Annotated in this window: 108 protein-coding genes and 4 tRNA genes (1 of these 112 only partly in view); 64 read left to right on the forward strand and 48 right to left on the reverse strand. The window is 72.3% G+C overall.

What is annotated here, in order from left to right:
- From ACYVDA_RS10720 to ACYVDA_RS10765, 10 genes are all read left to right on the forward strand, one after another.
- Positions 1-967: hypothetical protein (locus ACYVDA_RS10720; RefSeq protein WP_460818184.1), on the forward strand; the 967-nt coding region annotated here is incomplete at its 5' end.
- Positions 968-1058: 91 nt separating this feature from the next.
- Positions 1059-1376, forward strand: a complete 318-nt coding sequence (locus ACYVDA_RS10725) for a WXG100 family type VII secretion target (protein WP_460818186.1) — start codon at positions 1059-1061, stop codon at positions 1374-1376.
- A 19-nt stretch (positions 1377-1395) separates the two neighbouring features.
- On the forward strand, positions 1396-1683 hold the full coding sequence (locus tag ACYVDA_RS10730) for a WXG100 family type VII secretion target (protein ID WP_460818190.1): 288 nt from the start codon (positions 1396-1398) through the stop codon (positions 1681-1683).
- Between the two features lie 163 nt (positions 1684-1846).
- Positions 1847-2368, forward strand: coding sequence for a hypothetical protein (locus ACYVDA_RS10735; protein WP_460818192.1), 522 nt, complete (start codon positions 1847-1849; stop codon positions 2366-2368).
- Positions 2361-3842 (forward strand): S8 family serine peptidase, encoded by a 1482-nt coding sequence (locus ACYVDA_RS10740; RefSeq protein ID WP_460818194.1) that lies wholly within the window; start codon positions 2361-2363, stop codon positions 3840-3842. Before ACYVDA_RS10735 ends, ACYVDA_RS10740 begins: the two co-directional genes overlap by 8 nt.
- A gap of 1 nt (position 3843) precedes the next feature.
- Entirely contained in the window at positions 3844-5475 is a 1632-nt protein-coding gene (locus tag ACYVDA_RS10745; RefSeq protein ID WP_460818196.1) for a hypothetical protein, read from the forward strand.
- A gap of 58 nt (positions 5476-5533) precedes the next feature.
- Positions 5534-6907, forward strand: a complete 1374-nt coding sequence (eccD, locus tag ACYVDA_RS10750) for a type VII secretion integral membrane protein EccD (protein ID WP_460818199.1) — start codon at positions 5534-5536, stop codon at positions 6905-6907.
- 107 nt (positions 6908-7014) lie between these two features.
- Positions 7015-7938: a hypothetical protein gene (locus ACYVDA_RS10755; RefSeq protein ID WP_460818202.1), complete on the forward strand. Its 924-nt coding sequence runs from the start codon at positions 7015-7017 to the stop codon at positions 7936-7938.
- A 27-nt stretch (positions 7939-7965) separates the two neighbouring features.
- Complete coding sequence (gene eccB / locus ACYVDA_RS10760; RefSeq protein ID WP_460818205.1) at positions 7966-9327, forward strand: type VII secretion protein EccB; 1362 nt, start codon at positions 7966-7968, stop codon at positions 9325-9327.
- Positions 9324-10583: a S8 family serine peptidase gene (locus ACYVDA_RS10765; RefSeq protein WP_460818207.1), complete on the forward strand. Its 1260-nt coding sequence runs from the start codon at positions 9324-9326 to the stop codon at positions 10581-10583. The genes eccB and ACYVDA_RS10765 overlap by 4 nt, the downstream gene beginning before the upstream one ends.
- Positions 10584-10640: 57 nt before the next feature.
- Here the strand turns inward: ACYVDA_RS10765 and ACYVDA_RS10770 are convergent, their stop codons facing one another.
- Positions 10641-11318: a hypothetical protein gene (locus ACYVDA_RS10770; RefSeq protein WP_460818210.1), complete on the reverse strand. Its 678-nt coding sequence runs from the start codon at positions 11316-11318 to the stop codon at positions 10641-10643.
- A 34-nt stretch (positions 11319-11352) separates the two neighbouring features.
- Between ACYVDA_RS10770 and ACYVDA_RS10775 the strand changes: the two genes are divergently transcribed.
- Positions 11353-11532: a hypothetical protein gene (locus ACYVDA_RS10775; RefSeq protein ID WP_460818211.1), complete on the forward strand. Its 180-nt coding sequence runs from the start codon at positions 11353-11355 to the stop codon at positions 11530-11532.
- A gap of 154 nt (positions 11533-11686) precedes the next feature.
- On the opposite strand, the gene ACYVDA_RS10780 is transcribed toward ACYVDA_RS10775, so the two are convergent.
- Positions 11687-13141 carry an MFS transporter gene (locus ACYVDA_RS10780; protein ID WP_460818213.1) on the reverse strand — a complete coding sequence of 485 codons (1455 nt, stop codon included), beginning with the start codon at positions 13139-13141 and terminating at the stop codon, positions 11687-11689.
- A gap of 109 nt (positions 13142-13250) precedes the next feature.
- On the opposite strand from ACYVDA_RS10780, the gene ACYVDA_RS10785 reads away from it, so the two are divergent.
- The 18 genes from ACYVDA_RS10785 (at position 13251) to ACYVDA_RS10870 (ending at position 32321) form a co-directional block, all read left to right on the forward strand.
- Positions 13251-13811, forward strand: coding sequence for a TetR/AcrR family transcriptional regulator (locus ACYVDA_RS10785; protein WP_460818217.1), 561 nt, complete (start codon positions 13251-13253; stop codon positions 13809-13811).
- A 40-nt stretch (positions 13812-13851) separates the two neighbouring features.
- Complete coding sequence (gene purL / locus ACYVDA_RS10790) at positions 13852-16158, forward strand: phosphoribosylformylglycinamidine synthase subunit PurL (protein WP_460818219.1); 2307 nt, start codon at positions 13852-13854, stop codon at positions 16156-16158.
- A 122-nt stretch (positions 16159-16280) separates the two neighbouring features.
- Positions 16281-17528, forward strand: coding sequence for an MFS transporter (locus ACYVDA_RS10795; protein WP_460818221.1), 1248 nt, complete (start codon positions 16281-16283; stop codon positions 17526-17528).
- Between the two features lie 300 nt (positions 17529-17828).
- Positions 17829-18713: an ABC transporter ATP-binding protein gene (locus ACYVDA_RS10800; RefSeq protein WP_460818224.1), complete on the forward strand. Its 885-nt coding sequence runs from the start codon at positions 17829-17831 to the stop codon at positions 18711-18713.
- Entirely contained in the window at positions 18710-19597 is an 888-nt protein-coding gene (locus tag ACYVDA_RS10805) for an ABC transporter ATP-binding protein (protein ID WP_460818227.1), read from the forward strand. Before ACYVDA_RS10800 ends, ACYVDA_RS10805 begins: the two co-directional genes overlap by 4 nt.
- Positions 19594-20484 (forward strand): branched-chain amino acid ABC transporter permease, encoded by an 891-nt coding sequence (locus ACYVDA_RS10810; RefSeq protein WP_460818230.1) that lies wholly within the window; start codon positions 19594-19596, stop codon positions 20482-20484. Before ACYVDA_RS10805 ends, ACYVDA_RS10810 begins: the two co-directional genes overlap by 4 nt.
- On the forward strand, positions 20477-21664 hold the full coding sequence (locus ACYVDA_RS10815) for a branched-chain amino acid ABC transporter permease (RefSeq protein ID WP_460818233.1): 1188 nt from the start codon (positions 20477-20479) through the stop codon (positions 21662-21664). Before ACYVDA_RS10810 ends, ACYVDA_RS10815 begins: the two co-directional genes overlap by 8 nt.
- Positions 21665-21759: 95 nt before the next feature.
- On the forward strand, positions 21760-22989 hold the full coding sequence (locus ACYVDA_RS10820; RefSeq protein WP_460818235.1) for an ABC transporter substrate-binding protein: 1230 nt from the start codon (positions 21760-21762) through the stop codon (positions 22987-22989).
- A gap of 230 nt (positions 22990-23219) precedes the next feature.
- Positions 23220-23675: a YkvA family protein gene (locus ACYVDA_RS10825; RefSeq protein ID WP_460818238.1), complete on the forward strand. Its 456-nt coding sequence runs from the start codon at positions 23220-23222 to the stop codon at positions 23673-23675.
- Positions 23676-23885: 210 nt separating this feature from the next.
- Complete coding sequence (locus ACYVDA_RS10830) at positions 23886-24242, forward strand: sterol carrier family protein (protein ID WP_460818240.1); 357 nt, start codon at positions 23886-23888, stop codon at positions 24240-24242.
- Between the two features lie 14 nt (positions 24243-24256).
- The gene (locus ACYVDA_RS10835; protein ID WP_460818242.1) at positions 24257-25675 is read left to right on the forward strand and encodes a M20/M25/M40 family metallo-hydrolase; all 1419 of its coding nucleotides are present in this window, start codon (positions 24257-24259) and stop codon (positions 25673-25675) included.
- Positions 25668-26486, forward strand: coding sequence for an inositol monophosphatase family protein (locus tag ACYVDA_RS10840; protein ID WP_460818244.1), 819 nt, complete (start codon positions 25668-25670; stop codon positions 26484-26486). The genes ACYVDA_RS10835 and ACYVDA_RS10840 overlap by 8 nt, the downstream gene beginning before the upstream one ends.
- Positions 26486-27157: an ABC transporter ATP-binding protein gene (locus ACYVDA_RS10845; RefSeq protein WP_460818720.1), complete on the forward strand. Its 672-nt coding sequence runs from the start codon at positions 26486-26488 to the stop codon at positions 27155-27157. The genes ACYVDA_RS10840 and ACYVDA_RS10845 overlap by 1 nt, the downstream gene beginning before the upstream one ends.
- An 8-nt stretch (positions 27158-27165) precedes the next feature.
- Positions 27166-28692 (forward strand): DUF6297 family protein, encoded by a 1527-nt coding sequence (locus ACYVDA_RS10850; protein ID WP_460818245.1) that lies wholly within the window; start codon positions 27166-27168, stop codon positions 28690-28692.
- Positions 28693-28736: 44 nt separating this feature from the next.
- Positions 28737-30296 carry an amidophosphoribosyltransferase gene (gene purF / locus ACYVDA_RS10855; protein ID WP_460818248.1) on the forward strand — a complete coding sequence of 520 codons (1560 nt, stop codon included), beginning with the start codon at positions 28737-28739 and terminating at the stop codon, positions 30294-30296.
- 23 nt (positions 30297-30319) lie between these two features.
- Entirely contained in the window at positions 30320-31393 is a 1074-nt protein-coding gene (gene purM / locus ACYVDA_RS10860) for a phosphoribosylformylglycinamidine cyclo-ligase (protein ID WP_460818250.1), read from the forward strand.
- A gap of 166 nt (positions 31394-31559) precedes the next feature.
- Positions 31560-31757 (forward strand): DUF3073 domain-containing protein, encoded by a 198-nt coding sequence (locus ACYVDA_RS10865; RefSeq protein WP_460818252.1) that lies wholly within the window; start codon positions 31560-31562, stop codon positions 31755-31757.
- Between the two features lie 351 nt (positions 31758-32108).
- Positions 32109-32321 carry a BldC family transcriptional regulator gene (locus ACYVDA_RS10870; protein WP_297607256.1) on the forward strand — a complete coding sequence of 71 codons (213 nt, stop codon included), beginning with the start codon at positions 32109-32111 and terminating at the stop codon, positions 32319-32321.
- A gap of 179 nt (positions 32322-32500) precedes the next feature.
- Here the strand turns inward: ACYVDA_RS10870 and ACYVDA_RS10875 are convergent, their stop codons facing one another.
- The gene (locus ACYVDA_RS10875; protein ID WP_460818256.1) at positions 32501-33430 is read right to left on the reverse strand and encodes a patatin-like phospholipase family protein; all 930 of its coding nucleotides are present in this window, start codon (positions 33428-33430) and stop codon (positions 32501-32503) included.
- Between the two features lie 209 nt (positions 33431-33639).
- Here ACYVDA_RS10875 and ACYVDA_RS10880 point away from each other — a divergent pair, with 209 nt between their 5' ends.
- Positions 33640-34728 carry a CDP-glycerol glycerophosphotransferase family protein gene (locus tag ACYVDA_RS10880; RefSeq protein ID WP_460818258.1) on the forward strand — a complete coding sequence of 363 codons (1089 nt, stop codon included), beginning with the start codon at positions 33640-33642 and terminating at the stop codon, positions 34726-34728.
- A 31-nt stretch (positions 34729-34759) separates the two neighbouring features.
- On the opposite strand, the gene ACYVDA_RS10885 is transcribed toward ACYVDA_RS10880, so the two are convergent.
- Entirely contained in the window at positions 34760-35968 is a 1209-nt protein-coding gene (locus tag ACYVDA_RS10885; protein WP_460818259.1) for a TerC family protein, read from the reverse strand.
- 130 nt (positions 35969-36098) lie between these two features.
- The gene (locus ACYVDA_RS10890; protein ID WP_460818261.1) at positions 36099-38177 is read right to left on the reverse strand and encodes an acyltransferase family protein; all 2079 of its coding nucleotides are present in this window, start codon (positions 38175-38177) and stop codon (positions 36099-36101) included.
- 182 nt (positions 38178-38359) lie between these two features.
- On the opposite strand from ACYVDA_RS10890, the gene ACYVDA_RS10895 reads away from it, so the two are divergent.
- Genes ACYVDA_RS10895 through ACYVDA_RS10905 form a run of 3 tightly spaced genes read left to right on the forward strand, consistent with a single transcriptional unit; the run spans position 38360 to position 42416 of the window.
- Positions 38360-39226 carry a hypothetical protein gene (locus tag ACYVDA_RS10895; RefSeq protein ID WP_460818263.1) on the forward strand — a complete coding sequence of 289 codons (867 nt, stop codon included), beginning with the start codon at positions 38360-38362 and terminating at the stop codon, positions 39224-39226.
- A 9-nt stretch (positions 39227-39235) separates the two neighbouring features.
- Positions 39236-41680: a hypothetical protein gene (locus tag ACYVDA_RS10900; RefSeq protein ID WP_460818267.1), complete on the forward strand. Its 2445-nt coding sequence runs from the start codon at positions 39236-39238 to the stop codon at positions 41678-41680.
- 25 nt (positions 41681-41705) lie between these two features.
- Positions 41706-42416, forward strand: coding sequence for an FkbM family methyltransferase (locus ACYVDA_RS10905; RefSeq protein ID WP_460818271.1), 711 nt, complete (start codon positions 41706-41708; stop codon positions 42414-42416).
- A 4-nt stretch (positions 42417-42420) separates the two neighbouring features.
- Here the strand turns inward: ACYVDA_RS10905 and ACYVDA_RS10910 are convergent, their stop codons facing one another.
- The 3 genes from ACYVDA_RS10910 to ACYVDA_RS10920 form a co-directional block, all read right to left on the reverse strand.
- Positions 42421-43215, reverse strand: a complete 795-nt coding sequence (locus tag ACYVDA_RS10910; protein ID WP_460818274.1) for an Fpg/Nei family DNA glycosylase — start codon at positions 43213-43215, stop codon at positions 42421-42423.
- Between the two features lie 244 nt (positions 43216-43459).
- Positions 43460-43536 (reverse strand) — tRNA-Phe (locus tag ACYVDA_RS10915).
- 150 nt (positions 43537-43686) lie between these two features.
- Positions 43687-43760: transfer RNA gene (locus tag ACYVDA_RS10920), tRNA-Asp, on the reverse strand.
- Between the two features lie 142 nt (positions 43761-43902).
- Here ACYVDA_RS10920 and ACYVDA_RS10925 point away from each other — a divergent pair.
- Entirely contained in the window at positions 43903-44238 is a 336-nt protein-coding gene (locus ACYVDA_RS10925) for a hypothetical protein (protein WP_460818277.1), read from the forward strand.
- 49 nt (positions 44239-44287) lie between these two features.
- Here the strand turns inward: ACYVDA_RS10925 and ACYVDA_RS10930 are convergent.
- The 4 genes from ACYVDA_RS10930 to ACYVDA_RS10945 all read right to left on the reverse strand — a co-directional run bounded on the left by ACYVDA_RS10930 (position 44288) and on the right by ACYVDA_RS10945 (position 47575).
- Positions 44288-44360 (reverse strand) — tRNA-Glu (locus tag ACYVDA_RS10930).
- 80 nt (positions 44361-44440) lie between these two features.
- Positions 44441-44788, reverse strand: coding sequence for a metallopeptidase family protein (locus ACYVDA_RS10935; protein ID WP_460818281.1), 348 nt, complete (start codon positions 44786-44788; stop codon positions 44441-44443).
- Between the two features lie 443 nt (positions 44789-45231).
- The gene (locus ACYVDA_RS10940) at positions 45232-46386 is read right to left on the reverse strand and encodes a fatty acid desaturase family protein (protein ID WP_460818284.1); all 1155 of its coding nucleotides are present in this window, start codon (positions 46384-46386) and stop codon (positions 45232-45234) included.
- Positions 46387-46432: 46 nt separating this feature from the next.
- Positions 46433-47575: a ferredoxin reductase gene (locus tag ACYVDA_RS10945; protein WP_460818288.1), complete on the reverse strand. Its 1143-nt coding sequence runs from the start codon at positions 47573-47575 to the stop codon at positions 46433-46435.
- A gap of 86 nt (positions 47576-47661) precedes the next feature.
- Between ACYVDA_RS10945 and ACYVDA_RS10950 the strand changes: the two genes are divergently transcribed.
- Positions 47662-48858 carry a PucR family transcriptional regulator gene (locus ACYVDA_RS10950; RefSeq protein ID WP_460818291.1) on the forward strand — a complete coding sequence of 399 codons (1197 nt, stop codon included), beginning with the start codon at positions 47662-47664 and terminating at the stop codon, positions 48856-48858.
- An 18-nt stretch (positions 48859-48876) separates the two neighbouring features.
- On the opposite strand, the gene ACYVDA_RS10955 is transcribed toward ACYVDA_RS10950, so the two are convergent.
- The 5 genes from ACYVDA_RS10955 to ACYVDA_RS10975 are packed head-to-tail and all read right to left on the reverse strand — an operon-like array spanning position 48877 to position 53784.
- Entirely contained in the window at positions 48877-50544 is a 1668-nt protein-coding gene (locus ACYVDA_RS10955) for an amidohydrolase (RefSeq protein WP_460818293.1), read from the reverse strand.
- Between the two features lie 10 nt (positions 50545-50554).
- Positions 50555-50920 (reverse strand): fluoride efflux transporter FluC, encoded by a 366-nt coding sequence (locus ACYVDA_RS10960; protein ID WP_460818295.1) that lies wholly within the window; start codon positions 50918-50920, stop codon positions 50555-50557.
- On the reverse strand, positions 50917-51351 hold the full coding sequence (locus ACYVDA_RS10965; RefSeq protein ID WP_460818298.1) for a FluC/FEX family fluoride channel: 435 nt from the start codon (positions 51349-51351) through the stop codon (positions 50917-50919). Before ACYVDA_RS10965 ends, ACYVDA_RS10960 begins: the two co-directional genes overlap by 4 nt.
- Before the next feature lie 12 nt (positions 51352-51363).
- Positions 51364-52401: an ATP-binding protein gene (locus tag ACYVDA_RS10970; protein ID WP_460818301.1), complete on the reverse strand. Its 1038-nt coding sequence runs from the start codon at positions 52399-52401 to the stop codon at positions 51364-51366.
- A 6-nt stretch (positions 52402-52407) separates the two neighbouring features.
- Complete coding sequence (locus tag ACYVDA_RS10975; protein ID WP_460818304.1) at positions 52408-53784, reverse strand: mycothione reductase; 1377 nt, start codon at positions 53782-53784, stop codon at positions 52408-52410.
- A 125-nt stretch (positions 53785-53909) separates the two neighbouring features.
- Between ACYVDA_RS10975 and ACYVDA_RS10980 the strand changes: the two genes are divergently transcribed.
- Positions 53910-55385 carry an NAD(P)/FAD-dependent oxidoreductase gene (locus ACYVDA_RS10980; protein WP_460818306.1) on the forward strand — a complete coding sequence of 492 codons (1476 nt, stop codon included), beginning with the start codon at positions 53910-53912 and terminating at the stop codon, positions 55383-55385.
- A 134-nt stretch (positions 55386-55519) separates the two neighbouring features.
- Here ACYVDA_RS10980 and ACYVDA_RS10985 read toward each other — a convergent pair whose 3' ends face one another.
- The 5 genes from ACYVDA_RS10985 to ACYVDA_RS11005 all read right to left on the reverse strand — a co-directional run bounded on the left by ACYVDA_RS10985 (position 55520) and on the right by ACYVDA_RS11005 (position 58779).
- Positions 55520-55984, reverse strand: a complete 465-nt coding sequence (locus ACYVDA_RS10985; protein WP_460818310.1) for a hypothetical protein — start codon at positions 55982-55984, stop codon at positions 55520-55522.
- A 140-nt stretch (positions 55985-56124) separates the two neighbouring features.
- A complete protein-coding gene (locus tag ACYVDA_RS10990) occupies positions 56125-57408 on the reverse strand; it encodes a glutathionylspermidine synthase family protein (RefSeq protein ID WP_460818314.1) in 1284 nt (427 codons plus the stop codon).
- A 1-nt stretch (position 57409) separates the two neighbouring features.
- A complete protein-coding gene (locus tag ACYVDA_RS10995) occupies positions 57410-57850 on the reverse strand; it encodes a DUF350 domain-containing protein (protein ID WP_460818317.1) in 441 nt (146 codons plus the stop codon).
- A gap of 81 nt (positions 57851-57931) precedes the next feature.
- Positions 57932-58336: a hypothetical protein gene (locus ACYVDA_RS11000; RefSeq protein ID WP_460818319.1), complete on the reverse strand. Its 405-nt coding sequence runs from the start codon at positions 58334-58336 to the stop codon at positions 57932-57934.
- Entirely contained in the window at positions 58333-58779 is a 447-nt protein-coding gene (locus ACYVDA_RS11005) for a potassium channel family protein (RefSeq protein ID WP_460818322.1), read from the reverse strand. The genes ACYVDA_RS11000 and ACYVDA_RS11005 overlap by 4 nt, the downstream gene beginning before the upstream one ends.
- A 222-nt stretch (positions 58780-59001) precedes the next feature.
- On the opposite strand from ACYVDA_RS11005, the gene ACYVDA_RS11010 reads away from it, so the two are divergent.
- Entirely contained in the window at positions 59002-59727 is a 726-nt protein-coding gene (locus ACYVDA_RS11010) for a sulfotransferase-like domain-containing protein (RefSeq protein ID WP_460818324.1), read from the forward strand.
- A gap of 10 nt (positions 59728-59737) precedes the next feature.
- The gene (gene mftR, locus ACYVDA_RS11015) at positions 59738-60346 is read left to right on the forward strand and encodes a mycofactocin system transcriptional regulator (RefSeq protein WP_460818328.1); all 609 of its coding nucleotides are present in this window, start codon (positions 59738-59740) and stop codon (positions 60344-60346) included.
- A gap of 4 nt (positions 60347-60350) precedes the next feature.
- On the opposite strand, the gene mftD is transcribed toward mftR, so the two are convergent.
- The 3 genes from mftD to ACYVDA_RS11030 all read right to left on the reverse strand — a co-directional run bounded on the left by mftD (position 60351) and on the right by ACYVDA_RS11030 (position 63832).
- The gene (gene mftD, locus ACYVDA_RS11020) at positions 60351-61625 is read right to left on the reverse strand and encodes a pre-mycofactocin synthase MftD (RefSeq protein WP_460818333.1); all 1275 of its coding nucleotides are present in this window, start codon (positions 61623-61625) and stop codon (positions 60351-60353) included.
- 113 nt (positions 61626-61738) lie between these two features.
- A tRNA-Lys gene (locus ACYVDA_RS11025) sits at positions 61739-61811 on the reverse strand.
- Between the two features lie 257 nt (positions 61812-62068).
- A complete protein-coding gene (locus ACYVDA_RS11030; RefSeq protein WP_460818335.1) occupies positions 62069-63832 on the reverse strand; it encodes a hypothetical protein in 1764 nt (587 codons plus the stop codon).
- 364 nt (positions 63833-64196) lie between these two features.
- Here ACYVDA_RS11030 and ACYVDA_RS11035 point away from each other — a divergent pair, with 364 nt between their 5' ends.
- Together ACYVDA_RS11035 and ACYVDA_RS11040 are read left to right on the forward strand one after the other, a co-directional pair.
- On the forward strand, positions 64197-64400 hold the full coding sequence (locus tag ACYVDA_RS11035; protein WP_123235114.1) for a cold-shock protein: 204 nt from the start codon (positions 64197-64199) through the stop codon (positions 64398-64400).
- A gap of 153 nt (positions 64401-64553) precedes the next feature.
- Complete coding sequence (locus ACYVDA_RS11040) at positions 64554-64715, forward strand: hypothetical protein (protein ID WP_460818339.1); 162 nt, start codon at positions 64554-64556, stop codon at positions 64713-64715.
- Positions 64716-64733: 18 nt separating this feature from the next.
- On the opposite strand, the gene ACYVDA_RS11045 is transcribed toward ACYVDA_RS11040, so the two are convergent.
- The 3 genes from ACYVDA_RS11045 to ACYVDA_RS11055 are packed head-to-tail and all read right to left on the reverse strand — an operon-like array spanning position 64734 to position 67467.
- On the reverse strand, positions 64734-66881 hold the full coding sequence (locus tag ACYVDA_RS11045) for a heavy metal translocating P-type ATPase (RefSeq protein ID WP_460818342.1): 2148 nt from the start codon (positions 66879-66881) through the stop codon (positions 64734-64736).
- 44 nt (positions 66882-66925) lie between these two features.
- On the reverse strand, positions 66926-67123 hold the full coding sequence (locus ACYVDA_RS11050; protein ID WP_460818344.1) for a heavy-metal-associated domain-containing protein: 198 nt from the start codon (positions 67121-67123) through the stop codon (positions 66926-66928).
- 26 nt (positions 67124-67149) lie between these two features.
- Positions 67150-67467 (reverse strand): metal-sensitive transcriptional regulator, encoded by a 318-nt coding sequence (locus ACYVDA_RS11055; protein WP_460818346.1) that lies wholly within the window; start codon positions 67465-67467, stop codon positions 67150-67152.
- Positions 67468-67540: 73 nt separating this feature from the next.
- Here ACYVDA_RS11055 and ACYVDA_RS11060 point away from each other — a divergent pair, with 73 nt between their 5' ends.
- Positions 67541-68197 carry a DUF47 domain-containing protein gene (locus ACYVDA_RS11060; RefSeq protein ID WP_460818348.1) on the forward strand — a complete coding sequence of 219 codons (657 nt, stop codon included), beginning with the start codon at positions 67541-67543 and terminating at the stop codon, positions 68195-68197.
- A gap of 3 nt (positions 68198-68200) precedes the next feature.
- Positions 68201-69202: an inorganic phosphate transporter gene (locus tag ACYVDA_RS11065; protein ID WP_460818351.1), complete on the forward strand. Its 1002-nt coding sequence runs from the start codon at positions 68201-68203 to the stop codon at positions 69200-69202.
- Between the two features lie 264 nt (positions 69203-69466).
- Here the strand turns inward: ACYVDA_RS11065 and ACYVDA_RS11070 are convergent, their stop codons facing one another.
- The 6 genes from ACYVDA_RS11070 to ACYVDA_RS11095 form a co-directional block, all read right to left on the reverse strand.
- On the reverse strand, positions 69467-70348 hold the full coding sequence (locus ACYVDA_RS11070) for a hypothetical protein (RefSeq protein ID WP_460818353.1): 882 nt from the start codon (positions 70346-70348) through the stop codon (positions 69467-69469).
- Between the two features lie 432 nt (positions 70349-70780).
- Positions 70781-71560 carry a phosphate ABC transporter ATP-binding protein PstB gene (pstB, locus tag ACYVDA_RS11075; protein ID WP_460818356.1) on the reverse strand — a complete coding sequence of 260 codons (780 nt, stop codon included), beginning with the start codon at positions 71558-71560 and terminating at the stop codon, positions 70781-70783.
- A gap of 25 nt (positions 71561-71585) precedes the next feature.
- The gene (gene pstA / locus ACYVDA_RS11080) at positions 71586-72680 is read right to left on the reverse strand and encodes a phosphate ABC transporter permease PstA (RefSeq protein WP_460818359.1); all 1095 of its coding nucleotides are present in this window, start codon (positions 72678-72680) and stop codon (positions 71586-71588) included.
- 67 nt (positions 72681-72747) lie between these two features.
- On the reverse strand, positions 72748-73689 hold the full coding sequence (gene pstC / locus ACYVDA_RS11085) for a phosphate ABC transporter permease subunit PstC (RefSeq protein WP_460818361.1): 942 nt from the start codon (positions 73687-73689) through the stop codon (positions 72748-72750).
- A gap of 220 nt (positions 73690-73909) precedes the next feature.
- Positions 73910-75022 carry a phosphate ABC transporter substrate-binding protein PstS gene (gene pstS / locus ACYVDA_RS11090; protein ID WP_460818365.1) on the reverse strand — a complete coding sequence of 371 codons (1113 nt, stop codon included), beginning with the start codon at positions 75020-75022 and terminating at the stop codon, positions 73910-73912.
- A 178-nt stretch (positions 75023-75200) separates the two neighbouring features.
- A complete protein-coding gene (locus tag ACYVDA_RS11095; RefSeq protein WP_460818369.1) occupies positions 75201-76103 on the reverse strand; it encodes an NUDIX hydrolase in 903 nt (300 codons plus the stop codon).
- A 152-nt stretch (positions 76104-76255) separates the two neighbouring features.
- On the opposite strand from ACYVDA_RS11095, the gene ACYVDA_RS11100 reads away from it, so the two are divergent.
- On the forward strand, positions 76256-77338 hold the full coding sequence (locus tag ACYVDA_RS11100; RefSeq protein WP_460818371.1) for a hypothetical protein: 1083 nt from the start codon (positions 76256-76258) through the stop codon (positions 77336-77338).
- A 163-nt stretch (positions 77339-77501) separates the two neighbouring features.
- Here ACYVDA_RS11100 and ACYVDA_RS11105 read toward each other — a convergent pair whose 3' ends face one another.
- A complete protein-coding gene (locus tag ACYVDA_RS11105) occupies positions 77502-79703 on the reverse strand; it encodes an RNA degradosome polyphosphate kinase (protein WP_460818373.1) in 2202 nt (733 codons plus the stop codon).
- Positions 79704-79755: 52 nt separating this feature from the next.
- Between ACYVDA_RS11105 and ACYVDA_RS11110 the strand changes: the two genes are divergently transcribed.
- Together ACYVDA_RS11110 and ACYVDA_RS11115 are read left to right on the forward strand one after the other, a co-directional pair.
- Positions 79756-80811, forward strand: coding sequence for an alpha/beta hydrolase (locus ACYVDA_RS11110; RefSeq protein WP_460818376.1), 1056 nt, complete (start codon positions 79756-79758; stop codon positions 80809-80811).
- Between the two features lie 135 nt (positions 80812-80946).
- Positions 80947-81489 (forward strand): GAF domain-containing protein, encoded by a 543-nt coding sequence (locus ACYVDA_RS11115; RefSeq protein WP_460818378.1) that lies wholly within the window; start codon positions 80947-80949, stop codon positions 81487-81489.
- Positions 81490-81519: 30 nt separating this feature from the next.
- Here the strand turns inward: ACYVDA_RS11115 and rfbB are convergent, their stop codons facing one another.
- Genes rfbB through ACYVDA_RS11130 form a run of 3 tightly spaced genes read right to left on the reverse strand, consistent with a single transcriptional unit; the run spans position 81520 to position 84184 of the window.
- A complete protein-coding gene (gene rfbB / locus ACYVDA_RS11120) occupies positions 81520-82533 on the reverse strand; it encodes a dTDP-glucose 4,6-dehydratase (protein ID WP_460818381.1) in 1014 nt (337 codons plus the stop codon).
- Entirely contained in the window at positions 82530-83456 is a 927-nt protein-coding gene (mshD, locus tag ACYVDA_RS11125) for a mycothiol synthase (RefSeq protein ID WP_460818383.1), read from the reverse strand. Before mshD ends, rfbB begins: the two co-directional genes overlap by 4 nt.
- Positions 83453-84184 (reverse strand): winged helix-turn-helix transcriptional regulator, encoded by a 732-nt coding sequence (locus tag ACYVDA_RS11130; RefSeq protein WP_460818386.1) that lies wholly within the window; start codon positions 84182-84184, stop codon positions 83453-83455. The genes mshD and ACYVDA_RS11130 overlap by 4 nt, the downstream gene beginning before the upstream one ends.
- Positions 84185-84272: 88 nt before the next feature.
- Here ACYVDA_RS11130 and ACYVDA_RS11135 point away from each other — a divergent pair, with 88 nt between their 5' ends.
- From ACYVDA_RS11135 to ACYVDA_RS11155, 5 genes are all read left to right on the forward strand, one after another.
- Entirely contained in the window at positions 84273-84593 is a 321-nt protein-coding gene (locus ACYVDA_RS11135) for a MoaD/ThiS family protein (RefSeq protein WP_460818389.1), read from the forward strand.
- Positions 84594-84676: 83 nt separating this feature from the next.
- Positions 84677-85141 (forward strand): TlpA family protein disulfide reductase, encoded by a 465-nt coding sequence (locus ACYVDA_RS11140; protein WP_460818391.1) that lies wholly within the window; start codon positions 84677-84679, stop codon positions 85139-85141.
- Between the two features lie 260 nt (positions 85142-85401).
- Positions 85402-85890: a DUF4395 domain-containing protein gene (locus tag ACYVDA_RS11145; RefSeq protein ID WP_460818393.1), complete on the forward strand. Its 489-nt coding sequence runs from the start codon at positions 85402-85404 to the stop codon at positions 85888-85890.
- Between the two features lie 27 nt (positions 85891-85917).
- Positions 85918-86766 (forward strand): sulfurtransferase, encoded by an 849-nt coding sequence (locus ACYVDA_RS11150; protein WP_460818396.1) that lies wholly within the window; start codon positions 85918-85920, stop codon positions 86764-86766.
- 1 nt (position 86767) lies between these two features.
- Complete coding sequence (locus ACYVDA_RS11155) at positions 86768-87064, forward strand: DUF1416 domain-containing protein (RefSeq protein ID WP_460818398.1); 297 nt, start codon at positions 86768-86770, stop codon at positions 87062-87064.
- Between the two features lie 331 nt (positions 87065-87395).
- Here the strand turns inward: ACYVDA_RS11155 and ACYVDA_RS11160 are convergent, their stop codons facing one another.
- The gene (locus ACYVDA_RS11160; RefSeq protein WP_460818400.1) at positions 87396-88679 is read right to left on the reverse strand and encodes a hypothetical protein; all 1284 of its coding nucleotides are present in this window, start codon (positions 88677-88679) and stop codon (positions 87396-87398) included.
- 73 nt (positions 88680-88752) lie between these two features.
- On the opposite strand from ACYVDA_RS11160, the gene ACYVDA_RS11165 reads away from it, so the two are divergent.
- The gene (locus tag ACYVDA_RS11165) at positions 88753-89868 is read left to right on the forward strand and encodes a glycosyltransferase (protein WP_460818402.1); all 1116 of its coding nucleotides are present in this window, start codon (positions 88753-88755) and stop codon (positions 89866-89868) included.
- On the opposite strand, the gene ACYVDA_RS11170 is transcribed toward ACYVDA_RS11165, so the two are convergent.
- Both ACYVDA_RS11170 and ACYVDA_RS11175 read right to left on the reverse strand, forming a co-directional pair.
- Positions 89778-90632, reverse strand: a complete 855-nt coding sequence (locus ACYVDA_RS11170) for a glycosyltransferase family 2 protein (RefSeq protein WP_460818404.1) — start codon at positions 90630-90632, stop codon at positions 89778-89780. The genes ACYVDA_RS11165 and ACYVDA_RS11170 overlap by 91 nt on opposite strands.
- Positions 90629-91501, reverse strand: coding sequence for an FkbM family methyltransferase (locus ACYVDA_RS11175; protein WP_460818406.1), 873 nt, complete (start codon positions 91499-91501; stop codon positions 90629-90631). Before ACYVDA_RS11175 ends, ACYVDA_RS11170 begins: the two co-directional genes overlap by 4 nt.
- Positions 91502-91607: 106 nt before the next feature.
- Here ACYVDA_RS11175 and ACYVDA_RS11180 point away from each other — a divergent pair, with 106 nt between their 5' ends.
- Positions 91608-92840, forward strand: a complete 1233-nt coding sequence (locus ACYVDA_RS11180) for an O-antigen ligase family protein (protein WP_460818408.1) — start codon at positions 91608-91610, stop codon at positions 92838-92840.
- On the opposite strand, the gene ACYVDA_RS11185 is transcribed toward ACYVDA_RS11180, so the two are convergent.
- Positions 92797-93582: a glycosyltransferase family 2 protein gene (locus ACYVDA_RS11185; protein ID WP_460818410.1), complete on the reverse strand. Its 786-nt coding sequence runs from the start codon at positions 93580-93582 to the stop codon at positions 92797-92799. The genes ACYVDA_RS11180 and ACYVDA_RS11185 overlap by 44 nt on opposite strands.
- Positions 93583-93700: 118 nt before the next feature.
- Between ACYVDA_RS11185 and ACYVDA_RS11190 the strand changes: the two genes are divergently transcribed.
- Positions 93701-94234, forward strand: coding sequence for a serine O-acetyltransferase (locus ACYVDA_RS11190; protein ID WP_460818412.1), 534 nt, complete (start codon positions 93701-93703; stop codon positions 94232-94234).
- Here the strand turns inward: ACYVDA_RS11190 and ACYVDA_RS11195 are convergent.
- Positions 94202-95371 (reverse strand): glycosyltransferase, encoded by a 1170-nt coding sequence (locus tag ACYVDA_RS11195; protein ID WP_460818414.1) that lies wholly within the window; start codon positions 95369-95371, stop codon positions 94202-94204. The genes ACYVDA_RS11190 and ACYVDA_RS11195 overlap by 33 nt on opposite strands.
- 78 nt (positions 95372-95449) lie before the next feature.
- Positions 95450-96232, reverse strand: a complete 783-nt coding sequence (locus ACYVDA_RS11200; RefSeq protein WP_460818417.1) for a WecB/TagA/CpsF family glycosyltransferase — start codon at positions 96230-96232, stop codon at positions 95450-95452.
- 225 nt (positions 96233-96457) lie between these two features.
- On the opposite strand from ACYVDA_RS11200, the gene gmd reads away from it, so the two are divergent.
- Genes gmd through ACYVDA_RS11220 form a run of 4 tightly spaced genes read left to right on the forward strand, consistent with a single transcriptional unit; the run spans position 96458 to position 99814 of the window.
- A complete protein-coding gene (gene gmd, locus ACYVDA_RS11205; protein ID WP_460818420.1) occupies positions 96458-97504 on the forward strand; it encodes a GDP-mannose 4,6-dehydratase in 1047 nt (348 codons plus the stop codon).
- Positions 97501-98496 (forward strand): GDP-L-fucose synthase family protein, encoded by a 996-nt coding sequence (locus ACYVDA_RS11210; protein WP_460818423.1) that lies wholly within the window; start codon positions 97501-97503, stop codon positions 98494-98496. The genes gmd and ACYVDA_RS11210 overlap by 4 nt, the downstream gene beginning before the upstream one ends.
- Before the next feature lie 25 nt (positions 98497-98521).
- Complete coding sequence (locus ACYVDA_RS11215) at positions 98522-98977, forward strand: VanZ family protein (protein ID WP_460818425.1); 456 nt, start codon at positions 98522-98524, stop codon at positions 98975-98977.
- Between the two features lie 9 nt (positions 98978-98986).
- Positions 98987-99814, forward strand: coding sequence for a beta-keto acid cleavage family enzyme (locus ACYVDA_RS11220; RefSeq protein WP_460818427.1), 828 nt, complete (start codon positions 98987-98989; stop codon positions 99812-99814).
- 47 nt (positions 99815-99861) lie between these two features.
- Here ACYVDA_RS11220 and ACYVDA_RS11225 read toward each other — a convergent pair whose 3' ends face one another.
- Positions 99862-101175: a UDP-glucose dehydrogenase family protein gene (locus ACYVDA_RS11225; protein WP_460818429.1), complete on the reverse strand. Its 1314-nt coding sequence runs from the start codon at positions 101173-101175 to the stop codon at positions 99862-99864.
- Between the two features lie 111 nt (positions 101176-101286).
- Between ACYVDA_RS11225 and ACYVDA_RS11230 the strand changes: the two genes are divergently transcribed.
- The 7 genes from ACYVDA_RS11230 to ACYVDA_RS11260 all read left to right on the forward strand — a co-directional run bounded on the left by ACYVDA_RS11230 (position 101287) and on the right by ACYVDA_RS11260 (position 108564).
- Positions 101287-101787, forward strand: a complete 501-nt coding sequence (locus ACYVDA_RS11230; RefSeq protein ID WP_460818432.1) for a heme-binding beta-barrel domain-containing protein — start codon at positions 101287-101289, stop codon at positions 101785-101787.
- Positions 101784-102209, forward strand: a complete 426-nt coding sequence (locus tag ACYVDA_RS11235; RefSeq protein ID WP_460818435.1) for a Fur family transcriptional regulator — start codon at positions 101784-101786, stop codon at positions 102207-102209. The genes ACYVDA_RS11230 and ACYVDA_RS11235 overlap by 4 nt, the downstream gene beginning before the upstream one ends.
- A 4-nt stretch (positions 102210-102213) precedes the next feature.
- Positions 102214-103209 (forward strand): CAF17-like 4Fe-4S cluster assembly/insertion protein YgfZ, encoded by a 996-nt coding sequence (ygfZ, locus tag ACYVDA_RS11240; protein WP_460818438.1) that lies wholly within the window; start codon positions 102214-102216, stop codon positions 103207-103209.
- Positions 103210-103322: 113 nt separating this feature from the next.
- Positions 103323-103667, forward strand: coding sequence for a phosphomannose isomerase type II C-terminal cupin domain (locus ACYVDA_RS11245; RefSeq protein ID WP_460818441.1), 345 nt, complete (start codon positions 103323-103325; stop codon positions 103665-103667).
- Between the two features lie 349 nt (positions 103668-104016).
- A complete protein-coding gene (locus ACYVDA_RS11250; protein WP_460818443.1) occupies positions 104017-104478 on the forward strand; it encodes a hypothetical protein in 462 nt (153 codons plus the stop codon).
- Between the two features lie 113 nt (positions 104479-104591).
- The gene (locus ACYVDA_RS11255; protein ID WP_460818445.1) at positions 104592-105047 is read left to right on the forward strand and encodes a hypothetical protein; all 456 of its coding nucleotides are present in this window, start codon (positions 104592-104594) and stop codon (positions 105045-105047) included.
- Between the two features lie 64 nt (positions 105048-105111).
- Positions 105112-108564, forward strand: a complete 3453-nt coding sequence (locus ACYVDA_RS11260) for a beta strand repeat-containing protein (RefSeq protein ID WP_460818448.1) — start codon at positions 105112-105114, stop codon at positions 108562-108564.
- A gap of 90 nt (positions 108565-108654) precedes the next feature.
- On the opposite strand, the gene ACYVDA_RS11265 is transcribed toward ACYVDA_RS11260, so the two are convergent.
- From ACYVDA_RS11265 to ACYVDA_RS11275, 3 genes are all read right to left on the reverse strand, one after another.
- Positions 108655-109905, reverse strand: a complete 1251-nt coding sequence (locus tag ACYVDA_RS11265; RefSeq protein WP_460818721.1) for a sulfate adenylyltransferase subunit 1 — start codon at positions 109903-109905, stop codon at positions 108655-108657.
- 59 nt (positions 109906-109964) lie between these two features.
- Positions 109965-110879 (reverse strand): sulfate adenylyltransferase subunit CysD, encoded by a 915-nt coding sequence (gene cysD, locus ACYVDA_RS11270; RefSeq protein WP_460818450.1) that lies wholly within the window; start codon positions 110877-110879, stop codon positions 109965-109967.
- A 144-nt stretch (positions 110880-111023) separates the two neighbouring features.
- Positions 111024-112293, reverse strand: the 3' portion of a protein-coding gene (locus tag ACYVDA_RS11275) for a sugar transferase (protein WP_460818453.1). 239 nt of this gene lie beyond the right edge of the window; the window shows 1270 of its 1509 coding nt (coding positions 240-1509); its start codon lies off the right edge, out of view — the gene reads right to left on this strand; the stop codon is at positions 111024-111026.

Consider the following 112293-nt stretch of genomic DNA (forward strand, 5'->3'; position numbering starts at 1 on the left):
GCTGGCCGCGCTGCTCGCGCTGGCGCCGGTGGCCCCGGGCCGGGGCCCCGGACCCGACCGGGCGCGCCTGGCCCGCCTCAGGGTCGCGCCCTTCTGCCTCGCGGCGGCCGCCCTGGTGGGGCTCGGCGCCTCGGCCGCCCACCCCCTGCTGCCGGTCACGGTCGCGGCCCTCGCGGCGCTGGCCGCCAGCGGCGCCGCCTGGGCGCTGAGCGACGACGACGAGGTGTGCCTGGTGTGGCTGTGGGCCTCGGGGCTGCTGTCGGCGGCCTGCGTGCTCCTGCTGCTGACCGGCGCCGGCAGCGCCGGGCTGTGGGCGCTGCTCGTCGCCGGGGGCCTGGTCGCGGTGCGGCTGCTGCCCTCGCTGGTGGTCGACGTCCCCGACGAGACGCTGCTCGACCTGGAGAACCTCGCTATCACGGCCTGGTCGGCCCACGACGAGGGCCGCCCCGCCTCGCGTCGGCGCCCGGTGATCCGCCGTCCCCAGGTGCGCTCGCTGGCGCGGCGCAGCGGCACGCTCCTGCGCAGCTCGACGGGAGGCGCCTGTGCCGTCCTGGTCGCGGGGGCCCTGCTGCTCCTCGCCGCCACGGCCGACGCCTCCGCGTGGTCGCGGGTGGGGTCCGAGGTCATGGTCGGGGCCGGGGCCGCCGGGGTCGCCCTGGTGGCCCGGGGCTACCGCGACTGGCGGCTCCAGGTGCTGCTGCGGGTCGTGGCGGCGGTGCTGGTGGCCGCGCTGGCCGTGGCCGTCCTGCGGGCCACGGGGCCGACCGGCGGACTCGTGGTGGTCGTCCTCGCCGTGGTCGCCGGGGTCGTGGTCGCGGGGGCCGCGGTGGCCCTCGGGCACGGCTGGCGCTCGGTCTGGTGGGCCCGGGTGGCGGATGTCCTCCAAGGTGCTGGATTCGCTGTAGCGCTCTCGGCGATGCCACTAGCATCCGGATTGTTTGATTTTGTCTGGAGGTTTACGAGCTGACCCATCGCGGGAGGCTTGGTTCCATCGCCGCGTCACAGCCGGTGGCCGGTGCGTGCGAGACCCGCGGGGGTCCTTGAGAAAGGGGGTCGCCATGGCAGGCGGCAGTGGATTCAGGACAGAGCAGGGCCAGATCAGCAAGGGAGCCGGACTGGTCGCCAGCTGCAAGAGCGACCTCACGTCGCTGCTGGGCGCCCTGCGAGGCGAGGTCTCGCAGAACGCGGCCAGCTGGAAGGGGACGGCGGCGCTCGAGTTCACCAAGCTGATGCAGCGGTGGGACGAGGACGCCAACCTGCTGACCAAGGCGCTCGACGAGTTCGAGAACAACCTGCGCGGCACGGACAAGAACTACAACCAGATCGAGTCCGAGGCCCAGCAGACGATGACCAAGCTCACCGGCAAGCTCGGCTGACACGGAGAGGATGACGATCATGAGTGGATCGACCGAGGTCAACTTCGGTGGCCTGGACGCGACGAGCAGCACCATCGGCGCGAAGGCCAAGACCATCCGGGCCCGCCTGGACCAGCTCGACTCCGACCTGGCGCCCATGCGCGCCAGCTGGGACGGCTTCGCCCGCGACGCCTACCACACCGCCCAGTCGCGGTGGAACGCCGCCGCGGAGGACCTGAACCTGATCCTCCAGGCCGTGGGCATCTCGGTGAACGACGCCAACACCGGCTACCAGGACACGGAGAAGCTCAACACCAACATGTGGTGATCCCCGGTCCACCGGGGACCCGGCGGCCACCACTCGGGTGGGCGTCGGACGCAGCAGTCCGTCTCGGGTCGCGGGGGTCGTCTCCCCCGCGGCCCGATGTCGGCAGCAGGGAACGACCCGCGAGGCGGGTGCGGGGAACGAGTCGGCAGGGGGATGCACGGCAATGACGGTCAAGGTCACGCCCGAGGAGATCGAGAACGTCGCGCGCACGGTGGTGGGTCCGGCGTACGACAAGGTCAAGACCGCCCTGGCCGCCTTCCGTGACACCGGGGACGGTGCCGGCGCGTTCGGCGGGTCCGCGCCCGGTGAGCACCTCGCCGAGCTCCACAGCAGCGTCAAGACCGTCTTCGTCGAGACCGTCCACGGCGTCGGGGAGGACCTCGACACGTTCAAGCACAACCTGACCAGCACCGCGCGGTCCTGGCACGACACCGAGCAGTCCAACGCCGAGCGCTCGCAGACGCTGGCCTCCCACCTCGGGACGACCGCGGCGACCGCGACGCACCAGGCCTACCGCGGCACGCGCGACCACCTCGGCCAGAGGCTGGCCGTCGACCCGTCGCTGGAGCGCCCCGAGGGTGGTCAGCCGCAGTCGGACGACGCCCAGGCCGCCGCTGGGCAGCACCAGGTGGACCACGCGGCCGGCGGCGAGGCCGCCGGGGGCTCGGGAGCCGTGGGTGGCTGAGCGCCACGGGCCCACCGGACGCCGCGGTCGGCTCCTCGCCGCCGGCGCCGTCGGCCTCGCCCTGCTCGGCGCCGCGCTGCCTGCGGCCGCACCGGCCGGTGCCGCGACGGCGCGCGACGGCGGCTCGCGGGCGACCGCACCCCACGCCCGCACCTGGCAGGGCGACGCCATGCGGCTCGACCGGGTGCACCGCACCGCGACCGGCAAGGGTGTCGTGATCGCCCTGCTGGACGGCGGCATCGCCCCGGACGTCCCCGCCCTGAAGGGCGCGCACATCGAGATGCGCAAGTCCCCGTGCTCGGCGCAGGCCAAGCACCCGGTGCCCGTCTTCGAGAAGGGACCGAGCTCCGAGCACGGCAGCCTGATGGCCTCGCTGCTGGTCGGTGGCGGCAACGGCTTCGGCGGACCGGGGACCGGCCTGATGGGGGTGGCGCCGGACGCCACCCTCCGGTTCTACGACATCGACGAGCTGGAGTTCTCCAAGCCCGGCGCCCTCGAGTGCCCCGGGGAGGACATCGTGGCCACGGCCCGCCAGGCCATCCGCGACGGCGCCGACGTGGTGTCGCTGTCGTTCGGCACGCCCACCGACCTCGACTCCGAGGCGTGGACGCGCCTGGCCAGGACGAGCTCCGCCGTCCTGGTCGCCGCGCCCATCAACAAGGACGACCGCCCCCGGTCCTTCGCCCCGCCGGCAGGGGCGCCCGGGATCGTGTCGGTGAACGCGCTGGACCAGAAGTACTTCCCGTGGAAGAAGTCGGTCTCGCTCCGCGACACCAGCGGCCGCGGGGTGCAGGCGGGGTGGTGGACGCCGACCGTCTCCGCCCCCGGGGTGCACCTGGACCTCCCCGGGGCCGCGGAGGGCTTCGGGGCGGGGGCCTGGGCGACCGGGACCTCGGGTGCCACGGCCCTGGTCGCCGGGGCCGTGGCCCTGGAGAAGCAGGAGTACCCGCGCGCCACCGCGAACCAGCTCATCCAGAACCTGATCCACCACACGACCCGCGAGAGCATCACCGGCAGCCGCAAGCTGCCCGACATGACCTGGGCCCTGGAGACGGGCTTCGGCGCCGTCTCGGTGGTGAACATGCTCAAGCACGACCCGGCGGGGTGGCCGGACGTCAACCCGCTGACCATCGACCCGACGAAGATGGCCGCGACCTACCCCTCCAGCATCTACGGCAAGGGATCCTCGTCCGCCTCCGGCAGCGCCTCGGCGAGCCCGTCGGCCGCCGCCTCCACGGGGTCGGGCGCCCAGGCTGCCCAGGCGGGCAAGGCGTCGTCCGGCACCACGGCCGACCAGGGCGGCGGCGTCCCGGGCTGGGTGTGGGTCGTGGTGGCGCTCGTCCTCCTGCTGGTGGCCGGGATCGTCGCGACCGCGGCGTCACGACGTCGGCGCGCGACACCGCCGACCGCACGTCCGGGTGGGCCTGGCCCGTCCGGGACCGACGAACACCTCACACGAGCCGGGGGGCAGTGACATGGCAGGACCCAACGAGCTGAAGCTCGAGCAGGCGACGAGCGGCGGGCGCCCCGGCGAGCTCCGGCAGCGTGCGCAGAAGTGGCGGGACCAGGCTGCCGCGCTCGCCGAGGCCGCGTCCGACGTGCGCAAGGCGCGCTCGGACGTCGAGCCCTACTACCAGGGCAGCACCGACGCGGCCGCCGCCCGCGAGGCGCTGAGCCAGTTCGCCACCCAGGTCGACGCCCAGCGCACGCACATGCTCAAGGTCGCCACCGGGCTCGACCTGGCCGCGGAGGCCCTGCAGACCGCGCAGGGGGCCGACCTGGGGCCGGGCGCGCCCACCGCCCCCACGGGTGACCCGACGCCGCAGCAGGAGGCGGCGTACCAACGGTCCAAGACGGCCGCCTACAACGCCCGCGAGGCGGCGGCCAAGGAGGCCTACGACAACCTCGTCCAGGGGTACTCCTCGGCGGCGTCGAAGATGTCGGCCGCGGCACCGCCCACGGCCGCGCCCCACAGCACGACCACCGGCGGCACGGGGGGCACCACGCCGTCCACGCCTGCCGCACCGACCTCCACGGGCTACTCCGGTGGTGGCGGCGGCACTCACGGCTCGGCCCACGTCGTCGGCTACAGCACCGACACCCACGGCACCTCCGTCGACCTCTCCCCGACCGTCGCGACCGGTGCCGTGGGCGCGACCCCCGCCATCGGCCAGGCGGCCCTCGGGGGCGGTGGGCGTCCCACCCAGGTCACGGGCGTCGGGCACGACCAGGGCGGCTCCTCGGGCACGACGTCCGGCACGACCTCGGGTGCGGGCTCGGTCCTCGGCAACCCCGTGCAGGCCGGCGGTGGTGCCGCCGCCGCCGGCGCGGCCGTCGCCGGCGGGCGAGCGCTCTCGCGCGCCGTCGGTGCGGGCGGGATGCGCGGGCTCACCGGCCGTGCGTCCGGCTCCACCGGTGCCGCGTCGAAGCCCACGACGCTGGGCTCGAGCGCGCGCTCGGGTGCGGGTGGGGTGCTGGGCAAGGCGAGCCCGGTCCGGGGTGCGACCGCCAAGGCGGCCGCGGCCGAGTCGGAGGGCAGCCCCACGACCTCGCGCGCCACCGGTGCCGCCGGTCGCGCCACGGGAGCCGGCCAGGGCACCGGCGCGCGCGCCACCGGCGCCGCCCGCGGCACCGGCTCGAGCGCAGCCTCCAAGACCACCGGTGCGACGCGCTCCGCCGGCTCGCGGGCGACCGGCGCCCGCGCCACCGACAGCACCTCCCGCTCCGGGGCTCGCTCCGGCGCCAAGGGCGCCACCAAGGGTGTCGCCGAGGGCGAGGAGGCCCAGGGACGCGGAGGACGCGCCGCGGCCGCCCGGTCACGCGGCACCGGGGCGACCTCCGAGGCCGAGTCCGAGGGGCGGGGTACGACGGGCCGGACGGCGGGAGCAGCCGGCCGGGAGGGTGCCGCGGTCAAGGGTGCGCCCGGCGGCCGCGGTGCCACCGGCGAGACGTCGGCCGCCCAGGGCCGCGGCGGACGCGGACTGCTCGGCCGTGGTGGTGCCTCGCGCTCGCAGCGCGAGACCGCCTCGCGCACCGACCACCTCGCCTTCGAGGACGAGGAGGCGTGGCTCGACGGCGGCGACACCGCGCCCGGGGTGATCCGATGACGCCCGAGCAGCTGCCGCCGGCCACCGGGCCGGCTCCGACCCACCCCAGGAGCACCGCGTGACCACGTTCTCCCCCGAGCAGGCCTCGTCCGACGCTCCTGGCAACGGTCTCGTGCGGGTGACCGTCACGGCCGGCGAGCGCCGGGTCGACCTCGCCCTGCCGGGCTCCGTGCCCGTCGCCGAGCTGCTGCCCGACCTGGTGCGCAACCTCGGCATGCTCGACGCCCAGGTGGTCCACGCGGGCTTCACCCTGGTCGGCTCCGACGGCGCCCCCCTCACCGGCGGTGCCGGGCTGTCGGCCCAGGGCGTCCCGGACGGCGCGCTGCTGACCGTGACCGCGGGCGCCGACGAGCGCCCGCCGCGGGTCTACGACGACATCGTCGAGGCGATGTCGGACGCCGTCGAGGAGGACATGTCCCCGTGGCGGCCGGCGGCCAGTCGGCGTACGGCGCTGGCGACCGCGGCCCTGCTGATGCTGATCGGCGCCTCCGCGCTGGTGGCCATGCGCACCAGCGTGCTGGCCGGTGCGGCCGCGGGTCTGGTGGCCCTGCTGCTGGTCGTCGCGGCCATCGTGCTGAGCCAGCTCAAGGAGGAGGACGACGCGGCGGTCACGCTGGCCTGGCTGGGATCGGCGTACGCCGCGGCCGCCGGGTTCACCGCCACCCCGGGATCCGAGCGGCTGGGACTGCCGACGGCGCTGGCCGGGGTCGGCCTGCTCGTGGCCGGCCTCGTCGCGGCGATCGGTCTCAAGCGGCGCCGCGCCCTGCTCTACCCCGCCGTCGTGGTCGGGCTGGCCGTGGCCGCCGGTGCCGCCGTGGTCGAGCTGACCACCTTCGGGGCCGGCCAGGTCGCGGTCGTGCTCCTGGCGGTCGTGGTCGTCCTCGGCACCGTGGTGCCCCGGCTGGCCCTGGCCACCACGCGCTCGGCCGTGCCGGCGGCGTACACCCACGACGACCTGGTCGCCGACCCCGAGGACATCAGCGAGGACGCGGTCCGGGGCGACGCGCGCACCGCGCACGACGTGCTCCTCGCCGTGGCCGCCAGCGTCGGTCTGCTGGTCGCGCTGCTGGCCCCCCTCGCCGTCCAGCGAGGCGTGACCGGCACCCTGCTGGGGGTCTGCGCGGCGGCCGTGGTGATGCTGCGGACACGCCAGTACCGCGTCGGCGCCGAGGTCGCCCTCGGCCTGGGACTGGGGGTGGCCGCGCTCGGCGCGCTGGCCGTCTCGGCCCTCCTCGAGCACCCGGGCTGGCGGTCGGGCACCGGCCTGGTCCTGGCTGCGGTGGGCAGCGTCCTGCTGGTCGTCACGCTGGTCCCGAGCCCCACGTCGGTGCGACGCGGCCGGCTCGGCGACGTCGCCGAGATGACCGCGCTGGTGGCCATGGTGCCGCTCGTCGTCTTCGCTGCCGGACTGGTGGAGGCCGTGCGCTCCTGAGCCACGGTCCTGGGGGACACTGCTGCCCGGCGTCGTGCCGGGCACGCCGAACAAGCTTCGCAACACGTACGGAACCAGAGAGCACGGGGAGACCCGGAGGGGGAAGCATGAAGAACTACGGCCGCAGGGTCGCCGCGACGTCGATGCTCGTCGCGGGGCTGACCATGGGAGCGGTGCCGGCGTTCGCCGCCGTCGGGGGGGCGTCCAGCGCACCCACGGCGGCTCAGGAGAAGGCCACCGTGAAGCAGTGCCTGACCGAGACGGACGTGGCGTCCTGCCTGCGCCGGGCGCAGGCGGCGGGCGAGCTGACGGGACGCACCGACATCGGCGCCGTCCTGCGGGCGAGTGCCGCCCAGGCGGCGCCCGCGCCCGCGGCGGCGCCCACCAGGTCGGCGGCCCGGCAGGAGGGCGTGGCCGCGCTCGGCCCGGACGACCTGCCCACCTCCCCGGGCGACCTGCCCACCCTGCCGAGCGGCGGCCCCACGCTGCCGACGGACGGGCCGACCCTCCCGACCGACGGGCCGACCCTCCCCACGGACGGCCCGACCGTCGTCGACCCCTCGGGCGACCCGACCCCGACCACGACCCCCGACCCCACCGGGTTGCCCACCGTGTCCAACCCCGGCGGCGGCAACGGGAACGGCGGCGGCAACGGGAACGGCGGCGGCAACGGGAACGGCAACGGCGGGGGCAACGGCAACGGCAACGGCGGGACCGGTGGGACCAGCGGGAACGGCGGGAACGGCGGGATCTCGACGGGCAACGGCAGCGGCGTCGAGGGTGCGGGCACCAGCCCGGAGGGCGTGGTCTCCTCGCGCGCCCAGACCACCGTCCCGGTGAACTCGGCCTGCTCCGACGCCGCGATCTGCCAGGCCGCGGCCGCGCCGACCACCAGCACCTCGAGCGCCAACGGGCTGGCCGACACGGGCGCCCCGGCACACGCGGAGGGCTACCTGGCCCTCGGTGCCGCGCTCGTCCTCGGCGGCGGCCTGATGATGAGCCGCCCCCGTCGCGCCCCGGTCAAGGCCTGACCAGGATCCTGAGGGCGGGGGACATCGGTGTCGAGCAAGCGTGACCTCGTCGAGGCGCACTCCTTCAACCGCCGTCGCCTGGTCACCGCGTTCGTCAGCGGTGCACCGGGCGGCCGCGAGGTGGAGCCGGCGCGCTACGGCCGGGCCATCGTCGGCGGCGCGGTCCTGGCAGCCCTGATCGTCGTCGGGGCCGCTGTCGGCGGGATGATCAAGCCCAAGCTCCCGCAGGACTGGGACCAGAAGGGCATCGTGATCGCCAAGGAGAGCGGCGCCCGGTTCATCGCCCAGAACGGCAAGCTGTTCCCGGTCATCAACACGGCGTCCGCGCGCCTGGTGGCGGCCGACAACAACGGCACCCTTGTGATCAACACGGTTCCCGACGACGTCATCCGACGCCACAAGATCGGGTCGACGGTGGGCATCGCGGGGGCACCCGACGCCCTGCCGGCCCCCTCCCAGCTGCTCGACACCGGCTGGACGGCCTGCGTCAACAAGGACGGGGGGCTGCGGGTGGACCTCTCCGCGGCCAAGGACGTCGCCCCGGCGACCTCGCAGACGCTGCTCGTGCGGTCCCTCGGCGACGCGGGCCAGCAGTTCCTGGTCGTGGGCGGCACCCGCTACCCGATCAGCACCCGGAACGGCGACAACGTCCTGCGCACCCTGGGGCTGTCCAGCAACGCCTTCACGGCCTCCGGCAGCTGGGTCAACCTGCTCACCCCCGGCCCGGAGATCAAGCCGTTCGCCGTGCCGGGCCAGGGCGACCGGGTCGACACCGGGGTGTCGGGCTTCGACACCGTCGGCACGCCGGTGAGCCAGGGGGGCAAGAAGTACCTCCTGGTCAAGGCCGGCGCGAAGCCTGCGCTGCTGCCGATCAGCGACTTCGCCTACGCGGTGTACACCTCCGGTGGTCCGGGCGCCTCGCTCCGGGCGCCCCAGCTGACGGCCGCCCAGCTGGACGGGCTGCGCAACGTGGGTGCCCCCACGTCGCTGTCGTTCCTCTCCTCGTGGCCGACCAGCACTCCCTCGGCGTACCGCCAGTCCTCGCCGTGCCTGTCGCTGACCGGCACCGGCGACTTCCGCCAGACGGTGCTCGCGACCGTCGACACGGGCAGTGCCCGGCTCCCCACGGACCGCAGCCAGTCGGTGCTGGTCGATGCCGGCCGGGGCGCCCTGGTGCAGGAGACCAGCGGGTCGGTGCGCTCCGACCAGGGCAGCACGGTGCTCATCGACGCCACGGGCACGCGCTACACGGTCCCGTCCGGCTACCAGGGTCGCCTGGGCTACGCCGACGTGGCCGCCCCGTCGGTGAGCCAGGCCTGGACCACGCTGTTCAAGGACGGGCCGACGCTCGACCCGCAGAAGGCCGCCAACCTGGCCTCGGGCTCGTGACCACCGGGGTCCGGACCCGCGGGGCCCGCGGGGCCGTCTTCCTCGGCGGCGTCGTCGCAGCCCTGGTCGGCCCGGGCCTGCCCGTGGCCGGTGCCACGCCCGGCGCACCTGCCGACGCGCTGACCAGCTGCCAGCGCGGCCAGACGTCGTACGTGAAGCAGACCCAGGCCTCCAACGCCCTGCCGATGATCTCCACGCCGCAGACGTGGAAGATCGCCACCGGCAAGGGCGTCAAGGTCGCCGTCGTCGACTCCGGCGTCGACGTGCGCAACCAGCACCTCACCACCGCGGTCGCCCCCGGGCGCAGCCTGCTCGGGGACGACGGCCGGGTCGACACCTTCGGCCACGGCACCTCGGTGGCCGGCGTCATCGCCGCACGCCGGATCCCGCAGTCGGTGCTGGTCGGCCAGGCGCCCGACGCGACGCTGCTGCCGTTCCGCGTCTACGACTCCGCCGTCGACACCTCGAGCGCGGAGTCCACCGCGCAGCGGCCGCTGGACCCGGCCGGCGTGGCGCAGGGGATCCGCTGGGCGGCCGACGCGGGTGCGAAGGTCATCAACGTCTCGCTGTCCTCGGGGCCCTCGGCCACCGGGCTCGACGTCGAGCGCGCGGCCGTGAGGTACGCCCAGCGCAAGGGCGCGCTGATCGTGGCCGCGTCCGGTGACAGCCAGAACGGTCAGCCGGTCACGATGAAGCGCTACCCGGCTGCCTTCCCGGGCGTCCTCGGGGTGGCGGCCGTGAACACGACCGGCAACGTGGACGACTACTCGATCCACGGGTCCGACGTCGACGTGGTGGCGCCCGGCCAGAAGGTGATCGTGCCGTTCTACGACAACGGCGACTGCCTGGGTGGGGAGAACCCGCAGACCAGCTACGCGACGGCCTTCGTCAGCGGGCTCGCCGCCCAGCTGGTGCAGCGGTTCCCCAAGGACTCCCCGGAGATGATCGCCTGGCGGATCGCCTCCACCGCCAAGCGGGCACGTCCCAGCCAGCGCGACGACGCCTCGGGCTGGGGCCTGATCCAGCCGTACGCCGCCCTCACCCTGCTCGCCGACCCCTCCCGACCGGGCCCTCCGATGCCGGGCGCCGCGCGGGTGGCCTCCACGACCGAGCGGTCCGGCCTCACCGTCGCCGGGCAGCGTGCCGACGCCCTGGACCCCGTGCGCCGCGAGGTCACCTGGTGGGCCCTGGGCGGGGTGGGCCTGGCGGCACTGGCGCTGGTGCTCACCCCACTCGTGCGTCGCCGGCGGGGCTGAGCGGTCCCGGCGAGCTCGTCCACCTCCAGCTGGGCACGCTCCGGCACTCCGGTGCGGTCATCGACCGGCGCCGTCCGACACGTCACGGACGGTCGGGTGGGTGCGCACGGCGATCTCCTCACCCAGCCGGGCGCCGCCGAGCAGCTCGAGCCCGTCGCCGGACCAGAAGTTGCCGGGGTCGTAGTAGTTGGTGGGGCGGTCGGGGTCGAGCAGCCCCATCGCGGTGTACGTCGAGGCCACGACCTCCGCGCAGTACGTCGTCTCCACGCCGGCCTCGTGGTGGAACCGGCCGCGCGCCCAGCGGGAGGCCAGGGCGACGGTGGGCGGGAACGGCGTGCCGTCGAGCCGCGCGATCGTGGTCAGCACGGCGTCCTCCTGCTCGCGGGTGACCGGGGCGTCGAGCTGGCGCAGCCACGCCCGCTGCTCGTAGCGGCCGCACCACTGGTCCACCGCCTCGCGCAGGTCGTGCAGCTGCACGCCGCGCTGGTGCTTGCCGGTCCAGACGTCGAGCAGGCCCTTGCCGAGCTCGGCGTGCCACATCAGCGGCGGCATGTCGTCGAGCACCACCGCCATCCCGACGTGGTTGACGGGTGCGTTGGTGACGACCCGGATGGCCTGGTCCGCCGGTGAGCGTCCCCGGAACAGCCACAGGTCGCCCGTGCGCGTCAGGTCGACGGCCTCGTCGAGACCCAGCATGCTGGGGCCCGCGTGGGGCCGGGGCAGGTGTGGTGCCACGAGGGGTCCTCTGGAGAGTGCGAAGGAGCAGGTCGTGAAGCTGTGGAAGGCACTGGGGTTCGCCGGCGTCGCAGGGGTGGCCGCGACGGGCGCCATCATCGCGCGTGATCGTCGCCAGCGGGCGAACCTGACGCCCGAGGAGGTGCGTGGCCGCCTCCAGGCCCGCCTGGCGGACGTCCGGGACGCACAGGACCGGCCGGCGACCGGGAAGTAGCCGCACGGGGTCGGCGTACGACGGGCGCACCGGCGTACGTCGCTGACCTCGCACGCGAAACTGCCTCTCTGCACACGACGCATCGTGTGCAGAGAGGCAGTTCGGGTTCATCACCTGGGAAGCCGGACCCGTACGCCGGCCCGGTGAGCCGGGCTCAGGCGGTGACCGCCCGGCGGCGCAGCACGACCAGCGCGATCAGGCAGGCCCCGACGAGCATGCCGGTCGAGGTGAGGAAGGCCGCGGTCAGGCCGGGGAGGAACTGGCCGGGGACGGCGCCGGCGGCGTACACCGAGGCGATCACGGCCAGGCCGACCGCGCCACCGAGCTGCTGGGCGGTCTGCAGGAGCCCGGAGGCCGAGCCCGCGTGGACCGGGTCGACGTCGCCCAGGGCCGTGGAGGTGATCGGCATGAAGGTCAGGCCGGCCGAGAGCCCGTTGAGCAGCATCGGGGCGAACAGCGTCGTCCAGTAGGTGCTGTCACCGGTGGCGTGGGCGGTGCTGCCCAGCGCCATCCAGGCGAAGCTGGTGGCCAGGCCCGCGGTCCCGACCACGAGCATCGGCCGGGCGCCGACGCGGGCGATCAGGCGGGGCGTGACCCGCGACATCGTGAAGATGCCGAGCGTCAGGGGCAGGAACGCCAGGCCGGAGAGCATCGGGCCGTAGCCGAGCACGCGCTGGGTGTACTGCACGAGCAGGAAGAAGGCGGAGAACTGCCCGCCCACGACCAGCATCATGATCCCGAGCGCGCCGAGGCGACGGCGGTGGCGCAGGAGCACCGGCTGCAGCAGGGGGTGGGCCACCCGGCGCTCGGTGACGGTCAGCGCGACGAGCATCAGGACGCCGACCGCGAGACCGCCGAGGGTGCGCAGCGAGGACCAGCCGTGCTCGGGGGCCCCGATCAGGGACCACACCAGGGCGCCGGCGCCGAGCGTGGCGGTCAGGGCGCCCACGACGTCGAAGCGACCGGGGCGGGCCGGGGTCTCGGAGACGTAGCGGCGGGTCAGCGCGAGCACGCCCAGGCCGATCGGGACGTTGATGAACAGCGTCCAGCGCCACGAGCCGAGGTCGGTCAGGGCGCCGCCGAGGAGGAGCCCGATCGACATGCCGCCCGAGGTGACGGCACCGAACAGGGCCAGGGCCCGGTTGCGCGCCGCCTCGTCCGGGGCGCTGGTGGTCAGCAGGGCGAGGACGCCCGGGGCCGCCATCGCGGCACCGACGCCCTGGACCGCGCGGCTGACGACCAGCCAGGTCGGTCCCTGGGCCAGGCCGCCCAGGGCGGAGGCGACGGTGAAGACGGCGATGCCGATCTCGAACATCCGTCGGCGCCCCAGCACGTCGCCGAGGCGGCCGCCGAGCAGGAGCAGGCCACCGAAGGCCAGCGTGTAGGCGTTGAGCACCCAGGAGAGCCCGGCCGGGCCGAAGGAGAGGTCGGCGTCGATGCGGGGGAGGCCGACGTTCACCACGGTGGCGTCGAGGATCAGCATCAGCTGGGCGACCAGCACGACCGCGATGCCGGCGGCGGCGCGTCCGGCGTCCGGGGGCAGGTCGGTGGGCAGCTCGGCCCGGTCGGCCCGGGTGCTGCGGGAGGGGGAGAGGGTGGGGGAGGACATGAGTTCCGTCCTGTTCTGGCCCTGGGGGAGGGCCCGACGTAGACTATGCGGAGATGGACTCCGGTTCGTCCACCACCATACGGAGACGCTCTCCGTTTAGCAAGAGGGGATGTCCGTGCGCGCCGACGCCAAGCGCAACTACGACCGCATCGTCGAGGTCGCCCGCGAGGTCTTCCGCGAGCAGGGGTACGACGCGTCCCTCGACCTCGTGGCCAAGCGTGCGGGCGTGGGCGCCGGCACCCTCTACCGCCACTTCCCGACCCGTGACGCCCTGGTCGACGCGATCATGCAGAGCTGGGTCGACCGTGTCACCGAGGCCACCGAGAAGGCGCTGGCGCACGAGGGCCCGCCCCGCGAGGTGCTGCTGGCGTGGTTCGAGGCGTACGTCGCCCTGATCAGCCTGCACAAGGGTGGCCCGGCCAGGATCACCTCCGCGCTCGGCGATGCGGAGTCGCCGATCAGGACCAAGTGCCAGACGCTGACCGCCGCCGCCGACCGCGTCGTCGTGCGACTGCGCGAGGAGGAGGCGCTGCGCGACGGGGTCGACGCCGTGCAGATGTGCCGGCTGGTCGGCGGGGTCGCGGCCGTGGCGGACCAGGGCGACCTCGGTGCGGACGCCGTACGCCCCCTGCTGGAGGTCGTCGCCGACGGGATGCTCCGCAGCAGGTAGCCGTCGGGCACCCCGGCTCGTGGCCGGTAGATTGGCGCCCGTGCCCGAGACGACCTCGCCCGAGACCCGCCTGACCACCAGCGGCGCCAGCACGACCGGTCTGGACACCGTGGCCGGCGCCGCGGCCGACCCCGACCGCGAGCAGCCGTGGGCCGAGCTGGGCCTCAAGCCCGACGAGTACGCCCGCATCCGCGAGATCCTGGGCCGCCGCCCGACCTCGTCGGAGCTGGCGATGTACAGCGTGATGTGGAGCGAGCACTGCTCCTACAAGTCCTCCAAGGTGCACCTCAAGCAGTTCTCCGACATCCCCCAGGAGACCCGCGCGGGCGCGATGCTGGCCGGGATCGGCGAGAACGCCGGCGTGATCGACATCGGCCAGGGCTACGCCGTCACCTTCAAGGTCGAGAGCCACAACCACCCGTCGTACGTCGAGCCCTACCAGGGCGCCGCGACCGGCGTCGGCGGCATCGTCCGCGACATCCTGGCCATGGGCGCCCGCCCGGTCGCGGTGATGGACCCGCTGCGCTTCGGCCCGCTCGACGCCGAGGACACCCACCGCGTCCTGCCCGGGATCGTGGCCGGGGTCGGCGGCTACGGCAACTGCCTGGGGCTGCCCAACATCGGTGGCGAGGTCGTCTTCGACGCGACGTACGCCGGGAACCCGCTGGTCAACGCGCTCTGCGTCGGCGTGCTCCGCCACGAGGACCTCCACCTCGCCAAGGCCAGCGGCGTCGGCAACCAGGTGATCCTGTACGGCGCCGCGACCGGCGGCGACGGCATCGGCGGCGTCAGCGTCCTGGCGTCGGAGACCTTCGAGTCGACGGGTCCGGCCAAGCGGCCCAGCGTCCAGGTCGGCGACCCGTTCCAGGAGAAGCTGCTCATCGAGTGCACGCTCGAGCTCTTCCACGCCGGCGTCGTCGCCGGCATCCAGGACCTCGGTGGGGCCGGGCTGTCCTGCGCGACCAGCGAGCTGGCCAGCGCGGGTGACGGCGGCATGCACGTCGAGCTCGACCGGGTGCCGCTGCGCGACTCCTCGCTGGCGCCCGAGGAGATCCTGATGAGCGAGAGCCAGGAGCGGATGATGGCGGTCGTCGAGCCCGCTGACGTCGAGCGCTTCCTGGCCATCTGCGCCAAGTGGGACGTCCAGGCCACCGTCGTCGGCGAGGTCACCGACGGCGACCACCTCCAGATCGACTGGCACGGCGAGCGCGTCGTCGACGTGCCGCCGCGCTCGGTGGCCCACGACGGGCCGACGTACGAGCGGCCCTTCGCGCGCCCCGCCGACCAGGACGCCCTCCAGGCCGACGTCGCCGAGGCGCTGCCGCGACCCGAGACCGCCGTCGAGCTGCGCGAGACGCTCGTGCGCCTGCTGGCCAGCCCCAACCTGTGCGACAAGTCCTGGATCACCGACCAGTACGACCGCTACGTCCAGGGCAACACCGTCCTGGCCCAGCCCAGCGACAGCGGCATGGTGCGCGTCGACGACGAGACCAACCTCGGCGTCGCGCTCTCGACCGACTGCAACGGCCGCTTCGCCCGCCTGGACCCGTACGCCGGGGCACAGCTGGCGCTCTCGGAGTCCTACCGCAACGTCTCGACCGGCGGCGCCACCCCGGTCGCGATCTCGGACTGCCTCAACTTCGGCTCGCCCGAGGACCCCGACGTCATGTGGCAGTTCGCCGAGGCCTGCCGCGGCCTCAAGGACGCCTGCCTCGAGCTCGGGGTGCCCGTGACCGGCGGCAACGTGAGCCTCTACAACCAGACCGGCGAGACCGCGATCCTGCCCACCCCGGTGGTGGCCGTGCTCGGCGTGATCGAGGACGTCACGCGACGCACCCCGACCGGGTTCCCGCGCGTCGGCGAGACCGTCCTGCTGCTGGGGGAGACCCGCGAGGAGCTGTCCGGCTCGGAGTGGGCCCACGTCGTCCACGGCCACCTCGGTGGCCTGCCGCCGAAGGTCGACCTGGCCGCCGAGCGGGCGCTCTCGGAGCTGCTGGTCGCCGCGACCGGGGTCGTCTCCTCGGCCCACGACCTCTCCGACGGCGGCCTGGCCCAGGCGCTGGCCGAGTCGTGCCTGCGCCACGACGTGGGCGTCGAGGTCACCCTCGACGAGGGCGCCGACCCGTTCGTCGCGCTGTTCAGCGAGTCCGTCGCCCGCGCGGTCGTCACCGTGGCCGGCGCCGACGACGAGGAGCGGCTCTTCGAGCTCGCCGCCGAGCACGGCGTACCCCTCACCACCCTGGGGCGCACCCGCGGCTCCGAGCTCGCCGTCACCGGCCAGTTCTCGATCCCCGTCGAGGAGCTCCGCACCGCCTGGACCACCACCCTCCCGGTCGCCCTGGGCTGACCCCGGGGCCCGTCGATCGGGCTTGTCGGGACCCCCGGGGGAATGGATCACCCCGGGAGGTCCTTGGGACGGGGTGTGCCCGCGCGGCGCACGCCCTGACCCGAGAGCCCGAGGAGGCGTCGATGAGCCGGACCACCGCCGACCAGGTCGTCGCCTCGCCGGCGCCCGCCCCCGGTCCCGGGCGCGGTCGCGTCCTGGCGCACCCGGCGGCGTTCGGGGCGATGACGCTCGTGCTCGTGCTGTTCCTGGCCGCGTCGGCCGCGCCGTCCCCGCTCTACGTCGTCTACCAGCAGGAGTGGGGCTTCTCGCCGTCGGTGCTGACCGGCGTCTTCGCGGTCTACGTCTTCGGCCTGCTGGGGTCCCTGCTGGTCGTGGGTGCGCTCTCGGACCACGTCGGTCGCCGGCCGGTCCTGGGGGCCGCGGTGGCGCTCGAGGTGGTCGCGCTGGTGCTGTTCCTGGTGGCCCCTGACGTCGGCGTGCTCGCGCTCGCCCGCCTGCTCCAGGGCGTGGCCACCGGGGCGGCGATGACCACCCTCGGGGCGATGCTGGTCGACCTCGCCCCCGAGCACGCCCCCGGCCGCGCCGGTCTGGTGACCAGCGTGGCGCCGGTCGTCGGGCTCGCCCTGGGGTCGGTGGTGTGCGGCGCGCTGGTGCAGTTCGCCCCGGCGCCGACCCACCTGGTCTACCTGCTGCTGCTGGTGGGGGCGCTGCTCGCGGGCGTGCTCGTCGCCGCGTCCCCGGAGACCTCGACCCGCCGCGCCGGGGCCGTGGCCTCGCTGCGTCCCCGCGTCCGCGTCGCCTCCCACCTGCGCGCCGACTTCATCGCGCTGGCGCCGGTGATGGTGGCCAGCTGGGCCGTGGGCGGCCTCTACCTCTCCCTGGGCCCCTCGGTGGCGGCCGGGCTGCTCGGGCTCACCGACCACCTCGTCGGCGGCTTCGTCGTGGCGGCGCTCTGCGGGACCGGGGCGATCACGTCCCTGGTCGTGCGCAGCCAGCCCCCCGCGCGCCTGGTCCGCGCGGCCACCGTGCTGCTCGCCCTGGGCATGGTCGTCAGCCTGGTCGGGGTCGAGCAGGCCTCGGTCTGGCCGACGCTGGTCGGGACGCTGATCTCGGGCGTGGGGTTCGGCGCGGCCGGCCTCGCGACGTTCGGGACGCTGGCGCGCATCGCGGGTCCCGACGAGCGCGGCGAGCTGTTCGCGGCGGCCTTCGTGGTGTCCTACCTGGCCTTCAGCCTCCCCGCCGTCGTCGCCGGGGTGGCCACCACCAGCGTGGGCCTGCACGCGACGGTGCTGGCGTACGGCGCCTCCGTCGCCGTCCTCGCGCTCCTCGCCCTCGCCCTCCAGCGCGTCGTCGAGCGCCGCGCGGCCTGACCGCCCGGCCGGCCCGTCCGCAGGGGCGGTGAGCCGTTGCCGGCTGCCCTGGTCGCGGTGCTGGTCGCGGTCCTGACCTGGGCAGGTCCCCTCGGTCGCGCCGCGGGCCTGGCCCGGTCGGGCCATGCCCGCACCACCCGTCTGGAGGGGTCTGGTAGGACCGGTCGGACACCAGCCGTGTGTGGTTGACACATCTACGACCACGCATTGTGGGCGTGGGCGACAGTGTCATGCCCGCTTCATGCCGCTACGGTGTGCCGAATGCGTGATGGGGGTCACACGACCGGCGGTAGGAGACGGATGGCAGAGCAGGCGGACGACGCGCGTCGCGACGACGTGCGGGACGACGAGCGCGGCGGGGGTGACGGAGCCGGCCCGGCGGGCAGCGGCACCCCGCTCCTGGTCGTGGACCGCCTCGACGTGACCTACGGCGGCGTGCGCGCGCTGCGCGGCGTCTCGCTCGAGGTGGCCGAGAACAGCGTCGTCGCGGTGCTGGGCAGCAACGGCGCCGGCAAGACCACGCTGCTGCGCACGCTCTCCCAGACGCTCCGGCTGCACAAGGGTCGCGTCGAGTCGGGCTCGATCCGGTTCCGCGGCCGCGACCTGACCAAGGCCGACCCCGCGACCTGCGTGGGCGCCGGCCTGGTGCAGGTGCCCGAGGGGCGCCGCATCTTCAGCCGCCTCACCGTCGAGGAGAACCTCCGCGCCGGGGGGCTCTCCAGCAAGGACAAGGCCGGGGTCGCGAAGGCCCACGCCCGCGTCAACGAGCTGTTCCCGGTGCTCGGCGAGCGCAAGCACCAGCGCGCCGGGCTCCTCAGCGGCGGCGAGCAGCAGATGCTGGCCATCGGGCGCGGTCTGATGTCGCAGCCCACGCTGCTGCTGCTCGACGAGCCCTCGCTGGGTCTCGCGCCCCGGATCATCGGCCAGATCGGCGAGGTGGTCCGCGAGATCCACCGCCAGGGGATCTCGGTGCTGCTCGTCGAGCAGAACGCCACCATGGCCCTCGACGTCGCCGACCAGGCCTTCGTCCTCGACGTCGGGGAGGTCTCGCTGAGCGGCCCGGCCGACGAGCTGGCCCGCAGCGGCGAGGTCCAGCGGCTCTACCTCGGGCAGGACGACGAGCCGACCGGGGCGTCGACCCCTCGGCGTACGACCCACAAGACGCTGTCGAGGTGGCAGGGATGAGCGCCCAGCAGGAGACGCGCGACCAGGAGCGGTCCCGGGACCCCGAGGTCCCCACGCTCGAGGTGCGCGACGTCAGCGTGACCTTCGGCGCGGTCAAGGCCCTCCAGGGGGTGTCCTTCACCGTCGAGCCCGGCACGGTGCACGCGGTGATCGGCCCCAACGGCGCCGGCAAGTCCACGATGTTCAACGTCCTCTCGGGCGTCTACACCGCCACCTCGGGCGACGTCCGGCTGGGGGACACCACCCTCACGGGGATGCGCCCCCACCAGATCGCCCGCCTGGGCGTCGCCCGCGCCTTCCAGAACATCGCGCTCTCCGCGGGTCAGTCGGTGGCCGAGAACCTCATGCTGGGCCGCCACTCGTTGACCAAGGCGGGCTTCCTGAGCTCGGGCCTGCGGCTGCCGCGGGCGACCCGCGAGGGGAGGAAGCACGGCGAGCGCATCCGCGAGATCGCCACGTTCCTCGACCTCGGCGACCTGCTGCACACCCCCGTCGGCGTGCTGTCGTACGGCGACCAGAAGCGCGTCGAGGTCGCCCGGGCGCTGTGCACCGAGCCGCGGCTGCTCCTGCTCGACGAGCCCGTGGCCGGCATGAACGCCGAGGAGACCGACCGGATGGCCGCCGCCGTCCTGGAGATCCGGTCCGCGCTCGGCATCTCGGTGGTCCTGGTCGAGCACGACATGGGGATGGTGATGAGCATCGCCGACCACGTCACGGTCCTGGACTTCGGTCGCCGGATCGCCGACGGCACCCCGGCCCAGGTGCAGGAGGACCCCGAGGTCATCCGCGCCTACCTCGGCTCGGGCGACGAGGTCGAGCCCGCCGCCGCCCACACCGAGCCCGGCCACCCCGGCACCGCCCACCCGGAGGAGAACCGGTCATGACCCAGTTCCTGTCCCTGCTGATCAACGGGGTGAGCCTGGGTGCGGTCTACGCACTCATCGCGCTCGGCTTCGTGATCATCTTCAAGGCCAGCGAGGTGGTCAGCTTCATGCACGGGTCGCTGATCCTGCTGGGGGCCTACCTCGTGGCGCGCTACGACCAGGCGATCGGCTTCTGGACCGCGGTCCTCCTCGGCATCGCCGGCACGGTCGTGGTGGCCCTGCTGGTGGAGCGCCTGCTGATCCGCAAGCTCCGCGGGGCCCCGGTGATCAGCCTCGCCATCCTGACCATCGGCGTCGACATCATCATGCTCACCGAGCTCACCCGTCGGATCGGCTCGGACATCCTCAACGTCGAGCAGCCCTGGGGCGGCCACACGCTGAGCGCCGCCGGGATCGGCATCACCACCAACCGCGCGCTGGCGGTGCTGGTCGCCGTGGTCCTGATGGGCCTGTTCTTCGCGGCCTTCAAGTTCAGCGGCTGGGGCGTGGCCATGCGGGCCTCGGCCGAGGACACCGAGGCCGCGGCCCTGATGGGGATCCGGCTCGGCCGGGTCTCGATGATCGCCTGGCTGGTGGCCGGCGTGCTCGCCGCCGTCGCCGGCATCTTCCTCACCGGCGCCCCCACCCCGGGCGTCACCCCCGGCGTCGCGGCGGTCGCCCTGCGCGCCTTTCCCGCGGCCATCCTCGGCGGCCTGGACTCCACCGGCGGCGCTGTCGTCGGTGGGTTGGTCGTCGGCCTGGCGGAGTCGCTCGCGGCCGGCTACCAGGACCAGATCGCGTTCATGGGCCGGGGCTTCGGCGACGTCGTCCCGTACGTCGTGATGGTGCTCGTCCTGCTCGTCCGACCGTCCGGCCTCTTCGGCACCCGGGAGATGACCCGTGTCTGACCCAGCCACCGCCACCCACCCCGCCCACGAGACCCCCGAGTCGCCCGGGGCCCCCCAGCCGTCCGTCGCCGCCGCCGCACCGCGCCGCAGCCGTGGCGCCCGGATCGCCCTGGCCCTGGTGGTCGTCGCGCTCCTGGTCGTGCTCATGGTGCTGCCGCTGTACGTCGACGAGTTCTGGCTGCGCACCGGCTTCGCGGTCGCCGGCGCGATCATCGGCGCCGTCGGGCTCAACCTGCTGGTCGGCACGACCGGGCAGCTGTCCCTGGCCCACGCCTTCTTCCTCGCCGTCGGCGCGATCACCTACGTCTACGCCGCCGGCGAGCCCGGCGGCACCGCCACCAAGGTCGACGGCCTCGGCCTGCCCCCGGTGGTGGCGATGGTGATGGGCGTGCTGGTCGCCGGCCTGTGCGGGCTGATCTTCAGCCCGATCGCGGCCCGCCTGCGCGGCATCTACCTCGGTGTCGCCTCGCTCGGCCTGGTCTTCATCGGCCAGCACGTGCTGAACACCTGGCAGAGCGTCACCGGCGGGTTCAACGGCCGGGTGACCCCGGAGTTCTCGATCCTGGGCTTCTCCTTCGGGTCCGACACCCCCGAGCTGACGATCCTCAACGTGCCCTTCGGGGCGGCCGAGCGGCTCTGGTACCTCGGCATCGTGCTCGCGGTGGCCGCCATCTGGTTCGCCCGCAACCTGGTCCGCAGCCGCCCCGGTCGCGCCCTCCAGACGCTGCGCGACAGCGAGGTCGCCGCCGCGGTCATGGGGGTCGACGTGCAGGGCTACAAGGCCCGGGTCTTCCTGGTCTCCTCGATGTACGGCGGCCTCTCGGGCGTGCTCTACGCCCTCTCGATCGGCGCGGTCGCCCCCGAGAGCTTCAGCCTGGTGCTCTCGGTGCAGTACCTCGCGATGATCGTGCTCGGCGGCCTCGGCTCGGTCTGGGGCGCCGCCGTCGGCGCGGCGTTCGTCAGCGCCCTGCCCCTGGTCTTCCAGCAGTACGCCGGGCAGCTGCCCCTGGTCGCCGAGCCCGGTTCGCCGGGGATCGTGGCCAGCCAGGCCGCCGCCTTCCTCTACGGCCTCGCGGTCGTCCTGGTCGTGCTCTTCGAGCCCGAGGGCCTGGCCGGGCTGGGCCGCCGCCTCGCCGGCCTGGTGACCCGTCGCGGCCGCCGCGCGACCGAACGCTCCTGACTGTTCCCCGCACCACCTCTGCTCCGCCCGCTCCGCCGCACCACCAGCTCATCCGTCCGCAGCACCGTCGCACCCTCTCCGAGGAGAACACCGCAATGAAATTCGCCAAGAACCCCCTGATCGTGGCCCCGGTCCTGCTCGTGACCGCACTGACCGCCGCCGGCTGCGGCACCAAGGGCGGTGGCAGCTCCTCGACCAGCAGCGACGGCGTCAAGACCGGCCGCGGCGTCAGCGGGAACACCATCACCCTGGGCTCGCTGACCGACCTGACCGGCGTCTTCGCCGCGCTGGGCAAGGACATCACCAACTCCCAGGCGATGTACTGGGCCGACCACAAGGTCTGCGGCAAGTACTCGGTGAAGATGAACGTCAAGGACCACGGCTACGTCGTGCAGCAGGGCGTCTCGCTCTACGGCTCGATCAAGGACAGCGTGCTGGCCATCAACCAGACGATCGGTTCGCCGATCAACACCGCGCTCGCCCAGCAGCTCGAGGCCGACAAGATGCTCAACTTCCCGGCCGCCTGGGCCGCGTCGCTGACCGAGAACCCCGAGAACGCGGTCGTGGGCGCGACGTACGAGATCGAGATGATCAACTCTCTCGACTACCTGCTCTCCAAGGGCAAGATCAAGCCGGGCGACAAGATCGGCCACATCTACTTCGAGGGCGAGTACGGCGAGGGCGGCCTCCAGGGGTCGAAGTACTTCGCCAAGAAGCACGGCATGACCGTCGTCGAGGCGCAGATCAAGTCGACCGACACCGACATGACCGCCCAGGTCACCAAGCTCAAGGCGGCCGGCGTGAAGGCCGTCGCCCTGACCGTCGCCCCTGGGCAGACCGCGTCGGCCGCCTCGGTCGCCTCCTCGCAGGGCCTCGACGTGCCCTTCGTCGGCAACAACCCGGTCTTCGCGCCGGCGCTGCTCGACGGCCCGGCCGGCCCGTTCCTGGAGAAGAACCTGACCGTCTCCTCGCCGATCTCGCCCTTCGACAAGAACCAGGCGCTGCTCAAGGCCTACACCGCCAAGCACCCCGGCAACCCGACCCTGGGTGTCGTCTTCGGTGCCGCGACGGCCACGGTGATGAACAAGATCCTGGACAAGGCCTGCGAGAACAAGGACCTCACCCCCGAGGGCGTCTCGAAGGCCAAGGACGAGCTCGGCGAGATCAGCACCGGCGGCCTGGCCGTCCCGCTGAAGTTCGAGACCGGCAAGTCGCCCAGCCTGAAGAGCTACATCTTCAAGGCCGCCAAGGTCCCCGGTGGCGCCACCTCGGTGAGCGACCTCTACCAGGGCCCCGACGCCGCCGCGTTCAAGCCCGCCAACTGACCCACCCGCACCACCGGCCGGCGCCCCGGTCGCGAGACACGCTCTCGCGGCCGGGGCGCCTTCGCGTCCCGAGCAGGGCCGCCAGGCCCGGCGCCGAGTGCCACGCCAGCGTCGTCCCGGGCCCCGGTCGGCGACCCCGGTGTGGCACGGGAGGCAGCCCACGGTCGAGCCGCCTCGGCCTACGCGCAGGGCGCCCCGCTCGACCGTCGTACGGCCGGTAGGTTCGCCGCGTGCCGCACCCGACCGCCCCGTTCCTCACGCTCCCCGGATGGGCGACGCCGGTCCTCGGGGTGCTCGCGGGCCTGCTCCTGGTGTGGGTGGTCGTGGTGGCCGCGTTCTACGTCGCCGGACGCCGCAGCGAGGAGCCGACGCGGTTGCGCGACGCCCTGCGGCTGCTGCCCGACGTGCTCCGGCTGGTGCGCGCGCTGGCCGCCGACCCGACGCTGCCGCGCGGCCTGCGCTGGCGCCTCGGGCTGCTGCTGGCCTACCTGCTCTCGCCGGTCGACCTCGTCCCGGACTTCGTCCCGGTCGCGGGGTACGCCGACGACGCGCTGATCCTCGCCTGGGTCCTGCGCTCCGTCGTGCGCCGCGCCGGCCCCGACGCGCTCGACCGGCACTGGCCCGGCACGCCCGAGGGCCTGGCCGTCGTACGCCGACTCGCCGGCGTCCCGCCCACCCGCCCGTGACCAGACGAGCCCCCTCGCCCGCCAGGTGAGCCTCCTCGGACGCCACATGAGCCTCCTCGCCCGCCAGACGAGCCTCCTCGCCCGCCAGACGAGCCCCCTCGGCCGCCACACGGGCCTCCTCGGCCGCCAGGTGAGCCCCCTCGGGCGCCACACGGGCCCCCTCGGCGACCGCGGGAGGTCCCGGTCGGACCCCGGGGCTACCGTGGCGACGTGCCCCGCCTGACCCCCGCCGACCCCGCCGAGGTGGCCGCGGCGCTGGCCGACCCGGACCGCGGGCGGGCCGGGACCAAGCTGCTGGTCAAGCACTTCCTGGCGGTCCTGTCCGACCGGGCGCCGGGGGCGTCGGTGGAGGTCCGCGTGCCGCCGTACGCCGCCGCCCAGGTCCTGCCCGGCGTGCGTCACACCCGCGGCACCCCGCCCGCGGTGATCGAGCTCGACGCCACCACCTGGATCGCGCTCGCGACCGGGGAGCTGAGCTGGTCCGAGGCGGTGGCCGGGGGCCGCGTGCGCGCCTCGGGGGTGCGGGCCGACCTCTCCGACCACCTGCCGCTGGGCACCGCGCGTTGACCTAGGTTGGACCCATGGCCGACCCCACGACCGACTCCGTCACGCCGACCTCCGCACCGCTGTCCGCCGACCAGGTCGAGGGCCTGCGGACGCGCGTGCGCGCCGTGCTGCCGCGCACCCGCGCGGACCTCGAGGACCTGGTCCGGATCGAGTCGGTCAGCGCCGACCCGGCCCGCGCCGCCGAGGTGCAGCGCAGCGCCGAGGCCGTGGCCGCGCTGTTCCTGGCCGAGGGGTTCGACGACGCCCGCGTGGTCAGTGCCCACGAGGACGGCCGCGCACCCGCGGTCCTCGCGCGCAAGCCCGCGCCCGCGGGCCGCCCCACCGTCCTGCTCTACGCCCACCACGACGTGCAGCCCGAGAACGACCACGCCGAGTGGGACTCCCCGCCCTTCGAGCCCACCGAGCGCGACGGGCGTCTCTACGCCCGCGGCGCGGCCGACGACAAGGCCGGCATCGCCGCCCACCTGGCCGCCGTGCGCGCCCTGGGCGAGGACCTCGATGTCGGCGTCACGATGTTCGTCGAGGGCGAGGAGGAGGTCGGCTCCGACACCCTGCCCGCGCTGCTGGCCGAGCACCGCGACTACCTGCGCGCCGACGTGATCGTGATCGCCGACAGCGGCAACTGGGACATCGGCGTCCCGGCGCTGACCACCAGCCTGCGCGGCCTCGTGCGCGTCGACGTCACCGTCCGCACCCTGACCCACGCCGTGCACTCCGGCATGTGGGGCGGCGTCGTCCCCGACGCGCTGATGGCGCTGACCCGGCTGCTGGCCACGCTGCACGACGAGGCCGGCTCCGTCGCCGTCGCCGGGCTGCACGGCGGTCCTGCCGCCGACGTGGACTACCCCGAGGACCGGCTGCGCGCCGAGTCCGGGCTGGCCGAGGGCGTCCAGCAGATCGGAGTCGGCAGCGCGGTCGAGCGCCTTTGGACCCGGCCGGCTCTGACCGTCACCGGCATCGACGCACCCCAGGTCGACGGCGCCAGCAACACCCTGACCGCCAGCGCCCGGGCCAAGCTCTCGCTGCGGATCGCCCCGGGCGACACCAGCGCGAACGCCCTGGCACGGCTGGACGAGCACCTGCGCGCCCACGTGCCGTTCGGCGCCCACCTCGACGTGGCCCTGGTCGACACCGGCGAGCCCACCGCGATCGAGGCCGACGGGCCGGCGTACGACGCCGCGCGGAACGCCTTCGCCGCCGCCTGGGACGGCACCGAGCCGATCGACATGGGGGTCGGCGGCTCGATCCCCTTCATCGCCGAGTTCCTCGAGAGCTTCCCGGCCGCGAGCGTGCTGGTCACCGGCGTCGAGGACCCCGACACCCGCGCCCACGGCGCCAACGAGGGCCTGCACCTGGCCGAGTTCGAGCGCGTGTGCGTCGCCGAGGCGCTGCTGCTGGCCGGTCTCGCGACCCTGGAGGTCGAACGTGGCTGACGCGGCGGAGGTGGCTGGCGGCCTGTCCACCGAGGCGGTCCTCGAGCTCCTCCAGCAGGTGGCGGCCGAGGTGATCACCCCGCGTTTCCGCAGCCTGACCGACGCCCAGGTCGAGGAGAAGAACCCCGGTGACCTCGTCACCGTGGCCGACCGCGAGGCCGAGGAGCTGATCACCGCCGCGCTCGTCGAGGCCTACCCCGACGCCGTCGTGCTCGGCGAGGAGGCGTACGCCGACGACGAGGGCCTGCTCGAGCGCTTCCGCGACGCCGACCACGCCTTCACCGTCGACCCCGTCGACGGCACCAAGAACTTCGTCAACGGCTCGCCCGACCACGCCGTGATGGTGGCCGAGGTCCGCGACGGCGTGACCGAGCGCGGCTGGATCTGGCAGCCCGCGCACCGGGTCGCGTGGGTGGCCGAGCGTGGTGCCGGCGTACGCCGTGACGGCGAGCCCGTCCGCCGCGAGCCCGCCGGCGACCGTCCCCAGGGCGCCACCTCGATCTGGTCCCGGCGCGGCCGCGACCCCGAGGGCCTGCCGACGCTGCGCGGGTCGTGGATCTGCTGCGGCGTCGACTACCCGCACCTGATCGAGGGCGACGCCGACTACCTGCTCTACGGCCACACCAACCCGTGGGACCACCTGCCCGGGACCCTGATGCTCACCGAGGCCGGGGGAGCGGCCGCCCACCGCGACGGCACGGCGTACTCCGCCCGGTCCACGTCGGCCGGCCTCGTCGTCGCCGCCGACCCCCGCACCCTGGCCCGCGCCCTCGAGGCGTGCGCCGAGCTCTGGCCCGACCGCCGCCGCTGATGGCCTCGGACGACCCGCTGCTGCGCGTGCGTGGCCTCGTGCGCCGGTTCGCCGACGTCGCGGTCCTCGACCACGTCGACCTCGACCTGCACGCCGGGACCGCGGTCGCGCTGACCGGTCGCAACGGGGCCGGCAAGTCCACGTTCCTGCGCTGCGTGACCGGGGTCGACGTCCCCACCGAGGGCACCGTCCTGCTCGACGGCGAGCCGCTGGACGAGCGCTCGTCCCGGGTGCGGTCGGCGATGGCCGTGGTGATGGACGACCTGGACTTCTTCCCCGACCTCAGCGTCGTGGAGCACCTGGACCTGTTCGCGAAGGCCCACCGGGTGCCCGAGGCGGACTCCCTGGTGGACGAGGTCCTGGCCGAGGTCGGGCTGCTCGCCCAGGCCGGCCAGCTCCCGGGGACGCTCTCCTCGGGCCAGCGTCGCCGCCTGGCGCTGGCCAGCGCGTTCGTGCGACCCCGGCGGTTGCTGGTCCTCGACGAGCCCGAGCAGCGCCTCGACGCGGCCGGGCTGGAGTGGCTGGCCGGTCGGCTGCTGCGGGAGAAGGCGCAGGGGCTCGGCGTGCTCCTGGCCAGCCACGACCCCGGCCTGGTCGAGGCCGTCGCCGACCACGTGCTCGACCTGGGGGACGGCCCGACGGCACCCGCCGCCGACGGCCCCGCCCGATGACCCGCCCGATGACCCGGCCCGAGGGGACGGCCGGGCCGTCCCCGCGCGCCGAGGTCCGCGAGCTGCGCCGCGACCTGCGCCACTGGCGCCGGGGCCGGGCCGACACCACCCTGGCCGAGGCGGTCGGCGACGCCTACGTCGTGCTCTTCGCCGGGCTCGTCGTGACCTCGATGATCCTCAGCGTGCTGGTCAACCTCCGGCTGGTCTCCGACGCGGCCTGCTCGGCCGGGTCGTGCCGGGACGCGCGGTCGCTGCTGCCCTGGCTCACCGCCGCGGCGGCGCTGTCCCTCGCGCTGGCCGTGGCCCGCCTCTTCGGGCCGGTGTTCGTCAGCCCGGCGGTGGCGTCGTGGCTGCTCGCCGCCCCGGTGGACCGTCGCGCCCTGCTGCTGCGCCGGCTGCTGACCACGGCGCTCGGGGTCGCGGCGGCGGTGCTGGTCGTGGTCCTGGCGGCGGCGACCCTGGGCGGGCTGCCCGTCCCCGCGCTGGTCGTGCTGGCGGTGGGGTCCGCGGCCCTGACCCTGGTGGGGGTCGGCGTGGCCGCGGTGTCCCAGGCCGCGGTGTCGCAGGGCGCGGGGGCCGGTCGCGTGGGCTGGGCGTCCGCGACGACCTGGGCGGCGGCGACCGTCGCCTGGCTGGGCCTGCTCGCGCTGGCCCTGCGCCTGCCCGTCCGCGTCACGTGGCGCCCCACCCCGCTCGTCGCGGTCGTCGTCGGGCTGGCCCTGCTGGCCCTGGCCGTGGTGGCCCTCGCGGTGGCGGCACGGCGGCTGCCCCGGCTGGCCCGCCACCAGGTGGCGCCGGGCGGTCGGCTGGCCCCTGGGCTCTCGGGTGCCCTGGCCACCCTCGACCTGGCGCTGGCCTACGACGTCGTCCACGGCCACCGCTGGCACACCCACCTGCCGGTGCGGTCGCGTCGCGGCGGTCCCTCGGGCCCGGCGGCCCTGGTGTGGGCCGACGTGGTCCGGGTGGTCCGCACGCCGCGCACCGTGGTCCTGCCCCTGGCCGCCGTCGTGGTGCCGTACGCCGCCCAGGCCGCCGGCGCCGGTCGGGTCACCCTCCTGCTTGCCGCGCTGGCCCTGTTCGTGGCGGGGCTGCCCCTGCTGGCCGGGCTCAGGGTGCTCACCCGCACGCCGAGCCTGCTGCGCCTGCTGCCGTTCCCGGCCTCCACCGCCCGCCGGGCCGCCCTGGCGGTGCCGGCCGCCGTGCTCGGCGTGGCCGGCCTGGCCGCGGCACCGGCCCTGGCGCGCGCCGAGCGGGTCGACCCGGCGACCGCCGCGCTGCTCGGGCTGGCGGTCGGGCTGGCCGCGCTGACCGGGGCGGTGCGCTGGGTGTCGGGGCGGCCGCCGGACTACTCCCGGCCGCTGGTCTCCACGCCGGCCGGGGCGGTGCCGACCAACCTCTACGGCAGCGCCGCCCGCGGCTTCGACGTGCTCCTGCTCACCGTGGCGCCGGTGCTGTTCGCGCCCAGCGTCGACGGGGCGCTGGTCTCGGCGGCGGTGTCGGGGGCGGTGCTCTCCTACCTGCTGGGTCGTCGCTGAGCGCTCGGTTCCTCCTGCCCCCGGGCACCCGTACACTCCTCGTCGTGGCCAGCAACGCAACCCGTCGCGGAGACGGCCGTCTCAACCACGACATCGATCCCCAGGACCGCGGCCCCCAGGACGCGTGCGGCGTCTTCGGGGTCTGGGCCCCGGGCGAGGACGTCGCCAAGCTCACCTACTTCGGCCTCTACGCGCTCCAGCACCGCGGCCAGGAGTCGGCCGGCATCGCGGTCAGCAACGGCCGCCAGATCCTGGTCTACAAGGACATGGGCCTGGTCTCCCAGGTCTTCGACGAGTCCACCCTGGAGGCCCTCAAGGGTCACCTCGCGGTCGGTCACTCGCGCTACTCCACGACCGGGGCCAGCACCTGGCACAACGCCCAGCCGACCTTCCGCCCCACCGAGGACGGCTCGATCGCGCTCGCGCACAACGGCAACCTGACCAACACCCGCGAGCTCCATGAGCTCGTCGCGGCGCTGCCGCAGGACGCCGAGCTGGGCTTCGAGTCCCGCAAGCTCGAGGTCAGCACCAACGACACCTCGCTGGTCACGGCCCTGCTGGCCCACCACCCCGACACCTCGCTGGAGGAGCGCGCGGCCGAGCTGCTGCCGCGCCTGCGCGGCGCCTACTCCTTCGTCTGGATGGACGAGGGCACGCTGTACGCCGCCCGCGACCCCCAGGGCATCCGTCCGCTGGTCCTCGGCCGCCTCGAGCGCGGCTGGGTCGTCGCCAGCGAGACCGCGGCCCTCGACATCGTCGGCGCCTCCTACATCCGCGAGATCGAGCCGGGCGAGATGGTCGCCGTCGACGAGCAGGGCCTGCGCACGCGCCGGTTCGCCCCGGCCGCGCCCAAGGGCTGCCTGTTCGAGTTCGTCTACCTGGCCCGTCCCGACACCCTGATCTCCGGCCAGCGCATCCACAGCGTGCGCGTCGAGATCGGCCGTCGCCTGGCCGAGGACTTCCCCGCCGACGCCGACCTGGTGATCCCGGTCCCGGAGTCGGGCACCCCGGCCGCGATCGGCTACGCCGAGGCCAGCGGGATCCCCTACGGCACCGGCCTGGTGAAGAACTCCTACGTCGGACGCACCTTCATCCAGCCCAGCCAGACCATCCGCCAGCTCGGCATCCGGCTCAAGCTCAACCCGCTGCGCGACGTCATCGAGGGCAAGCGCCTGGTCGTCGTGGACGACTCGATCGTGCGCGGCAACACCCAGCGCGCGCTCGTGCGGATGCTCCGGGAGGCCGGCGCCCGCGAGGTCCACGTGCGGATCGCCAGCCCGCCGGTGAAGTGGCCGTGCTTCTACGGCATCGACTTCGCCACGCGCGCCGAGCTGATCGCCAACGGGCTGACCACCGAGGAGATCTGCAGCTCGGTCGGCGCCGACTCGCTGGGCTACATCTCCCTCGAGCGGTTGATCGAGGCCACGACGGTGCCCGAGGACAACCTGTGCCGCGCCTGCTTCGACGGCGTCTACCCGGTCAAGCTGCCCGACCCCGAGGACCTCGGCAAGCACCTGCTCGAGATGGCGCCCCTGCTCGACGCCGACGGCCTGGTCACCTCGCTGACCGGCGGTGGGGCGCCCGACGCCCTGCACCGACCCTGATCCCGACCCCAGGAGCTCCGACGATGACCGACTCCCCGACGGGCGGCGCGACGTACGAGTCCGCCGGCGTCTCCATCGAGGCCGGCGACCGCGCGGTCGAGCTGATGAAGGTGTGGGTCGACAAGGCCCGCCGCCCCGAGATGATCGGGGGCATCGGCGGCTTCGCGGGTCTCTTCGACGCCAGCGCGCTCAAGGCGATGGACCGGCCGCTGCTGGCCAGCTCGGCCGACGGCGTCGGCACCAAGGTCGCCATCGCCCAGGCGCTGGACAAGCACGACACGATCGGCTTCGACCTCGTCGGGATGCTGGTGGACGACCTGGTCGTCTGCGGTGCCGAGCCGCTGTTCCTCACCGACTACATCGCCACCGGCCGGGTCGTCCCGGAGCGGATCGCGGCCATCGTCAAGGGCATCGCCGAGGCCTGCGTCCTGGCCGGCTGCGCCCTGGTCGGCGGCGAGACCGCGGAGCACCCGGGCCTGCTGGGCCCCGACGAGTACGACGTCGCCGGCTCGACCACCGGCGTGGTCGAGGCCAGCCAGCTGCTCGGCCCGGGCCGGGTCCGTCCCGGCGACGCCGTCATCGCGATGGCCTCGTCGGGCCTGCACTCCAACGGCTACTCCCTGGTGCGCCACGTGCTGCTCGAGCAGGGTGGTCGTCGTCTCGAGGAGCACGTCGACGACCTCGGCCGCACGCTGGGCGAGGAGCTCCTCGAGCCCACCCGCATCTACGCCAAGGCGTGCCTGGACCTGGCCCGTGACACCGAGACCCACGCGATGTCGCACATCACCGGGGGTGGCCTGGCCGCCAACCTCGAGCGGGTCCTGCCCGTCGAGCTGACCGCCGACCTGGACCGGTCCACGTGGTCGCTCCCGCCGGTCTTCGACCTGGTCGCCCGCACCGGCGGGGTGGCCCGCGAGGCCCTCGAGGCGACCCTGAACTGCGGGGTCGGGATGGTCTCCCTGACCGCCCCCGACGACGCCCACGCGGCGGTCCAGGTGCTGGCCCGTCACGGTGTCCACGCGTGGGTGGCCGGCACGGTGGAGGTCGCCCCCGAGGGCGCCGGAGGCCGGGTCACGCTGCACGGCGACCACGTCTGAGGGCACCCCTCCCTCGGCGCGACCACGGCCCGCCGACGAGCCGTGCGGGGTCCCTGGGCGGGCCGACGTGCGCCGATGCCCCACGGCCGGTTAGGGTTGTGGCACGAACAGTTAACTCAGACCGGCAGCCCTGGCGGCGCCGGCCATACGTGCGAGGGGGCCACCCATGGGGCGCGGCCGTGCAAAGGCAAAGCAGACCAAGGTTGCTCGCGACCTGAAGTACCGCACTCACGAGACGGACTTCACTTCGCTGGCTCAGGAGCTCCACGGTGGTGAGTCGGCCCCGGCCGCTCGCGACGAGGTCGTGGAGCCCGACGAGTACGACAAGTGGGGCGACTACACCGAGTCGTCCACACGCGACTGACGTCTCGGCGTCCGTCACACCGGCCTCCTCTGGGCCGTGCCGCCGTTCGTACGGCTCAGGGGAGTCACCCGTCAGGCTCGGCGGGCTCGTTCGTGGGTCTTCTCGTCGCGCCCGGAGCCGGACCCCAGGATCACGCGATGACCGAGGGAGCTATGTCCGTTGTAGTCGCTCTTGTGGCGAATACACGTATTTGCGAGTCGCGCAAGGGTGGATTCGGGCTGGTCTAGAGCGGATCGGCGGTTTCCCGGCGGTTTCGTGGAATCCGGACATATCAGGTTTCGGCACCCCGGCCCCGGTGGCAGACTCTGGAACAGAGCAGAGAGCTCGCAACCAAGCATTAAGGGGAGCGCCGTGGTAACGCGACCGACTGAGACCGAATCACTCCTGACCCCGGCCGAGGTGGCCGCGATGTTCCGCGTGGACCCGAAGACGGTCACGCGCTGGGCGAAGGCCGGGAAGCTGTCCGCCATCCGCACGCTGGGCGGCCACCGCCGCTACCGCGAGTCCGAGGTCAAGGAGCTCCTGGGCGACGTCATCCCGACCCAGCGCTCCGCCCGCGACTGACCCAGTCGTCTGCAGTGACGCGCACGGGCGCGTCGGTCGGCCTCCCCCCGGGCCCGCCGGCGTCCGTGACGCCACGTGCTCCGAGGCCCCCCACCTGACCGGTGCGGGGCCTCGTGATGCGTCTGGGAGGTTCTCGCCCGCCCAGCCTGGTCCGCGGGTCGAGGGATGAGCCGCGCGGGTCAGGCGACGCGCTGGCGGCGGTCCCACAGCCGGACCACCGCGCGCCTGGGCTGTGCCGGGGAGGCCGCCGGGGTCGTCGGGGCCGGGGCCGCCACGGGCAGGCCGGCCAGCAGCTCCTCGGCCGCGGCGCGTCCGTCGTCGATGTGCTGGCGCGTCATCGAGAAGTCCGTCATCCGCACGCCCAGGTCGGGGGTGTGCATCCGGTGCACGGCCACACCGGGGCCGAGGTCGACCTCGACGCCCGCCCGCATGGCGACCCCCATGCTCGCGACGAGCACGTCGATCGGCGTACGCCCCCGGGGCAGGCGGGGCGGCACGCTGGCGTCCAGCACGAAGACGCGGGTGGGCGCGAGGTCGGCCGCGCCCCGGATCGGGACGTTGTCGGCGACGCCGCCGTCCACGTGGGGGCCCGGGAAGCCGCAGGAGGCCGGCAGGGTGACGGGGGAGAACACCGCCGGGACCGCGGCCGAGGCGAGCAGCAGCTGACCCAGGTCGCCGTGGCGGTGGTAGACCGCGTGGTCGCCGGCCAGCGGGGTGGTCACCACGCGCACGGGGACCGGCAGGTCCTCCAGCCGCTCGGTGGGCTTCCAGTCCTCGACCAGCCGCGACAGGGCCGCGGAGGAGAAGAGGTAGGGCCGCTGCCGCAGCAGGTGGCCCACGCGGGTCAGGGTGCCGCCGGGGAAGATGTCGCGGGTGGTGAGCTCCAGCCAGCGGGTGCGCAGCTCACGCACCCGGCTCAGGTCGGGGCGGGCGCCGACGAAGGCGGCGTTGAGGGCGCCGACGGAGGTGCCGACCAGTGCGTGCGGCGTGATGCCGTGCGCCAGCAGGACCTCCATCATGCCGACCTGGACCGCGCCCCGGGCCGCTCCGCCCGACAGGACGAAGACGTCGCGGTGCTGAACTCCCCGAGAGTCTGACGTGGTGTCCATGGCGTCCTCCGTGCCTCGCTGGTCCCGTCGTGCTCCTGTCCCACTATGGACACGTCGTGTCCGTTTTGGAGGGTAATCGCAATATTTGCGATACCGCGAGCGGCCACTGCGGGTCGAAGTGACGCGCGGGTGGTTCGCTACGATCCGCGGGGCCCGTCGGCCGCCGCACCCGTGCTCCCCACCCCACTTCCTCCTGGAGGCCCGTCTCCGTGCAGATCGTCTGGAACAGCTTCCACGGCCGCTACAGCGACAGCCCGCGGGCGCTGCACGACGCGCTCGTCGAGCGTGGGACGCCCGGGCTGGAGCACACCTGGCTGGCCCACCGCGACCACCGGCACCTGTTCCCGGACTCGGCCCACGTGGTCGACATCGACGGGCCCGACGCCCGCCCCGCGCTGGAGCGGGCCGACCTGGTCGTGGCCAGCTCGCACGTGCGGGTGCCGTGGACCAAGCCCGAGGGCGCGCGGTTCCTGCAGACCTGGCACGGCACGCCGCTCAAGCGCATCCACCGCGACGTGCTGTGGGCGCCGGAGGGCCTGCTCGACGAGCTCGACGAGGACGTCGCGAAGTGGGACCTGCTGCTCTCGCCCAACCCGGCGAGCACGACGCGCCTGCGCAGCGCCTTCGGCTTCGACGGCGAGGTCCTGGAGTCGGGCCTGCCCCGCAACGACCTGCTCTCCTCGCCGCGCGCGACCCAGGTGCGCGAGCGGCTGCGCCGGGAGCTGGCCATCCCCGAGTCCGCCACCGTCGTGCTCTACGCCCCGACCTGGCGCGACGCCGAGGGCTACGACGAGTCGCTGCCGGTGCCGCTGCACCTCGACCTGGAGGCGTTCGGAGCCGCGCTGGGGCAGGACTCGGAGCACGAGGTGGTGCTGCTGGTGCGCGCCCACTACATGGTCACCTCGCGGTGGGACCTCGGCGACCGGCCGTGGCTGCGCGACGTGTCGCTGCACCCCGACATCGCCGAGCTCTACGCCGTCGCGGACGTGATGGTCACCGACTACTCCTCGACGATGTTCGACTTCGCGATCACCGGGCGGCCGCTGCTGTTCCTGGCCGACGACCTGGAGGAGTACGCCGGCTCGATCCGCGGCTTCTACTTCGACCTGCTGTCCCACGCCCCGGGGCCGGTCGCGCGGTCGACGCCCGACCTGGTCGAGGCGCTGCGGTCGCTGCCCGACGTCGAGCGCGAGCACGCCTCGGCGTACGCCGCCTTCCGGGAGAAGTACTGCGTGCTCGAGGACGGGCACGCGACCGAGCGGGTCCTGGAGCGGCTGGGCCTGCTCGACCGCGCCTGAGCCGGGCGGCGGCCGGCCCGGCGGCGGTTTGTCAGAGGCGCTGGGCCGAGGACTCCGAGACGGTCTCGCCGTGCTGCTCGCGCGCCCGGTCGACGTCCTTCATCAGCCCGGGCTCGTCGCGCACCATCTGGCGGTACTTCGGGCCCAGCGAGCGGATCTGGTCGGCCTCGGCGACGAGCTTGCCGTAGACGCGCTCGCGCTCGGCGGTGTCGGCGGTGTAGTCGAGGTCGAGGTACTCCCGCACGTGGCGCCGGGCGTTGCCGATGGCGGTCTGGGCGCGCCCCTTCTTGCTCAGCAGCGAGGCCGCCACCGTCACGACCAGGACGCCGATGATCACGCCGAGCGAGACCGGGGTGCTGATCTCGATCACCTTCACGTGCTCGCCGTCGTTGATGAACGGCACGTTGTTCTCGTGCAGGGCGTGCAGGATCAGCTTCACGCCGATGAAGCCCAGGATCGCGGCGAGGCCGTAGGAGAGGTAGATCAGGCGGTCCAGCAGACCCTCGATCAGGAAGAACAGCTGGCGCAGGCCGAGCAGCGAGAACGCGTTGGCGGTGAACACGATGAAGGTGTTCTGCGTGAGGCCGAAGATGGCGGGGATCGAGTCGAGCGCGAACAGGATGTCGGTGCCGCCGATGGCCACCATCACCAGCAGCATCGGGGTCAGCACCCGCTTGCCGTTCTCGGTGGTGAAGAGCTTGTCGCCGTCGTAGTGCTCGGAGGTGTGCACGAGCTTGCGGGCCAGCTTGACCATGACGTTCTCGCTGTCGTGGCCCTCGCCGGAAGACTCCGACTTGAGCATGTTGCCCGCGGTCAGGATCAGGATCAGGCCGAAGAGGTAGAAGACCCAGGCGAAGGAGTTGATCAGGCCGGCGCCCACGAAGATGAACACCGTGCGCGCCACCAGAGCGAAGACGATGCCGAACAGCAGCACCTTCTGCTGGTCCTCGCGCGGCACCTTGAAGCTGGCCATGATGATCAGGAACACGAAGAGGTTGTCGACGCTGAGCGCCTTCTCGGTGACGTAGCCCGCGAAGTACTCCCCGCCCATCGTGCCGCCGCCGAAGACCAGGACGCCGAGGCCGAACAGCACCGCGATGCCGACGTACCCGGCCGACCACACGGCCGCCTCGCGCAGCTCGGGCACGTGGGCCTTGCGGACGTGGAAGACGAAGTCGAAGAGCAGCATCGCGACGAGGCCGACGACGGTGGCGGTCCAGACCCAGGTGGGGACGTCCATGAGTGGGCTTCTCCAGTGCGTGGTGGGAGGGGAACCAGGAGCCTAGAGGGGGTGGACAACGACGGTGGTGGCCCGCAACCAAGCGGTGGTGGGGGTCAACCAAGCCGGTCGCAGGGGTCACCTGAGTGCCCTAGTGGCCCCCGGAGCCCCCGAGCACCTTCAGGGCCCTCAGGTCCCGCCACAGGTAGGGAGCCAGCGTCCGGGAAAAGGCCACCGAGAGGTGGCTCCGGTCGTAGAACGCGTTCACCCCGCCGATGACCGCACGGCACCGGCGTGCGGTGCAGTAGAAGTCGGTGAGGTCCACCAGGTGCACGCCCGACGTGCGCTCGGCGGCCGGGGTGATCGCGTCGTACGACGGGAACGCCCTGGCCCGGGGCCGCGAGCAGCTGTCCGGGGTCACCCTCGACAGCCGGGCGAGGCACAGGTTGGGGTCGTGGTGGAAGCGCGGGCTGTCCCGGACGGCGACCACCGGGATCCCGCGCCGGGTCACCGTGGACCACGCCTGGGACAGGCCCTGGACCCGCTCCTCGCGGGTGCCGGTGAGGAACAGCGTGTAGGCGCTGGTCAGGACGACGTCGGACCGCGTGACGTGGCGGTCGACCCACGTGGCCAGGGCGGAGCGCCAGTGCTCGCAGGTGCGCTCGCGGAGCGCGTCCTGGCCCTCGAGCCGGCGGGTGCTCCAGGCGCAGGAGCTCTTCAGGACCGTCGTCACCGAGATGTCACCCCGCGCCGCGAGGTCCTTGAGCGCGGGCAGGAGGGCCCGCGCGTGGGAGTCGCCGATCAGCACGACCCGCGGCACCGAGCGGTCGCCGACCTCGCCGAAGTCGCAGGTCTTGAGGCGGTCGTCGGCGGGCTCGGGGAAGCACTCGGGGTTGGCCGGCTCGGACTGCGCCTCCGGGGCGGGCACGAGCACCGCGTCCAGCGCCGGGTTGTGGCACGGCTTGCGCGGGTCCATCGACGCCGCCCCGAAACACCTCGGGGGGTGCTTCAACAGGTCGGCGACGGCGGCCTGGCCCCGCTGGGCGGCCTGCGTGGCGGCCGAGGTGCCGAGCGCCGACGCGCCGACCAGGCCCGCGGCGACGAGCGCGGTGAGGGCGAAGGTCACGGATCGCCGCTGGATGCCGAACCGGGTCCCGAGGCGGACCGGGTCCTCGACGTACCGCTTGGTCAGGGCCGCGAGCAGGAAGGTGCCGAGCAGGATCGAGGCCTTGTCCACGGTGCGCAGGTCGTGGCCCAGGACGTAGGGCAGGAGCACGATCGGCGGCCAGTGCCACAGGTAGACGGCGTACGACACGTCCCCGACGTACTGGACGGGGCGCAGGGACATCAGCGGGACGGGTGAGAGCCGACCCCCGGGCGCGCCGGCCGCGATCACGGCCAGGGCACCGAGCACCGGGACCAGCGCCGCCGTCCCCGGGAACGGCGTCGCCGCGGTGAACGCGAAGCCGCACCAGAGCAGCGCCGCGACGCCGGCCCACGAGAGCAGGGCGCGGACGGTGTCCAGACGACCGGGCCCCGTGGACCCGGCGCCGCTCCGGGTGGCGTGCAGCGCGAGCAGCGCGCCGGCGCCGAACTGCCAGACCCGCGTGGGGGTGACGAAGTACGCGGCCGACGGGTTGGCGCCGGTCAGCCACGACGAGTAGGCCAGGCTCGCGGCCGTGACCGCGGAGAGCGCCACCGCGACCGCGACCCGGCGGTTCCACCCCATCCTCCGGGCCACGAGGACGGTCAGGACGAGCAGCACCGGCCAGACCAGGTAGAACTGCTCCTCGACCGAGAGGGTCCAGTAGTGCTGGACCGGCGAGGGCGCGTTGTCGGCGGCCAGGTAGTCCACGGCGTCGGCGGCGAGGCGCCAGTTCTGCACGTAGAGGCTCGAGGCGATGATCTCGCGGAAGCTCTGCTCCCAGGCGACCCGCGGGAGCCAGACGTACGTCGCGACCGCGGCCGCCGCCAGCACCGTGTACGCCGCCGGGAGCAGGCGCCGGGCCCGTCGCGCCCAGAACCGACCGAACGAGACGCGGCCCTCGCGCTCGACCTCGCGCAGGAGGTGCGAGGTGATCAGGAAGCCGGAGATCACGAAGAAGACGTCGACGCCGACGTAGCCGCCGGTCAGGCGGACCGGCCAGAGGTGGAAGCCGACCACCAGCAGGACGGCCGCGGCCCGCAGCGCCTGCACCTCCGGACGCAGCACGCGCTCGGAGGTGACCACCGGGGGAGTGTACGAAGCGGTCGACCTGCGCCTCCGCGCGGGATCCCGAGATCTGGACGCCGGGTTCGCGCCGGTCCTGGCGGGGTACACCCCGTACGCCGCGGTGGGGGCCTCGGCGCACGTCCGCGGTCACCCGCACAGGGGCTGCCCGGGACACCGACACGATCTCGAGGGAGCTCATCATGGTGGACGCACACGGCCAGGACGGTCAGGCAGGACTCTCGGCGGCGGAGCTCGGGGCGGAGGCCGCGACGGCCCTCCCCGACAAGGAGGTCGTCTCGATCCTCGACCTCAACGCCGACATCAACCTGGCCATCGACGCCGCCGCCCCGATCGACCTCGCCGTGGCGGCCAACGCCAACGTCGCGGCCCCCATCGACGCGGCCGTCGGCGCCAACGTGCTCTCGGTCGACTCCAGCGCCCAGGCGCTGGCGCACCAGGGCGTGGAGATCAACCAGGGCATCGAGGCCGACGCCACGGCCCACGCCGACCAGGGCAGCGTCATCGACCAGGCCCACGACGGGTCGAACCCGGTCCCGACCGCCGACGGCAGCACGACCGTCACGGGCGCGGGTGCCGACGGCGCCGCGGGTGCGGCCGCGGCCGCGGCCGCTCCGACGGTCGCGGCGCCCGACGCCGGTGCGGTCGGTGGCGCGGTGGACGGTGCGACCGGCGCGGTCGGGGGAGCGGTCGACGGCGCGACGGGTGCCGTGGGCGGCGCGACCGGTGGCCTCGGGGGCGTGGTCGACGGTGCGGCCGGCGCTGCCGGTGGTGCCGCGAGCGGCCTGGACACCCAGGGCGCGCTGTCGGGCAACCTGCTCGACGTGAACGTCAACGTCGACGGCAACGCCGACATCGCCGCGCCGATCAACGGTGCGGTGGCGGCCAACGCCAACGTCGCGGCCCCGATCGACGCCGCGGTCGGCGCCAACGTGGGCAGCGTCAACAGCGACGCGGTCGCGGTCTCGCAGCAGGACGCGATCATCAACCAGGACGTCGCCGGTTCGGCGGACGCGACGTCCAACCAGTCCTCCGACATCGGTCAGTAGTCCCGGGCGATGACGGTGGTCGAGGGTGCCTCGGCCGGTGGCCCCACGCCCGGTGAGGGGTCGGGCGCGGGGTCGGCCCCGGGATCGACGGCGGGATCGACGGCGGCGGTGGTCGATCCCGAGGTGCCGGTGCGCGCTGACGGCGTGCTGCTGATCGGGGAGATGAAGGGGTCCGGCTACCGCACCCCGCCGGCGTTGGCGCGTCGCGCGGACGGGCAGACGATCCAGCTGACCGCGCTGCTCCACCTGGTGCTCGAGGCGGTCGACGGTCGGCGTACGCACGCCGAGATCGCCGAGCGCGTCACCGAGCGGTTCGGACGCACGGTCTCGGCCGACAACGTGCGCACGCTGGTCGACCAGCAGCTGCGCACCACCGGCCTCGTGGTCAAGGGCGACGGCAGCCAGCCGGAGGTGCGGCGGTCCAACCCGCTGCTCGCCCTGCGGTTCAAGTACGCCGTCACCGACCCCGAGCGCACCCGTCGGATCACCGCGCCCTTCGCCCTGCTCTTCAACCCCGTGATCGTCGTGGCCGTGCTGGTGGCGCTCGTCGTGGTCAGCTGGTGGGTCTTCTTCCGTGAGGGACTGGCCTCGGCCACCCACGACGCCTTCGACCGGCCCGGCCTGCTGCTGCTGGTCGTCCTCGTCACGGTGCTCTCGGCCGGCTTCCACGAGTTCGGCCACGCCGCCGGTGCGCGCCGGGGCGGGGCGACCCCGGGTGTCATGGGTGCCGGGATCTACCTGGTCTGGCCGGCCTTCTTCACCGACGTCACCGACTCCTACCGGCTCGGGCGCTGGGGGCGGGTCGTCACCGATCTCGGCGGGCTCTACTTCAACGCCATCGTGGCGGTGGCGATCGCGGGCGTCTGGTGGCTGACGTCGTACGACGCGCTGCTGCTCGTCGTGGCCACCCAGATCCTCCAGATGGTGCGCCAGCTGACCCCGGTGGTCCGCTTCGACGGCTACCACGTGCTCGCCGACGTCACCGGTGTCCCCGACCTGTTCCACCGGATCCGCCCGACGCTGGTCTCGCTGCTGCCGTGGCGGTGGCGCTCGCCTGAGGCGCAGGTGCTCAAGCCGTGGGCCCGGGCCGTGGTCAGCCTGTGGGTGATCGCGGTCGTCCCGATGCTGCTGTTCTCGCTGTGGTGCATGGTGCTGGCGCTCCCGCGGATCCTCGGCACCGCCTGGGTCAGCGCAGGCCGTCAGGCGATCATGCTGGGCCAGGCCTGGGGGAACGCCGACGTCCTCGGCGTGGGCGCCCGCGCCGTCGCCGTGCTCGCGGTCGTCTTCCCGGTGCTGGCCACCGCCGTCGTGCTGGTGCGCCTGGTGCGCCAGCTCGGGCGCAAGCTCTGGACCGCCACCGCCGGTCGCCCGGCCCGCCGCGGGGCCTCGCTGGCCCTGGTGCTCGCGCTGGTGCTCGGACTCACCTACCTCTGGTGGCCCCGTCCGGGCTCCTACGCCCCGATCATGCCGTTCGAGGGCGGCACGGTGACCCAGGCCGTGGCCGCGGCCCGTCCCGCGCCCGCCGGCGCGCTGCGGGTCGGGTCGCGCGGCACCATCACCACCGGCTGGCCCGACGGTGGCGCCCGTCCGACGCGCGAGAAGCCGCAGCTGGCCGTCGTGCTGGTGCCCCACCACGACGGCAGCGGCGCCACGACCGGCGGGGCCGCCACCTCGGGCCCGGACGCGCCGGGCTCGTGGGTCTTCCCGTTCGACCGGCCGCTGCGGCCGGGCAAGGGCGACAACCAGGCTCTGGCGGTCAACACCCGCGACGGCACCATCCAGTACGACGTGGCCTTCGCGCTGGTCTGGATCGACGACGACTCCCCGGCGCTGAACAAGAACGAGGCCTACGCCTTCGCCAGCTGCACGAGCTGCGGGGCCGTCGCGGTGGGGTTCCAGGTCGTCCTGGTCACCGGCGAGAACCACGTCGCCGCGCCCCAGAACCTGTCGGGCGCCCTGAACAGCGACTGCGTGAACTGCCTGACCTACGCCCTGGCCACCCAGCTGTTCGTCACCCTCGACGGCCCGCTCAAGCAGCCCGGGATGAAGGCCCTGGAGGCGCTGTGGGCCCAGATCGCGGACTTCGGCGCCCACATCACCGAGGTGCCGCTCTCGGAGATCCAGGACCGGTTGTCGGCCTACGAGAAGCAGATCCTGGAGATCATCGCCACGGACCAGGGGCCGCTGACCAGCACCTCCCCGGGGCCGGGCACCCCCACCGCGACCGCCGACGCGACCGGCACGGCCTCGCCCGGTGCCACTGCGGCGCCCGGGACCGACCCCAGCGGTGCGGCCTCGCCGGGGAGCGGCCCGTCGGGGTCCACCGACGGGGCGACGGCCACCGCCTCACCGACGGGCGGGTCCACGACGGCGGCCCCCGACGGCACGGCCACGTCGGGCCCCTCGGCCACGACCAGTCCGTCGACCGACCCCAGCGCGACGAGCACCCCGTGAGCCGACCCGTGGCAGGCTCGGAGCGGTGACCAGCCCCCTGCACCAGCAGCGGATGCTCTCGGAGCAGTCCCGCGACGCCCACCTGCGCTGGCTGATCGAGGCGCTCGAGGTCGACCTGGTCCTCGACGTCGGCGCCAACCGCGGGCAGTTCGGCCGGGGCCTGCGCGAGGGCGGGTACGCCGGGCGCATCGTGTCCTTCGAGCCGGCGGCCGCCCCCCGGGCCGAGCTGGAGGCCGCGGCCGCGAGCGACCCGGCGTGGGAGGTCCTGCCCTGGGCGCTGGCCGAGGCCGACGGCGAGGCGGTGCTGCACGCGATCGACGAGGAGTCCGAGCTCGGGTCGCTGCGCGAGAGCTCGGAGTTCGGTCGGGCGTGGAAGCCGTTGATGGCCCGCACGCGCGAGGAGCGGGTCGGCGTACGCCGGCTGGACGGGGTGTGGTCCTCGCTGCCGGGCGGCCCGGGCGCGCGGGTCCTGCTCAAGCTCGACACCCAGGGTTTCGACCTCGCGGCGTTCCGCGGCGCCGGGTCGCTGGTCGCCCCGGTCGGCCCGGTGGTGGCCGTCCTGTCGGAGGTGGCCTGCCTGCCGATCTACGATCACGTGCCGCTGATGGACGAGCACCTCGCGGAGTACGCCGGCGCCGGCTGGTCGCTCGCCGGCCTCTACCCGGTCTCCTTCGACCCGGCGTCGCTGCGCGTGATCGAGCTCGACGCCGTCCTGGTGCGCACCCCGGAGGAGTAGGGGCTCAGACCTGCTCGACCGGGCACCACCACGTCGTGCGCCCCCCGACCGTGGCGCGCTGCAGGTCGGCGCCGCAGCGCGGGCAGCGACCGCCGCGGTGGCGGTGCTCGACCACCTCGCCGGTGTGCACCCCGCCGTGCCGGATGGCGTGCCGGATGCCCGAGCGCAGCTCGCGGCGCAGCGCGTCGAGCTCGTCGGTGGTGAGCTCGCCCGCGGGCCGGTCGGGGGCCAGGTGGGCCTGCCACAGGACCTGGTCGGCGAGCAGGTTGCCGATGCCGGCGACGACGGACTGGTCGAGCAGCCGTGCCTTGAGGGCGACCCGACCGCGACCGACCCGCTCGCGGAACTCCTCGCGGCCGACCTCGCCCGCGTCCGGTCCCAGGGCGTCGAGATCGGGGTCCAGGCGCACCCGCCCCAGCCGTCGCTTGTCGAAGAGCCGCAGCGCCCCGCCGTCCTCGAACGTCGCGGTGAACCGGAACCACTCCGGCTTGTCGGGGCGCAGCCGCACCGGGTCGCCGCCGTCGGTGGGGCGGCCCTCGGCGTCCGTGACCAGGATCCGCCCGCTCATGCCGAGGTGGATGCCGAGCAGCGGACCGTCGGCCCCGGTGGTGCACCACATCGACTTGCCGCGTCGGTGGGCCTCGACCAGCGTCCGCCCGACGAGTGCGTCGGCGATCTCGCCCGGCGCGTGCGGTCGGCACTCGTAGGCGTCGCTGTCGTCGACGGAGGCGATCCGCCGCCCCAGCGCCCCCTGCTCGATCACCTGACGCGCGGCTTCGACCTCGGGCAGCTCCGGCACCCGGTCAGTGTGCCGACGGGTTCCAAGGCGGCCGGGGGCTGGGGGCTGGTGGGCGAGCGGGAGGTGGTCGCCGTACCCACACTTTTGTGTAGCGGATGCAGCACGTCGGGGGCATCGTGCTGCATCTCCTACACAAATGTGTGGGCGTTGCGCGGCGGGGGTAGGCGTTGCGCGGCGCAGGCGGGCGAGCGGGGCCCCGGCGTACGACGAAGGCCCGCCGGCGTGGTGCCGGCGGGCCTCGCGGTGGTGGGCAGGGGCGGGGTCGAACCGCCGACCTTCCACTTTTCAGGCGGACGCTCGTACCAACTGAGCTACCTGCCCTCACCAGGTCCCCGGAGGAACCGAGTCGGAACTGTACCGGACACCCGTGGCGCGGGTGAAACCGAGTCCCCGCAGCGGCACCACCATCCGGGAACGACTCAGGGCGAGGTCATGATGACCTCGCCCTGATCTGTTCGTCGCAAACTGTTGCGACCCCGACGGGACTCGAACCCGCGGCCTCCGCCGTGACAGGGCGGCGCGCTAACCAACTGCGCTACGGGGCCTCGTGTGGTGCTTGTCGGCTGCCGTGTTCCGCAGCGACGAAAGATTAACCCATCCCCACCCGCTGCACGAAATCGGGGGCACCACCGCCCGCGACGCTCCGGCGGGCGACCTGTCCGGCTCGTCGACGCGGTCCGTGACCGGGTGGGGTCGGGCGCGTTCTTCTCCTGCAAGAGCCCTTCCGAGTCTCTGGAGTCCGCGACGAGCCAGCCGTACGGCTACGAGCGCAGGGACGACCCCGGCCTGGCCGGCGTCGTGGCTCGGTGGTGGCTGCGTCGCCGTACGGACCGCGTGGCCGCCGCCCTCGACGAGGCCAAGCAGGCGGCCGAGGCGCACGGCGCGGAGAAGCGGGCGGCCGCGGACCGGCGGGCCCGTCGCGGGTGGGGCGGCGACCGGAGGCGCTCCGGGACGCCGGTCGCCCCTCGTCAGCGGTCGGACGCCCCGGCGGAGCCGGGCCGACGGGCCCCACGCCAGCCCTAGGGCCGGTCCGGGGTCGGTCCTGACGCGGCTCGTGCGAGGCCGGTCGCGGCACCCCCAACGGGATTCGAACCCGTGCTACCGCCGTGAAAGGGCGGGGTCCTGGGCCACTAGACGATGGGGGCCCTGTCGGGCGTCCGGGCGTGCCCGGTCGACGACCGCGCCAGTCTAGGGGAGGTCGGGGGTGGGTCGTGCGCAGGTCGCCTCAGGCGTACCCGAGGTCGTGCAGGTGGTGGTCGTCGATGCCGAAGTGGTGGGCGATCTCGTGCACCACGGTGATCCGGACCTCCTCCACCAGCTCCTCGGGCGACTGGCACATCCGCAGCAGCGGCCCCCGGAAGACCAAGATCCGGTCGGGCGGCGCGAACGTGTAGCCGGTGTCGCGCTCGGTCAGCGGCACGCCCTCGTAGAGCCCGAGCAGCTCCGGCCCGTCCGCGGGCGCCTCGTCCTCGACCAGCACCACCACGTTGCGCACCAGGACGGCCAGCTCCGCCGGCACCCCGTCCAGCGCCTGCGACACCAGCGCGTCGAACTCCTCCTCGCCCACCTCCATGCCCCCAGCGTCCCAGGCGTCCCCAGGGCGGCCTGCGCCTCGCCGTACGCCGCCCCTGCCCGGCCCTGCCCTGCAAATGTCGTCCGTGGTGCCACTGGGGTGCCCGGAAGGCGACCGGCGCGACATTCGCACGGCCCGGCTCTGCACATGTGACCAGGACGCCCCTCGTGCGCCTCGAGCCGGATCCCAGGAGCAACATTGGCAGCCCCCGTGGCTGCAGATGTCGCCCACGAGGCCCCTGGGTCGCCCACCTGCACCACCCGCGACATGTGCAGCGCCCCGGCCGCCCCGCGACAGCCGCAGCGCCCCGACAGCCCCGACAGCCGCGGCCGCCCCGACAGCCGCGGCCGCCCCGACAGCCGCGGCCGCCGAGCCACCCACCCCCACGTACGCCGACGGCCCGGCCACCCCGAGGGGCGACCGGGCCGAGCAGCAGGAGCAGGTCAGGCGGCGACGCGAGGGGCCTCGGGGGCAGCCGGGGCGACCGGGGTCGGGTTGACCTTGCGGGAGGCGAAGTTGTTCGGCAGCGACAGGCGGATCACCTTGTGCCACGCCGAGGCGACCTGCTTGGGCAGCGAACCGGTCGTGTAGGTCAGGCCGTAGCGCTCGAACAGCGCCTCCACCTTGGGCGCGATTTCCTGGTAGCGGTTGCTCGGGAGGTCGGGGAACAGGTGGTGCTCGATCTGGTAGCTCAGGTTGCCGGTGGCGATGTGCATCGCGCGGGACCCGGTGATGTTGGCCGAGCCGAGCATCTGGCGCACGTACCACTCGCCCTTGGTCTCGCCCTCGATCGACTTCTTCTCGAAGGTGGAGACGCCCTCGGGGAAGTGGCCGCACATGATCACCGAGTGGGTCCACAGGTTGCGGACCAGGTTGGCGGTGAAGTTGGCGCCGAGCGTGGTCAGGGCGGACGGGCCGGACAGCAGCGGGTGGACGACGTAGTCCTTGGTGGCCTGCTTCTTGATCTTGCCCAGCGTCTGGCGCAGCTTGGCCTTGAACTCGGGCGACTTCGTCTGCTTGCGCTTGATGTTCTTGCCCAGCTCGAGGTCGTAGGCCGCGATGCCGTACTCGAAGAAGCAAGCGTTGATGAAGTTCCACAGGGGCTGGGCCAGGTAGAACGGGCTCCAGCGCTGGTCCTCGTCGACGCGCATGATGCCGTAACCGAGGTCGTTGTCCTTGCCGACGACGTTGGTGTAGGTGTGGTGCAGCTCGTTGTGCGAGTGCTTCCACTGCTCGGCCGGGGAGGCGTTGTCCCACTCCCAGGTGGTCGAGTGGATCTTCGGGTCACGCATCCAGTCCCACTGGCCGTGCATGACGTTGTGGCCGATCTCCATGTTCTCCAGGATCTTGGCGACCGAGAGGCCGACCGTCCCGGCGATCCACGCCGGCGGGAACAGCGAGAACAGCAGGACGCCGCGCGAGCCGAGCTCGAGCTTGCGCTGCACGTCGATCACCTTGCGGATGTACGCCGCGTCGCTCTCGCCGCGCTGGGCGACGACCTCGGCGCGGATGGCGTCGAGCTCCCGGCCGATCTGCTCGACGTCCTCGGCGGTGAGGTGGGCGATCGGGCTGGTGGTCTGCTTCTGCAGGACGGTCATGGTGATCTCCTTCGGGTGGGTGATCAGGGAGTGCGGGACGTGGTGGTCAGTGGTCGATGCGGCAGGGGCCGGCAGCGGCCGAGATGCAGGTCTGGATGTTGACGCCGTCGCCCTCCTGGGCGGTGGTGATGTCGCCGCTGCGCAGGTCGCGGACGACGCCCTCGCGCAGGGGCAGGACGCAGCCGAAGCAGACGCCCATCCGGCAGCCGCTGGGCATCAGGACGCCGGCCTCCTCGGCCTGCTCCAGGATCGGCCGGTCGCCGGTGGCCTCCAGGGTCACGCCGCTGCCGGTGAAGTCGACGGTGCCGCCCTCGCCGGTGACCAGGGTGGCCACGCGGAACTGCTCGGTCTGGAGCTCCAGGCCGCGGTCGGCGTGGTGGGTCTCCAGGGCGGCGAGCAGGCCGGCCGGACCGCAGGCGTAGGTCGCCCGGGCGTCGAGGTCGGGCACCAGGTCGGCCAGGTCGGCGACGTCGAGGACACCGTGCTCGTCGTCGTAGCGCGCGACGAGGCGGATCATGCCGGCCTCGTGCAGCTCCTGGAGGTTGCGGGCGAAGATCGAGTCGGGGTGGCTGGGGGCGACGTGCACGACGGTGATGTCGAAGGCGTCGCTGCGCGGGAGGCGGACCACGCCGTCCTCGGTGACCGGGAAGAGGTTGCGCAGCATCCCGATCACGGGGGTGACGCCGGAGCCGGCGGTGACGAAGAGGAACTTGCCGCCGTCCTCGGGGAGCACGAACTCGCCGGCGGCCTGCTCGAGGTGGACCATCGTGCCGACCCGGGTGTTGCGCACCAGGTGGTGGCTGACCTTCCCGTCCGGCACGGCCTTGACCGTGACCGCGATGCGGCCGTCGGCGCGGGGGCCGTGGGTGAGGGAGTAGGCGCGCCACTGACGCACCCCGTCGACGTCGATGCCGATGCGGACGTACTGGCCCGGCACGTGGCCGGCCCAGTCGGCGCCGGGCTTGATCAGGATGGTGGCGGCGTCGGCGGTCTCGGGGAAGACGCCCTCGACGCGGCCGCGCAGGTCGGCACCGGGCCGCAGCGGGTCGATGATGTCGAGGTAGTCGGCCGGCACCAGCGGGGTCGCGGCCAGCTCCGCCACACGGCGTACGCCGGAGCGCAGCGTCGAGGACCACCGGGGAGCGGTGGGCGCCGACGGGGTGCGGGGGTGCGGGGACGTGATCGCCATACCCACTACTGTCCGCGACCAGGGCGCTAAAGTCATGACCGGAGGATGTGAATCCGGTACCTCCTTTTGTTCGCAGAGGATGAAGAATGACGCGACGCGGCGGTGTTCGTCTCAGCAAGCGCACGGTGGCCGAGCTGCGTCGCGGCCTCCCGGAGGTCGCCGAGCGGACGGTCAAGGCGGTCACCGAGGAGGTCCCGAGCTACTCCGACGCCCTGACCGGTCGGATGGGCGAGAACATCCGCGGAGCCGTCGAGCTGGCCCTGGGTGGCTTCGTGTCCCTGGCCGGGCGGGCGGGCGGTGCCGGCAGCTCACCCACGGCGACCGCGGTGGACGGGGCCTACCAGCTCGGCCGCGGTGAGGCGCGCAGCGGGCGGACCGTCGACGCGCTGCTGTCGGCGTACCGCATCGGCGCCCGGGTCTCGTGGCGCGAGATGTCGGGCGCCGCCGTGCGGACCGGGGTGGACGCCGAGACCCTGGGGCGCTTCGCCGAGCTGGTCTTCGCCTACATCGACGAGCTGTCCGCGGCCAGCGTCGCCGGCCACGGCGACGAGCAGGCCACCACCGGCCGTGTGCGCCAGCGGCTGCTGGAGAAGCTCGCCGAGCAGCTGCTCGCCCGGGCCGACCCCGACGTGCTCGTGCAGAGCGCCGCCCGGGCCGACTGGTCGGTGCCGGAGACGCTGACCGCCGTGCTGGTGCCGGCCTCGCAGACCCGCGCGGTGCTGGCCTCGCTGTCCCCGGAGACGATCGTCGCCGGGGAGGGCATCGACGCGGTGGAGACCGGTCCGGCGGCCGACCGCGACCTGGCGGTGCTGCTCGTCCCCGACGTGCACGGCGCGGGACGCGACGTCCTGCTCCACACCCTCGAGCACCGGTCGGTGGTGGTCGGTCCGCCGCGGCACTGGCTCGACGTGCGTACGTCGGTGGACCGGGCGGTCCGGGTGCAGCGGCTGGGGCGGGGCCCGGACACCGAGGCGTTCCTGGCCGAGCTGGTCGTCACCGCGGACCCCGACGCGCTGGCCGACCTGCGGGCGCGCGTGCTGGCGCCGCTGGAGGACGTGCGGGACAGCAGCGCGGAGAAGCTGGTGGAGACCCTGCGCGCGTGGTTGCTGCACCAGGGTCGCCGGGACGCGGTGGCGGCCGCACTGTTCGTGCACCCCCAGACCGTGCGCTACCGCATGGGTCAGCTGCGCGAGGTGTTCGGCGACCGCCTGGAGGACCCGCACCGCGTGCTCGAGCTGGTGATCGCGCTGGGGATGGACGACACCCCGGCCGCCGACGACTGACCCGCAGGACGCCGGGACTCAGAGCGTGGAGTGCACCAGCCGCCCGGCCACCCAGGTGCCGGCCACCGTCATCGCCCGGAGGTGCCGGGCACGGTCGGCGGTGCCGCCCGTCCCGGGGTCGCGCAGCGGGTCGGCGTCGAGCAGGGCCAGGTCGCCGGGGTGCCCGGGCGCCACGGTGCCCCAGCCGTCGGTGCTCGCGGTCAGCGCCTCGGCGACCGTGAGCGCCTGCTCGGGGTGCCAGGGGTCGCGCTCGTCGGCGCTGCGGTGCACTGCTGCGGCCATCGCGTCCCAGGGGTCCAGCCGCGAGACCGGCGCGTCGGAGCCGAGCACGACGTCGACGCCGTCCTCGACCAGCCAGCGCAGGGCGAAGCAGCGGCCGGTGCGGTCGGGCCACAGCGTCTCGGTGAGGTCGCGGTCGTCGAGCAGGTGGGCCGGCTGCACGCTGGCCCGGATGCCCAGGCGTGCCATCGTCCGGGAGTCCTCGCGGGTGATCAGCTGGGCGTGCTCGATCGAGCCCCGCACGCCGGTGCCCTCGAAGGCCGCCAGCGCCTGCGCGACGGCGGCGTCGCCGATGGCGTGCACGGCGACGTCCATGCCGCTGCGCCGGGCGTGGCCGAGCACGGCGCTGAGGCCCTCGCCGGAGATGTTGGCCGCGCCCGTCCCGCCCCCGGCGTACGCCGAGCAGCACCAGGCCGTCCCGGTGTTCAGCGACCCGTCGGAGATGATCTTGAGCGGCCCCATCGTGACCAGGGGACCGCAGCCGGGCAGCGCGGCGCCGGTGCGCGCTCCCGAGGCGGCGAAGTCGTCGAGGGTGTCGACGTAGGCGCCGACCCGCACCCGCAGCAGCTCGGCCCCGCCCGCGATCCGCTCGGGCCAGGCGCTGGCGCTCTGGTCGAACTCCAGGTCCACCAGCCCCACCACCCCCTGGGCCGCCGCGCCGCTCATCGCGTGCAGGTAGGCCTCGGGCGAGGTGCCGTCGGAGCCGACCAGCTGCGCCAGGCGGGGGTACGTCGCGAACCACTCCGCCTCGCTGACCACCCCGTCGCGCTCGGCCAGCCCGAGGCCGCGGAGCGCGCGGGTGTTGCACCAGGCGTGGTGCCCGTCGCCGGCGATGAGCACGACCGGGACCGCGCCGGAGACGGCGTCGAGGTCGGCGACCGTCGGCTGCTGCGTCCAGCCCGCCGAGCGGTGGCCCCAGCCGACCACCGGCAGCCCGGGCAGCTGGGCGAGCCGGTCGCGGACCAGGGCCAGGGCGTCCTGGGGCGAGCGCGTGCGCCCCAGGTCCAGGCGGTACGACGCGAGGGCCCACTGCCCCAGGTGCACGTGCTGGTCCCACAGCCCGGGGACCAGCCAACGGCCGTCGGCCAGGACCTCCTCCGCGCCGGGGGCGTGCAGGTCGGGCCCGACCTCGGCGACCCGGCCGCCCCGCACGAGGACGTCCACCACCTCCGGGAGGTCCGGGACCCCCGGGAGATCGGTGGCCCCGGGGACGACGTGGTCGCCCGAGGTCACCGGCGCGGTGCTCCGCGAGCCGGGCGGCCGGCGACCGGGACCGCGTCCCACCGGCACCAGCCGCACCGCGCGCAGCACCGTGTCCTCGACCCCCGACGACGGCTCGCCGGGTCCCGTGGACCGGGCATGACCCGCGGGGCCGGGGGAGCCCGGGGACGTCGGGGTGGTCGCCATGGGCGCCACGCTAGGACAGGGAGGTGGCCGCGAGGTGCCCCAGGGTCGCCATCAGCAGGCAGCCCACGATCGTGAGGGCGACGTACGCCGTCCCCCGCCGCCCTCCGGCCGCCACGCTCTGCACCGCGAAGGCGCTGTAGGTCGTGAGCCCGCCGCAGAAGCCGGTGCCCAGCAGCGCCATCGCGTGGCCGCCGACCGCGGCCCCCACCAGGGCGCCGAGCACCAGCGATCCGACCAGGTTGACGCTCAGCGTGCCGAGCGGCAGCCGGCGCGGCAGGTCGCGGTCCAGGTGGTGCCCGACGAGCAGGCGCAGGGGTGCGCCGACCGCGGCGCCGACCGCGACCAGCAGCCCGGCCCCGGCGGCCAGACCGCTCACCGGTCACCCTCCTCGACCTGGACGGCCGCGCGCCACCCCGGGCTCGCGGACCGGTTCACCACGGCGACCGCGAGCAGCGCGGCCCCGAGCGTCCCCAGGGCGTACGCCGCCGCGAGGCCGACGTGGCCGGAGTCGAGCAGGCCGACGGTGTCGGTCGAGGCGGTCGACATGGTGGTGAAGCCGCCGAGCACGCCGGTGCCCAGGAGCACCGCCACCCAGGGCGTGCGCCGCGCCGCCGGCAGCAGCGGGACGCCCGCCAGCAGGGCCGAGCCGACCACGTTGATGCCCAGGACCGTCCAGGGGAAGTGACCGGGCTGGGTCGGCACGAGACCGGTCAGCAGCCAGCGGCCGAGCGCGCCGAGGGCGCCGCCCACGGACGCGGCGAGCAGGGAGGCGACCGGGGGCGCCGGTCGGGCGTGGGTGGTGACCATCGGGGACGGAACCTACAGCGGCGGCATCGAGGTCGGTCCGTCCCACGGCACCGGCTCCTCGCCGCGGGCCTGGCGCTCGAACTCGGTGAAGTACCAGCTCTGGAGCCGGACGATCAGGTCCGGCGGTCGCAGCGCCAGCAGGTGCTCCCCGGAGAAGGCGCGGTAGCACTCGACCAGCAGGTCGCGCAGCCTCGCCATCGTCGCCGGGGCACTGGCCGGGATGCTGTAGTCGAGGTCGACCGTGACGGCCAGGTCGGTGATGGCCTTGTCCAGCTGGGAGACCCCGGCGGCGGCCCGACGCTCGCGGTCGGACTGGCGGAAGGTCTCGGTGATCTCCACGGCCAGGGGGTAGTCCTCGGGCGCGGTCATGGCCAGCAGCCGGAGCTCGCGGCGCACCTCGAAGTGGTAGCGACGCATCTCGGCGAACACCCGGGCCGGCACGTTGAGCAGGCGCAGCGCGAGGCGGTTCTCGTCGACGGGCGGGCCGTCGTCGAAGTCGGGGTCGAAGTCGAAGACCTCCCCGTTCTCGTCGCGCGTGGTGCGGTCGCCGTCGCTGGGCTCGAACCACACCAGCTTGCTGCGACCGTCGTGGGCCAGGTCCGAGCCCCAGCGGGCCGACATCATCGCGACCAGGTCGAGGCCGCGACCGAAGGAGGTGACGTTGGCGTCGTCGACGTCCTCGGGGCGGGGCACGACGGGCGTGCGCTGGGGCGGCACGGGGGAGGAGTCGACGACCTCGATGCGGGGGTGGTCCACGGTGCCGCGGATGCGGACCGAGAGAGGGGGCCTGGAGTGGATCAGCGCGTTGGTGACGAGCTCGGAGACGCCGAGCGCGGCCGAGTCGACGAGGTCACCTCGACCGATCTCGGTCAGCACGCGGGACACCCAGGAACGCGCGAGCTTCACCGAGGGCGGGCTCGCGGGAAGGACGAGTGAGCGCTTGGTCAGGGCCACCCTCCCTCGGTCGGGCACGACCCGGCTCGAGAAGAGGAGCGCCGAGCTCCAACGGGGGTCGGGACCGACAGTAGGGGAACCGGGTCCTCGGAGCACGCATCGTCACCGTAATTTGAGCAACGCGTTCTCCACCACCTCGGCCAGCGCCGGGTGGATCCAGTACTGCCCGCCGGCCATCTCCGCCACCGTCGAGCCCAGGCTCATCCCCTGCACCAGGCTCTGGACCAGGATGCTGGCCTGGGGTCCGATCAGGTGGGCGCCGAGCAGGCGCTCGCCGGAGGCGTCGGCGACCAGCTTGCAGAACAGGTCGCCCGAGGGGGCCTCCATGGCCCACCCGTAGGCGACGTCGGCGTAGTCCTGGACGGCCGTGCGCACCTCGATCCCCTGCTCGCGGGCGGCCTGGGAGGTCAGCCCCACGCTGGCGATCTGGGGGGAGGTGAAGACCGCGCTGGGGACGAACCGGTGGTCGCTCGTGTGGAGGTCCTCGGGGTGCAGCAGGTTGTGCTGGACGATCCGGGCCTCGTGGTTCGCGACGTGCTTGAGCTGGTCGTGGTTGGCGACGTCGCCCAGCGCCCAGATGCCCGGCACGGTGGTGCGCTGGTGCTCGTCGACGACGACGATCCCGTCCTCGACCCGCACACCGGTGTTCTCCAGGCCCAGCCGGTCGGCGTTGGAGGTGCGGCCGGTGGCGACCAGGAGCACGTCGGCCTCGACCTGGGTCCCGTCGCTCAGGTCGACGGTCACCGGGGTGCCGGGACCGTCCTGGGTCACCTTGGTCGCGGTGGCCGAGAGGCGCACGTCCCAGCGCTGCGAGGCGGCGCGGGTGAAGGCGGCCGAGACGTCCTCGTCCTGGGCCATCAGCAGCCGCGCGCCCCGCTGCACCTGGGTCACCCGGCTGCCCAGGGAGGCGAAGACGTGGGCGAACTCCGCGGCGACGTAGCCGCCGCCCAGCACGACCAGCCGTCGCGGCAGCTCGGGCAGGCGCATCACGGTGTCGCTGGTGTGGAACTCCACCTCGTCCAGGCCCGGCACGTCGGCGACCTCCACCCGGCTGCCCGCGGCGATCACGACCTGGTCGGCGGTGATCCGGGTCTCGGTGCCGTCGGTGGCCCGAACGACCAGCGTGCGGTCGTCGACGAACGTGGCGTGCCCGGTGTGGACGTCGACGTTCGGCAGGCCGCGGCGGTAGTCCTCGCCGCCGGCCGCGATCGGGTCGATCCGCCCGAAGATCCGGTCGCGGACCTCGGCCCAGCGCACCCCGTCGTACGACGTCTCGACGCCGAGCTCGGGGGCGTGCCGCGCCTGCTCGGCCAGGTCGGCGGGGTAGACGAACATCTTGGTCGGGATGCAGCCCACGTTGAGGCAGGTGCCGCCGAAGACGCCCTCCTCCACGATGGCCACGCGCCGGTCCGCGAAGCGGTCGTCGACGATGCTGTTGCCCGAACCGGTGCCGATCACCACGAGGTCGTAGTCGCTCACGCGTACATCGTGCCTGGTGCGCCCTGACCCCTACCGCTCGGTAGGTCCGGGCGTGTGACACAGTCGACCAGTTCTGGATTGGTCACCAGGGGACTTCCGGAGTCACAATCTCTGTTGTGCCAGACGTGAACTCCTCCTCCGACGCCCCCCTCGCCCCGCAGGCAGCCCACCGGCACCAGGTGGTCGTGATCGGGTCGGGGTTCGGCGGTCTCTTCGGCACCAAGGCGCTGCGCAAGGCCGACGTCGACGTGACCATGATCGCGAAGACCACCCACCACCTCTTCCAGCCGCTCCTCTACCAGGTGGCGACCGGCATCCTGTCCGAGGGCGAGATCGCCCCGGCCACCCGCGAGGTGCTGGCCAAGCAGGACAACGCCCGGGTGCTCCTCGGCGAGGTCACCGATGTCGACCTCGAGGCGCAGACCGTCACCCACTCGGTGCTCGGCCGCTCGACCGTCACGTCGTACGACAGCCTCCTGGTCGCAGCCGGCGCGGGCCAGTCCTACTTCGGCAACGACCACTTCGCCGAGTTCGCCCCCGGCATGAAGAGCGTCGACGACGCCCTGGAGCTGCGCGGCCGCATCTTCGGTGCCTTCGAGCTGGCCGAGAACATGGCCGCCAAGGGCGAGCCGACCGACCACCTGCTGACCTTCGTCGTCGTCGGTGCGGGCCCCACCGGGGTGGAGATGGCCGGCCAGATCGCCGAGCTGTCCCGCAAGACCCTCAAGCGCGACTTCCGCTACATCAACACCCGCGAGGCCCGCGTCATCCTGATCGACGCCGCCTCCCAGGTGCTGCCGCCCTTCGGCGCGGAGCTGGGTCGCAAGAGCCAGAAGGCGCTGGAGGACCTCGGCGTCGAGGTCCAGCTCGGCACCATGGTCACCAACGTCGACGAGCGCGGACTCGAGGTCCAGGACAAGAGCGGCCAGGCCCGTCGCATCGAGGCGGTCACCAAGATCTGGGCCGCGGGCGTCCAGGCCAGCCCGCTGGGGCGCACCCTGTCGGAGCAGTCCGGCGCCGGTCTCGACCGCGCGGGCCGGATCATGGTCAACCCTGACCTGACGCTGCCCGGTCACCCCGAGGTCTTCGTCGTCGGCGACATGATCGCGCTCAACAACCTCCCCGGCGTGGCCCAGGTGGCCATCCAGGGCGCCAAGTACGCCGCCAAGGAGATCCAGGGCCGGCTCAAGGACGCCGCCCCGCAGGAGCCCTTCAAGTACTTCGACAAGGGCAGCATGGCCACGATCTCGCGCTTCGACGCGGTCGCGCTGGTCGGCAAGGTCCGCCTCAGCGGTCTGATCGCCTGGCTGATGTGGCTCGGCGTGCACCTGATCTACCTGACCGGCTTCAAGAACCAGTTCACCGCGCTGATCCACTGGGCGGTCACGTTCCTGTCCAACGACCGCTCCCAGCGCACCGCCACCGAGCAGCAGATCTTCGGCCGTCAGGCGCTGATGCGGCTGCCGCGCGGTGCCTCGGAGCTGGTCAGCGAGCCGGGTGAGTTCGCCAAGATCGGCCAGGAGCGCCGCGAGGAGCTCGAGCGCAACGCCGCCGAGGAGAGCCGCCTCACCGACGCCGGCGTCCGCGGCCGCAGCGACTGACCCACCCGCCGAGGGGGCTCACCTGGTCCCCGAGGAGGCTCGTATGCCCGCCGAGGGGGCTCACCTGGTCCCCGAGGGGGCTTGTCTGCACGCCGAGGGGCTCGTGCGGCGACCGACCGGGCGTGCCCGGGGCCTCAGCGACGCAGCCGCGGGACCGCGGCGCCGTCGAGGCGCCAGCGGAGCGTGCCCGCGCCGACCGAGACGAGGGCGGCGACGCCGATCGCGGCGATCAGGACCGGGGACGGCACCAGCAGGTAGCCGACCAGGCAGACCCCCGCGAGCAGCAGGCAGATCCGGGCCACCTGGGCCGCCCGGCGGCTCAGGTCGTGGCGCCGCACCACCCGGGCGAAGTCGATCTCCTCACCGGGCGGGCGCACGAACGGTCGGCGCGACATCTCCGAGGGCCCACGGTCCGGGGACGGGGCCGGCCCGTCGATCGGTGGTGCGGCCACCTCAGCAGGCTCCGGCGGTGTCAGCGGCAGGCCGGAGGGCCACGGCGGGCGCTGGGCCGGCAGGCGGGCCGGGGTCGAGGTGTCGGCCCTGGCTCCCGGGCGGTTGCCGGCGCGGTGGGCGCCGCCGCGAGGACGTGCGTTCGACATGGGGTGGAGTCTGCACCTGTTCCCCCCTGGTCGGACGATCCGGCGGGCCGCGTCGGCCACGCGGACGGCACATTCTCACCTGGGGATCGGTCGCAGGTGGCACGAACGCGACATCTGAGGCGTCACTTCCGGCGCGCGTCTCAGTCCAGGCGGGGCAGCGGGTCGGTGACCCGCTGGTTGCGCCAGAGCAGGGTCTGGCCGAAGGACGGCTCGAGGGCGTCGCTGATCACGTGCGGCACCACCCGGCTGTAGTAGTCGGTGACCGGCCCGTCGGACTCGCGCACGATCGCGCCGGCCGACTCGCCGTCGACGACCCAGCTGCCGATCATGGCGAAGTTGTCGCCGTCGCCGTCGATCCCGAAGTTCGGGAGCTCCTTGAACTCCTGGTAGACCATCCGGTCCCCGGCGTACGCCCCCTCGTTGACGGTCTCGGTGCCGTCCCAGCGGTGCACCACGATGTTGTCGCCCTCACGGCCCTGGAGCGGCTTGGCGATCCACTCGACCAGGTCGCCCGGGTCGTCGAAGTACGCCGGCAGCAGGTAGGGGCAGTCCGGGTTCATCTCGAACAGCACCGGGAGCAGCGCCTTGGTCGAGAGCAGGACCTTCCAGGCGGGCTCGATCCAGCGCACCGGGTCGAGCTCGCTGCCGTGCAGCAGGATCGTGCCGACCGGCTCCTCGGCCAGCATCGCCTCCCACGGGTAGAGCTTGAAGGCGGCGGTGATCGGCTCGTCGTTGGCGTCGAGGAAGCGACCCTTGGGCAGGGTGGCGTGCTCCTGCCAGTGGATGGTCTCGATCGGCTGGACCGACACCGTCAGGCCGGCCTGGGTGGCGACGTCGGCCAGGTAGTGGACCGTCATCTCCTCCTCGCCCGAGGTGTCGGACTGGCTGTGGAACAGGTGCAGGCGCCCGCCGGGGATGCGCCCGGACCGGCCGAGCTTGGCCCAGGTGTCGACGAGCCGCTCGTGCAGGCTGTTCCACTGGTCGGTGTCGTTGGAGAAGTCCATGTCCTCCTTCCAGCGCCACTGCGCGACCGCGGTCTCGACCAGGCCGGTGGGGGTGTCGCCGTTGAGCTCCATCATCCGCAGGTCCTCGCCGTCGAAGCGCAGGTCGAAGCGGGCGTAGAGCGACGGGTGCTCGGCGCGGATGGAGTCGCGGACGTAGTCCAGGGTGCCGGTGGGCAGCCGCAGGTCGGTGTCGCTGAAGTCGCGCAGCATCTTGGGCACCGCCTCCAGGCACAGCCCCCAGAGCGTCTCGGTGGCGTGCTCGAGCAGGTCGACCTCGGACTGGGTGAGCTCGTACCAGGCCCACTCGTTCCAGTAGGGCACCTTGGAGCCGTCGGGGAGGTCGGTCTGGGGGAAGATCAGGCCCTGCTGCTCGACGGTCCTCAAGAACCCCGGGCGCGGCTTGGAGCGGTGGCGCCACATGTCAGGCGATCGAGGCGCAGACGATCGCGGAGACGGCCAGGGTGGCGGCGGCCGACACGGTCGCCAGCGGGAGCACGGCCCCCGGGGTGCAGATCACCGCGCGCAGGTCGCCCGGCGTCACCGCGTCGATGGCCAGGAGCATGATGCTGTTCAGCGCGCAGCCGATCACGCCGAAGACCAGCGTCCACAGCAGCGCGTAGCCCAGGCTGGTCTCGCCGTTGGTCCAGATGGCGGTGAACAGCACGGCCCCGTTGCCCAGCAGCCAGGCCGCGCTGACCAGCGCGGCCGAGCTCGAGGCCGCGGTGTCGGGACCGCCGAGGAGGTGCCGGCCGAGGTGGCCGGGCGTCAGCAGGTCCAGCACGTAGTACGCCGCCACGAGGACGACGCCGGCGAGCAGGGCGTAGACGACCCCGTGGTAGACGGCGGACCAGAGATCGAACATGCGCGTGAGGCCTTTCGAGGACGGGAGGGCGAGCGGGTGGGTGGTGCGGGACGGGTCAGCAGGGCAGGTCAGCAGGGCGCGTCAGGAGGACGAGACGCCCTTGGAGGAGCCGAAGCCCCCGGACTTGGAGAAGGACTTGAAGCTGCCGCCGGAGTCGGGCAGGCCGCCGCGCTGGATGCTGCGCCCCGAGGTGCGGTACGCCGACCCGTTGAACGTGCCGCCGGAGACCCGGGACCCCATCGCCGGGATCGAGCCGGACGAGCGGGTGCCCAGGTAGTACCAGAAGAAGCCGCTGCCGACCCCGTTGTAGTCGTTGGGCTCGTCGCCGGGGTCGCACTGGCCGTCGCTGACCCGCTCGTTGGTCTGGGGGTCGACGCAGACGGCGGCCACGTCCGGGTCGCCGCCGCAGCCGGTCAGGGTGGAGGCGGCCAGGACGGTCAGCCCCAGGGGGACGGCCCGGCTCGCTCGGCGGGTGCGGGTGCTCATCGGTGGTGGGTGTCCCCTCGGTGGTGGGCGAGCAGGTCGTGGAGGCGCTCGGCGCCGAGGTCGTGCTCGGCGCGCGTGCGCAGCAGGAGGTTGTTCTCGCGGAGCAGGGCCAGCATCTCCCGCTGCTCCGCATCGGTGAACGCGTCGGGGTCGTGCAGGACCGTGCGCGTGAAGTGGGCGCCGACGCAGAGCACCAGCATCAGCATCAGCATGCTCAGCATGAAGACCACGGCGACCCCGCGGCCCGCGGTCGTGACGGGGGAGTAGTCGCCGTACCCGGTCGTGGTGCCGGTGACGACCGCCCACCACATCGAGGCCACCGGGCCGGTGCCCTCGATGGCCCAGTAGAGCCCCGAGCAGACCAGGAAGTCGCCGACGACGGCGAGCAGCAGCAGCCGGGGCGTGTTCACCACCGTGCGCACGACGTGCATGAGTCGGTCCACGAGATCCCCCTCGCCGCCACCTCGTGGGGGTGGCGGTCGTCGTCGTGAGCGAGCCGTCCGGCGTGAGCCTGCGGAGCCGGGCTGCCTGCAAGGTAGGCCACGCACCACCCGCCCGTCACGGGTTCGGCCCCCGTGTGTGTCCCGTGTCGCGGTCCCGCCACGCATGCCCGGCGCGGGAGCGGGGCACCCTGTGAGCCCTGTCCCTCTCGGCGAGGAGCCGCGATGCCCCATCCGATCACCGTCCTGTGGACCGTCCCCCGGTCGGTCTCGACCTCCTTCGAGCGGATGATGAGCGCCCGCGGCGACCACACCGTCCTCGACGAGCCCTTCTCGGTGTCCTACTACTACGGACCCGACCGACGCTCCGAGCGGTACGACGAGACGTTGCCCGAGAGCCGCGTCGAGGAGGTCCTGGCGGGGATCGAGGCGGCGGCCGAGGAGAGCCCCGTGTTCGTCAAGGACATGGCCTACCACGCAGCAGACCTGCTCGGTCCGGACCTGCTCGCCCGCTTCCGCAACTGCTTCCTGGTGCGGGACCCGGCGGCGGCGCTGCCGTCGCTGGGGCGGCGGTGGCCGGACTTCACCGACGAGGAGGGCGGCTGGTCCTGCCTGGACCGCGCGGCCGACGTGGTGGAGTCGCTGGGCCAGCCCCTGGTCGTCCTGGACGCCGAGACGCTGTGCCAGGACCCGGCCGGGGTAGTCGAGGCGTGGTGCGACCAGGTGGACCTGCCGTTCCTGCCCGACGCGCTGACCTGGGAGCCCGGCCTGCGCGAGGAGTGGACGCTGTGGGGCGACTGGCACGCCTCGACCGCGCGGTCGACCGGGTTCGAGGAGCTCCGGCCCGCCCCGCCCCCGCCCGGCGAGGACCAGCCGCGGCTGCAGGAGGCCTACGAGCAGGCGCTGCCCGTCTACGAGCGCCTCTCGGCCCACGCCCTCACCGGTCGGTAGCGTCGGCCGCATGGCCGCCGAGACCGTCCCGCCCGCGCGCCCCTCCGCGCTCGGACGGCCGGGCGTCACCACCCACGACGCCATCGAGCAGGGCGCCTTCCGGCTCTTCGCGCGGCACGGCTTCGAGGGCACCACGCTGAGCATGATCGCCGACGAGGTGGGCGTGGGCCGCCGGACGCTGACGCGCTACTACCCCTCCAAGAACGACATCGCCTGGGGCCGGTTCGACCTGACCCTGCGCGGGTTCGCCGACGTCCTCGCCGCGACCCCGCCCGAGGTGCCGCTCCACGTCGCGGTGCACCGGGCCGTGGTGGCGTTCAACCGGTTCCCCGCCGACGCGCGCCCCGGGCACCGCGAGCGGATGGAGCTAATCCTCGGCACCCCGGAGCTCCAGGCCCACTCGGTGCACCGGTACGCCGACTGGCGCGCGGTGATCTCGGCCCACGTCGCCGACCGCCTCGGGCTCGGTCCGGACGACCTGCTGCCCCAGGTGGTCGGACAGGTCTCGCTGGCGCTGACCATGTCGGCGTACGACCACTGGCTGCGGCGGCCGGGCTCGGACCTCGAGGCGCTCCTGGACCAGGCCATGACGGCCCTGCGGGAGCACCTCGAGGTGTGAGGTCCTAGCCCTGCGAGGCCACCCGCAGGCCCGGCGTCGCGCCCGTGGCGGGCACGCCCAGGGCGCGGTGGAAGCCCTCGGGGACCACCAGCAGGTCGGGCTCGAGCTGGTCGATCGAGGACAGCCCCATCCCCAGCAGCGCGGAGTCCACGCCGCCGCGCAGGACGTCGAGGACGTTCTCGACCCCGGCCTGGCCGTTGGCGGCGAGCCCCCACAGGTAGGCGCGGCCGATCATCACGGCCTTCGCGCCCATGGCGAGGGCCTTGACGACGTCGGAGCCACGGCGTACGCCGCCGTCCATGACGACGTCGACCTGCTCACCCACGGCGTCCGCGATCGAGCGCACGCAGCGGATCGTCGCCGGGGTGCCGTCGAGGTTGTTGCCGCCGTGGTTGGAGACCGAGATCGCCGCGACTCCGGCGTCGACCGCACGCAGGGCGTCGTCGACGCGGCAGACGCCCTTGAGCATGAACGGCCGCCCGCTGATCTGGTGCCACTGCTCCCGCATCCAGGCCACGTCGTCCCAGGTGGGGGGCGGGGTGGTCATCCACTCGTAGTAGGCGCCGAAGAAGGTCGGCGCGGGGCCGCCCCCGGGAGGAGCCAGGTTGGGTGCGGTCAGGTCGGGGATCGTGCCGGTCCGGCCGAACTCCCACATCCACCGCGGCCGCAGCGCGACCTGCGGCGCCATCCGCACCATCGTCTTGAGGTCGACCTTCTCGGGGATCTCCGGGCTGCCCCAGTCGCGCCCCATCGAGAACGACCAGTCGAGCGTGGCGATCAGGCCGACCGCGCCGGCGTCGTGGGCGCGCTGCATGCGCTGGACCATGACGTCGCGGTCGCCGGTCCAGTACATCTGGAAGAAGGTCTGCGGGTTGGCCGCCACGACCTCCTCGACCGACTTGGAGGCGAAGTTGGACAGGCCCATCACGACCCCGCGCGCCGCGGCCGCCCGGGCGACGGCCACCTCGCCGTCGGGGTGCACCGCCTGCACGCCGGTGGGGCTGATCATCACCGGCATCGAGAGCGGCTGGCCCATCACCGTGGTCTCCATCGACCGCTGCGCCTGGTGGCCGGCGACGTGCGGGGCGAACCCGAGCTCGCGGAAGGCCTGCTGGTTGTCCTCGATGGTCTGGCCGCGCTCGGAGCCGGCCACGAGGGCGCCGTACACGGGCTTGGGCAGGCGCTTGCGGGCCCGCTCCTGCGCCACCGCCACCGACTCGAACCACGGGTTCTGCTTCCAGGGGTTCTCGACCTTGGACAGCCACTCGGGCTTGCTCATGGGGACCTCTCCTCGCCTCGGTGTGGTCCGCACCACACTAATGGCACCGGTGGTCAAAATGAAGGGGGTGTGCTCGGGCGGGCGTACGCCGGGCGCACCCCTGGTCGGGCGGGTGGGCCCCGTGGGGATCGAACCCACAACCCGCGGATTAAAAGTCCGCTGCTCTGCCAGTTGAGCTAGAGGCCCCTCGTGCGGGGAGTCCCCGTGGGCACCGGTGAACACCGCCCGGGTGACCCGCACCGGGTGGAGCCTACCGAGGCGCCGGGCCCGACCCCGTGCGGACAGCCGCGCGTGCCTGCTCGCGCGGGTCCCTCACCACGAGGACATGCAGTTCGCCCCGACCCGCCGGTGTGCCACGCGTGGAGGCCTCGGGCCGAGGGCGAACTGCATGTCGTTGTGGTCGGCACGGCTCGGCTGCCGGCGTGGCGGCACCCGAGGTGTCCTCAGTCCTCGTCCGGCTCCGGCTCCGGCTCCGGCTCCGGCTCCGGCGTGCGCAGGTTCGCGCGGTGGTGCCGGACGATCTCGGCGAACTGCCCCGCCCGGACCTGCGTGCGGCGCAGCGTCACGTGCGACCCCTCGGGCTCGGCGAACGTCGCGGACCACGACGGCGACCTGGTGTCGGTGCCGAGGTCCACGTCGAGCGCCGGGTCGCGCAGGTCGATCCGGTCCACGGTGGAGCCCCGGGTGACCTCGAGGGTGCCATCGTCGACGGTCACGACGGTCGGCGACCAGCGCTCCAGCGCCCACAGGGCCGCGGCGGCCACCAGGGCCAGCACCACCACGAGCACCAGGTCCGACCCGGAGCTGTCGGCCACGGCGGAGAACCCGATCAGGACCGCGCCCACCGCGGCCAGGGCGGCGACGGCGCCGAGGGCGTAGCGGGGCGCCTCGCTCGGGGAGTACTCCACGAAGGCCGGGACGGAGGCGGTCGCGGCCGGCTCGGACGACGACCGCGCGTGCTTCCCGTGCTTCTTGCCGCCGGTGCCTGCGCCGTCGGTCGTCGCGTCGTCCTGGGGTCCGGCGGCGGCGTCGTCGTCCGCGTCGGCGTCGTCGTGGTCGGGCTGCTCGTCCGTGGCCTCGTCGGTCTCGGCCGCGCTGACGATCTCGTCGTCCTCGTCGGGGTGCTCGGACTCGGAGGCCCGGTCCCGCTCGTCCGTCCGCGCAGCGTCGTCGTGGGCGTCGTGGGCGTCGTGGGCCAGGTGACCCTCGTGCTCGGCTACGCCTTCGTGGTCCGTGTCGTCGCCCTGGTCCCCGTCGTCCCCGTCGTCCCCGTGGTCCACGCCCTCGTCGCGCGCTGACACGCCCTCGCCGTCGCTCGACGACTGGTGGGCGGTGGCGACCCCGGCGGCCAGCGCGGTGCCGACGGTGCCGGCGGTGCCGACGGTGGCGGACGAGTCGTGGTGCGAGTCGTCCTCGTGGTTCGCGTGGTCGCGCGGGGAGGTCGCTGGGTCCTGGTCCCGGTCCTCATGGTCCTGCTCGTCCGTCCCCTCCGGCGAGACCTCGTCCTGGTCCTCGTGGGAGGTGCCGGAGGCGTCCGGAGCGGGGGCGGGGTCTCGCGTGCCGTGGTCACTCGACTCGACGACGTTGCCGTCGGCGTCGACGACGGTCCCGTCGGCGTAGTGGTAGCGCCAGCCCTCGGGGCCGTCCGAGCCGTCGTGGTGGATCCAGGAGCCCTCCTGGTCGACGTCGTCCGCCGGGTCGGTGGCGTCGGCACCGTCGGTGGTCTCGGCCGTCGCGACCGCCGACTCCGACTCGGCCGGCGAGTCACCGTCCGTCGCCGTGCTCGCGGCGGGCGCGTCGGTGGCCGGTGGGGTGTCGTCCGCGGAGCGTGCGTCGCGCACCCGTCCGGTGAGGCGTGAGATCAGGCCCGGGCGGGCGTCCTGGTCACTGATGGGGTGCTCCTCGGTCCCGGTGGGGGCTGCGGCGGCCTGGGCAGCCATCGCAGCGCGTGCCACGTCGCGTGGGTCGACTCTGCCACCCGCACCCGCCGGGAGCCAGGGTTGACGCTGCTGCGGCGCCGGGTGGCCGCTGCGCGCAGGACGTGGCGGGGTGGGTGCGACCGCGTCCTGGCCGGTCCAGGCGGCGAGCGCGACGCTCACCGGGTCGAAGCGGTCGCGGCCGGTCTCGCGGGCGTCGCCGCGTCGGTGGGCCGCGGCGAGCTCGCGCGGCTGGGTCGGCGTACGTCGGGGTGCGTCGGGCTGGGACATGGGGCCTCCCGAGGACAGGTCGTGCGGTCGGAGCCGGGGGCCTCGGGTCGTGAGGCGCACCACAGCCATGGGGAGCCCAACGAGCCTCAGGTCGGGAGGACACGCTCGGGAAGCGTCCCGGCGGCGGCGTCCGGCGGCCGGTGATCCGAGAACCTCGCGCCCCGGGGTGGCGTTCCGGCCCCGTGTTGGTAGGGTTGGAGCACAGGGTGCGAGTTCCAGCGGTACACAACGCTTGTTGGAGTTTGTGATCCAACGGCGTTTCTTCTCTTGGCTCCAAGGCTTGCGAGGCGGGACGGCGTGTCACCGCATCCTGTCGTGGCCGCTGAAGTGGCGGTCTCGCCTCAGTAACAAGGAGAACATCAGCATGGCTCAGGGCACCGTGAAGTGGTTCAACGCCGAGAAGGGTTTCGGCTTCATCGCTCAGGAGAACGGTGGCGACGACGTGTTCGTCCACTACTCCGCGATCCAGTCGCAGGGCTACAAGTCCCTCGACGAGAACCAGAAGGTCGAGTTCGACGTCACCCAGGGCCCCAAGGGTCCCCAGGCGGAGAACGTTCGCGCGATCTGATCTGATCTTCGGAAGGCCCCGACCGGTGACGGTCGGGGCCTTTCGTGTCATCGGGACCACTACCGTCCGGTAGGTGGTTTCCCACTCTGTGAGACAGGGTAGACACTGGAAGCGGCCCAGCAGAGGGCCGTCCGGGAAGGGGATCAGTCCGTAGTGGATCCGTTCGACGTACGCCTCGAGGACGACGAGCTGCTCGACGAGGTCGAGCTCACCGCCAACCTCATCGTCGCGGCCAATCAGTCCGACGACAAGCTCTCTGCGACCGAGATCGACCGGGTGCTGGGGGTCATCCCCGCACCCCGCTCGCGCACCTGACGCGACCCACCGAGGTCCTCAGGGCCGGGAGCCGAAGCTCCGCAGCCGCAGCGAGTTGCCGACCACGCACACGCTCGAGGCCGCCATCGCCGCCCCCGCGAGCATCGGGTCGAGCAGGCCCAGCGCCGCCACCGGCAGGCCCACCACGTTGTAGGCGAAGGCCCAGAACAGGTTCTGCCGGATCACGGTGAACGTACGCCGTGACAGCCGCACCGCCGTGACCACGAGCTCGGGGTCCCCGCTGACCAGGGTCAGGTCACCGGCCTCGATGGCGGCGTCGGTGCCGGTGCCCATCGCCACGCCGAGGTCGGCCCGCACCAGGGCGGCCGCGTCGTTGACGCCGTCGCCGACCATGGCGACCACCTCGCCCGCCTCCTGGAGCCGCGCGACCTCGCCGGCCTTGTCCTCGGGCAGCACGCCGGACACCACGGTGGTGATCCCGACCTGCTCGGCCACGTGGCGCGCGGCGCTCTCGTGGTCGCCGGTCAGCAGCACGACGTCGAGCCCGAGGTCGCGGAGCCCGGCGACCGCCCGCGCGCTGCCGGGCTTGACCGTGTCGCCGACCGCCAGCACGGCGCAGGGGCGGCCGTCGAGGGAGACGACCACGGTGGTGCGGCCCTGCGACCGGGCCGTGGCGACGGCTCCGGCCAGCTCGACGGGCAGGTCGCCGTCGTCCGCGCGGCCCACGGCGACCTGGCGACCGTCGATCGTGCCGCTCACGCCTGCGCCGGGGTGGTTGGCGAAGTCGCGGACGGGCGAGGGCGCAAGACCCGCCCCGCCGGCGTACGCCGTGATGGCGCGCGCCACCGGGTGCTCGCTGGAGGCCTCGAGCGCGGCGGCCAGCCGGACCGCCTCGGGGTCGCCGGTGACCTCGTGGACCTGCATCCGACCGGTGGTCAGCGTGCCGGTCTTGTCGAGCACCACCGTGGTCAGCGCCCGGGACGACTCGAGCACCTCCGGCGTCCGGATCACCACCCCGAGCTGGGCGGCGCGACCGGTCCCGACGAGCATCGCCGTCGGGGTGGCCAGGCCCAGCGCGCACGGGCAGGCGATCACCAGGACCGCGACCGCGGCGGTCATCGCGGTCGCGACGTCGTGGCCGGTGACCAGCCAGGCGGCGAGGGTGAGCACGGCCAGGACGAGCACGACCGGGACGAACACCGCCGAGACCCGGTCGGCGAGCCGCTGGATCGGGGCCTTGCCGCTCTGCGCGTCGACCACCGACTGGCGGATGCGGGCCAGCAGGGTGTCGCGGCCGATCCGGGTGACCTCCACGACGAGCCGACCCTCGGTGTTCAGGGTGCCGCCGACGACCTCGTCGCCCACGGTGCGCTCGGCCGGGAGGCTCTCGCCGGTGACCATCGACTCGTCCACCGCGCTGGTGCCCTCGAGCACCCGTCCGTCGGCGGGGACCTGCGCGCCGGGGCGCACCAGCACGCGGGTGCCGGGGCGCAGCACCGCGACGTCCTCCTCGTGCGTGCTGCCGTCCTCGTCGAGCACGAGCGCGCGGGTGGCACCGAGCTCGAGCAGCGCCTGCAGGGCCGACCCGGCGCGGGACTTGGCCCGCGCCTCGAGCCAGCGGCCCAGCAGCAGGAACGTGGTGACGGTGGCCGCGGTCTCCAGGTAGAGGTGCATCCCGCCCGCGAGCAGCTGCACGACCGACCAGGCGAAGGCCACCAGCGTGCCGAGCGACACCAGCGTGTCCATCGTCGAGGCGCCGTGGCGGGCGTTGACGGCGGCGGCGCGGTGGAACGGCCACCCGGCGTACAGGACGACGGGGGTGGTCAGCACCAGCTGGAGCCACGGCAGCCGGGGGACGCCCGGCGCCATCGCCAGCACCAGGACGACCGCGGTGAGGGGCGCGGCCACCAGCAGCCGGTGCAGCAGGGCGCGGGCGTGGTCGGCCTGGTCGGCCGCCGGGTCGTCCTCGGGGCTGGGCAGGGACGCGCTGTAGCCGGTGCGCTCGACCGTGGCCACCAGCAGGTCCTCGTCGGCCAGGGCCGGGTCGAACTCGACGTGCGCCGAGGCGGTCGCCAGGTTGACCGTCGCCGAGACGCCGTCGAGCCGGTTGAGCTTCTTCTCCACGCGGCCCACGCAGGAGGCGCAGGTCATCCCGCCGACCAGCAGGTCGATCGACGCGCGGTGCTCGGGTGGTGCCTGCGTCATGGTGGCGCCCTTCTCTGCGGGTGGGGTGGCGGGGGAGGGGGCCGTCAGGCGACGGCGTACCCCGCCTCGTCGACGGCCTCGCGCACCTGCGCGTCGGTGAAGCCCTCGCCGTCGACCTCGACGCGACCGGAGTCGACGTCGACGCGCACCCCGGTGACGCCCTCGATGGTCTCGATCTCGCTGGTGACGGCGGCGGCGCAGTGTCCGCAGGTCATGCCGGTGACGGCGTACGTCGTGCTCATGGGGTGCTCCTTCTCGAAGGTGGGGTCTAGCTCTTCAGCAGGCGGGTGATGGCGGCGCTGGCCTCGGCGACCTTGGCCTCGGCGTGGGCCCGTCCCTCGGCGTCGCCGGCGGCCGCGCCGGCGACCGCGTCGGTGACGCAGTGGCCGAGGTGGTCCTGGACCAGGCCGACCGAGACGCTCTGCAGCGCGCTCTTGACCGCCGAGACCTGGGTGAGGATGTCGAGGCAGTAGACGTCCTCCTCGACCATCCGCTGCAGGCCGCGGACCTGGCCCTCGATGCGCCGCAGCCGGGTGAGGTACGCCGACTTCTGGTCGTGGTAGCCGGGGGCGGGGGTGTCGGTCACCCCGTCAGCCTACATACCCCCTAGGGGTATCTCAAGCAGGTCGTTGGCGCCCCCGGGCCCACCTGCGCCTAGCATGTTCCCCGTTCTGGTCCTGCTCACCTGGAGTCAACCCGTGGCCTTCCGCTTCAAGCCGGTGGACAACGTCTTCTACCAACTATTGACCGACTCGGCGAACAAGCTCGGCGAAGGAGCGGCGATCCTCGCGGAGCTGCTCGCCGAGTCCGCCGACCGTCCCGCGGTGGCCTCCCGGATGCAGGACGCCGAGCACCAGGCCGACGAGATCACCCACGCGATCGCGCAGCGGGTCAACTCCACCTTCGTGACGCCGTTCGACCGCGAGGACATCTACGCGCTCGCCTCGGGCCTCGACGACGTCATGGACTACATGGAGGAGGCGGTCGACCTGACCGTCCTCTACGAGGTCGGCGCCCTCCCGGCCGGGGTGGCCGAGCAGATCGAGGTCCTCCAGCGCTGCGCCGAGCTGACCGCCGAGTCCATGCCCAAGCTGCAGACCATGAAGGGCCTGCAGGAGTACTGGATCGAGATCAACCGCCTCGAGAACGCCGGCGACAAGAGCTACCGCCGGATCCTGGCCACGCTCTTCAGCGGGCAGTACGAGGCCCTCGACGTGCTCAAGCTCAAGGACATCGTGGACTCCCTCGAGCACGCGGTGGACGCCTTCGAGAAGGTGGCCAACATCGTGGAGCAGATCCACGCCAAGGAGTCCTGACCGGTGGACCTCGCGATCATCATCGCGGTCGTGGTGGTCGCCCTCGCCTTCGACTACACCAACGGGTTCCACGACGCCGCCAACGCGATCGCGACCTCGGTCTCGACGCGGGCGCTGACGCCGCGGCTGGCCCTGACGCTCGCCGCGGTGATGAACTTCGTCGGCGCCTTCCTGGGCCAGGAGGTCGCGCACACGGTCAGCGACACCATCGACCCCGGCAAGGGCAGCCACGCCCTGGTGATCGTGATGGCCGGGCTGATCGGGGCGATCGCGTGGAACCTGATCACGTGGTACTTCGGGCTGCCCTCGTCGTCCTCCCACGCCCTGATCGGCGGCCTGGCCGGCGCGGCGCTGACCGCCGGCGTGACCGTGAACTGGTCGACGGTGGTCGACAAGGTCGTCATCCCGATGGTCCTCTCGCCGCTGGTCGCGATCGTGCTCGGCTTCGCGCTGATGCTGGCCATCATGTGGATCTTCCGCCGCCGCTCCCCGAGCAAGGTGGGCCGCGGGTTCCGGCTCGCGCAGTCCCTCTCGGCGGCCGCGATGGCCCTCGGCCACGGCCTCCAGGACGCCCAGAAGACGATGGGCGTGATCTTCCTGGCGCTGCTCTCCGGCGGGTACGTCGGCGCCGACGACGACCTGCCGATCTGGGTCATCGTCGCCGCCGCCGGCGCGATCTCGCTGGGCACCTACTCCGGCGGCTGGCGGATCATGCGCACGCTGGGTCGTCGGATCATCCACCTCGACCCGCCCCAGGGCTTCGCGGCCGAGTCGGTGGCGGCCGGCGTGCTGTACACCACGGCGTACGTCTTCCAGGCGCCGATCTCGACCACCCACACCATCACCAGCGCGATCATGGGCGTCGGCGCCACCAAGCGCCTCTCCGCCGTCCGCTGGGGCGTCGCCCGCTCGATCCTCACCGCCTGGATCCTCACCTTCCCCGCCGCCGGCGCCATGGCCGCCGTGGTCTACCTGGTGCTCAAGCTGGCCCTCCAGCTGCCGTAGGTGGTGGGTCCCCGGGGGCTTGTCGGCGCCCGGACGGGTAGTCCCTGAGGCAGGGCTCTGCAAATGTTGCTGGGGTTCCCCTCGAGGTGCCCTCGGCGGCCCACCCGCGACATTCCCAACGGATGTCGATGCCAATGTTGCGACGAGTCCGGCCAGCGAGCCTGTGGTCAGTCCCGGCAGCAACATTTGCAGAGCGCTCTCAGGCCGGGCGGGCCGCACCGATGACCGCGACCTAGCTCGAGGCGGCCCTGTCAGGAGCGAATCTCAGGTAGCCGGTCGCTGAGCCTGGTCGAGACGAACGGCGTCGACCAGGGTCCTCTGGACGTACGTCGGGTTCTGCATCACCAGCACCCAGCTGAACCGCACGACCGTCCACCCGAGCAGCGCGAGCATGTTGTAGCGGCGGCAGTCACGCGTGAGGGCAGCGGACTCGCCGTGCCACTCGAAGCCCTCGCACTCGATGGCCAGCCGGCGGTCGGGGTCGGCGACGTCAGGGTGCAGGACGATGCTGGTGCCCGGTACCGGCACCGGGTGCTGCGGCAGCGCCGACAGGCCCGGCACCTGCATGGCCACCGCCCGCATCGTGGACTCCATCGGGTTGGCCGCGAGCTCGCTGGCCAGCCGAGCCACGCGGCGTGCGCGCTCCCGGCCCCGTCCGAGCAACCCGTCGGCCCAGGCCACGATCTCCGCGGACGTCGTGTCCTGGGCCCGCAGTGCGCTGTCGAGGATGGGGAGGGAGTCGGTCAGCGGGAGGTTGCGCATGCAGTCCACGAGGGTCCGGCGCGGCGTCGTCACGAGCCCGACGACGTCGCCGTCGTCGAGGGCCACCCAGTGCGGCAGGACGTGCTGTCGGGCCCTGGCCCCCACGTGCACGTGGCGAGGCACGGTCACCTCGGGCCGGACGGGCACTGCGCGCTGGGCCCACCCCCAGTGCTGGGCGGCACTGCGGTGCGACAGCACGCCGCCGACAGCCGCTGCCTGGCGGACGGTCGCGGGTGAGGTGGCGAGCACGTACCGCGACCGCCGTACCTCCTCCAGTACTCCCTGCTCCAAGGCCCGGGTGATGTCGTCGGCATCGACGTGACGTCGGAGCGCGGCCTGGTCGCACGCGCCCCCGAGGAGGGTCATCCGGCTCGTGAGATCCACTGGTGCAGCCTCGACGGCGCCGTACGACGCCCGCTCGTGGCGACCGCGCGCCTGTGGACGACGGCCGTGGGCGAGCACCCTGTGGACGGGCCGCCCGCCTGGTCCGGCGCGGGGTGGGAGGGGGTGGGTGCGCGTACTGGCCCGGCACCCATCCAGAGGGACCGGCGCGGCCCCGGTCTGATCAGCGCCCGGCCGCCTGCTGGGAGACTCCCGACCGCTCTGCAAATGTTGCGGCCGTGACTCGAGGGAACCCCTCTCAGCGTGCCACTGGCAACATTGGCATCGTCGTCCGTTGGGAATGTGGCCGGAGTCCCTCGTGTGGGGCCACGCCCAGCCCATCAGCAACATTTGCAGCGGGGGCGGGGCTCGTCGCACCCGACCGACCCAGGCGACCCGGCGCGGACCCGCCCAGCCCAGCCGCCGTACGCCGACCTAGCCGAAGCGCCCGGAGATGTAGGCCTCGGTGGCGGGCTCGTCGGGGACGGAGAAGATCTTCTTGGTGGGGTTCATCTCGATCAGCTTGCCGGGCTTGCCGGCGCCGGCGATGTTGAAGAACGCGGTGTCCTCCGAGACGCGGGCGGCCTGCTGCATGTTGTGGGTGACGATGACGATCGTGTAGTCGGTCTTCAGCTCGTGGATCAGGTCCTCGATCGCCGAGGTCGAGATCGGGTCGAGCGCGGAGCAGGGCTCGTCCATCAGCAGCACCTGGGGCTCGACGGAGATCGCGCGGGCGATGCACAGGCGCTGCTGCTGACCGCCGGAGAGGCCCATGCCGGGCTTGCTGAGTCGGTCCTTGACCTCGTTCCAGAGGTTGGCGCCCTTCAGGGAGCGCTCGACGACGTCGTCGGCGGCGGACTTCTTCAGCTTCTTGTTGTTCAGCCGCAGGCCGGCGAGGACGTTCTCGTAGATCGACATCGTGGGGAACGGGTTGGGCCGCTGGAAGACCATGCCGACCATGCGCCGCACCTCGACCGGGTCGACGGCGGTGTCGTAGAGCGACTGCCCGTCGATCACGATCTTGCCCTCGACGCGCGCGCCGGGGATGACCTCGTGCATCCGGTTCAGCGAGCGCAGGAAGGTCGACTTGCCGCAGCCGGAGGGGCCGATCAGGGCGGTCACCGAGCGCGCCGGGATGGTCACGGTCACGTCTTCGACGGCGAGGAAGTCGCCGTAGTAGATGTTGAGGTCAGAGACGTCGATGCTCTTGGCCATGGTCCTACTTCCAGTCTGGAGGGGCTCAGTGCCCGGTCTTAGGGGCGAAGATCTTGCCGATGACCCGAGCCACCAGGTTCAGCACCATCACGATCACGATCAGCACGAACGCACCACCCCACGCCATCGCGACCCCGGGGGCGTCGCCACCGTTGGGCGGCGGGATGCCGGGGTTGGCGTTCTGGGTGTAGATCAGGACCGGCAGCGTCATCATCCGCTGCGTGAAGACGTCGAAGTTCGTCGTGGTGGTGACGCCTGCGATCAGCAGCAGCGGGGCGGTCTCGCCCACGACGCGGGCGATGGCCAGGGTCACGCCGGTGACGATGCCGCCCAGGGCCGTGGGGAGCACGACCTTGACGATCGTGCGCCACTTCGGCACCCCCAGGGCGTACGCCGCCTCGCGGAGGTCGTCGGGCACCAGGCGCAGCATCTCCTCGGTGGAGCGCACCACGATCGGGATCATCAGCAGCGCCAGCGCGATCGAGCCGCCGAAGCCGGCGCGCGAGGCGGGCCCGAAGATCAGGATCCACAGCGAGAAGGCGAACAGGCCGGCCACGATCGAGGGGATGCCGGTCATGACGTCGACCAGGAAGGTGATGCCGCGGGCGAGCTTGTTGCCCTTGCCGTACTCCACCAGGTAGATCGCGGCGAGCACGCCGATCGGCACCGCGATCAGGGCCGCGAACACCGTGATCAGCAGCGTGCCGATCAGGGCGTGGTAGATCCCGACCGGCTGGTCGAGGCTGGTGCGGAACTGCGAGAACGTCAGGAACGTGGTGTTGATCTGGGGCGCGCCCTTGGCCACGACAGTCCAGATCAGCGACACCAGCGGCACCAGCGCGATCAGGAAGGCCAGCCAGACCAGCGAGGTCATCAGCCGGTCGACGGCCGAGCGGCGGTTCTCCACCACCAGCGACCAGACCGGCAGCAGGACGACGTACGCCAGCGCGGCGACGACCACGGTGCCGAACAGGCCCCAGCCGAGCGCGAGGCCGAGGATCAGGCCGAGGGCGACGGCGCCGGCACCGACCAGGGCGGGTGCCCAGCGGGGCAGCCGCGGGTGGACCAGCGACGGCGCGACGAGCGGGCGCTCGGCGGGACGGGTCTCGGTCGTGGTCATCGGGGTCCCCGCACGGTTGTCGCGCGGAGGAGCGCAGCGGGGGAGAGTGAGAACCGGGTGGGGTGATTCATCGTGCCATCTTCCGCTCGGAACGACCGACCAGCCAGCGCGCGGCGAAGTTCACCAGGAACGTGACCAGGAAGAGCACCAGGCCGGTGGCGATCAGGATCGTCACCTTGCCGGGCGTGCCCTCCTTGTAGTTCGAGGCGATGTTGGAGGCGATGCTCGCGGGGTTGGTCGAGGAGATCAGGTTCAGGGACACGCCGCCGCCGGCCGAGAGGACCATCGCGACGGCCATCGTCTCGCCCAGGGCGCGGCCCAGGCCGAGCATGACCGCCGACACCATGCCGGAGCGGGCGTAGGGGAAGACCGTCAGGCGCACCATCTCCCAGCGGGTGGCCCCCAGGGCCAGCGCGGCCTCCTGGTGCAGGCGGGGGGTCTGGCGGAAGATCTCGCGGGAGATCGCGGTGATGATCGGCAGGATCATGATCGCCAGGACAATGCCGGCGGTGAGGATCGTGCGACCGGTCGTCGAGGGCGGCCCGGAGAAGAACGGGATGAACGACAGGTGCGCGTACATCCAGTCGTACGCCGGCACCAGCTTGCGGGCCAGCACGTTGATGCCCCACAGGCCGAACACGACGCTCGGCACGGCGGCCAGCAGGTCGATGACGTACGCCGCGGGGGTCGCGATCGAGCGGGGCGCGTAGTGGCTGATCACCAGCGCGATCCCGAAGGCCAGCGGCGCGGCGATCACCACGGCGATCAGCGCCGCCAGGATCGTCCCGAACAGCAGCGGGCCGACGTAGGAGAGGAAGTTGGTGGCCCGCGGTCCGTAGAGCTCGGCGGGCTGGGTGAGGCCGGGGATGCCCTCGATGAGGAGGAACACGAAGACGCCGGCGAGGGCGACGAGGATGGACAGGCCGGCCAGCAGGGCCAGGCCGGAGAACACCCGGTCGCCGGGGCGCCGGCGGGCCTTGGCCGCGTCGGGGGCGACGGTGTCGATCACGAGCGATCCTTCGCAGGGTCTGGGGTCAGGGCGGGGGAGGTGCGGGTGGATCGGGTGGTGCGGTGCTGCGGCGCCGGCCCGTACGGCGTGTGCTCAGCCTCGCGGACGAGTCTGTGGGCAGCACCCCTGATCCGACAAACGGCGTGCGGCAGATCGTCGAGGATCCGCCGCACGCCATCCGGGCGGTCCGGGCCCGGTGGGGCCCGGAGTCGTCAGGAGATCAGGAGATCTTCTCGACGATCGCCTTGGCCTTGTCGGCGACCGAGGAGTCGAGCTCGGCGGAGCCCGCGTTCTTCGCGGCGGCGGCCTGGCCGTCGCTGGACACGGCGTACTCGAGGTAGTTCTTGACCAGCGCGGCCTCGCTGGCGTCGGAGTACTTCTGGCAGGCGATCAGGTAGGACACCAGCACGATCGGGTAGGCACCCGACTCGGTGGTGGTGCGGTCCAGGTCGACGGCCATGTCGACCGACGGGCGACCGGAGACGCCCTTGGAGATCGCGACCACCTTGGCGGCACCGGCGGCGCTGGGGGCGGTGTAGGCGCTGCCGACCTTGATCTTGGCCTTGCCGAGGCTGCCGGCCTGGCTCTCGTCGGCGTAGCCGATGGTGCCGTTGCCACCGGTGACGGCCGTGACGACGCCGGAGGTGCCCTCGGCGGCCTCACCCTTGGTCGGGAACGCGTCAGCGGCCTTGTAGGTCCACGCGCCGCCCGAGGCCTTGCTCAGGTAGTCGGTGAAGTTCTTGGTCGTGCCCGAGTCGTCCGAGCGGTGCACGGGGGTGATCGCGGTGCTGGGCAGCGAGGCCTTCGGGTTGTCGGCCTTGATGGCGGCGTCGTCCCACTTGGTGATCTTGTTGTCGAAGATCCCGGCGACCGTCTTGGGCGACAGCTGCAGGTCCGAGACACCCTTGAGGTTGTAGATGACCGCGATGGGCGAGACGTAGGCCGGGACCTCGATGGGGTCGCCGCCGCAGCGCTTCTTGGCGGCGGTCAGCTCACCCTGGTCGTCGGAGAGGTAGGAGTCGGAGCCGGCGAAGCTCACGCCCTTGGCGATGAACTGCTTGCGGCCGTCACCCGAGCCGACCGGGTCGTAGTTGACCGTCACGCCGCTGTGGGCGCCCTGGAAGCCGGTGGACCAGGCCTCCTGGGCCTTCTGCTGGGCCGAGGAGCCGGCGCCGGACAGGTCGCCGGAGAGCTCGGTGGAGCCGGCGGAGGAAGAGGAGGAGGACGAGCTGGAGCTCGTCTCGTTCGAGGCACCGCAGGCCGAGAGGGCGAGGCCGAGGGTGAGCGCGGCGACGCCGGGGAGGGCAACGCGACGAAGGGAAGTGCTGTTCACTTCAAGCTCCTGGGTTCACAAAGATGGTGGACACCAGGGAACCTAGGAAGGACAGGTGTCCGACCGGCTCGGAGCGGGTGAACGGACGGTGAACGCTGCCTGCCCGTCTGGCGTCGGCTGAGCGGGGCGGAGACGTACGTCACGTGAACAGCCCCAGGTCAGGGCTCTGGGCCGTCCGCTATGTCGCACTCGTCGGGGGACGCAGCCGCTCGACCGAGACGACCCTCCCGTCGCGGTGGTGGCAGACCACCAGCTCGCTGGGCGAGAGCGGCTCCTCGTCGACCCCGAGCAGGTCGAGGAGGCCGGGCAGGACGGGTCGGTGGGTGCAGACCGCGGTCGGCTCCGGGGTCCCCAGGGCGTCCTCGACGAGGTGCCGGACGGCCTCGGGGTCGTGCTTCTCCTCGGACAGGCCGGGCAGCTCCACCAGCGGCAGCACCTGCTCCTCGGCGTACGGCGCGAGGGTCTGGGTGCAGCGGGTGCTCGGGGAGCTGACCACCCGGGTGGTTCCGTAGGCGTGCAGCAGGCCGATGAGCGCCTGGGCCTGGGCGTGGCCGGTGTCGTTCAGCGGCCGCAGGGGGTCGGGACCGTCGTGGTCGCCCCGCTTGACCGCCTTGGCGTGGCGCACCACGACCAGCGCCGAGGTGCCGCGGCGCTGCTCGTGCCACTGCTCGAGGAGGTCCATGTCGTCGAGGTAGGTCAGCCGCTCCTTGGCCTCCCGCGGGCGGAACCAGCCCAGCTGGTCGACCTCGTCGTTGGGGACGTACGCCGACACGTCGTCGTCGCCGACCACGTGGCCGACCCAGTAGTGCACGGTCTTGGCGCGACCGCCGCTGACGGCGTACAGCTGGGGGCGGAGGGGGACCCCGAGCCGGATCTCGACCCCGGTCTCCTCCAGCACCTCGCGGATGGCGGTGGTGGTGACGTGCTCGCCCGGGTCCTGCTTGCCCTTGGGGAACGACCAGTCGTCGTACTTCGGGCGGTGGACGAGGAGGACCTCGCGTCCCTGCGGCCCCTTGCGGGCGACCACGGCCCCTGCGGCGACGACGTCGGGACCGGAGGCGACCAGGGGTTCAGGGGCCATGCGCCCATCCTCGCCCATCCCGGGTGTGGTTGCAGCGCTACCCTCGCCGAGTCGTGCGCCGGTCGAGCAGGGCCGGTGCCGGTCGGTCGAGCAGGGCCGCGAGGCCCGTCGTCGAGACTCCGTCCCCGCCCACCCCGCCCCAGGAGCAGCACGTGCCCGCAGCCCCCCGCCGCCGCACGCTGCTCGTCGCGCTCCTGGTCCTGGCCGTCGTGGCTGCCCTCGTGGTGGGCGGGAACACGGTGTGGAGGCGCACGCACCGCACCCCGATGCAGCAGGCGCTGGCCCTGGTGCCGGCGGCCTCGCTGCGGGTGAGCTTCACCGACTGGGACCTCGTGCGGCGCACGCTCCACGCCGACCTCGGGGCGAAGCCGTCCGCCTCCCGGATCGACGCCTTCCTGTCCAAGGCCTACGACGCCGACCTCTCCGCCGCCTCGAGCATCGACGGCTCGGGTCCCGCGCTGGAGGGCAAGTACGGCTTCGGGCCCGCGACGGCGCAGTGGGAGGCCTACGCGCAGTCCCCGCGGGGTGCCACGATGGTGCTGCGCCCGCGCGACGGCACCGACTTCGACGGGCTCGCCCGACGGTTGCGGAAGCTGGGGTACGACGCGCCGTCGACCCCCGACGGGGTCTGGCGGGGCGGCGCGGACCTGGTCGCCGCGCTCGACCCCACGCTGAGCCCCGAGCTGCAGTACGTCGTGCTGCTCAAGGACCAGGACGTCGTGGTCACCAGCGACACCGCGGCGTACGCCAAGGTCGCCGCGAAGGCCGCCCGGGGTGACGGCCCCACGGTCGACTCGGTCGCCGGCGTGTCCTCGATGGCGGCCCGCGTCGGTCGGCCGACCGACGCGATGACCTGGACGCGCGACTTCGCGTGCAGCGACCTCGCGATGAGCAAGGCCGACGACAACGACCAGCAGGTCGCCGACCAGCTCGTGCAGCGCGCGGGCGGCGTGACCCCGCTGTCCGGGCTGACGATGGCGATGCTGCCGAGCCGCACGCTCCAGGTCGTCCAGCACTTCGAGACCGACGAGGAGGCCCGCCGCAACCTGCGCCCTCGCGCCACCCTCGCGGTGGGCCAGGCGGTCGGGCGCAGCGGCTCCTTCTCCGACGACTTCCGCCTGACCCGCTCCAGCGCGGTCGACTCCGACGTCCTCCTCGACCTCCACCCCCGGCGCAGCGACAGCTTCGTCCTCTCCGCCCTCTACGACGGCCCCGTCCTCTTCGCCACCTGCTGACCGGCGTCGGCTCCGCGGCAGGTGGGGTGGCAGCGCGTGGGCGTCGGGGGAAGGCCGCGACGGGTCGCCTTGGCGAGGCTCGTGGACGGTGCGGGGCCGGCGTACGCCTGGTGGAGCGTCTCCAACCCCGATTTACAAGCCGCGTACGCCGCCGCCCTCCCCCTCAGGTGGTGCGGGTGCGGCGGCGCTGCTTGTGGGTCCGGATCAGGTGCTCCTGGAGGTTGATCAGGGGCTGGTCGTCGGGGGAGGTGACCTGGTGCCAGGCGCCCTCGGAGTCGAGCTCCCAGCCGCCGGTGTGGTCGTCGAAGGCCAGGTCGAGGAGGCCGCGGACCTCGTCGACCTCGGCGTCCGAGGGCAGCTTGACCAGCACCTCGACGCGGCGGTCGAGGTTGCGGTGCATCAGGTCGGCCGAGCCGATGTAGACGATCGGGTCGCCGCCGTTCTCCACCGACATGATCCGGCTGTGCTCGAGGTAGCGGCCCAGGATGGAGCGCACCCGGATGGTCTCCGAGAGGTCCTTGACCCCCGGCCGCACGGCGCAGATCCCGCGGATCAGCAGCTCGACGGGCACCCCGGCCCGCGAGGCCATGTAGAGCGCGTCGATGACGGCCTCGTCGACGATCGAGTTGGCCTTGATCCGGATCCGGGCGGGGCGCCCGGCGTGGTGGTGGGCCATCTCGGCGTGGATGAGGTCGACCAGGCCGCTGCGCACGGAGTCGGGGGCGACCATCAGCTCGGCGTACGACGCGTTGCGGCTGTAGCCCGAGAGGTTGTTGAAGAGGTGGGCGACGTCCTCGCCGATGGTCTCGTCGGTGGTGAGCAGCCCGAAGTCCTCGTACATCCGCGCGGTCTTGGGGTTGTAGTTGCCGGTGCCGATGTGGGTGTAGCGGCGGATGCCCTCGGGCTCGTCGCGCACCACCATCGCCAGCTTGCAGTGGGTCTTGAGCCCCACCAGGCCGTAGACGACGTGGCAGCCGGCGTGCTCGAGCTTGCGCGCCCAGCGGATGTTGGCCTGCTCGTCGAAGCGGGCCTTGATCTCCACGATCACCAGCACCTGCTTGCCGGCCTCGGCCGCGTCGACCAGGGCGTCGATGATCGGGGAGTCACCCGAGGTGCGGTAGAGCGTCTGCTTGATCGCCAGCACGTGCGGGTCGGCGGCGGCCTGCTCGATGAAGCGCTGCACCGAGGTGCTGAACGAGTCGTACGGGTGGTGCAGCAGCACGTCGCCGCGCGCGAGCGCCTTGAACACGTCGACCGGCGAAGCGGACTCGACCGGGGCCAGGCGCGAGTGGGTGACCGGCACGAAGTTGGGGAACTTCAGGTCCTCCCGGTCGAGGTCGGCGATGCCGTGCAGCCCGCGCAGGTCCAGCGGCCCGGGGAGGCGGAAGACCTCGGCGGCGGTGACGCCGAGCTCGGTGATCAGCAGCTCGAGGACGTGCTCGTCGATGTTCTCCTCGACCTCCAGGCGCACCGGGGGACCGAAGCGGCGGCGGAGCAGCTCCTTCTCCAGGGCGGCCAGGAGGTTCTCGGTGTCGTCCTCCTCGACCTCGAGGTCCTCGTTGCGGGTGACCCGGAAGGTGTTGACCGAGAGGATGTCCATGCCCGGGAAGAGCCGCTTGAGGTGCTCGCCGATGATGTCCTCGAGCGGCACGAAGCGCTGGTTGCCCAGGGGCACGAAGCGGGTGAAGGTCTGCGGGACCTTGACGCGGGCGAAGTGCTCCTTGTCGGTCTTGGGGTTGCGCACCAGGACGGCCAGGTTGAGCGAGAGCCCGGAGATGTAGGGGAACGGGTGCGCCGGGTCGACGGCCAGCGGCGTCAGGACGGGGAAGACCCGGTCCTTGAAGAGCCGCTTGCACTGCTTCTGCTCCTCGCGGTCCAGGTCGTCCCAGCGGACCAGCTCGATGCCCTCCTTGGCCAGGGCCGGCACGACCTGGTCGGCGAAGGCGTGGGCGTGGCGCGAGGCCAGCTCGCCGGTCACCCGCCAGATCTGCTCCAGCACCTCGCGCGGCATCATCCCCGAGGCGGCGCGCACGGCGACCCCGGCCGCGATCCGCCGCTTGAGGCCCGCGACGCGGACCATGAAGAACTCGTCGAGGTTGCTGGCCACGATGGCCAGGAACCGGGCCCGCTCCAGCAGCGGCAGGTCGGCGTTCTCCGCGAGCTCGAGCACGCGCAGGTTGAAGTGCAGCCACGACAGCTCGCGGTCCAGGAACCGGTCGGGGAACTCGGTGGTGTCGAACGCGACCTCGGCCGGGTCGTACGGCGGGTCCACGTCGAAGATGTCGGCCGGGACCACCCGCAGGCTCGGGTCGAGCGGGCCGTCGTCGGCGGAACCGGTGGCGGGCTGGAGGCTGTCGGAGGACATGGGCCCAGTGTTCCACTGCGAGGTGAACCTGGGGTGTCCTACCTTGGGGCCCGTGCCCGACCTGCGCTACGCCCTCGAGTCCTTCCTGCTCCGCACCACCTTGAACCTCCCGCCGCGGGTGCAGCGCCGCCTGCGGGGCCGCCCGCGCGTGATCGACGGCCTGACCCTGGCCCCCGAGCTCCAGCTGATGCTGTCGCTGCAGAAGGTGGCCAAGCTGCCCGACATGGCGACCCTCGGGCTGGGCGACGCCCGCGACGCCTACGTCCGCAGCACCCGGATGCTCGGTGGACGGCAGCCGATCGGCGCGGTCCGCGACCTGGAGGTCGACGGCGCCACCGGTCCCATCAAGGCGCGGCTCTACACCCCCGAGGCGTGCCTGCGGATGACCGCGGCGCCGACGATGCTGTTCCTCCACGGCGGCGGCTGGATGTACGGCGACCTCGAGACCCACGACCCCGCGTGCCGGTTCCTGGCCGAGGCGGCCGGCGTCCAGCTGCTCTCGGTCGACTACCGCCGCACCCCCGAGGACCGGCACCCCGCGGCCAGCGACGACACCAAGGCCGCCTTCCGCTGGCTGGTCGAGCACGCGCGCGAGGTCGGCGCCGACGTCGACCGGCTCGCCGTCGGTGGTGACTCCGCCGGTGGCGCGCTGGCCGCCTCGACGGCCGTCTTCGCCGCCGCCGAGGGGCTGCCGCTGAAGCTCCAGCTGCTGATCTACCCCGGCACCGACTGGGTCGAGGTGAGCCGCAGCCGCGAGCTGTTCGGTCCCGAGGGCCTGCTGCTGACCCAGGCCTTCCTCGACGGCGCCCGCGACAACTTCTTCGCCCCCGGTGCCGACCCCGCCGACCCCGAGGCGTCCGCGCTGCGGCGCACGGACTTCCCCGAGGGGTTGGCCGCCGCCCAGGTCGTCACCGCCGGCTTCGACCCCCTGCGCGACGAGGGCGAGGCCTACGCCGCGCTCCTGGAGAAGCAGGGCGTCGCGGTCGAGCACGTCCGCTACGACTCGATGGTCCACGGCTTCCTGCACGTCGTCGGCGCCGGCCACGAGTGCCCGTTCTACGTGCACCAGATCGGAGAGCGCCTGGGGGCAGCCCTGACCGCCCGGTGAGCAGCCCGTGGCAGCGGTCCTCAGCGACACCTCGATCTAGTGCCACGGCACCAAATTCGGGCGATACGGAGCAAAAAGCCCCAGAGGCGCCTACCTTCATCCCCTACTGAGCCCGTCTAGATCGGGGGGACTGTCGTGATCCGTTTGACCGAGGTGCCGCAGGGATCTGCCCTCACCGAGCTGCCCCTGGCGGGCCGCGAGGCCGAGCGCGTGCGCGAGGTGTCGGCGTACGACGCCCTCGGCCCGGGGTCGCCGCGCCTGCTGGGACTGGCGCAGGAGGCGGCCGCCATCGCCGGGACGCGCGTCGCGGTCGTCAACCTGATCGGGGCCTCGGTGCAGCGCACGGTGGCCGCGGTCGGGATCGAGGCGACCCTGCACCCGCGCGTGGACTCCCTGTGCAGCCGGATCATCGGGGAGCGGCGCACGGTCCACGTCGCCGACGCATCCCAAGACCCGCGCTTCGCGAGCAACCCGTTCGTCGACGGTCGCCGCGGCAGCATCCGCTTCTACGGCGGCCACCCGTTGGTGTCCTCCGAGGGCCTCGTCCTGGGCACCCTGTGCGTCCTCGACGGCCGCCCCCGCACCCTCCACCCCAGCCAGGTCGAGGCGCTGGACGCCGCCGCCGCCGAGGTGGTCGCGGTGCTGGAGGACTGGCGCCGCGCCACCCGGGTGGCCTGACCGATTCTGTCGAGCGCGGCGAACCCGGGCTCAATGCCCCGCGGCGGCGTACGTCGCCTCGGTCTCCGCCTTCGCCGGCCGCCACCACGCCTCGTGCTCGCAGTACCACGCGACCGTCCTGGCGAGCCCGTCCTCGAAGGAGGTCGTCGACGGCGTCCAGCCGAGCTCGGTGCGCAGCTTGGAGGCGTCGATGGCGTAGCGCAGGTCGTGCCCAGGACGGTCGGCCACCAGGTCGAAGTCGTCGGGGTCGCGGCCCCACAGCTCGAGCAGCGCGCGGACGACCCGCAGGTTCGACCGCTCACCGCCGGCGCCGACCAGGTAGGTCTCCCCGGTCCGGCCCCGCTCGATGATCTGCAGCACGGCCGAGGAGTGGTCGTCGACGTGGATCCAGTCGCGGACGTGGGCGCCGTCGCCGTACACCCGGGGTCGCACGCCGTCGATCAGGTTGGTCACCTGGCGTGGGATGAACTTCTCCACGTGCTGCCAGGGGCCGAAGTTGTTGGAGCAGTTGCTGATCGTGGCGCGTACGCCGAACGACCGCACCCACGCACGCACCATCAGGTCCGAGCCGGCCTTCGTGGCGGAGTACGGGCTCGACGGGGCGTACGCCGAGGCCTCGGTGAAGCGACCCGGGTCGTCGATCTCCAGGTCGCCGTAGACCTCGTCGGTCGAGACGTGGTGCAGCCGCACGCCGTGGCGGCGCACGGCCTCCAGGAGCGCGAACGTCCCGACCAGGTTGGTGTGGACGAACGGCGTCGGGTCGGCCAGCGAGCGGTCGTTGTGCGACTCGGCCGCGAAGTGCACGACCACCCCGTCCTCGGAGGCCATCTCGCCCACCAGCCGTTCGACCAGCTCGGCGTCCGCGACGTCGCCCACCACGAGCGAGACCCGCGAGGCGTCGAGGTCGGCCAACGTACGCCGGTCCCCGGCGTAGGTGAGCTGGTCCAGCACGAGCACGCGGGCGTCGGTGTGCTCGACGAGGTGGCGCACGAAGTTGGAGCCGACGAACCCGGCTCCACCGGTCACCAGGAACGGTGCCGTCAACCTTGCGACACCCCGCGGTACTGCACCTCGACCCGCTCCACCTCGAAGCCCTGGTTGGTGTAGACGGCCACGGCCGGCGCGTTGTCGCCGTCGACGTAGAGCAGCACCGAGTCCATCCCGCGCCCCTTGAGGTGGTGCAGCCCGGCCAGGGTCAGGACGGTGCCCAGCCCGCGGCCGGCGGCCTTGGGGTTGACCGCGACGACGTAGACCTCTCCGTACGCCGGCTGCTCGTCGTCGTGGACCTTGGTCCAGTGGAAGCCCAGCAGCGGGGGGAGCCCGGCGGTGACCTCGCTCGGGACCGCCAGCAGCAGGCCCTCGGCGTCGAACCACGACTCGCCCTGGCGCTCGCGGAAGTCCTCGAGCGTCATGTGGCCCTGCTCGGGGTGGTGGGCGAAGGCGCTGGCGTTGACGGCCAGCAGCGCCTCCTCGTCACCGTCGCGGAACCCGCGGATGGTGACACGGTCGGGCTCCACCACCGGCATCAGGTCGTCGGCCAGGGAGCGCCGCATGATGACCAGCTCGCGCTCGCGGGGGACGCCCATCCGCTCCGCCAGGCGGGCGGCGGCCGGGTGGTCGGCGTGGGACCACAGGTCGACGCGGCGACCGGCCGGGAGCGCGGCGCGGGCGAGGGCGGTGCCGACGCCCGCGTCACGGGAGTCGGGGTGCACCGCGAGGTCGAGGACGTCGCCGGAGTGGCGGAAGGCGAAGCCGCAGGCGGGGGCGTCACCGCTGTCAGGGTGGGCGAGCCACAGCTCGGCGTCGCGCAGGCCGCGGTTCTTCAGCTGGAGGACGGCCTGCTCGTTGAGCGTGCTGGTGCCTTCGGTAGCCGTGGCGGCGCGGGCGATCCGGCGCACGTCGGCGGCGGGTCCGGTCTCCGCGGCCCAGTCGAACTCGGCGGGGTCGATCTGGGTCACGCGGGTCATCGGGTCGGTGCTCCTGTCCTGGGGGCGTCGCTGCGGTCGCTGCCGTCTCGGGGCGGCAGCACGAACCGGTAGCCGACGTTGCGCACGGTGCCGATCAGCGACTCGTTCTCCACGCCGAGCTTGGCGCGCAGCCGGCGCACGTGCACGTCGACGGTGCGGGTGCCGCCGAAGTAGTCGTAGCCCCAGACCTCCTGGAGCAGCTGGTCGCGGGTGAAGACGCGGCCGGGGTGCTGGGCGAGGTACTTCAGGAGCTCGAACTCCTTGAAGGTCAGGTCGAGCACGCGCTTGCCGAGCTTGGCGGTGTAGGTGACCTCGTCCACGACGATCTCGCCGGAGCGGATGATGTGGGACTCGGGGTCGTCGGCGTCGTGGCGGGCCGCGAGGCGGCCCAGGGCCAGCCGGATGCGGGCGTCGATCTCGGCGGGGCCGGAGGTCTCGAGGAGCACGTCGTCCATGCCCCAGTCGGCGGCGACCACGGCGAGGCCGCCCTCGGTGACGATCAGGAGCACGGGCTGCTGCGAGCCGGTGGTGCGGATCAGGCGGCACAGGTCGCGGGCCTGGGCGAGCTCACGGCGTCCGTCGACCATCAGCAGGTCGTGGTCCGGGGCCTCGAGCAGGGCGCTGCCCTCGGCCGGGAGGATCTTGACCTGGTGGGTGAGCAGCGCGAGGCCGGGGAGCACCTCGGCGGAGGGTTGCAGTGCCTTGGTGAGGAGCAGCACGGTGCCCATGGCACCTCCTGGTGAGTCCCGCGGCGGTCAGGTGGGGGCCATCGACGCTGATGGTGTCCCCGTGTTCCAGGGTGCAAGGATAGGGGACATGACGTCTTCCTCGGATGCCGTGTCGACGGGTGGATTGGTCGACGCTCCGGGTGGGGGTCAGGTCACGCTCCGCTACTGGGCCTCGGCGCGCGCCGCAGCCGGCACCGACACCGACACCGTCGAGGTGTCGGGCCCGGTGTCCCTGGCCGACCTGCTGGCCCGGGCCCGGCAGGCCCACGACACCCCCCGCTTCCGCGAGGTGCTGGCCTGCTGCGCGGTCATGGTCGGCGACCGCCCCGTCACCACCAGCGACCCAGAAGAGGTCGTCGTGCGCCCGGGGGAGAACGTCGAGTTCCTCCCGCCCTTCGCCGGCGGCTAGGCCCTCGCTGGTCGAGCAGGGCCGCCAGGCCCGTCGTCGAGACCCGGGGGAAGAACCGACCCGCCCCCCACGTTGACCCCCTCATGAGCACCGGAGCCATCGTCCTCGTCGTCGCCGTGGTCGCGGCCCTGTCGTTCGGCGCCTACCGCGCCGCCACCGACGGCCGTTTCCGCGGCACCCGCGCCGTGACGGGCGCCGAGGACGCAGTTGAGGCCCCGCGCGAGCAGTCCGTCCTCAGCGACACCCCGTGGTCCGAGGACCTGGGGGATCGCGCGACGCTCCTCCAGTTCTCCTCCGCCTTCTGCGCCCCGTGCCGCGCCACCCGTCGGGTGCTGGAGGACGTCACCAGCGCCACGCCCGGGGTCGCCCACCTCGAGGTGGACGCCGAGCAGCACCTGGACGTCGTACGCCGCCTCGGGATCATGCGCACGCCCACCACGCTCGTCCTCGACGCCTCGGGCCGCGAGGTGACCCGGGCCTCCGGGGCTCCGACCAAGGACCAGGTGCTGACGGCCCTGGCCGGTGCCGTCGCCGGAGACCCGTCGTGACCGGTGTCCATCCATTGGACCCACCATCCACATTCCGAGACGGAAGTTCGGGGCTCGCTGCCTCGGCTGCCATGCTCGACCCCATGACCTCGACCATGCTCACGAAGCGCCGCGCGGTGGACCACTGCCGCGTGCGCTCGTCGCTGTGTCGAATGTCCTGACGGTCGCCCCACCCTGCCCGGACGCGCTCCTGCGTCGTCCTGCACCGGCCCCGTCACGAGCGCCCGTTCCCCGTCGCGCCAGGACATCGAAGGAGAGTCATGTCAGCGCCCGCTAGCCCCGCAGGCCAGATCGACCCGCGCGGACCCCAGTTCAACGCCATCCTGACCAGCGTCGTGCTGGCCCTGGTGCTGCTCACCGCTCCCGGTGCCGCCGGGGTCGTGCTGCTGGCGGTCCAGGCGGTCCTGTTCGCGACCGGTGTCGCCCTCGGCGTTCAGCGGGCCCCGGCGGCGTACCTGTTCAAGCACCTGGTCCGTCCGCGTCTCGCCGCGCCGGCGCACCTCGAGGACCCGCAGCCGCCGCGCTTCGCCCAGGCCGTCGGCCTGGTCTTCGCGCTGGTCGGCCTCGTCGGCTACCTGGCCGGCGCCCCCCTGCTCGGGGCGATCGCGACCGGCCTGGCGCTGGTCGCGGCGCTGCTGAACGCGGCCTTCGGCTTCTGCCTTGGCTGCGAGCTCTACCTGCTGATCCGCCGCGCCACCTCGCGCGGCGACTCGGCCTCCGAACGCACCCCCGTCCACACGAACGTCTAGTAGAAGCACCCAAGGAAGAAGGCACACATGAGCCGCGAGAACGCTCTGGTCACCACCGACTGGGTCGAGGAGCACCTGGACGACCCCAGCATCGTGCTGGTCGAGGTCGACGAGGACACCAAGGCCTACGACAAGGGCCACATCCGTGGGGCCATCAAGCTCGACTGGACCACGGACCTCCAGGACCAGGTCCGTCGCGACTTCGTCAACAAGGAGCAGTTCGAGGCCCTGCTGTCGGACCGCGGTGTGGGCAACGACCACACCGTCGTGCTCTACGGCGGCAACAACAACTGGTTCGCGGCCTACGCGTACTGGTACTTCACGCTCTACGGCCACGCCGACGTCAAGCTCATGGACGGCGGCCGCAAGAAGTGGGAGCTCGACAGCCGCGAGCTCACCAGCGAGGTCCCGACCCGCGAGAAGACCTCCTACACCGCCACCGAGCAGGACACCTCGATCCGCGCGTTCCGCGACGAGGTCGTCGCCGCGATCGGCACCCAGAACCTGGTCGACGTGCGCAGCCCCGACGAGTACGCCGGTCGCCTGCTCGCCCCGGCCCACCTCCCCCAGGAGCAGGCCCAGCGCGCCGGCCACGTGCCGACCTCGGTCAACGTGCCCTGGAGCAAGAACGCCAACGACGACGGCACCTTCAAGTCCGACGAGCAGCTGGCCGCCCTCTACGAGGAGGTTGGGTTCGACGAGGACAAGGACACCATCGCCCTGTGCCGCATCGGCGAGCGCTCGTCGCTGACCTGGTTCGTGCTCCAGGAGCTGCTGGGTCGCAAGAACGTCAAGAACTACGACGGCTCGTGGACCGAGTACGGCTCCCTCGTCGGCGTCCCCGTGGCGCTGGGCGACGAGCGCGGGGAGGCCTGAGATGTGCGGCGCGACTGAGGGCGGTCTCTCGCTCGACGGCATCGACGTGGCCAAGGAGGCCATCATCCAGGGCCAGGTGACCCGTTCCGCCGAGCCCGTCGGCAACGCCTACGTGCGCCTGCTCGACCGGACCGGTGAGTTCACCGCCGAGGTCCCCACCTCGGCGACCGGTCACTTCCGGTTCTTCGCCGGCCCCGGCGACTGGACCCTGCGCACCCTGGCCCCCAAGGCCGAGCCGGTGGACACCACGGTGACCGCCGCCCGCGGATCCATCGCCGAGGTCAGCGTCTCGGTCTGACACTGACCACGACGCGGAGAGTTCGCGCATCAAACCCCTCGGCCCGTATAAATTCGGGGATCTGTTGCTGCGCGATACTGGTCGCGAACGCAATTAGACGGTGCGGTAGATCTCTACCGTCCCGCGTCCGCTGATCTGCGGGGACGTGCCGGTGGGGGTGATCGGCGGGCGCTCCCGGCCACCGCGGGCCAGTTCGGCCGACAACGCGGGTGATCTGGCCGAGTAGCTGGAGAGTGAACCGCGCGGCGCAACGTGGGCACCACACCTGGATGCTGGTCGGGACGCCGTCGGTCGCCCCATCCTCTGAAAGCCCGTTGAGGTTCCGCTCCCGTCATGGCGTGCGTTGGTGGGCCCGAGGCAATACGGATCGCTCCCACCGGTAGAGCTGGGCGGCGGCAGAGACCCCCACCACCGCGGCACCTATGAGCAGCCCCATAGAAAGCCCTCCGGGCCATTCCAGCCCGACCCAGGCGACCTGGGGCAGTTGGCCGAGCGCCAGCATTAGCACGAAGGCGCGCCGAATTCTTCGGGGATCGATGTAGGAGCGGTACCGCGTCAGGAACGCTTGCACGGCGGCCACGACAGCAACGTAGGCCGCCAAGGGCAGCACGAGGTCCAGCGCCTTCGCCCAGGGGTCACCGAACACGTGTTCCAGTATTGGTGTGACTGCGAACGCGGCGAGACAAGCCGCGGCCAGGAGCACGGCGTCCGCCCCGGCCCATGCGGCCAGGATCGAGACCTCGCTGCGGCCGGCGGCACGGCGCCGTTGAGCCCGGCGGATGATCGGCACCGACAGCCCGTTGACCAGCAGCAGTGCTGGACTTGCCACGGCCTGGTTGGCCACCTGGAGGGCGACCATCTCCTGGGGCGCGAGTCGCGCGATGACCAGCTGCGCCAGGGCCAGGGATACCACCGCGCCTGCACCTTCGCCGGCCAGTGCTCGTGCGAATCGTGCCTCGCGCTGCCAGAACCGACACGCACCAGGTCGTGAGCGGGTGGCCAACAGCGCCAGCGACGTCCCGGCCAGCAGCAGGGACAGCGCGCCGGAAAGGCTCAGCAGCAGCACGACACCGACATGGTGCGCCAGGAGGCCGAGGGCCGCCGTCGCTGCCGTGTACGCCGCCATGCTCACGAGCGCCGACCTGCCGGTTGCGAAAGTTGCGTTCAAGGTGCGCCCGAGGTCGCCTATCATCATCGATGACGCCCAGAAGCCCGCCACCACCGCGACCGTGACGTGAGGGTAGAGCCAGTACGTGACGGCCGTAAACACGGGCCAGGCCAGAACGGTGACCGTCACCATTCTCCAGGCGGCGAAACCGAGGTCGTCGCGACAAAGCTCGGTCAGCGGCTGGTGGCGGTAGACGGGTGCTGTGACGAAGTATCCGCGCGCTGCCGTGACCACAACTGACTCGACGGCGTACCCGGCAAGCACCGCCGCTGCCAGGTTGGAACTCGACTGCCTGACTAGAGCGGACGTGATCAGGACAGCGGCGCCAGCGAATAGGACGTGGTTGGCCGTCAGGTGCGCGCCTTCGCCCAGCAGTCGCCGCCCGCGGTGCAGGAGGCCGCGACCCGCCACAACCTGGGCATCGCTCTTGACCTGTGGCTTCGTCATCGTGTGACAGGCTAAGGGGTCACGTGATTCCCAGCACCCGAACCTGTTTTCGAAGCCTTGAGGAGGTCGTTGCATGAGAGTCGTCCACTACTACGCCCAAGCGTTGTCCCACTTCTCCGGTGTGACGGCCGCCATCGATCTTTGGGCTCAGGAGCAGGTGCGCCGGGGGTGGACGGTGTCGGTCGCGGGCGCCCCCGGGCCGCTCGACCCGTCCAGGTCCTACTGCGTGCCGTTCAGTGTCGTGGAGCACCGCGGCACGAACCGTCGCTCGTTCCGCCCCCGGATAGCGAGCTTCCGCGACGCCGTCAGTGGGGCCGACCTCGTGGTGCTGCACGAAGGGTGGACCCTCAGCCACCACCTCGCGGCCGCTGCGTGCCGCCGCTCCGGGACGCCATACGCCGTCATGCCGCACGGTGTCTACGACCCGAACATCGTGAGACAGCTACGGGGTCGCAAGTTGCTGGGGAGGCTGCGGACCGCGGCAGAGGCCTACTGGGTGGAGCGGTCAGAGTTCGTTCACCTGTTCTTCAATTCCGAGATCCCGGACCTGCAGGTGGTCGCACCCCGCTCCACCGCCCTGGTGGCGCCGTCGGGCGCGCTCTCACGGCGTCTGGACGTCGTTGGCGGGGGCCGCCCCGAGGTCTTATGGTTCGGCCGCTTCGACGTCCACCACAAAGGCCTCGACCTTCTGTTGCAGGGGCTGGCGGGCCTTGAGCCGGACAGACGTCCCGCCCTGCACATCGCGGGTTACGACCACCTGGGCGGTGAGGCGGAGCTCCGGTCCCTCGTGTCCTCCCTGCGCCTTCACGAGTCCGTGCGGGTGACGGGCGCGCTCGACGAGGAGGGAAAGCGTCGAGCGTTGGCGAGCACCACGGCCTTCGTGCTGCCGAGCAGGTGGGAGTGCCACTCGGTAGCGTTGCTGGAGGCCCTGAGCAGCGGTTGCCGTGTGCTGGTCAGCAGCGCTGCCCACATCGGTGACCTGCTGCGCGGAGTGGAGGGCGTCGCTCTCGTCGCGCCTGAGGCACAGGCGTGGACGGCGGCGCTGGCCCACTTGAAGGACCTGCCACCGTCCCGGCACGAACGCGACGCCCTATGGGATCAGCTGTCGTGGTCGTCGTCGATGGACCTGCTGGCCTCCCGCTGCAGCAAGCTCGGGTCCGGAGAAACCGAACGCGTCTCGCGCAGGTGACGAACACCCCAGGAGGCAACGGACCTGGCGTCGGCGATGGTCCGTCTCGCCGGTCCAAGCCTACGGTCCTCGCGTCGACCGGACTCGTGGTTGCGCCAACTGGCCAGGGCCCCACCACGGCCGCTGGCCAGCACGTATGACAGCGACGCCGGACGCTCGGTGCGGTAGAGCATGTGCACGTTGGGGAGACACGCCATCGGCAGCCGGCCGAGTCGCAGCATCAACGCGAAGTCCTGAGCGCGCAGACAGGCCGGGTCGTAACCGCCGACGCGGAGCACCTCGCTGCGTAGGAAGGTGCACGAGGGGTGCGGGAGCGGCATCTGGCGCCGGCGCTGGCGCCGGTTGATCCTCGCCGGTTCCGTCGGCCAGTGCGAGACGACCGGTCCGCCCCAGTCGCCGAACTCCGCAATTTGGCTGGCCACCGCGACCACGGAGGACGTCCGGAGGAACTCGACCTGTGTGCCAAGGCGCCCGGGTAGGGAGATGTCGTCCGCGTCGTGCACCGCGACGTACGGAGAAACTGCGGCCTCGATCGCGAGGTTGCGCGCGGCGCCGGATCCCCCTGCCTCGTTCAGCGAGATCAGCTTGATCCGAGCATCCTGGGCGCGCATCGCCTCAATCAGGTCAGCGGTGGAATCCTTCGAACCGTCATCTACGACGATCAGCTCCCAGTCCGTCAGCGTCTGGCGCTGGATGGAGTGCACGGCGGCCTCGATCGTCGACGCCGCGTCGTGCGCGGCCATGATGACGCTGACGGATGTCATGCGGTCGGCACGCCCAAGAGAGTCGTGCGGCTGTCGGCGACGGTCTCCGTCGTGAGGGGCTTCGGTGCGAAGTCGGCGTCGTCGCTCTCGAAGGTGAAGAGGTCGTAGCCTGCGGCGTGCAGGAGGTCGACGATGTCGCCGCTGCCGTAGCCCGCCGCCTCGAAGTGCGAGTCGAAGAACTCGCACACGATCACGGGCCGGAACCGACGCAGCACCTCGCCGGCTCCCCGCAGGCAGTCAAGCTCCCCACCCTCGATGTCGATCTTGATCAGCGTCGGAGGTGTGGTCTCCGCCTCGAGCACCAGTCGGTCGAGGGTGTCGACGTGCACGTCCTGGGACCCGATCGAGTAGATCGAGCCGAGGCTGATGTCGTGCAGCGAATTGTTGCCGCTCGAGGAGTAGAGGTGGATCTGGTCCTTGCGGCTCTCCTCGCCGAGGGCCAGCTGGTGGAGGTGGACGTTGTGCAGTGCGTTCCGCTGGACGTTCTTGCTCAAGATGGCATGGGTCGAGTTGACGGGTTCGAAGCTGTGCACCTCGTGGGCGAGCGGCGCGAGTGACAGCGTGAAGAATCCCGCGTTGGCCCCCACGTCGTAGAACACGGGCCGTTCGCTGCGCGTCACCAAGTCGAGCAGCGCCGCGCGGGTGCCCTGCTCGTAGTAGGTGCCGCCGCGGTAGGCCCAACGCATGTCGTCGGGCACCACGAGGCGCAGCGAGTCGACCTCGACCGTGGCCTCGATGCCGAGTGCACGCCTGAGCAGGAGGCGAGGCGGCGTGACCAGACGGACGCCGCCGCGGTAGACCGACCGGCCGACTCGATACGCCGTGCCCTCGCGAGGACCCAGCATGCGTTGCACGCGGGAGATGTCCACGACGAAAAGTATATGGTGTGGCCGTTCAGGGTCGCCGTCTCCCCTGCGCCCGTCGGGCCGGTGGGCTGACGTGGTTGGCCGTATGCCCACCACGTGAGGAGCGGTCGTGACCGTAGGCACGGCGCCCACCGCCCGGCCACGTCTCGTCCGAGGCTCGCGAAGGCTGAGCGCGGCCACCCTGCTCGCGCTGGCGTGGCTCGCCCTGGCCGAGCCGCTCCGGGCGACCGGGGCCCAGGGCGCGCTCACCCTCGGGCTGGCGCTGGTCCTGCTGGCGGTCACTGTGCTCGGCTCGGGGCGGCACCAGGTCGGCGGCACAGGGCCGACCCGCTTTCTCTGGGCCTTCGTGGCCTATGCCTTGCTTTCCTGCCTGTGGCACCCCTTGACCAGACAGGGCGCGCAAAACGTTGCGGTCTACATCTGCTTCGCCAGCTCGGTCTCGGTGGCGATGCGCGGCGCTGCTGAGTCCATGATCACCCGTCTGAAGGCCTTCCGCCTGGCAGCTCTGGTGGGCGTGGTACCCAGCGCGCTGGTGTCTGCCCAGCACGAGCGCAGCGATCTGCGGATCATCGGGACGGGCGCCTTGCCGCTGGTGGCGACAATCGGGCTGTTGGTCACGGTGCTCCTGCCCCGCAGCCGGTGGCGTCTGGTCTTCAGTGCCGTCTTCTTCGTCATCGTGCTGTTCTCCCTGTCACGTGAGCTGATCGCTATCGCGGTGGTGCTGCTGACCATGCCGACCCTCGGCGCCGACGGCGCGGACTCGCGGGCAGCCTTCCGTCGCTGGCTGGGTAGGGGGGTGGTTCTGGGTGCGCTGGCGTGGTGGGCGCTGTCCCAGTACCAGCCTTTACGGGAGAGGTTCGCCGTGAACGACGGAGGTGCGCTCCTCGGCGTCGACATCGGCACCTCCGGGCGCCTCCGCATCTGGGGCTCGGTCGAGAGCGCCTTTGAGCTGGGACACAAGCTCCTCGGCAATGGCGCCGGGGGATCGGAGCAGGTGGTCACGAACACCTACGTGGTCATCACCCAGCCCCACAACGACTACCTGCGACTCCTGTACGACTTCGGCATCGTCGGGGTCACGCTCTGGGTCCTGGCTCTGGTCCAGCTAACGTGGACGGGGCTCACAGTGGTCCGTCGCGCCGAAGGCGCCCGGGACGTTCGCCGGGGGCTGGTCCTGATCTCGTCGGTGGCACTGATCATCCTCACCTCGCTCTTGGACAACACCATTGTCTACGTCTTCGCGATGATCCCGCTTGGCGTCCTGATCGGGTCGGCGCTGCGCCCCGACGAACCGGGCATCAGGCCAGACGACGTTCGCGGAGCCCGCGGCGCACCCAGGTGACGGTGGAGCGGAGATCGGCGAGGGTCCGCTGCGCCGGGCTCAGCGCCTCGACGTCGAGCTGCCTCCGGTTGCGACGACGTGCGAGTGCTCCGTCCCTCCCGCTGTCGAGGGTGTAGGCCAGCGAGATCGGCCTGGTGGTCCGGTAGTGCAGGTGCACTTCGGGGAGGCAGGCCATGGGTGCCGTGCCCAGCCTCAGCATCAGCGCGTAGTCCTCGGCCCGCCGGCACCGCTCGTCGTAGCCGCCCGCCGCCACGACGGCCTCGCGTCGCAGGAGGCACGACGGGTGCGGCAACGGCATGGATCCCCGTCGCTGCCGGCGGTTGATGACGACGGGGTCCGTCGGCCACGCCGCCGTGACGGGTCCGCCCCAGTCCCCGAACGTGGCCAGCTGGCTGGCCACCGCGACCAGCCGGCGCTGGCGGATCACCTCCAGCTGGGCAGCGAGCCGCTCGGGGAGGGCGATGTCGTCCGCGTCCATGACGGCCACGAAGTCAGCCTCGCTCACCCCCAGGGCGCGGTTCCGTGCCGCGCCGGCACCGGCGTTCACCTGCGACGTCAGGATGCGGATGCGGGCGTCGGTGGCAGCCGCCTCGTGGGCGATATCGAGCGTGTCGTCCGACGACGCGTCGTCGACCACCAGGAGCTCCCAGTCGGCGTAGGTCTGGGCCTGGATCGAGGCGATGGCGGAGGCGATGGTCGAGGCCGCGTCGTGGGCGGCCATCACCACCGATAGGTCAGGCATGCGGTGGCTCCCCTCGCAGTCCGTGCGATGCTGCAGGAACCATAGAGGAGTTCTCGGACTCCGCTCCTCCGACCGGGGCATTGTCCTGGGCGGTGGCCGATGCGAGGGAGGGGCCGACGTGCCGCGAAGCACCGGAGAGGGCGACGCCCGGTCCGACTACGTGTGGCAGGACTGGGCCGCCAACAAGGGCAACCTCAAGGGCCGCCTCGTGTGCGTCATGTTCCGCGCGGCCCAGCTCGCCCGCAGGCGCTCCCGCCTCTCGCCCGCGGCCCTTCCCGTGCTCGTCACCTACCGCGTGCTCGTCGAGTGGGTGCTCGGCATCGAGATCCCGTGGGGGGCGACGATCGGCCGGGGTCTGCGCGTCTACCACGGCGTCGGCCTGGTCATCAACGACGGCAGTGTCCTGGGCGAGAACGTCACGCTGCGCCACGGGGTCACGCTGGGCCACAAGGTGCCCCACGGACCGTGCCCCCGTGTCGGGGACGACGTCGAGTTCGGACCCGGCAGCGTCGCCATCGGCGGCATCACGATCGGGGACGGAGCGACCATCGCGGCCGGGGCCGTGGTCGTCCACGACGTCCCCGCCGGTGCGACCGTGGCCGGAAACCCCGCAAGGGTCCTACTGGACCGGGCGTTGGTAGATCCCGAGTAGCGAGCTGAGCGCGCGCGCAGGACTGTGCTCGTCCTCGTAGCGCTGACGGGCGGCCCGGCGGTGAGCGGGGCTCGACTCGCGCAGCGCCCGGCCCAGGGCCTGCGAGAGTGACTCGACCGACGGGTCGGCACTCCACCCGAGCGTCGTGTCCACCACCGAGGCGAGCGCCCCGCCGTCGAGCACGACGATCGGCAGCCCACGGGCGAAGGCCTCGACGACCACCAGGGGAAACCCCTCGAACCACAGCGACGGGACCACCAGGGCCCGGGCGCCGACCATCAGCTCGCCCAACCGGTCCCGGTCCACGCTGCCCGCAACACGGATCGAGGGGTCGGCAGCAGCGGCCTCGGACACCGCCGCGGCCGACGGGCCTGCGCCCGCGACGCGGAGCACGGCGTCCTCGGGTCGTCCACCCCGCTCGGTCAGGCGTCGCCACGACTGAAGCAGCAGCGGGATCCCTTTGGCCTCGTCGAGTCGACCGGCGAAGAGCAGCTCCGGACGGCGCCGAGCGTCCGGGTCAGATCGACCCGGGTCGCGGGTCCACGACGGGCGTAAGACAATACGTCTCGCCGCGACGCCCTCGAGCTCGAGCCGGTGCTGCATGAACGGCGTCAGCGCGATGTAGGTGTCGATGTCGTCCATCCACACCGACTCGCCGACGGCCCGGCTCACGACCATCGGCAGCGACTGCACCCGCGAGTCCCGGTAGCAGCCATGCAGGACCGCAGCCGCCTTGACCCGGTGGCCCGTGCAGGCCTCGCATACGCCTCCGTCGCGGAAGTGGGTCCCCTTCAGGCACGAGAGCCGATAGTTGTGCACCGTGTGCACGACCTTCGCACCTCCGCGGGCCGCCTCCCGGACGATGGACGGGCTCAGCTGCGGGTAGACGTTGTGCACGTGCACGACGTCGTAGGAGCGCGCCTCGGTCCGGGCCCTGAGGTCTCGCGCCGCGCCCGTGCTCCACACGGCCTGGCCGGCAGCCCTCGCCCGGGCCGCGCTGGACCGCAGGGCGTCGCTGCTGGGCGACATCACGTCGACCTCGACCCCGGCCTCCCGCAGCAGTCTGATCTCAGCCGTGACGGCCACGTTCTCCCCGCTGGGCTGCAGCGACTGGTAGCGGTTGTGCGCGACGAGCACCCTCATTCGTCCTAACCCCTTCGGTTCAGCGTGCCGTCACGCATCTCGAGTGTTGGGTGTAATCGGGAACCGGCGAGATTAGTCGCGCGCGGCCTGGTGGCGACTATGGCGGACGACGCTCAAAACGAATCGCGGGTTTCCGACCAAGTAGCGACGCCAGAGTCGTCGTGGCTCCTGGCGAAGCCGAAAGATCCACTCGAACCCAGTGCCCTGCATCCACGGGGGGGCTTCTCGCACGGTGCCGGCCCAGAAGTCGAAGGCCGCTCCGATCGGGATGACCGGTATATGAATGAGCGGGGTGAGCCGGTGGACCAAGTAGTCCTGTCGAGGAGTTCCGAGCCCCACCCACACGTGAGTCGCCCCGGACCCGATGACCCGGGAGGCGAGCTCGAGCAGGGAGGTTTCGTCCAAGTCCGTCCATGGGGGCGTCTCTATGCCGGCCACCTCCGCGCCAGGAATGCGATCCTGCAGCGCCGCAGCCACAATGGGGGCGACACCCTCGGCACCTCCGTACAAGTAGTGCCGCGCACCCACCGTCACTCCTTGCCGCACCACATCTTCGAACAGCTTCGACCCGCGTACGGGGGCGCTCACGCCAGAGCTTCGACCCAGCCACGCGACTGGAACGCCGTCGGGGAGGTTGAGGTCGGCCTGAACGAGTGCATCGCGAAGATCGTCATCCCCATCAGCGAGCGAGAAAGTGTACGAGTTGCACAGGTGGACCTGGCACGGCTGATGGTCCAGACCCAAGACGACTAGTTTCCTTGCCGCGTCCTCGGGAGACATCGCGACTACGTCGATCCCACATACGGAGTAGGTGGGGATCAAGACAGACCTCAGTTCGATCGAGGAACGGAGCATTAGGGCGACTTGAGGTTACAGGATCGTTGTCCGCCGACGGACGACGGACGACAAGCCTTGCGGATCGGGTGATTGCCACTGCTCGGGTGGACCCAACAGCGGGAGGGGTTGACGCGGTAAGAGAGCGAACGGGGTCGTCCGGAGGGTGTAGGCCGCGCGCCTGCGGCATAGGTCAGTGGCTATTTGCCTTTAAGATCGCGACGACTCTACGACAAGGTGAGGAGGGTGACTGATGTGAAGAGTGCTCTCATCACGGGCATCACAGGTCAGGACGGGTCCTACCTGGCCGAGCTCCTGCTCAGTAAGGGGTATGAGGTGCACGGCCTGATTCGACGCGCGTCGACGTTCAACACCCATCGCATTGATCACCTCTACCTCGACCCCCACGACCCTGACAACCGTTTGCACCTCCACTACGGCGACCTGTCCGACGGAGCCAGGCTGGTCACCCTGATGCACGAGATCGACCCTGACGAGGTCTACAATCTCGCGGCCCAGACGCACGTGCGGGTCAGCTTCGACGAGCCGGAGCACACCGGTGACACGACCGGCATCGGAGCCATGCGTCTGCTGGAGGCCGTGCGGGTCGCGGGGGTGAAGTGTCGCTACTACCAGGCGTCGAGCTCGGAGATGTTCGGTGCGACGCCGCCGCCGCAGAACGAGGACACCCTGTTCCACCCGCGGTCGCCCTATGGCGCGGCGAAGGTCTATGCCTACTGGGTGGCGCGCAACTACCGCGAGGCCTACGGGCTGTTCGCGGTCAACGGGATCCTGTTCAACCACGAGTCGCCTCGTCGAGGCGAGACCTTCGTGACCCGCAAGATCACCCGGGCGGTGGCCAGGATTCAGGCGGGCCTGGAGAAGGATCTCTACCTCGGCAACCTGGACGCCATCCGCGACTGGGGTTATGCCCCGGAGTACGTCGAGGGCATGTGGCGCATGCTCCAGGCCGACGACCCCGATGACTACGTGCTGGCCACGGGTGGCAACTTCACGGTCCGCGACTTCGTCGTCACCGCCTTCGAGCACGCCCGGCTCGACTGGGAGAAGCATGTCAAGTTCGACGAGCGCTACCTGCGCCCTTCCGAGGTCGACGCCCTGATCGGGGACGCGAGCAAGGCCGAGCGTCAGCTGGGGTGGAAGGCCACCGTGGACACCGAGCAGCTGGCCCGGATCATGGTCGACGCCGACGTCGAGGCGCTCAAGCACGAGGGTGGCGCTTGGATCGACCACCCGGCCCTGCCCGACTGGCCCGCCACCGACGTCCGGTGAGCGAGCCCGTGCAGCCCGACCCGGTGACGTTCGAGCCCGGGCCGCTCGACCGGTCGGCCACGACGTACGTCGCCGGCCACCGCGGTCTGGTCGGCTCCGGGATCTGGCGCCACCTGGAGTCCCAAGGATTCACCGACCTGGTCGGTCGCAGCTCGTCCGAGCTCGACCTGACCGACCGCCAGGCCGTGTTCGACTTCTTCGCCGAGGTGCGGCCGCGCTACGTCGTGCTCGCGGCAGCGAAGGTGGGCGGGATCCTGGCGAACAGCACCTATCCGGCGGACTTCTTGTCGGTCAACCTGCAGATCCAGGTCAACGTGATGGACGCCGCCCTCGAGCAGCGCGTGGAGCGGCTGCTGTTCCTGGGGTCCTCTTGCATCTACCCCAAGCTCGCCGAGCAGCCGATCACCGAGGACGCGCTGCTGACGGGCTATCTGGAGCCGACCAACGACGCCTACGCGATCGCCAAGATCGCAGGCATCCTGCAGGTGCAGGCAGTGCGTCGTCAGCACGGCCTGCCCTGGATCTCGGCGATGCCGACCAACCTCTACGGGCCGGGCGACAACTTCTCACCCACGGGCTCCCACGTGCTGCCGGCGCTGATCCGCCGCTACGACGAGGCTGCGCAGTCCGGGGCGGCGGCGGTGACCAATTGGGGCACGGGTCGTCCCCGGCGCGAGTTCCTCCATGTCGACGACATGGCGGCGGCCTGCTTTCACCTGCTCGAGAACTACGACGGCCCAGAGCAGATCAACGTCGGCACCGGTCGCGACGCGACAATCGCCGAGATCGCGGGTTTCGTGGCCGAGGCGGTCGGATTCACCGGGGACGTCGAGTGGGACACCTCGAAGCCCGACGGGACGCCGCAGAAGCTCCTCGACGTCACCAAGCTCGCCGAGGCGGGCTGGAGGTCCCGGATCGGGCTCCGGGAGGGGATCGCCTCCACCGTGGAGTGGTACCGCTCCCACGTGACCGACCTTCGCGAGTCCGGATGACTCAGTTGCCCTGTCCACCAGGTCTGTGAACCGTCGAGCCACGGGGATGCTGCTCGTCCTCTATGCCGTTGCCCTGGTGGTCGCCCTGCTGAGCCCCACCTCGACCGTGCAGTCCTCGCTGGTGCTCGACCTGGTCAAGGTGGTCGATCTGGTCCTGCCCGACACGTGGGTGACCTTCGACCGGGCCGAGGTGGTCATGAACGCGGCCATCATCGCGCCGCTGACCTTCCTCGGGGCGCTGACCTTCCCCCGGACGAGGTGGCAGGACTGGACGGCGTACGGCTTCCTGGGGGCGGTGGTCGTGGAGCTCGTCCAGGGGCTCTTCCTTCCTGCGCGGGTCGCGAGCTGGAGCGACATCGTCGCCAACGGGCTCGGGTCGGTCGTGGGGGCCGTCGTCGCCAGGATCCTGATCGGGTGGGCATCGGTGCGCGACCGGTCACTCTCCCCGGGTCCGGAGCGGAGCGCGGACGACGCTCAGTAGGTTGGGCTCATGGGAGACATCCTGATCACCGTGGCCCCGACGGGGGCCGAGACGTCCAAGGACGCCTGTCCGCAGCTGCCCACCACGCTGGAGGAGCTCGTCGCGACCGCGCAGCGCTGCGAAGCCGCCGGCGCGGCGATGATCCACGTGCACATCCGCGACGAGGAGCACCGCCCGAGCCTCGACGGGCAGCGCCTGAAGGACACGGTGGCCGCCCTGCACGAGAGCACCGACCTGGTCGTCCAGCTCTCGACCGGGGGATCCGTGCACGACCCGCTGGAGGCCCGGCTCCAGGTCCTCGACGCCCAGCCGGACGCCTGCAGCCTGACCATGGGGACCACGAACTTCGGCGACGACGTGTTCCTCAACCCGTGGCCGTTCGTGCAGGACCTCTACCGGCTGTCCCAGGAGCGGCACGTCGTGCCGGAGTTCGAGCTCTTCGATCTCGGCCAGGTGTGGGCGCTGAACCGGTTGCTCGACCTGCACGGCCTGCCGTGGGGCGGCCAGGTGCACGTCGACCTGGTCATGGGCGTGCCAGGTGGCATGCCCGGGACGGCCGACGCGCTGGTCGCCGCAGTGGCTGCCCTGCCGGCACAGACGACCAGCTGGTCGGCGACCGGGATCGGGCGCTCCACACTGGCCGTCGGTCTCGCGTCGCTGTCCAAGGGTGGCCACCTGCGGGTGGGGATGGAGGACGTGCTCACGTTGAGCCGCGGCGTGCCGGTCGAGCACAACGAACAGCTGGTCGCCCGAGCTGTCGAGATGGGACGGCTGGCGCAGCGGGAGCCGATGACGCCAGACGAGGCGCGGGTGCTGCTGGGGATCACGCCGGCCTGAGCGCGGTTTCGAAACGGGCCTTCGGCCCTGCTCAACCGACGACGTCGTCAGGGGCGGCCGAGGGCGCGGTAGGTCCAGCCCGCAGCGCGCCACTTCTCGGGGTCGAGGGCGTTGCGGCCGTCGAGGAAACGTCGGCCGCTGACGACGCCGGCCAGGGTGGCCGGGTCGAGGGCGACGTACTCGTCCCACTCGGTGAGCAGGAGCACCAGCTCGGCGCCCTTCGCGGCCTCCAGGGTGTCGGCCACGAACCGCAACGACGGGGCCTTGGCGCGGGCGTTGGCGATCGCCTGGGGGTCCGTCACGGTCACGGTGGCGCCCTGGAGGTGCATCTGCTCGGCCACGTTGAGGGCGGGGGAGTCACGCACGTCGTCGCTGTCGGGCTTGAAGGAGGCGCCCAGGACCGTGATGCGTCGGCCCACGATCGAGCCGTCGAAGAGCTCGCGGGCCAGGTCGACCATCCGCACGCGGCGCCGCATGTTGATGGCGTCGACCTCGCGCAGGAAGCTCAGGGTCTGGTCGGCGCCCAGCTCGCCGGCGCGCGCCATGAAGGCGCGGATGTCCTTCGGCAGGCAGCCGCCGCCGAAGCCCAGGCCGGCGTTGAGGAACCGGCGCCCGATGCGAGCGTCATGCCCGATGGCGTCAGCAAGGTGGGTGACGTCGGCGCCGGTGCGCTCGCACAGCTCGGCCATGGCGTTGATGAAGGAGATCTTGGTCGCCAGGAACGAGTTCGCCGCCACCTTGACCAGCTGAGCAGTGGCGTGGTCGGTCAGGATCCGCGGGGTGCCCTCGCCCATCGGGGTCGCGTAGACCTCGTCCAGCAGGGCCGCGGCGGCATGACCCGCCTGCCCCTCGGGCAGGCCGTAGACCAGGCGGTCGGGGTGCAGGGTGTCCTTCACCGCGAACCCCTCGCGGAGGAACTCGGGGTTCCACACCAGCGCCGCGTCGGTGCCGTGCTCGGCCAGTGATGCGGAGAGGCGCTCTGCCGTGCCCACGGGCACGGTCGACTTGCCCGCGACCACGTCGCCGGGGGCCAGGTGGGGGAGGAGTCCCTCGAAGGCCGCGTCGACGTAGGACACGTCCGCGGCGTACTCGTCCTTCTTCTGCGGCGTGCCCACGCAGACGAAGTGCACCTTCGCGCCCGCAGCCTCGGCGATGTCGGTGGTGAAGGACAACCTGCCCGTCTCCATCGCCTCGGTGAGCAGCTCGGGAAGTCCCGGCTCGAAGAACGGGGCCCGGGCCTCGCGCAGCGCCTCGATCTTGCGCTCGTCGACGTCGATGCCGACCACCTCGTGGCCAAGCTTCGCCATGCAGGCCGCGTGGACCGCACCCAGGTAGCCGCATCCGATGACCGAGATCTTCATGGTGGTGCTTCTCCTTGGGTTCGACGACCGCGCTGATGGTTTCACCTGAGCGCTGCGCGTGCGAGTCCTGCGCGTGTCGTTGAGATGTCCCCGCGCCGTAGGATTCCGCGCATGCCGTTCACCATCCCCGAGAACATCCACCCGAACTGCGCCCGGCTGGCGTGGATGATCGGCACGTGGGCCGGCAACGGCCACGGGGAGTACCCCACGATCGAGCCGTTCCAGTTCGGCCAGGAGCTGATCTTCCAGCAGGACGGGCGCCCCTTCATCCACTACATGTCGCGGTCCTGGATCGTCGACGAGCAGGGCAACCACACCCGCGAGGCAGCTCAGGAGACCGGGTTCATCCGGCCCCAGGAGGACGGGAGCATCGAGTTCCTGCTCTCCCACAACACCGGGTTCGTCGAGACGTGGCACGGTCAGGTCCATCCCGACCAGCCTCGGTTCGAGCTCACCACGGACGCCGTCGTGCGCACGCAGAGCGCCAAGGAGTACACCGGCGGCCAGCGGATGTACGGCTACGTCAACGGCGACCTGCTCTACGCCTTCGACATGGCCGCCATGGGCCAGCCGCTCCAGCCCCACACCCACGCGCAGCTCAAGCGGCAGTGAGCACCTGGCACGAGCAGCTGCGTGCGGGGGGCTACCGGCTCACCCCGCAGCGCGAGCTCGTGCTCGGAGCCGTCGAGACCCTGGGTCACGCGACGCCCGACGAGGTGTACGCCGAGGTGCGGCGGCACTCCCAGTCGATCAACCTCTCGACGGTCTACCGGACCCTGGAGCTGCTCGACGAGCTCGGGCTGATCCGGCACGCGCACCTGACCGACCGGGCCCCGACCTACCACTCGGCGGCTGGGCACGAGCACGCCCACTTCGTGTGCCGGGGGTGCCAGCGGCTGATCAGCATCGGGCGGGGTGAGATGGAGGCGGCGCTGGGGCCGCTGGGGGCGGCGTACGGGTTCGAGCCGGACTACGGCCACCTGACGGTGTTCGGGACGTGCGGGGAGTGCGTGAACCGGCGCGAGGGACACTAGGGACATGAGTGTCGACGTCCCCACCCCCGGCCCGCTGCCCAGCCCGTTGCTGTCCCTGCCCGGGGCGGTGCACGGCGAGGGTGTGGACGCGGCCGTGGCGGCGCACTACGGGTCGTTCAACGGGGAGCAGCGGACGTTGGCGGCGGGGGAGGGCTTCGTCGACCTCTCGCACCGCGGGGTCCTGCGCGTCACGGGTCCCGACCGGCTGACCTGGCTGCACTCGCTCACGACTCAGCACCTGGAGCGGCTCGAGGCCGGCGTCCCCACCCAGGCGCTGGTGCTGTCCCCGCAGGGCCACGTCGAGCACGCGATGCACGCGGTCGACGACGGCGAGGTCTTCACCGCCCACGTCGAACCCGGCGCGGCCGCGCCCCTGGTCGCCTGGCTGGACCGGATGCGGTTCATGATGCGCGTCGAGGTCGAGGACGTCACCGAGCAGGTGGCCGTCGCCTGGCGCCCCTTGCCGCGGGACCGGCAGCCGTCGAGCGAGCAGGTGCTCGGCGCCTTCGACCTTGTCGACAGGGACAAGCTCGAGGACTACGCCGCCGCCGTCGGGCCGGCCTGCGGGTCGTGGGCCTACGAGGCGCTGCGCATCGCGCGGGGCGAGCCGCGGTTCGGCCAGGACACTGACCACCGCACGATCCCCAACGAGGTCGGCTGGATCGACTCGGCCGTGCACCTGGACAAGGGGTGCTACCGCGGCCAGGAGACCGTCGCCCGGGTGCATACCCTCGGCCGTCCTCCCCGGCGGCTCACCCTGCTGCACCTCGACGGGTCGGCCAACCACCTGCCCGAGCGAGGTGCTCCGGTCCTGGACGGCGACCGGGAGGTGGGTTTCGTGGGCACGTCGGCGCGACACCACGAGCTCGGCCCGATCGCGCTGGCGATGCTCAAGCGCAACGTGCCGATCGACGCCCAGCTCGACGCCGGCGGGCTCCCGGCTGCCCAGGAGGTGGTGGTCGACCCCGAGGTGGGACTGCACGTGCGTCCCCTGAGGTAAGTCCCGCCCCTGGCTTCGAGACCCGCCTGCGCGCACTCATTGAAGTGCGAGAGACTTCCTGTGGAGCGTGCGGTCCCCGCCCGAGAGGGGCCGCGGTGAGGAATGAGAGTCAGATGGCACTGGAGTCCGAGAACCGTCCCTGGGGTTCGTGGCACGTGATCGACGTGGCCCCGGGCTACAAGATCAAGCGCATCCACGTCTCGCCGGGGCAGCGGCTCTCGCTGCAGACCCACGAGCACCGGTCTGAGCACTGGGTGGTCGTCTTCGGCAAGGCCACTTGCGTGATCGACGACGAGACCGTCGTCGCTGGCCCGGGACACAGTGTCGACGTGCCGCTCGGGGCCAAGCACCGGTTGGCCAACGAGGGTAGCGAGGAGCTCGTCATCGTCGAGGTCCAGCACGGCGCCTACACCGGCGAAGACGACATCTGTCGGCACGAGGACGACTACGGCCGCTAGGCTAGCCGCCCTTTCTGAGGGGCCGGCGTGTCCGGTTCCTGGGATGGGCCGCGTTTGCGGACTAGACACCTGGGTAACGCGGCGGGGTTCCGCCACCTGAACCCATTTGCGGCTCATTGCCCGCTTGGTGATGGCCCGTGTGACACCCAGATATGGTCCGAACGGATTATGAAGGGTGTCCAACAGTCCCGAATCGGACTAGTCCCTTCGGGCCAGGCGGGGGTAGCCCGTCCCGCACCTGTGTTCAGCTCCTAGCAACCGCCGTCGGCCGCGTGTTCTAGTACGGCCGCCGGTTCCGAACGGGGGGTCGGCACCGCTCTCCGACCACCCTCGAAAGGGGTACTTCGTCATGCGCAAGTCCCAGCTCAACAAGACCCAGAAGACCGCCGTCGTCGGCGGCACCGTCCTCGCCCTCGCCGTCGGCGGCGTCGCCGTCGCGGCGTGGACCTCGAACGGCACCGGGACGGGCGCCGTCACCGCTGGCACGTCCAAGAGCGTGACGGTGGCGGGCGCGCCGGTCTTGGGCCTGTTCCCGACCGGCAACGTCACCCAGCAGGTGACCGTCACCAACCCGAACGACTACGCGGTGACCCTGACCGCATTGACCCCCGGCACCGTCACTGCCGACAAGGCGGGCTGCAACGCTGACTCTGTGACTGGTGCGGCTCTCAGCAACCTGTCCGACCGGATCGCCGCGGGCTCCAGCGTCACCAAGTCCGTCACCGTCTCGATGACGAACGCTGCCCTCGACGCCTGCCAGGGCGCCGTGTTCACCGTGAGCTACGCAGCGACTGCCGCCAGCTCGAACTGACACTCGTCGAGCATCAGGCGGATCGGGGGCCGAGGGTGATGGAACCGGGACCCACACAGAGGCGCGCTGCGCTGACGGGGTGGCTGCTGCTCGCAGCGGTCGTCCTGGGTGGCGTGCTCCTCGCGTCCGCACCCTCGGCCCCGACCCTCCTCGGGCGTCCCGCCGCCGCCGGCGTGAACGGCGGCGGCGGGGGCACCGACAACTGCGTGCAGCCGAGCGGCGGCAACGGCAACTGCGCCGGCACGTTCGACGTGACGGTGGGGTCGGTGACCGGTCTGGTCCCGACCCGCTCGGTGTCCGTGCCCGTCACGTTCTCCAACCCCAACAGCTTTGACATCGTCGTCGACGGCTACAGCGTCACGGTGCCGCGGACGAACGCGACCGGGTGCCCCACGACCTCCGTGCAGGCCGCGGGTCAGGTCACGCTCCCCAGCACCAACCGGGTCGTCGTGGTCGCCAAGAAGTCGGCCAGCCTGTCGACCGTCGTGACCATGCTCAACTCCTCGCCCAACGCCTGCAAGGGCGCGCAGTACACCATCAACGTCACCGCGTCGGCGGTGAAGAAGTGATGTCCCGCCGCTGTCGCGCACCCCGCTCCTTCTCTCCCGTCTCGACCGCGAAGGGACTCCCGGCATGAGCGCCGAGTCGCTGGAGGCGTTCCGTGCCTTCAAGAGGCAGCAGGCCGAGCGCCGTACCCGCGTCCACCGGGGCCGCCGCTCCGTGGTCACGCTCAGCAGTGCGGTCGCACTCACCCTGGTCGGGACCGTGGCCTGGGCCGCCTGGTCGAGCTTCGGCAGCGGCGCCGGTGCGGCCACGGCCGCCACGGTCAACGCTGCGACCGCGCCCACCGTCCAAGGGTCGAGCGGCGGAGCCTCGATCAGCTGGAACGCCGTCACGCTGAGCAACGGTGTGCCGGTCACGGGCTACAAGGTCCTGCGTCACGTCGGCCCCACCGTCACGGTGGCCTGCACGACGACCGAGCCCACCCGCTCCTGCGCCGACACCAGCCCTGCCAGCGGCTCCCAGCAGTACGGCGTCGTCGCCACCCGGGGTGGCTGGAGTGGCCCCGAGAGCCCTCTCACCACCTTCGTCGGCGACACCACCGCACCCACCACCACGCTGAGCCGTGACAAGGCACCGAACGGCGCCGGCTGGAACAAGACCGACGTGGTGATCACGCTCAACGCCACGGACGCGACGAGCGGCGTCAAGGAGATCCACTACAGCGTGGTGGACTCGACCAACGCTTCAGCGGAGACCGTGGTCCCCGTCTCGGGGACCTCGGCCAGCACGTCGTTCACGGTCTCCCGTGAGGACTCGAACCGGATCCGGTTCTGGGCGGTCGACAACGCGGGAAACGTCGAGTCCGCGGGCGACACCCAGTTCGTGAAGGTCGACAAGACCGCTCCGGTCACGACCCCGCAGGTTTCCAGCTCCGCGAGCCCGGTCAACGGCTACTACACGAAGTCGACGACCCTGTCGCTCTCGGCGACCGACACCTCCCCGAACTCACCGGCGGCCGCGTCGGGCCTGGCGCGGGTCGAGTACCAGGTCGGCGGCACCTCGGGCACCTGGTCGACCTACTCGACGCCGCTGGCGGTCAACGACGGGACCACAGTCGTCTACTACCGGGCGACGGACAACGCCGACAACACCGGGGCCGCGAAGTCGGTCACGGTCAAGGTCGACACGGCCGCCCCGACGACCTCGATCTCGCGGGTCGGCGACAACACCACCTGGCAGAAGAACGACGTCGCGGTGACCCTGAACGCCAGTGACGCGACATCGGGTGTCGCTTCCCTCCACTACACCGTCGCGGGTGGCCCCGAGCAGGTGGTCAGTGCAGCCTCGGCCAGCTTCACCGTCAGTCGCGAGGACTCCAACCAGATCGCCTTCTGGTCGGTCGACAACGCCGGCAACGCCGAGGCGATGCAGAACAACACGTTCGTCAAGCTCGACAAGACGGCTCCTGTCACCACCGCGACACCCACGAGCACGGCCACGCCCTCGGGCGGCTGGTACAAGTCGCCGGTGACCGTCAACCTCGCGGCCGTCGACACCTCGCCGTTGGGTGCGCCGGCCCTGGCGTCGGGAGTGACCAGCACGGAGTACTCCCTGGCCTCCAGCAGCGGCCCCTGGACGGCAGGCACCTCGGTGACCGTCTCCACGGACGGCAGCACGACCGTCTGGTACCGCAGCACCGACGTCGCGGGCAACGTCGCCGCGGCCGCGTCGCAGGTGGTGAAGATCGACCAGGTCGCGCCCACCCTCGCCACCGCGGCCGTCACGGGCGGCACGGCCGGCAGCGGTGGGTGGTACGTCGGTGAGACCGCACCGGTCGTCACGTTCACCGCCAACGACCCGCTCTCCGGCGTCGCGTCGCAGGAGTACCAGATCGGCGCCACCAGCGGCTCGTGGACGACCTACCCCGCGGGCGGCGTGCCGGTGCCCGAGTCGAGCTCGCCGTCCGGCACCGACGTCTACGTCCGGGCCACCGACACCGCGGGCAACGTGTCCACGATCACGAAGGTCACGGTCAACTACGACAAGACCGGACCGAGCGCCCCGACGGTCACGGTCAACCCGACCTCACCGGACGGCAGCAACGGCTACTACGTGAATGCCCCCAAGGTCACCGGGTCGGGCTCGAGCGACAGCGGTTCCGGGATCGACCACTACGAGGCCCAGCTGAACGGCGCCTCGTGGACAATCATCCCCTCCGGCGGGTATGTCGTGGCCGACGGCAGCGCCCAGACGGTGACCGTGCGCGCCGTCGATGCGGCCGGCAACGCCTCGACGACGGCAGCAACGTCCGCCCTCAAGGTCGACACCGCCGATCCCGCGGTCACCCCGTCGCTGACCGGGGGGACCCAGGGGACCAGTAACTGGTACACATCGGCGCCCTCGTTGACGGTGTCGGCCACGGACGCCACCTCGAACGTCGGCAAGATCGAGTGGTCCACGGACGGGACGAACTGGACGGCGATCGCCAATGGGGGCTCCGTGCCACTGACCCAGGGTGACCTCACCTACCAGTTCCGCGCGAGGGACAACGCTGGTCGCACTGGTACCGGCAGCAGCCAGCAGGTCAAGCTGGACCTGGTCGACCCCTCCGCGCCCGGCTTGACCGTCTCGGGCGCGGCACCGAACACGAACGGCTGGTACACCACACAGCCCCGCGTCACCCTCAGCCCGGGGACGGACGGCACCCCCACGACAGGCACCGCGTCCGGGTACAAGGGCACCCAGTACCAGTACGACTCGACGTCGGCCAGCGGCTGGCTGCTCTTCGCCTCGAGTCTGCTCGTGGGTGACACCTCCTCTTCGGGAACGACGCTGAACTGGCGGGGGATCGACAACGCAGGACGCACGTCCACCGTCGGCTCACAGGCCTTCCGGGTCGACTCGCGCGCGCCCTCGACCAATGTCGGGACTCCCTTCGCCACCGCTGGAGCGAACAGCTGGTTCACCAGCTCGGTCAGTGTGCCGTTGAACGCCTCCGACCCGACTCCTGGCTCTGGTCTCGCTGCAACGACGCCGACCAGGTACCAGGTGACGAACTCGTCGTCCGCGCCGGCCGACAACACGTGGTCCACCGCCGCCTCCGGAAGCGCGGCGAGCATCACCGGGGACGGGACGTGGTACCTCTGGTTCCGGTCGAGCGATGCCGCAGGAAACGTGGAGACCGCGCGCTCCTCCGGCCCCTACAAGATCGACAAGACAGCGCCTGTCGTCAGTGCCGTGAGGCCAGACAACGCGACGTACTCGAACGGCTCCGCGCCATGGACCTACAGCGAGTGTGGGACCGGGTACATCTGCGCGACCGTCGCCGAGGGCGGCTCGGGGCTGTCGTCCGTGTCGTTCGTGCTGGCGAACGGCGCGAGCTACTGGAACGGCTCGGCCTTCGTCGCGACGAACACGCCTCAGACCATGGTGCTGGTCTCCACGACCGGCAGCAGCACGGTGTGGCGGAGCTCGACCCAGATCTCGACCCAACCGGGAAACCGCAGCTATGCGGTCACTGTCACCGCGGTCGACGTGGCCGGCAACTCGGGAACGGGGACGACCTCCTTCTCCACGAAGTAGCACCGACAGGCCTGCGAGACCGTCGTGGCAAACGAGAAGTGTCCCCGAGCCAGCGGCTCGGGGACACTTCGTCAACCAGATGTGTCTCGATCAGCCGGCGCTGTTGATCATCCCCGCGCCCACGGTCACGCCGGTCGCCTCGTCGATCAGGATGAACGACCCCGTCGTGCGGTTCTTGGAGTAGGGGTCGCACAGCAGCGGCACGGTGGTGCGCAGCTGCACGCGGCCGATCTCGTTGAGGCCGAGCTCGCCGGCGTCCTGGTCGCGGTGGAGCGTGTTGACGTCCAGGCGGTACTGCACGTCCTTGATCAGCGCGCGGCCGCTGCGGGTGGTGTGCTTGATGGCCAGCTTCTGCCGCGGCTTGAGCGGCTCGTTGGTCATCCAGCAGACCATCGCGTCGATGTCCTGGCTGGGCTTGGGAGCGTTCTTGACCCGGGTGATCATGTCGCCGCGGCTGACGTCGACGTCGTCCTCGAGCCGGACGGTCACCGACATCGGCGGGAAGGCCTCGTCGATCTCGCGGTCGAAGAGGTCGATGGCGGCGATCTTCGAGGTCATGCCGCTCGGGAGCACGACGACCTCGTCGCCGGGGCGCATCACGCCGCCGGCGAGCTGACCGGCGTACCCCCGGTAGTCGTGGAAGTCGTCGGACTTGGGGCGCACGACGTACTGCACGGGGAAGCGGGTGTCGACCAGGTCGCGGTCCGACGCCACGTGGACGTTCTCCAGGTGGTGCATCAGCGAGGACCCCTGGTACCACGGCATGTGCTCCGAGCGGGTCACCACGTTGTCGCCCTGGAGGGCCGAGATCGGAATGACCTCGAGGTCGGGGATGTTGAGCTTGGTCGCGAAGGAGGTGAACTCCTTCTTGATCCGCTCGTAGGTCGCCTGGTCGTAGTCGACGAGGTCCATCTTGTTGACCGCGAGCACCAGGTGGGGGACGCGCAGCAGCGACAGCAGGACCGCGTGGCGACGCGACTGCTCGGTGAGGCCCTGGCGTGCGTCGACGAGGACGAGGCCGAGGTCCGCGGTCGAGGCGCCGGTGACCATGTTGCGGGTGTACTGCACGTGGCCGGGGGTGTCGGCGATGATGAACTTGCGCTGCGGGGTCGCGAAGTAGCGGTAGGCCACGTCGATGGTGATGCCCTGCTCGCGCTCCGAGCGGAGGCCGTCGGTGAGCAGCGCGAGGTCGGTGTAGTCGTAGCCCTTGGACGCGCTGGTGGCCTCCACGGCCTCGAGCTGGTCCTCGAAGATGGCCTTCGAGTCGAGCAGCAGACGACCGATCAGGGTCGACTTGCCGTCGTCCACCGAGCCGGCCGTGGCGAAGCGGAGCAGGTCCATCTGGCCGACGCCGAGGTCGTCCAGGGTGGGGTTGGTGTCGTGGGGGGTGGGGTCGGCCATCAGAAGTAGCCCTCCTTCTTGCGGTCTTCCATGGCGGCCTCGGAGAAGCGGTCGTCACCGCGGGTGGCGCCGCGCTCGGTCACCTTGGCGATGGCGACCTCCTCGATGATCTTCTCCAGCGTGTCGGCCTCGGACTCCACGCAGCCGGTGAGGGTGAGGTCGCCGACCGTGCGGAAGCGCACGGTCTTCTCGACCACCTCCTCACCGTCCTTGGTGGGGTTGAAGTCGCTCTCGGAGAGCCACATGCCGTCGCGCTTGAAGACACGACGCTGGTGGGAGAAGTAGATCGAGGGGATCTCGACCTGCTCCTGGGCCAGGTAGTGCCAGATGTCGAGCTCGGTCCAGTTCGACAGCGGGAAGATCCGCATGTGCTCGCCGCCGTGGATGCGTCCGTTGTAGAGGCTCCACAGCTCGGGGCGCTGCATCTTGGGGTCCCACTGGCCGAAGTCGTCGCGGTGGGAGTAGACGCGCTCCTTGGCGCGCGCCTTCTCCTCGTCGCGGCGCCCGCCGCCGAAGGCGGCGGTGAAGCCGTTCTCCTCGATGGCGGCGAGCAGGGTGCCGATCTGGTGGCGGTTGCGGCTGGTCTTGCCGTCGTCGACCACGATGCCGTTGGCCAGCGCCTCCTCGACGCTGGCCACGATCAGGCGTACGCCGAGGCGGTCGACCCAGTGGTCGCGGGTCTCCAGCACCTCGGGGAAGTCGTAGCCGGTGTCGACCTGCAGGACCGGGAAGGGGATCTTGGCCGGGTAGAAGGCCTTCTCCGCCAGCCGCAGCATGACGATGGAGTCCTTGCCGCCGGAGAACATCAGGACCGGCTTCTCGAACTCGGCCGCGACCTCGCGGAAGATGTGGATCGACTCGGCCTCCAGCTGGTCGAGCTGGCTCAGCCGGTAGTCGGCGTGCGTCTGCGTCATCGGTGGGGTGGACCTCTCGTGTCGAGGACAGCAGCCCACAGCGTACTGGTCGGCCCACCCGGGCCCCGCCGCCCGACGCATGGTGGAGCCGACCGCTCGAGAATCGCGGTGATGGTTGCGTCGGACCGAGTATGAGCTCAGCCCTCAGTAGGCGCCGCGTCCCCGGACCACAGCACCGAGCGTGCGCCACAGGATGGCCAGGTCCTGCATCATCGACCAGTTGTCGACGTAGTAGAGGTCGAGTCGGATCGCCTCCTCGATCGCGAGGTCGGAGCGGCCCGAGACCTGCCACAGACCGGTGAGTCCGGGCCGGACGTGCAGGCGGCGTGCCATGTCGTCGTCGTACATCTCGACCTCGCGCTGGAGCGGCGGGCGGGGACCGACCAGGCTCATGTCGCCTTTCAGCACGTTCCACAGCTGGGGGAGCTCGTCGAGGGAGAAGCGGCGCAGCCAGCGACCGGGGGCGGTGACGCGGGGGTCCTCGACCATCTTGAACAGGCTCAGGGTGGAGCTGGTTCCACGGCGCGAGACCAGCTCCTTGAGCAGCTCCTCGGCGTTGGTGACCATCGTGCGGAACTTCAGGCACCGGAAGGTCACCCCGTGGCGCCCCACTCGAGGCTGGGAGAAGAACGCCGGTCCGCCGTCGTGCCGCTTCACGCACACCCCGGCGTAGAGGAAGACGGGCGAGAACAACAGGAGCAGCGCCGAGGCGCCCAGGACGTCGAAGGCGCGCTTGAGCTTGCGCGAGGCAGCGGCCGACCGCGGCTTGCCCACGTGGATCATCGGCATGCCGGCGACGGGGCGGACACTGATGCGCTCGCTGGCCACGTCGGTGACGCTGGGGGCGACCACGACGCTGATGTCGGTGTGCTCCAGGGACCAGATCGCCTGGCGAAGCTGGGAGGAGGACTCGACCGCTCCACCGGCGAAGAAGACGATGTCGGCCTCCAGGGCCACGGCCTGGTGGGCCACGGCGGTGGTCGGTCCCAGGATCGGGACGCCTCCCGCGGTGAGGGCCGAGGCGCTCTCGGGGGCCAGGGCGCCGATGACGTCGTAGCCCAGCCAGGGCTCGCGGGCGAGCACCTCGGCGACGTCGTCGACGTGGAGGCCGTCACCGACCACGAGCACGCGGTGCTGCAGCAGACCTTCGCGACGCACCCGGTGGATGCCCCGTCGCAGCACCCAGCGCCCCACCAGCAGGAGCGGCATCCCGAGCGCGAAGACCATCACGAACCAGCCGCGTGACAGCGGGAACTTGAACAGGAAGCACCCGATGCCGATCACCGCGGCGTTGAGCAGACCTGAGTTGAGGACCCGCTGGTACTCCGTCGCGCCGGCGCCGAAGAGCTTGCGCTCGTAGCCGCCGTTGAGGGCGATGCTCACCAACCAGCCGAGGGTGACGACGGGAGCCGCT

It is taken from the genome of Nocardioides korecus, from assembly GCF_054778395.1.

What these genes read in the sequence shown, in the direction of transcription:
- ACYVDA_RS10725 (WP_460818186.1), top strand. Translation starts at nt 1,059, where the DNA reads ATGGCAGGCGGCAGTGGATTCAGGACAGAGCAGGGCCAGATCAGCAAG.
- ACYVDA_RS10730 (WP_460818190.1), top strand. Translation starts at nt 1,396, where the DNA reads ATGAGTGGATCGACCGAGGTCAACTTCGGTGGCCTGGACGCGACGAGC.
- ACYVDA_RS10735 (WP_460818192.1), top strand. Translation starts at nt 1,847, where the DNA reads ATGACGGTCAAGGTCACGCCCGAGGAGATCGAGAACGTCGCGCGCACG.
- ACYVDA_RS10745 (WP_460818196.1), top strand. Translation starts at nt 3,844, where the DNA reads ATGGCAGGACCCAACGAGCTGAAGCTCGAGCAGGCGACGAGCGGCGGG.
- ACYVDA_RS10755 (WP_460818202.1), top strand. Translation starts at nt 7,015, where the DNA reads ATGAAGAACTACGGCCGCAGGGTCGCCGCGACGTCGATGCTCGTCGCG.
- ACYVDA_RS10780 (WP_460818213.1), bottom strand. Translation starts at nt 13,141, where the DNA reads ATGTCCTCCCCCACCCTCTCCCCCTCCCGCAGCACCCGGGCCGACCGG.
- ACYVDA_RS10785 (WP_460818217.1), top strand. Translation starts at nt 13,251, where the DNA reads ATGTCCGTGCGCGCCGACGCCAAGCGCAACTACGACCGCATCGTCGAG.
- ACYVDA_RS10795 (WP_460818221.1), top strand. Translation starts at nt 16,281, where the DNA reads ATGAGCCGGACCACCGCCGACCAGGTCGTCGCCTCGCCGGCGCCCGCC.
- ACYVDA_RS10800 (WP_460818224.1), top strand. Translation starts at nt 17,829, where the DNA reads ATGGCAGAGCAGGCGGACGACGCGCGTCGCGACGACGTGCGGGACGAC.
- ACYVDA_RS10805 (WP_460818227.1), top strand. Translation starts at nt 18,710, where the DNA reads ATGAGCGCCCAGCAGGAGACGCGCGACCAGGAGCGGTCCCGGGACCCC.
- ACYVDA_RS10810 (WP_460818230.1), top strand. Translation starts at nt 19,594, where the DNA reads ATGACCCAGTTCCTGTCCCTGCTGATCAACGGGGTGAGCCTGGGTGCG.
- ACYVDA_RS10820 (WP_460818235.1), top strand. Translation starts at nt 21,760, where the DNA reads ATGAAATTCGCCAAGAACCCCCTGATCGTGGCCCCGGTCCTGCTCGTG.
- ACYVDA_RS10835 (WP_460818242.1), top strand. Translation starts at nt 24,257, where the DNA reads ATGGCCGACCCCACGACCGACTCCGTCACGCCGACCTCCGCACCGCTG.
- ACYVDA_RS10845 (WP_460818720.1), top strand. Translation starts at nt 26,486, where the DNA reads ATGGCCTCGGACGACCCGCTGCTGCGCGTGCGTGGCCTCGTGCGCCGG.
- ACYVDA_RS10850 (WP_460818245.1), top strand. Translation starts at nt 27,166, where the DNA reads ATGACCCGGCCCGAGGGGACGGCCGGGCCGTCCCCGCGCGCCGAGGTC.
- purM (WP_460818250.1), top strand. Translation starts at nt 30,320, where the DNA reads ATGACCGACTCCCCGACGGGCGGCGCGACGTACGAGTCCGCCGGCGTC.
- ACYVDA_RS10865 (WP_460818252.1), top strand. Translation starts at nt 31,560, where the DNA reads ATGGGGCGCGGCCGTGCAAAGGCAAAGCAGACCAAGGTTGCTCGCGAC.
- ACYVDA_RS10875 (WP_460818256.1), bottom strand. Translation starts at nt 33,430, where the DNA reads ATGGACACCACGTCAGACTCTCGGGGAGTTCAGCACCGCGACGTCTTC.
- ACYVDA_RS10885 (WP_460818259.1), bottom strand. Translation starts at nt 35,968, where the DNA reads ATGGACGTCCCCACCTGGGTCTGGACCGCCACCGTCGTCGGCCTCGTC.
- ACYVDA_RS10895 (WP_460818263.1), top strand. Translation starts at nt 38,360, where the DNA reads ATGGTGGACGCACACGGCCAGGACGGTCAGGCAGGACTCTCGGCGGCG.
- ACYVDA_RS10900 (WP_460818267.1), top strand. Translation starts at nt 39,236, where the DNA reads ATGACGGTGGTCGAGGGTGCCTCGGCCGGTGGCCCCACGCCCGGTGAG.
- ACYVDA_RS10935 (WP_460818281.1), bottom strand. Translation starts at nt 44,788, where the DNA reads ATGGAGGTGGGCGAGGAGGAGTTCGACGCGCTGGTGTCGCAGGCGCTG.
- ACYVDA_RS10940 (WP_460818284.1), bottom strand. Translation starts at nt 46,386, where the DNA reads ATGACCGTCCTGCAGAAGCAGACCACCAGCCCGATCGCCCACCTCACC.
- ACYVDA_RS10945 (WP_460818288.1), bottom strand. Translation starts at nt 47,575, where the DNA reads ATGGCGATCACGTCCCCGCACCCCCGCACCCCGTCGGCGCCCACCGCT.
- ACYVDA_RS10950 (WP_460818291.1), top strand. Translation starts at nt 47,662, where the DNA reads ATGACGCGACGCGGCGGTGTTCGTCTCAGCAAGCGCACGGTGGCCGAG.
- ACYVDA_RS10955 (WP_460818293.1), bottom strand. Translation starts at nt 50,544, where the DNA reads ATGGCGACCACCCCGACGTCCCCGGGCTCCCCCGGCCCCGCGGGTCAT.
- ACYVDA_RS10965 (WP_460818298.1), bottom strand. Translation starts at nt 51,351, where the DNA reads ATGGTCACCACCCACGCCCGACCGGCGCCCCCGGTCGCCTCCCTGCTC.
- ACYVDA_RS10985 (WP_460818310.1), bottom strand. Translation starts at nt 55,984, where the DNA reads ATGTCGAACGCACGTCCTCGCGGCGGCGCCCACCGCGCCGGCAACCGC.
- ACYVDA_RS10990 (WP_460818314.1), bottom strand. Translation starts at nt 57,408, where the DNA reads ATGTGGCGCCACCGCTCCAAGCCGCGCCCGGGGTTCTTGAGGACCGTC.
- ACYVDA_RS10995 (WP_460818317.1), bottom strand. Translation starts at nt 57,850, where the DNA reads ATGTTCGATCTCTGGTCCGCCGTCTACCACGGGGTCGTCTACGCCCTG.
- ACYVDA_RS11000 (WP_460818319.1), bottom strand. Translation starts at nt 58,336, where the DNA reads ATGAGCACCCGCACCCGCCGAGCGAGCCGGGCCGTCCCCCTGGGGCTG.
- ACYVDA_RS11010 (WP_460818324.1), top strand. Translation starts at nt 59,002, where the DNA reads ATGCCCCATCCGATCACCGTCCTGTGGACCGTCCCCCGGTCGGTCTCG.
- mftR (WP_460818328.1), top strand. Translation starts at nt 59,738, where the DNA reads ATGGCCGCCGAGACCGTCCCGCCCGCGCGCCCCTCCGCGCTCGGACGG.
- mftD (WP_460818333.1), bottom strand. Translation starts at nt 61,625, where the DNA reads ATGAGCAAGCCCGAGTGGCTGTCCAAGGTCGAGAACCCCTGGAAGCAG.
- ACYVDA_RS11030 (WP_460818335.1), bottom strand. Translation starts at nt 63,832, where the DNA reads ATGTCCCAGCCCGACGCACCCCGACGTACGCCGACCCAGCCGCGCGAG.
- ACYVDA_RS11035 (WP_123235114.1), top strand. Translation starts at nt 64,197, where the DNA reads ATGGCTCAGGGCACCGTGAAGTGGTTCAACGCCGAGAAGGGTTTCGGC.
- ACYVDA_RS11045 (WP_460818342.1), bottom strand. Translation starts at nt 66,881, where the DNA reads ATGACGCAGGCACCACCCGAGCACCGCGCGTCGATCGACCTGCTGGTC.
- ACYVDA_RS11050 (WP_460818344.1), bottom strand. Translation starts at nt 67,123, where the DNA reads ATGAGCACGACGTACGCCGTCACCGGCATGACCTGCGGACACTGCGCC.
- ACYVDA_RS11060 (WP_460818348.1), top strand. Translation starts at nt 67,541, where the DNA reads ATGTTCCCCGTTCTGGTCCTGCTCACCTGGAGTCAACCCGTGGCCTTC.
- pstB (WP_460818356.1), bottom strand. Translation starts at nt 71,560, where the DNA reads ATGGCCAAGAGCATCGACGTCTCTGACCTCAACATCTACTACGGCGAC.
- pstA (WP_460818359.1), bottom strand. Translation starts at nt 72,680, where the DNA reads ATGACCACGACCGAGACCCGTCCCGCCGAGCGCCCGCTCGTCGCGCCG.
- ACYVDA_RS11095 (WP_460818369.1), bottom strand. Translation starts at nt 76,103, where the DNA reads ATGGCCCCTGAACCCCTGGTCGCCTCCGGTCCCGACGTCGTCGCCGCA.
- ACYVDA_RS11105 (WP_460818373.1), bottom strand. Translation starts at nt 79,703, where the DNA reads ATGTCCTCCGACAGCCTCCAGCCCGCCACCGGTTCCGCCGACGACGGC.
- mshD (WP_460818383.1), bottom strand. Translation starts at nt 83,456, where the DNA reads ATGACCCGCGTGACCCAGATCGACCCCGCCGAGTTCGACTGGGCCGCG.
- ACYVDA_RS11130 (WP_460818386.1), bottom strand. Translation starts at nt 84,184, where the DNA reads ATGGGCACCGTGCTGCTCCTCACCAAGGCACTGCAACCCTCCGCCGAG.
- ACYVDA_RS11135 (WP_460818389.1), top strand. Translation starts at nt 84,273, where the DNA reads ATGACGTCTTCCTCGGATGCCGTGTCGACGGGTGGATTGGTCGACGCT.
- ACYVDA_RS11140 (WP_460818391.1), top strand. Translation starts at nt 84,677, where the DNA reads ATGAGCACCGGAGCCATCGTCCTCGTCGTCGCCGTGGTCGCGGCCCTG.
- ACYVDA_RS11145 (WP_460818393.1), top strand. Translation starts at nt 85,402, where the DNA reads ATGTCAGCGCCCGCTAGCCCCGCAGGCCAGATCGACCCGCGCGGACCC.
- ACYVDA_RS11150 (WP_460818396.1), top strand. Translation starts at nt 85,918, where the DNA reads ATGAGCCGCGAGAACGCTCTGGTCACCACCGACTGGGTCGAGGAGCAC.
- ACYVDA_RS11155 (WP_460818398.1), top strand. Translation starts at nt 86,768, where the DNA reads ATGTGCGGCGCGACTGAGGGCGGTCTCTCGCTCGACGGCATCGACGTG.
- ACYVDA_RS11160 (WP_460818400.1), bottom strand. Translation starts at nt 88,679, where the DNA reads ATGACGAAGCCACAGGTCAAGAGCGATGCCCAGGTTGTGGCGGGTCGC.
- ACYVDA_RS11165 (WP_460818402.1), top strand. Translation starts at nt 88,753, where the DNA reads ATGAGAGTCGTCCACTACTACGCCCAAGCGTTGTCCCACTTCTCCGGT.
- ACYVDA_RS11170 (WP_460818404.1), bottom strand. Translation starts at nt 90,632, where the DNA reads ATGACATCCGTCAGCGTCATCATGGCCGCGCACGACGCGGCGTCGACG.
- ACYVDA_RS11185 (WP_460818410.1), bottom strand. Translation starts at nt 93,582, where the DNA reads ATGCCTGACCTATCGGTGGTGATGGCCGCCCACGACGCGGCCTCGACC.
- ACYVDA_RS11200 (WP_460818417.1), bottom strand. Translation starts at nt 96,232, where the DNA reads ATGCTCCGTTCCTCGATCGAACTGAGGTCTGTCTTGATCCCCACCTAC.
- ACYVDA_RS11220 (WP_460818427.1), top strand. Translation starts at nt 98,987, where the DNA reads ATGGGAGACATCCTGATCACCGTGGCCCCGACGGGGGCCGAGACGTCC.
- ACYVDA_RS11225 (WP_460818429.1), bottom strand. Translation starts at nt 101,175, where the DNA reads ATGAAGATCTCGGTCATCGGATGCGGCTACCTGGGTGCGGTCCACGCG.
- ACYVDA_RS11230 (WP_460818432.1), top strand. Translation starts at nt 101,287, where the DNA reads ATGCCGTTCACCATCCCCGAGAACATCCACCCGAACTGCGCCCGGCTG.
- ygfZ (WP_460818438.1), top strand. Translation starts at nt 102,214, where the DNA reads ATGAGTGTCGACGTCCCCACCCCCGGCCCGCTGCCCAGCCCGTTGCTG.
- ACYVDA_RS11245 (WP_460818441.1), top strand. Translation starts at nt 103,323, where the DNA reads ATGGCACTGGAGTCCGAGAACCGTCCCTGGGGTTCGTGGCACGTGATC.
- ACYVDA_RS11250 (WP_460818443.1), top strand. Translation starts at nt 104,017, where the DNA reads ATGCGCAAGTCCCAGCTCAACAAGACCCAGAAGACCGCCGTCGTCGGC.
- ACYVDA_RS11260 (WP_460818448.1), top strand. Translation starts at nt 105,112, where the DNA reads ATGAGCGCCGAGTCGCTGGAGGCGTTCCGTGCCTTCAAGAGGCAGCAG.
- ACYVDA_RS11265 (WP_460818721.1), bottom strand. Translation starts at nt 109,905, where the DNA reads ATGGACCTGCTCCGCTTCGCCACGGCCGGCTCGGTGGACGACGGCAAG.
- cysD (WP_460818450.1), bottom strand. Translation starts at nt 110,879, where the DNA reads ATGACGCAGACGCACGCCGACTACCGGCTGAGCCAGCTCGACCAGCTG.